Below are 115,343 nucleotides of genomic sequence, written 5' to 3'. Positions count from 1 at the left end.
CTGGCCACTGATTTATCCGGGACAATCGGATTCGGCGTCATTTGATAATGCGCTGGAATTATTGGTGATGGGCGGTTATTCGCTAGCGCAAGCGATGATGATGATGATTCCTGAAGCGTGGGAACGTAACGGTGAAATGGATGAAAATCGCCGCGCTTTCTACGAATATCACGCCGCCATGATGGAGCCTTGGGATGGCCCAGCCGCTGTGGCGTTTACCGACGGCCGCCAAATCGGCGCGACGCTGGATCGTAATGGTTTACGTCCAGCGCGCTATTTAGTCACCAACGATGATTTGGTGGTGATGGCGTCTGAATCGGGCGTATTGCCGATCAGTGAAGAGCGCATTAATAAAAAATGGCGTTTGCAACCGGGCAAAATGTTCTTGATCGACTTGGAGCAAGGCCGAATCATTGACGATAAAGAGCTTAAAGACAGCCTTGCTAACGCCAAGCCGTATCGCGAATGGATTGAAAAAATCCGCATTAAGCTCGATGACATCGAAGGCGACGATGGCGAGGTGAGTTTCCCGCCGCCCGATGCTCACTCGCTGCTCGATCAACAGCAAGCCTTTGGTTACACGCAAGAAGACCTCAAGTTTATTCTGGAGCCAATGGCCAAAGCCGGTGAAGAGCCGACTGGCTCTATGGGTAATGACGCTGCGCTGACGGTGTTGTCGCGGAAAAACAAGCCGCTGTACCATTACTTCAAGCAATTATTTGCTCAGGTGACCAATCCGCCGATCGACCCGATTCGTGAAGAAATGGTAATGTCTTTGGTGTCGTTTATTGGCCCGAAACCGAACTTACTTGGCACCACCGACATTAACCCACCGATTCGCCTCGAAGTGGCGCAACCGGTCTTATCTAGCGCGCAGTTTGAAAAAATCCGCAATATCGGCCAGTACACTGGCGGTAAGTTTTATTCGCATCAACTGGATATCTGCTACCCCGTTGCTTGGGGTAAAGAGGGCGTTGAAGCGCGCTTAGCGTCTTTGGTGGCCGAAGCGGAAGACGCCGTCAAATCTGGCGCCAATATTTTGATCGTTTCTGATCGGGCGATGGATGCCAAGCATGTGGCGATTCCTGCCTTGCTGGCCACCTCGGCGATTCATCAGCACTTGGTAAAACGCGGCCTACGTACCAGCACTGGTTTAGTGGTTGAAACCGGCTCAGCGCGAGAAACGCACCATATCGCCTTGCTTGGCGGCTACGGCGCAGAAGCGGTGTATCCGTATTTGACCTTGGCTACGCTGGCGGATTTGGCGTATGCCAATGGCGGCGACGCGGAGCTGGCGGCGAAATACCAGAAAAACTTCATCAAAGCCGTGGGTAAAGGCTTGATGAAAGTGATGTCAAAAATGGGCATCTCAACGTATATGTCGTACACCGGCGCGCAGATTTTTGAAGCGATTGGCTTGCAAAAATCAGTGGTGAAAAAATACTTCACCGGCACGGCCAGTAATGTTGAGGGTATTGGTCTGTTTGACATTGCTGAAGAAGCGGTGCGGCTACATACCTCGGCATTTGGTAGCGACCCAGTATTGGCCAATCAGCTGGATGCCGGTGGCGAATATGCCTTCCGGATTCGTGGTGAAGACCATTTGTGGACGCCAGATTCGATTGCCAAATTGCAACACGCAACGCGCAGCAATTCGTATTCAACGTACAAAGAATACGCCGCGCTGATTAACGATCAAAGCAAACGTCACCTGACTTTGCGTGGCCTGTTTGAAATTAAACCGGCGGGCGCACCTGTGCCGTTGGCTGAAGTTGAATCGGCGGCCGAGATTGTGAAACGCTTTGCCACGGGGGCGATGTCGCTCGGCTCGATTTCGACCGAAGCGCATTCAACCTTGGCGATTGCGATGAACCGCATTGGCGGTAAATCCAATACCGGTGAAGGCGGTGAAGACGCGGCGCGTTTTGGCGTGCTGAAAGCCGGCCAAACGTTGTCGGATGTGATCGGTAAAAACCGCATCGAGCGTGATTACACGTTTAAAGAAGGCGATAGCCTGCGCTCGGCGATTAAACAAGTCGCATCGGGCCGCTTTGGGGTGACGACGGAATACTTGGTTAACGCCGATCAAATCCAGATCAAAATGGCGCAAGGCGCCAAGCCCGGTGAAGGTGGTCAATTGCCGGGGCACAAGGTTTCCGAATACATCGGTAAATTGCGCCATTCGGTGCCGGGCGTCGGCTTGATTTCTCCGCCGCCACATCACGATATTTATTCGATTGAAGATTTGGCGCAGCTGATTCACGACTTGAAAAACGTCAATCCAGTGGCGTCGATTTCGGTGAAATTGGTGGCTGAAGTCGGCGTGGGTACCGTGGCGGCAGGGGTGACTAAAGCCAAGGCCGATCACTTGGTGATTGCCGGCCATGACGGCGGCACTGGTGCTTCGCCACAATCGTCGATTAAACACGCGGGCGGTCCGTGGGAATTAGGATTGGCTGAAACCCAGCAAACGCTGGTGCTGAACAAGCTGCGCGGTCGAGTTCGGGTGCAAGTTGACGGCCAAATGAAAACCGGTCGTGACGTGGTGATTGGCGCCTTGCTCGGTGCGGATGAATTTGGTTTTGCCACCGCGCCGCTGGTGGTGGAAGGCTGCATTATGATGCGCAAATGCCATCTGAACACTTGCCCAGTCGGCGTTGCGACGCAAGATCCAGTGCTGCGTCAGCGTTTCTCGGGTCAGCCTGAGCATGTGGTGAATTACTTCTTCTTCGTTGCCGAAGAAGCGCGGCAAATCATGGCCGAAATGGGCGTTCGCACCATTGATGAATTGATTGGCCGTTCTGATTTACTGGATAAACAGGCAGGGGTAGACCATTGGAAGACCAAGGGTCTGGACTTTAGCAAGATTTTCTACCAACCCAAAGCCGCACCAGAAGTGTCACGCCTGCATGCCGAACAGCAAGATCATGGCTTGAATAAAGCGCTCGACAATCAATTGTTGGCGCAAGCTGCGCCGGCGTTGGAACGCGGTGAAGTGACCAAAATCAGTCTTGCGGTGAAAAACATCAACCGTACTGTGGGGGCGATGCTCTCGGGTGAAGTGGCACGTCGTTACGGCCATGCCGGCCTGCCGGAAGACACACTGCAAGTGGCGCTACACGGCACGGCAGGGCAAAGTTTTGCCGCCTTCTTGGCGCGCGGTATCACCATCACCTTAACCGGTGAAGGTAATGACTACGTGGGTAAAGGCTTGTCGGGTGGGCGAATTGTGATTCGTCCGAATGCGGCATTTAGCGGCAAAACTTGGGAAAACATCATCGTTGGCAATACCGTGCTGTTTGGCGCGATTGCCGGTGAGGCGTTCTTTGCTGGTGTTGGCGGCGAGCGTTTCGCGGTGCGTAACTCGGGCGCCACCGCGGTGGTTGAAGGCTTGGGCGACCATGGTTGTGAATACATGACCGGTGGTACGGTGGTAGTTCTGGGGCAAACGGGGCGCAATTTTGCCGCCGGGATGTCGGGTGGCGTGGCGTATGTCTACGATCCTGAAGGCGTGTTTGCTGCGCGCTGCAATATGGCGCAAGTTGCGCTAGAGCGCGTGTTACCCGCTGCTGAACAAGCCGCGCCGTTCCACAATGACATCGCTGATGAAACCCAGCTCAAAGCTTTGATTGCTCGCCATGCAGAGTTAAGCGGCAGTGTGCGTGCCAGCCAGTTGCTGCAAGATTGGCCAGTAAGCCGTGCCGCTTTTGTGAAGGTGTTCCCGAATGAATATCGCCGGGCATTGAAAGAAATGGCCGCAGCGAATGTCAGTGCCGCAGCCGCAGTGAAGGAGATTGCATAATGGGCAAGCCAACTGGATTTTTAGAAATTGAACGCGTCAAAGACAGTTACGAGCCGGTGGCCCAGCGCCTAACGCATTATCGTGAATTTGTTCCGGCATTAAGCGATGACAAAGCCAAATTGCAAGGCGCACGCTGCATGGACTGCGGCATTCCGTTTTGCAATAACGGCTGCCCAGTTAACAATGTGATCCCTGATTTTAATGATTTGGTCTACCACCAAGACTGGAAAACCGCGTTGGATGTACTGCATTCAACCAATAACTTTCCGGAGTTTACTGGCCGTGTGTGCCCTGCGCCGTGCGAAGCCGCCTGTACGCTAGGCATTAATGATGATCCGGTCGGTATTAAATCCATCGAGCGCTCGATTATTGATAAAGGCTGGGAAAACGGCTGGGTGCTACCGCAAATTGCTAGCGTTAAAACCGGTAAAAAAGTCGCTGTTGTTGGTTCTGGCCCAGCGGGTTTGGCTGCCGCGCAGCAGCTGGCGCGGGCTGGTCACGCCGTTACGGTGTTTGAGAAAAACGCCGCAGTGGGTGGTTTACTGCGCTACGGCATTCCTGATTTTAAATTAGAGCAATCGGTGATTGATCGTCGTTTGGCGCAATTAAAAGCTGAGGGTATTTTATTTAAGACCAATACCATTGTTGGTTCTAAAGACATACCTGCTGGTATCGTTTGCGATGCGCAAACCGTGATTACTCCTGCAGAGCTCGATGCTGAGTTTGACGCAGTGATTTTGGCCGGTGGCGCAGAAGTGCCGCGTGATTTACCCGTAGCGGGGCGCGAGCTAAAAGGTGTGCATTACGCTTTGGAATTGCTGATCGCGCAAAACAAACAAGTGGCCGGCGGTGCTGCCAATCCAATCCATGCGGCGGGTAAACATGTGGTGGTGATTGGTGGTGGCGATACCGGTTCTGACTGCGTGGGGACCAGTAACCGGCATGGCGCAGCGAGCGTGACGCAGCTGGAATTAATGCCACAACCGCCAGAGCAAGAAAACAAACCGCTGGTTTGGCCATATTGGCCGGTCAAAATGCGCACTTCGAGTAGTCATGAAGAAGGTGCTGATCGTGATTTTGCCGTGCAAACGCAAGCGTTTGTTGGTGAAAATGGCGTACTCAAAGCGGTGCAGTTGGTGCGTTTAGCATGGCAAGACGGCAAACCGACGCCGATTGCTGGCAGTGAATTTGAACTGCCAGCCGATTTGGTGTTCTTGGCGATGGGCTTTACCCATCCTGTTGCTAGCATTCTTGACGCCTTTGGCGTCGAAAAAGATGCGCGTGGCAATGCCAAAGCCACCACTGAGGGCCAAGCTTGCTATCAAACCAATGTTGCCAAAGTATTTGCCGCGGGTGATATGCGCCGTGGTCAATCGTTAATTGTGTGGGCCATCCGCGAAGGCCGCCAAGCCGCACGTGAGGTCGATCAATTCTTGATGGGCAAAACCGTACTGCCACGTTGATGGGTATTGGCCGGCAGCCCTTTTTAATTAAGTGCTACCGGTAGATACATAGATAAAGAGCCAACATTTGTTGTAGTGCTGTTCACTTAAGCTAAACATTGAGACGCCGACGCAGAGGCGCAGAGACGCGGAGCAAAACACCGCAAAACATCAACCAGTCGCAGTTTAAATTGTGGTGTTTGCTACCGGTTTGAGTTCGGATTTGGTTTTTCTCTGCGCCTTTGCGTCTCTGCGTTAAAAGGTGTGTTTAAGTGAACGGTATGCCGCATTTGTTGGCTTTTTTTATTGTGCTGGCTTCACGGATAAAAAGTGAAAATGAATTCGCACTGTCCGCTAGGCGTGGATTATGAATATCAATGTTTGATTGGCCGTATAATCAACGCATTCTAATCTTGATGGCGCAATGATGCCGTCGAGATTTATCAGCCTGAGTGTTTGACGCTGCTTTAAAGCGTCAACGCCGCAGGCTATCACGTAGGGATGAGACCAAATGGAAGAAGTTCAAAACGAGCCGAGCAATTGGCATGTGATTTTACGGCCGAATCATGAGCGTAAAGTGTTAGCCAAAAGCAAAATGTATCGCTTACGCAATAATCAACCTGAGCGTTTAGACGTTTTGGAAGAAATCGTCGGTAATTCGCAGTTTAAATACAATCGTTTTGCTCGCGTGATTGATTCACCTGAGCAATATTTAGTCGATCGTTTGCGCGCCGCATGCATCGAAAAAATCGGTCATGACCGCGATATTATCCATTATTTGATCGCCATTGCGATTGAGCGTAGTGAGCTATCAAAACGCCGCTAAAATCGGCAAATTGAGTTCGTTTGCGCGAAGAATTCTGAACGAATGTTTTGCGCAAACTGACTGATTTATTAAGTATTTTCGTCAATCTTCACCTCCCAATCTAGCCCTTTCTTGGGGTTTCCCCCGATTGCTGTTCATTTATGGCTTTGAGTTGCTTTGAGCCCCCTTTATCGCTAGAATCAAGCCCCTTTGCTTGACTAGGGTCAAACCCTAGCAGCATGTATTTGACTGATTCTTGAGCTTTTGTAAGGGTGCCGCTGTGATGGATAGACAAAGCTGGTTGAAGGGCACGTTGTACCGCCCGCAGTTCGAGCAAGATAGCTGCGGCTTCGGTTTGATTGCACAAATGGATGATAAGCCGAGTCACTGGCTGGTCTCGACTGCGATCAATTCGCTGGCCTGTTTGACTCACCGCGGAGCGGTGGCTGCTGATGGTAAATCGGGCGATGGTTGTGGTTTGCTATTTCGCTTGCCAAAGGGCTTTTTACGCGCAGTTGCTGCGGATAATGGCTACGTCTTAGCTGAGCAGTTTACTGCGGGCTTGGTTTTTTCTGCGCTCGATAAAACTGAGTCGGCCAAGTCGATCAGCAATCTCGTGTCAGCGCTTGAAAGCCAAGGCTTGCAAGTAGCGGGTGTTCGCGACGTACCAGTCAACCTCGATGCGCTTGGCGCAGCGGCAATGCGCTCTTTGCCGACCATTCAGCAAATCTTTGTTAATTCGCCAGTGACCCTGTCGGAGCTTGATTTTGCTCGACGTTTGTATCAAGCGCGTCGCTTGGCAGAAAAAGCCAATACGGCTGATGCCGCTTTCTACATCCCAACACTCAACCCTTATGTGATGTCATATAAGGGCTTGGTGACACCAGAAAATCTGCCGGTCTTTTATCTCGATTTAAAAGACGAGCGTTTTGCTTCGAGTATGGCGGTGTATCACCAACGTTTCTCGACCAATACGTGGCCACAATGGAAATTGGCGCAGCCTTTCCGTTTCCTCGCACACAATGGTGAAATCAACACGCTGACGGGTAACCGCGCGTGGGCACGTGCACGTGAAGCGATCATGGACAGCAATGCGCTGGATATGGAAGCGATTCGTCCTATCGTGCAAACCAACGGTTCAGACTCGATGAGTATGGACAATATGTTGGAAAGCTTGGTGCTCGGCGGTGTGGATGTGTTCCGCGCTTTCCGTTTGATGGTGCCACCAGCTTGGCAAAACGTCGATACCAATGACCGCGATTTACGCGCTTTCTACGAATACAACTCGCTGCACATGGAGCCATGGGATGGCCCAGCTGGTATCGTTTGGGCCGCTGGCGACTACGCCGGTTGTGCGCTTGACCGTAACGGTTTGCGTCCAGCGCGTTATGTGATTACCAAAGATCGCCATATCACCATCGCCTCGGAAATCGGCGTATGGGGCTACAAGCCAGAAGAAGTAGTGAAAAAAGGCCGTGTGAAACCAGGCCAAATCGTTGCCGTTGATTTCAAATCGGGCGAGTTTATCGAATCTGATGTAATTGATAACAAACTCAAAACGGCACAACCATACCGCGCTTGGCTCAAAGAACACGCCCAGCATTTGGAAATGGCTGCTGACAATAGTCCACTCGAAGAGATGGACAAAGCCGCCTTGCTGACGTACCAAAAACAATTCCAGTTGACGTTTGAAGAGCGCGATCAAATCTTGCGCATCTTGGCCAATGACGGTCAAGAAGCGATTGGTTCGATGGGTGACGACACGCCGATGGCGGTGTTGTCAGAAAAAGTGCGTTCACCGTATGACTTCTTGCGCCAACAATTCGCGCAAGTAACCAACCCACCGATCGACCCGATCCGTGAAGCGATTGTCATGTCGCTGAACACTTGCTTTGGCCCTGAGCGCAATCTGTTTGAAGATGGCCCAGACCACGCCAAACGTATGGAAGTGACTTCGCCAGTGTTGTCGACGGATAAATTCGCCGTCTTGACCAGCCAAACTGATCCAGACTTCAAAACTGCACATTTTGCATTGACGTTTGAAGGCGTAAGCTTGCAAGCGGCAATTGAAAAGCTGCAAGCCGATGTCATCGCTAGCGTAAACGCTGGCACGGTGATTATCGTGTTGTCGGATAAAAACATCGCCAAAGGCCGTATGCCGATTCCGGCATTATTCGCCGTCGGTGCGGTACATCATGGCTTGATCAACGCCGGTTTGCGTTGCAAAACCAATATCATCGTTGAAACCGCCACTACCCGCGACCCACATCATTTCGCCTGTTTGATTGGCTACGGCGCCACCGCAGTCGTGCCTTACCTTGCTTACCAAACGATCAAAGAATTGGTCGATATGGGCCAAGTGGAAGGCACGCTAGAAAAAGCAGCGAACAATTTCCGTAAGGGTATCAATAAAGGCTTGATGAAAATCTTGTCGAAAATGGGTATCTCGACCGTGGCTTCGTATCGCGGTTCGCAATTGTTTGAAGGTGTCGGGATTGGTGAAGAAGTGATCGATTTGTGCCTAACTGGCACGGTATCGCGTATTTCTGGGGCTAACTTCGCTGATTTTGAAGCCGATCAAATCAAACTGAATAAATTAGCCTTCAACCCAATGCGCCCATTGGCACAAGGTGGTTTGCTGAAATATGTGTTTGGTGAGGAATATCACGCTTACAACCCAGATGTGGTGATGCAGCTGCAAAAAGCGGTGCAAGGCGGTGATTATAAGGAATACAGCAAATACGCGGCACTGGTGAATACTCGCCCAGTGGCCATGTTGCGCGATTTGATGGCATTGCAAATTGACCCCGCCAAATCGATCTCGATCGACGAAGTTGAGCCAATTTCATCGATTGTGAAGCGTTTTGACTCCGCCGGTATGTCGCTGGGTGCCTTAAGCCCAGAAGCGCACGAAGCGTTGGCAGAAGGTATGCATCGCCTTGGCGCTCGCTCGAACTCGGGTGAGGGTGGTGAAGACGAAGCGCGCTACGGCACGTCAAAAATGTCGAAAATCAAGCAAGTCGCCTCAGGTCGTTTCGGCGTTACGCCGCACTACTTGGTGAATGCTGAAGTACTGCAAATTAAAGTGGCACAAGGCGCTAAGCCGGGTGAAGGCGGCCAATTGCCGGGCGATAAAGTCTCGCCGCTGATTGCTAAATTGCGTCACAGCAAGCCGGGCATTAGCTTGATTTCACCGCCACCGCATCACGATATTTATTCGATTGAAGACTTGGCGCAGTTGATTTTTGACTTGAAGCAGGTCAACCCAGAAGCCTTGGTTTCAGTGAAGTTGGTGGCAGAACCAGGCGTCGGCACCATTGCTGCCGGTGTGGCCAAAGCCTACGCCGATTTGATTACGATTTCGGGGTATGACGGCGGAACCGCTGCTTCGCCGCTGGCTTCAGTTAAATACGCCGGCTCACCGTTTGAGCTTGGCCTGACCGAAGCGCAACAAGTATTGCGTGCCAATGGTCTGCGTGGCCGGGTTCGCGTGCAAGCGGATGGTGGTTTGAAAACCGGTCTAGACGTGGTGAAAGCCGCGATCATGGGCGCGGAAAGTTTCGGCTTTGGTACTGGCCCGATGGTGGCTTTGGGTTGCAAATACTTGCGTATTTGCCACTTGAACAATTGCGCAACGGGTGTGGCAACACAAGAAATCAAATTGCGTAGCAAGTTCTTTATCGGCTTGCCAGAAATGGTGGTGAATTACTTCACTTTCATCGCGCAAGAAACTCGTGAATTGATGGCGGCGCTGGGTGTACGCACATTTGAAGAAATGATTGGCCGCACTGAAATGCTCGGCTTAATCGACGGCGCAACTGAAAGACAACAAAAACTCGCGCTGGGTGCATTGCTCAGCCAAGGCAGCACGCCAGATTCAGAATCACGCTTCTGCGTGGATGAGCGCAACCCAAGTTTTGACAAGGGTGAGTTGGCTGAAGAAATGGTTAAAGACGCGCTGGCAGGCATTAAAGCCAAAACGCCACAACGCTTTGAATACGATGTCCGCAATATTCATCGTTCAATCGGTGCGCGTTTGTCAGGTGAAATCGCCAAAGCACACGGCGCAGATGGTTTGCCAGAAGGCACTTTGCACTTGAAATTGCACGGTTCAGCCGGTCAATCATTTGGGGTGTGGAATGCCAAAGGTTTGACATTGGAACTCGCTGGCGACGCCAACGATTACGTCGGTAAAGGCATGAACGGCGGCCAAGTGATTATCTATCCACCCGTGGGTAGCGAATTTGCTTCCAGCGACGCAGTCATTGCCGGTAACACGTGTCTGTATGGCGCAACCGGCGGTGAATTGTTTGCTGCGGGTATGGCCGGTGAGCGTTTCGCGGTGCGTAACTCAGGCGCGACAGCGGTGATTGAAGGTGTTGGCGATCACGGTTGTGAATACATGACTGGCGGCTGCGTAGTGGTGCTCGGTGAAACCGGTTACAACTTTGGTGCGGGTATGACCGGTGGTTTTGCACTGGTTTACGATCCGAAGCAAAAATTTGCTTATCGCTACAACAACGAACTAATCGATACCAACTTGATCAACGGTGAAGCCTACGGCGCTATTCGTGCTTTCTTGAAAGACAAAATCACTGCCCACGTGGCATTGACTGGGTCGAGCAAGGGCGCTGAACTGCTGGCGAACTTTGATGAAGCAGTCGATTACTTCTGGTTGGTGAAACCAAAAGTGGCCAAGCTCGACGCATTGCTAAAAGACTAATTTAGATAGGGAGTCGGGAATGGGGAGCAGGGAGTGGTTTTACTCCCCCATTCCTACTCACTACTCCCCGAGGTAATACCATGTCAGATGTATTTCAGTTTCTGAATGTTGCTCGCAACCCTGGCGATAAAGTCGCGGTTGAGAAACGTAAATTTGTATTCAAAGAAATCTACACGCCACTGGATAAAACCAGCTCGGGCGAACAAGCTGGTCGTTGCCTTGGCTGTGGCAATCCGTATTGCTCATGGGAGTGCCCAGTGCACAACCATATTCCGCAATGGTTGCAATTGGTCGACGAAGGTAAATTGTTTGAAGCGGCTGAATTGAGCCACAAAACCAATTCATTGCCAGAAATTTGCGGTCGTGTTTGCCCACAAGATCGTTTGTGCGAAGGCGCATGTACCTTGAATCAAGTTGAAGCCGGTGCGGTGTCGATTGGTTCGGTGGAAAAATACATTACTGACGAAGCCTTCAAAGCGGGCTGGCGTCCAGATATGTCGGGCGTGATTAAGACCGACAAAAAAGTCGCCATTATCGGTGCTGGCCCAGCTGGCCTTGGCTGTGCGGATATTTTGGTGCGTAACGGCGTTACTCCGGTGGTATTTGATCGCTACGAAGAAATCGGCGGCTTGTTAACGTTTGGTATTCCAGAATTCAAACTGGAAAAAGAAGTCATCGCGACGCGCCGTAAAATCATGGAAGACATGGGCGTTGAATTCCGCCTGAATACTGAAATCGGCAAAGATGTGAGCATCGAAACATTGCTCGCTGATTACGATGCGGTGTTTATGGGTATGGGTGCGTACAAATACATGAAGGGTGGCTTTGCCGGTGAAGAATTGCCAGGCGTGATGGAAGCTTTGCCGTTCTTGATCAACAACGTGCGCAATAGCATGGGTACTTTGGGCGAAGAAGCGTTTGTTTCGATGCAAGGTAAACGTGTGGTGGTGCTTGGTGGTGGCGATACCGCCATGGATTGCAACCGCACTTCGATCCGCCAAGGCGCAGCCAGCGTGATTTGCGCTTACCGCCGTGACGAAGAAAACATGCCGGGCTCGAAACGCGAAGTGGCGAACGCCAAAGAAGAAGGCGTTGAATTCCAATGGAATAGCCAGCCAGTAAAAATCGAGCAAAACGCCGATGGCAGCTTGGCATTGACTTTGGTGTCGACCCAATTGGGCGCGCCAGATGAAAAAGGGCGTCGTCGTCCAGAATTGATTGCCGGTTCTGAACGCGTTGTTAATTGCGATCACGTGGTGGTGGCGTTTGGTTTCTCTGCCGAGCCAGAAAGCTGGTTTGACGCGCAAGGCGTGAAAACCGATGACTGGGGCCGCACGATTGCTGCTGAAAAACAAGCATTCAAACATCAAACGTCTAACCCGAAAATTTTCGCGGGTGGCGACCAAGTTCGTGGCGCTGATTTGGTCGTGCGAGCGGTCTATGAAGGTCGTAATGCAGCCGAAGGGATTTTGGAGTACATTGGCGCTTGGTAAGGCTATTGAAATAAAAAAGGCCTCGCTTTGCGAGGCTTTTTTTATGTTTTGTCTGTTTAGATAGGTATTGCGCTTAAGGTTTGGGTAAGTAATGAATTCTTTGGTTTTGGGCCGTACTCTGCTGCAGCAAGGGCAATCTCATCAGGCATTGCAACACTTTCTTGATGGTCTGAGCCATGCTCAAGTTGAGCAGAGTAATGAAGCCGGTTATTGGTTGGCAATCGCAGACATTGTGCATGACAGTGGGCAATTTGAACGCGCTTTAAGCTTGCATCAGCACGCGCTCTCTTTGGCTGAGCGTGAGGCGCACTATTGCTCGGCTTATTTAGGTCTGGCGGCTGATTTGTGGGCGATGGGCCAAGAGACAGCCGCTGCGCCATTGCAAGCACAAGCGTTAGCAATGACTGTGCTGCAAAACGATGCCGTTTTACTGGCGCAGTCTGCTCGCTTGTATCAATTACAGCAGCAATGGCCGGCGGCTTTGGCGCAATTTGAGCAAGCGGTGTTATTGGTTGATGATGGCGAAAGCTTTATGTTGCATTGGTCGATTTTGTCGCTGTATCTACGAATGAATCAAATCGATGGCTTACCAGCGGCGATCAGCCGGGCGAGTTCGGCTTTGGCGCATGCTGGCGCCAGTGATTTGCGCGGCGCAATGCTGATTAAATTGGCGCAGGCGAGCCAAGCGTGCCAGCAGTTCGCGGCGGCAGTTGATTTTTATCAGGCGGCCATGTTGCATTTAGCGCAACAAAAAAAACCACAACGTCCACGGCGCTTACGTGAGGTCGAATTCAAACTCCAGCAAACCACTAGCGATATTGAGATTGATCTACTGCGACTAAAAAACGCTCAGCAAGATGAACAGGTGCGTTTGCTGGAAAGCACCACTTATCGTGATGCGGTGACGGGCTTACATAATCTACGTTATTTGGAAGCGCGCTGGCCGATGTTGTTGGCTCAGGCGATTGATCATCCGTCTTTATGTGTATTGCACCTTGGCGTTGATCAATCGACCTATTTGCGCGACGTAATGGGCGAAGCAAAAAGTAATGATTGCAGTGTGCGCATTGCCAAGGTTTTGCAAGACACGCTACCAGAAGGGGCGGAGTTGATTGCGGGCGGGCAGTTGGTCTTTAAATTGATGTTGCCCGCTAGCTCGGCAGACTTGGCCAATGTATTGATTGAGCAAATTCAACATCAGCTCGCGTTATTGGATTTTAGTGATTTACCCGAGGCACTGACGCTAAGTATGGGCGGCACAATTTATCAGCAGGGCGACACCGTGGACGTATTGCAATTGCGTGCAGATTTGGCTTTGTATTTGGCGATGCGTCATGGCGCGGGTGCCGTGGTGTGGGAGATGGCAGTATGACCGCGCGTTTAGCGTTATTGACTCAACTTGAGACGGTGTTAAGTTGTGCCGAGTGCGGCTCGCCGCCTTTGCCCGATCAAGCGCAGCAATGGGTGGCTGAAAGCCAAGCTGACCCGCGGTTACACGGGATGGCGTTAGATATTTTAGGGCACGCCCATCAGCATTTTAGTGCGCATCATGCGGCGCAAACGGCATTTAGTCAGGCGGCGGCGAGTTATCGGCAAGCTGGGCAGATTGGCAGCTCGACCAATTCATTACTGTTGTTGGCGACGTCTTATTTATTGAATGATCAGCCTTTATTGGCACTCGATCAATGGACTAAAGCGTTAATGCAGGCCAAAGCAGCACAAAACCTCGGGCAATGTGTTCGGGTTTATTTAGGGATTGGTCAGGTTTATATCGGTTTTAAAGATGATGAAGCCGCTTTGCGTTGCAGTGAAATGGCGCTCAAAATGGCGGTGGCGATTGCCGATCCACTGCTAGAGTGCGATGCCTTGCTGTATGTCGCGAGTGATCAATATCGTTTGCAGCGTTATGCTCAAGCTTTAGATGCGATTGCCCGCGCCGAGCGTTTAATGGAGCTGCCGTTGCACAATAAAGTGTGGGCGGCAGAAATTGTGTATTACCGCGGTTTGATTCATGGGCAACAAGGCATGTTGCAGCAGGCTAGAGTTGAGTTGGCAACGGCGTATGATTTGCATAGCGCCAATGATAATCTGTGGGGCAAGGCGCATGCGTTGACGGGTTTGGGTGAGATCTTGCTGCAATTGCAAGCAACAGACGCGGAAGCCATTTTATTACAAGCGCAGCAGTTAGCAGAGCAGGCAGGCGTACCTAGCCTACAAACCCGCTGTTGCAAGGCTTTAATTGATTGCTATCTGGCTAAGCAGCAAGCTGAGTTAGCGCTGCCTTTTTACGCGCAGCTATTTGCACAGCAGTCTTTGCCCGAGCGAAAAATCAGCGCTACGCATCGCCAAAAAATAATGCAGCTTGAAACGCAAAGCCGAGTGTTACAGCTACAAAAAATGCCTGCAATCATGCCGCATCTGCCCGTAGTCTAAAAAAGACGGGGTATGATGTTGTAATCCTTTTTGATTAAATTCTGCAACAATATACCCACTCAAATTTTGGAAAAATAGCTTGGATTTGATGGCTTTCCCGAATCAATATTTAGCTTGTTTGGATGTACACTAAGCTATGGAATCACAAACTTTTCTTTCCGCTTTTATTTTGCTGCTCTTGGTGATTGATCCCTTGGGCGGCATTCCTTTGTTTGTCGCAATGATGAAAAAAGTCCCCAAGGCGCGGCGCTGGCGAATGATTTTTCGCGAGGTCAGTGTTGCGTTTGTGGTGCTGGTGACTTTTATGTTGTTTGGCCAAAAGTTTCTTGAAGTCATGCATTTGTCGCAAACCTCACTCGGTATTGCCGGTGGCGTGATTTTGTTTTTAATTGCGCTGCGGATGGTGTTTCCCCATCCCGATGGCGTTTTTGGCGACACCAGCGAGGGCGAGCCGTATATTGTGCCGTTGGCGATTCCTTTATTGGCAGGACCATCGGCATTGGCCACGGTGCTGTTATTGGTTTCGCGCGATCCGGAGCGGATTGAAGTGTGGGTGGCGGCATTGGCGTTAACCATGCTCATTTGCGCTCTCACATTGGCGTTTTCGGAAAAAATTAGCCAAGTGCTCGGCGCGCAGGTAACGACGGCATTTGAGCGTTTAATGGGTTTGATTTTGACGGCGATTGCCGTGCAAATGCTGCTCGATGGGATTCGGCAGTATTTAGTGTCGCTTTAATCGCGATGTTTGGCGACTTTGCGCTGGCCATCAAATGGTGTTTGATGCGTCACAAGCTTCATTGCCGGTGTTCGGCGCTAGAATGAGAGGCTTGTTAACGATGGGTTTGTACTGCGAGACAAACCACGTTAGCAGAAACCTTGGTGTAGTTATTTTTAATGGCGGCTAATCAGGAGTTGAACCACATGACACAGAATGAATTGAAAGAAGCGGTAGGCCGTGCAGCAGTCGCCTATGTGCCTGAAAATTGTATTGTTGGCGTTGGTACTGGTTCGACTGCCAATTACTTTATTGATGCATTAGCTGAAATCAAAGGCCAAATTAAAGGCGCGGTGTCTTCGTCAGAAGCCAGCGTAGCGCGCTTAAAATCACACGGGATTCCGGTATTTGATTTAAATACCATTGATGACTTGCCGGTGTATGTTGATGGCGCGGATGAAATTAATCATCAATTGCAAATGATTAAGGGTGGTGGCGCGGCGTTAACGCGCGAGAAAATCATTGCAGCGGTTGCTGGGCAATTTATCTGTATTTGCGATGAAAGCAAATTGGTCGATGTATTGGGTAATTTTCCGTTGCCGGTGGAAGTCATCCCAATGGCGCGCTCTCATGTGGCGCGTGAGTTGGTTAAATTGGGCGGACACCCTGCTTACCGTGAAGGCGTAGTGACTGATAACGGGAATATCATTATTGATGTGCATGGTTTGTCGATTAGTCAGGCTACCGTGTTGGAAACACAAATTAATCAAATTGTTGGCGTTGTGACCAACGGTTTATTTGCCCATCGCCGTGCTGACGTGCTCTTATTGGGTACGGCTAACGGGGTGAAAACCATTAAATAAGCGAGCAGCGGCGGATGAAAAATTCGCCGCTCACGGGCAGATGAAACAGTACTGTAATAAAAAGCTGGTATTTTGCACCGATTAATACACTGGAGAAGCTGTGTCATGTCAGAACATATTTCAAAGCAATTTGATGCCGATTTAGAGGCAATTCGCTCCCAAGTGATGGGAATGGCCGGCTTGGTCGAAGAGCAAGTTCGCTTGGCGATGCAAGCTTTGGCATCGGGCGATGTGGCAATTATTAATAAAGTCATTGATCAAGAAACGCAAGTGAATCAAATGCACGTCAAGCTCGATGATATGTGTGTGCATATGATTGCGCGTCGTCAGCCTGCGGCCACCGATTTGCGGATGGTGATGACGGTGATTAAGTCGGTTGAAGATTTGGAACGCATTGGCGATAAAGCGTATCGAATCTGCAAACGAGCAAAAAACATTTATGAATCTGGCCGTTTGCAAGTGCCACGTTTTCATGACCTCAACCATATTGCGGATTTGGCGCTGGATATGTTGTCCAATGCGCTTGATTCATTTGCCCGTATGGATGCGGTGAGTGCGTCAGAAGTCATTCGTGCTGATGCGCAGCTGGATCAAGAATATCAAGCGCTGCATCGCCAATTGATTACCGTCATGATGGAAGATCCACGTTCGATTACCTTGATTTTGGATATTTTGTGGATTGCCAAAGCCATTGAGCGTATTGGTGATTTGGGGGTGAATGTCGCCGAGCATGTGATTTACTTGGTTAAAGGCCAAGATGTTCGCCATAAAACCCAAGAAGAAGTCGATCGCGTCGCTTTGCAGTAAGCTGATGTATCAGATTAGGGTGAGGTTTATTGCCCTAGTCTGAAGGAAGTAGTGTCTAATAAAGGGCGGCTGTGGCTGCCCTTTATGATTTGCGTTTGCCACAAACATGACTTTTACGTATTGTTATGCCCGCAAACCCGCTACCTACTGGAGTTTTACTGAATGGGCGACTGTTCTGTCATTGCCGCTGTGGATCTCGGCTCCAACAGTTTTCGCTTGCAAGTCGCCCGTGTGGTCGAAGGGGCTTTGTTTCCGCTGGATTCTTTGAAAGAAACGGTTCGTTTAGGTGCCGGTTTAGATGCCCATGGTTGTTTAACTGCTGAAGCCATCGACGAAATGACCGCGGCACTCGCGCGATTTGGGGAGCGCTTGGCTGGCTTGCCGCCGCAATGCGTGCGTGCGGTTGCCACCAATACCTTTCGTATCGCTAGAAATAGCGCCGCTTTTTTACCTCAGGCCGAGGCGGCCTTGGGTTTTCCCATTGAGATTATTGCTGGCCGCGAAGAAGCGCGATTAATTTATATCGGTGCCGCACACAGTTTGCCGAGTACGCGAGAGCGCCGCTTGGTGATTGATATTGGCGGCGGATCAACCGAGTTAATCATCGGCAGTCAGTATCGCTCATTTAGTACGGAAAGCATTCAGCTCGGTTGTGTGGGTTGGAGTGCGCGTTATTTTCCCGATGGTGTTATTACGCGTGAACGAATGGAAACGGCCGAGCTCGCTGCGCGAGGGGCTTTCTTGCCCTTGGTCCCCACGTTTTACTCGGGAGAATGGCAAAGAGCGATCGGTACTTCAGGGACGGCGCGATCATTAGCTGATATTTTAGAATTAAACGATTTATCGCCACTGGGTATTACTCGCGATGGTTTAGCGGCTTTGCGCAGCAAAATGATTGCTGCCGGCCATATCAATAGTTTGCAATTAAACGGTTTGCGCGATGATCGGCGCCCGGTATTGCCCGGTGGCTTAGCGATTATGCAGGCGGCCTTTGATATGCTCGGTATCGAGCGCATGTCGATCACTTATGGCGCGCTGCGTGATGGCGTGCTTTATGATTTGGTACAACGCCAAACCCAATATGATGTGCGAGACCGAACGGTGGATTTCTTTCAGCGCCGTTACCATGTGGATGGACCGCAAGCATATCGGGTGTCGCAATTGGCTGCGCAATTATTTGATGTGCTGCGCGGTGAAACGCAAAGCGATGATGTCGTGCTGGCCAGAAACCTAACGATGGCTGCGGGATTACACGAAGTGGGCCGCTCGATTGCCCATGCCAGCTATCATAAGCATTCGGCGTATATTTTGCAGCATGCCGATATGCCGGGTTTTTCTAAGCGTGAACAAAATTGGTTATCACGGCTGGTGCTGGCGCATGCTGGTAGTTTGAGCAAACTCGCCGATCAAGAGATTCAACCTGCTGAGTGGGATGCCATTTTATGCTTACGCATGGCGGTGTTGTTTTATCGTGCACGTCTGGATGAGGCGCCGCCATTGGGTTTGCTGTCGCATTGTGCTGGCGGCTATTGCTTAGAATTAGACGCGGCGTGGTTAGAGGCGCATCCACTCACGATGTATGCCTTAAATGAGGAAATCACTGCATGGCAAAACATGGGCGTAAATCTAATGATTCGAGCCGTCGCCAACGTATAAAAGCGCATTTAAATTCAGCGAAAGCGGGCGCAGATCCCGGTACTTTGCGGTATGTCGGCGGAGAGGCGCCGGCGGCAACGCTGGCGACGTTAATTGAATTTGGCCCTTTGCCTGGCGATTACCTGGCGACCAGTTTTAGCGACGTTGATGTAGGTCGAACTTTTCAGCCGACGTTCAATACCTTGTGGTTGAACGTGCATGGCTTAGAAAATATTGAAATCCTCAAGTTAATTGGTCAGCGGTTTAAATTGCATCCGCTGGTTTTAGAAGACATTCTGAATACCCAGCAGCGCCCCAAGGTTGAGCAATATCCCGGCTATTTGTATATCACCGCCCGATTGATGAATTGGGACGCTGACGGTGTTTCCGGTGAGCAAGTGAGCTTGATTGTCGGGCGTGGTTTTGTGCTGACCTTTCAAGAAAAACCCAGCGGCACTTTTGCGGCGATTCGCGATACGCTTAAAAATAGTGAATCCCAAATTCGTAAACTGGGTCCCGATTATTTAGCCTATGCCTTATTGGATAAACTGGTTGATCGTTATTTTTTAGTGCTTGAGCAATTGGGCGAGCGCTGCGAAGAGCTGGACGAAGCGATCAATAGTGAAAACCAGCCCGAGCATATGGTTGAGGTGCAGTCATTACGTCGTAGTTTGCAGCAAATAAAGCGCAGTCTGTGGCCGATGCGAGAGATGCTCAATGTGCTGCAGCGAGATGACGCCGATTTTTTTCATAGTGAAACCCAGCTGTATTTGCGTGATGTGTACGACCATACGGTGCAATCGATTGAAACCGTTGAAGCACTACGTGAAATGATTTCCGGTCTGCAAGAAATCTATCTTTCATTGCAGTCGCAGCGACTCAATGAACAAATGCGGCTACTCACCGTCATAACCACCATTTTTATGCCGCTAACGCTGATTGCGGGTATCTACGGCATGAATTTTGACATCATGCCCGAGCTACGCTGGACCTATGGTTATTACGCAGCCTTGGGGCTAATGGGCTGTATTGCGGTGTTTTTGGGTTTATTCTTTTGGTTGCGACGTTGGGTGTAATGGGTTGGGTATATCTATGAGTACTTTAAAATTAAAGCTTTTTGTCAATATACCCACTAATGATCGGCAATGTTCAGATTACGTGTTTATGGTTTTTAAGTGCCTGCGGCACAGTGTTTTATAGTCGCAGTCAGTGGCGGTACCTCAACTTTTTGTCCGCCAAAGAGTGGGGGAAAAGAAAGGCGATTTTGATCTCGCCCAGCTCCGCTGTGCCCTCGATTGTCGTGAGCCAAACGATAAAACCGTTTGTCTCTCTCCTCACTCGGTGCGCTTAAACGGGATTTTAAGCCCCAGCTCGACGAGCGCGGCACAGCATCAACACCAGATATGAACATTGCATAACAACCATATCAAAGGCATAACTCAAGTTTGTATTCACTGGCGATTGACTTATAACCACCACGCCAGCAAAAACACCCCCAGCATAGCTAAGGCCAAACCGACTTTAGCGATCGCGCCAAGCAACATGCCGATGCCGCTGGCAAATCCGACTTTGCCGGCGTGTAGCATATCTTTTCTGGCATAAAACTCACCCGCAGCAGCGCCTAAAAACGGCCCGAGGATTAAACCAATAATCCCGCCGAGCATGCCGACAATCGAGCCAATTAAAGCCCCCCAGACGGCGTAGCGGCTCGCACCAACGCGTTTCGCCCCCATTGCGCCGGCGATGTAATCGAGAACGCTAGCGACCAGCATCATGACCAATAACAGGCTGAGTGACGGCCAGCTAACGTTGATAAATTGATTACCCCACGCGATGAGTAACAGGCCGAGAAAGATTAAAGGTGTTGATGGGAGCAAAGGTAAAATGGTGCCGGCTAAACCAGCCAGAATCATGCCTGCGCCAAGTAGGTAGCTGATGATTTCAAACGTTTCCAAGATCGCGCTCCAAGGGGAATCAATTATTTTTAATGCGGGTTGGACTACGGAAATGCTAAAAAGATGCTCAGCGGGTGAAAAATAATATCGCAATAAAACAGTCATTTATTGAATATCGTCTCCTTTGGTCTATAGAAAAGCGTGAAAGGAGTTGACGTAAGGCACGTGCTGGTGTTTAATTGCGGCTCTTCGAAACGAAGTAGTGTTTCGAGTGGCTCGTTAGCTCAGTTGGTAGAGCAGCGGATTGAAAATCCGCGTGTCCTTGGTTCGATTCCGAGACGAGCCACCAAGGAATTCAAGGGTTTAGCTGTAAGCTAGGCCCTTTTTCAAATGCTTAGTTAAGCATGGCTCGTTAGCTCAGTTGGTAGAGCAGCGGATTGAAAATCCGCGTGTCCTTGGTTCGATTCCGAGACGAGCCACCAGTATTTCGGTTTAAATCCGAAGCAAAAACCCGCTAGCGCAAGCTGAGCGGGTTTTTTGTTTTTCTACGGTATATTTCGCCAGCGTTTGCTGCATAAGGCGCTTAGATTAATACATGCAATAAAAAAGGCAGCGTGAGCTGCCTTTTTGTCATTTAAGCCGTAAAAGGTTTAATCTTGGCGTTCAACTTGGCTAACGTCACGCACGGCGCCAGTGTCGGCGCTGGTGGTCATTGCGGCGTAGGCGCGTAGGGCTGGGCTGACCACGCGTTGACGCGAAACCGGTTTCCAAGCCAGCTTGCCACGGGCTTCCATTGCCGTGCGGCGTGCAGCAAGCGCGGCCGCGTCAATTTTTAGATTGATGGTGCGGTTTGGAATATCGATTTCAATCGTGTCGCCTTCTTCTACCAAGCCAATTGCACCGCCTTCGGCGGCTTCTGGGCTGGCGTGGCCAATTGATAGGCCAGAAGTGCCACCAGAGAAGCGGCCGTCAGTCAGTAGTGCGCATTCTTTGCCGAGGCCTTTCGACTTGAGGTACGACGTTGGATACAGCATTTCTTGCATGCCTGGGCCGCCTTTAGGGCCTTCGTAGCGAATAATCACGACATCGCCAGCAATCACTTCGTCGGCCAAAATACTGGCGACGGCATCGTCTTGTGATTCGTAGACGCGGGCGCGACCGGTAAATTTCAAGATCGAGTCATCGACGCCCGCAGTTTTGACGATGCAGCCGCGCTCGGCAATGTTGCCGTACAGTACTGCTAGCCCGCCGTCTTGCGAGTATGCGTGTTCTTTGCTGCGGATGCAGCCGCCTTCGCGGTCGAGGTCAAGGTTGGGGTAGCGCATCGATTGGCTAAATGCAATCGTCGTTGCGACGCCGCCAGGAGCAGCGCGGTAAAATAAGTGCGCCAAACTATCTGGACCATTTTTGACGATGTCCCATTGGTCTATGCCATCGCCGAGCGTTTTGGTGTGCACTGTTGGTACATCGCGATGAATGAGTCCGGCGCGCGATAGTTCGGCGAGTAGTGCAATTACGCCACCGGCGCGGTGCACGTCTTCCATGTGGTATTTTTGCGTTGCGGGGGCGACTTTGGCGAGGCAAGGAACGCGGCGTGAAATGCGGTCGATGTCGGCCATTTTGAAGTCAACGCCGGCCTCGTTCGCTGCTGCGAGCAAGTGCAATACGGTATTGGTGGAGCCGCCCATGGCCACATCCAGACTCATGGCGTTTTCAAATGCTTCGCGCGTGGCGATTGAGCGTGGCAAAGCAGATTCGTCGCCTTGCTCGTAATAACGTTTAGCAAGCTCAACAATGGTGCGGCCCGCTTGTAGGAATAGCTGTTTGCGGTCACCGTGTGTAGCCAGCATTGAGCCGTTGCCCGGTAATGATAGGCCAAGTGCTTCGGTGAGACAGTTCATCGAGTTGGCGGTAAACATGCCTGAGCAAGAGCCGCAAGTCGGGCAGGCGCTGCGCTCAACGGCGGCGACTTCTTCGTCGCTTACTCGGCTGTCGGCGGCCTCGACCATTGCGTCAACAAGGTCAAGTTTACGTACGGTGCCTTTCCAGTCGACTTTGCCCGCTTCCATTGGGCCGCCAGAAACGAAAATCACCGGAATATTGAGGCGTAGTGCCGCCATCAGCATGCCGGGGGTGATTTTGTCGCAGTTGGAAATGCAGACAATTGCATCGGCGCAATGCGCATTGACCATGTATTCGACTGAGTCGGCAATTAAATCGCGGCTTGGTAGGCTATACAGCATGCCGCCGTGGCCCATGGCGATGCCGTCGTCAACGGCGATGGTGTTGAATTCTTTGGCGACGCCACCGGCTTTTTCGATCTCGCGTGCGACCAATTGGCCCATATTGTGTAAATGAACGTGCCCAGGTACAAACTGGGTGAACGAGTTGGCGATGGCAATGATGGGTTTATCAAAATCACCATCTTTCATGCCTGTGGCGCGCCAGAGGGCGCGGGCGCCGGCCATATTGCGGCCGTGGGTGGTGGTGCGAGAGCGGTAAGTGGGCATGTCGATTCCTTGGGCAAAATTCAAAACACGTGGCCGATTGTATCGAAAAAAAGCCAGCCTAGGTTTTCGAAGTAAGGGGCTTTGATCTGAGAGATTGAATGTGGTGTGAAAAGGTGATTGAAGTTGTTGGTGAGGCGGTATAATCGGCGGCTACTTTTCTGGCGTTAAGGCGAAATTTTATTATGTTTGTTCATCCGCAGTTTGATCCGGTGGCGATTAGTCTCGGGCCAGTTGGTGTTCACTGGTATGGCTTGATGTATCTGATCGGCTTTGTGTTGTTTGTGATGTTGGGGCGTTGGCGGATTCGACGCGGTAATCCACCGGGTTGGCAAACAGCGGAAATGGATGATTTATTGTTTTATGGCGTGCTTGGCGTGATTTTGGGTGGGCGCTTAGGTTATGTCTTGTTTTATAAGCCGGCATTTTACTTGGCCAATCCAATCGATATTCTCAAGGTGTGGGAAGGTGGGATGGCTTTTCATGGTGGCTTTTTGGGGGTTTTGGTCGCCATGGCGCTGTTTGGCCGTAAAACTAATCGAAGTTTTTTCCAAGTAACTGACTTTATTGCGCCTTTGGTTCCTTTGGGTTTGGCGGCAGGGCGAATTGGTAACTTTATTAATGGCGAATTGTGGGGGCGCGTTACCGATGCCACTATGCCGCTGGCGATGATCTTTCCGCAGGCGCACGACGGATTGCCGCGTCATCCATCGCAGCTATATCAATTCGCTTTAGAGGGGGTGTTGTTGTTTATCGTGTTGTGGCGCTTCTCGGCTAAGCCTCGCGCTGTGGGTCAAACATCAGCATTATTTTTGATGGGGTATGGTGTGTTCCGTTTTGTTGCGGAATATGCACGTCAACCTGATGATTTCTTGGGTTTGTTGGCGATGAATTTAAGTATGGGGCAGTTGCTATGCTTGCCGATGATCGTCGCTGGGGCGATTTTGTATGCGTGGGCAACGCGACGAAACAAAATGCTGTCAAGAATCTAGGGCTATTTTCTTAATGAAATTAGTCCCTTAGTCGATTTTTTGTGGTTTGTACAATTTTTTTTGTCAAAAATGTTTGACGACTTGAGGGCCTGTAGTCATAATGCGGGCTCTCTTAGTGGCGGGGTTACCCCAGCGGTCAACGGGTCCGGACTGTAAATCCGGCGGCTCAGCCTTCGAAGGTTCGAATCCTTCCCCCGCCACCATTTAAAAGAGCTTGAATAAAGTTTAGAGAACGAATCAGTTATTAAGTATGCGGGTGTAGCTCAATGGTAGAGCAGAAGCCTTCCAAGCTTACGACGAGGGTTCGATTCCCTTCACCCGCTCCAGTTTATTGCCGATGTAGCTCAGGGGTAGAGCACTCCCTTGGTAAGGGAGAGGCCATGAGTTCAATTCTCATCATCGGCTCCAGTCAATTGTCAGTTATTAATTTATTTCAAGATCTCGAAAAGGAATAAGCGATGGCTAAGGAAAAGTTTACACGGACTAAGCCGCACGTTAACGTCGGTACAATCGGTCACGTGGATCATGGTAAAACAACGCTGACAGCTGCAATTACTACAATCCTGTCGAAAAAATTCGGTGGTATTGCTAAAGATTACGCGTCTATCGACTCTGCACCAGAAGAAAAAGCACGTGGTATTACTATTAATACTGCTCACGTTGAGTACGAGACTGAAAAACGTCACTACGCTCACGTTGATTGCCCAGGTCACGCGGATTATGTGAAAAACATGATTACCGGTGCTGCGCAGATGGATGGTGCGGTGTTGGTTGTTTCTGCAGCTGATGGCCCTATGCCACAAACTCGCGAGCACATCTTGTTATCTCGTCAGGTTGGTGTTCCATATATCATTGTTTTCATGAACAAAGCTGACTTGGTTGATGATGCTGAGTTGCTTGAATTGGTTGAGATGGAAATTCGTGATTTGTTGTCTAAATACGATTTCCCTGGCGATGATACGCCAGTAATTACGGGTTCAGCTCGTTTGGCGCTTGAAGGTAATCAATCAGAATACGGCGAGCCAGCAATCTTCCGCTTGGCAGATGCTTTGGATAGCTACATTCCTGAACCAGAGCGTGCAATTGACGGTACGTTCTTGATGCCAGTTGAAGATGTGTTCTCAATTTCTGGTCGCGGTACTGTTGTGACTGGTCGTGTTGAGCGCGGTATTGTTAAAGTAGGTGAAGAGATCGAGATCGTTGGTATTGTGCCAACAGTTAAGACGACTTGTACTGGTGTTGAGATGTTCCGTAAATTGCTTGACCAAGGTCAAGCGGGTGACAACATCGGCGCCTTGCTTCGTGGTACTAAGCGTGAAGACGTTCAACGTGGTCAAGTTTTGGCGAAACCAGGTTCGATTACTCCGCACACTAAGTTTACTGCTGAGATTTATGTATTGTCTAAAGATGAAGGTGGTCGTCATACGCCATTCTTTAGTAACTACCGTCCACAGTTCTACTTCCGTACTACTGACGTAACTGGCGCGATTGAATTGCCAGAAGGTACAGAAATGGTAATGCCTGGTGATAACGTATCAATCACTGTAACCTTGATCTGCCCAGTAGCGATGGAGCAAGGTTTGCGTTTTGCGATTCGCGAAGGTGGTCGTACGGTTGGTGCTGGTGTTGTTGCAACAGTAGTTCAATAAAAGGTTGCAAAAAGGGTTTAACGTTGTTATAGTTATGCCCTCTCCGTAGGCGAGTAGCTCAATTGGTAGAGTACCGGTCTCCAAAACCGGGGGTTGTGGGTTCGAGACCCCCCTCGCCTGCCACAATATATCAACGGAGCCGTTCCTTCATAGGAGCGGCTCTGTTTTATGGGTCGCCGATAAAGCAATGCAAAGCATAGAACGACTAAAAGTAGTAGCTGCCCTTGCCCTAGTGTTGTTGGGTGTTGCGGGTTTTTATATGGTTCCAGCGGGTCAATCCTTTTTGGGGTCTTTGTGTGTCGCGGTAGGTGTGGTGGCTGCAGGTGCGGTAATGTGGTTTACTACATTAGGTCGCACTTTTGTTGATTACGCTCGTGATTCAGTCAAAGAAGCTCAGAAGGTGGTTTGGCCAAGCAAAAAAGAAACATGGCAAGTGACTGCTGTTGTTTTCTTATTTGTCGGTGTATTGGCTCTGTTTATGTGGGCGGTTGACTCAGGTCTCGCTTGGTTGTTTTACGATGTCGTGCTCGGTCGCGGTAAATAAACGGAGGGTTCGATATGGGTATGCGCTGGTATGTGGTTCATGCGTATTCTGGCTTTGAAAAAAGCGTTCAGAAAGCATTGAAAGAAAAAATTGATCGCTTGGATATGGCACACTTGTTTGGTCAAGTGTTGGTCCCTGTCGAAGAGGTGATGGAAATTAAAAATGGTAAAAAAGCGCTGACTGAGCGTAAATTTTACCCAGGTTATGTTTTTGTTGAAATGGATATGACCGACGATAGCTGGCACTTGGTGAAGAGTACACCTAAAGTGACTGGTTTTATAGGCGGTAGTGGTACTAAGCCAATGCCAATTCCTGCGAAAGAAGTTGAGCGCATGATGCAGCAAGTGCAAGAAGGTGTTGAGAAACCACGTCCGAAGGTATTGTTTGAAGTAGGTGAGTCTTTGCGAGTTACTGAAGGCCCATTTGCTGATTTTAATGCGACAGTTGAAGATGTGGATTACGATAAGAGTCGTCTGAAAGTATCGGTGATGATTTTTGGTCGTGCGACGCCTGTCGATTTAGAATTTTCTCAGGTCGAAAAAGTCTGATCTGAGTTGGTTTTACGCAGTAATGCGTTTTTCATTGGGGAGCTGGCTGTTGCTAGCGTTTGACCCGCTTTTAGGAGTTGTATCGTGGCTAAAAAAATTGTCGGCTATGTAAAGCTGCAAGTGCCCGCTGGTAAAGCAAATCCATCGCCACCTATCGGTCCGGCATTGGGTCAGCGCGGTTTGAATATCATGGAATTTTGTAAAGCGTTTAACGCTGCAACCCAAGGCGTTGAGCCAGGTTTGCCAATTCCTGTTGTGATTACTGCGTATGCGGATAAATCATTCACTTTCGTGATGAAATCACCACCTGCAACAATTTTGTTGAAAAAAGCAGCTGGTATCACTAAAGGTTCTGCTAAGCCACACACAGACAAAGTTGGTGTTGTGACTCGTGCTCAGCTGGAAGAAATCGCTAAAACTAAGCAAGCAGATTTGACTGGTGCCGATATGGACGCTTCAGTACGTATTCTTGCTGGTTCAGCACGTTCAATCGGTATTACCGTGGAGGGCGTGTAAATGGCTAAGGTTTCTAAACGTCTAGCGGCTTTGAACGCTACTGTAGATCGCAATAAATTGTACCCAGTTGCTGATGCAATTGCTTTGGTGCAAGCTGCTGCTACAGCCAAATTTAACGAATCTATCGATGTTTCGTTCAATCTTGGTATCGATGCACGTAAATCAGACCAAGTAGTTCGTGGCGCTGTTGTATTGCCTAAAGGTACTGGTAAATCAGTTCGCGTTGCCGTGTTCACACAAGGTGCAAACGTTGAATTGGCTAAAGCTGCTGGTGCCGATATCGTTGGTTTTGAAGACTTGGCTGAACAAATTAAAGCTGGCGTAATGGACTTTGACGTTGTGATTGCATCTCCAGATGCAATGCGTATCGTTGGTCAGTTAGGTCAAATTTTGGGCCCACGTGGTCTGATGCCAAATCCAAAAGTTGGTACTGTAACTCCGAACGTTGCTGAAGCGGTTAAAAACGCTAAAGCCGGTCAAGTTCAATACCGTACTGACAAGGGTGGTATCGTACACGCAACAATCGGCCGCGCATCTTTTGCTGCTGCTGATTTGCAAACTAACTTGGCAGCTTTGGCTGATGCTTTGCAAAAAGCAAAACCAGCTAGCTCTAAGGGCGTGTATTTCAAGAAGATCGCTGTTTCTAGCACGATGGGTGTAGGCGTTCGCGTTGACACTGCTTCTGTACTAGCATAAAGACTTTGGGTTGCTGCGGGGTGTTTCGATATCACGCAGCAAAATGTCAAAGACCGTAGGCGCTAAATCATTGATTTAGCTTAATCACAGCGCCCAAACGCTAGCCTACGCAGACGGTGTGCCCAATGCAGGCTTCTCATCAACTATTTTAGTTGATACAAGTCTCCTGAATATTGGTCGCCGTTTGATTGGGTGGCGCGATTATTCGCGCTGAACTTAACTAATGGAGGTTGACCTTGAGTCTGAATCTTGACGACAAAAAAGCGGTCGTGGCTGAGATTGCAGCAGTAGTTGCAAATGCTCAAACCATCGTTATCGCTGAATACCGTGGAATCGGGGTTGCTAGCATGACTGCATTGCGCAAACAAGCGCGTGAGTCTGGCGTGTTCTTGCGTGTTTTGAAAAACACCTTGGCGCGTCGTGCTGTTGAAGGAACTCCGTTTGCTAGCTTGGCTGACCAAATGTCAGGCCCGCTGGTTTACGCGATTTCTGAAGACGCAGTTGCTGCAGCTAAAGTTCTCCAAAACTTCTCAAAGAAAGATGAGAAGATTAAGGTGATTGCTGGTTCGTACGAAGGCAAAGTATTAACTGCTGCTGAAGTTGCCCAACTTGCTACTATCCCGAGCCGTGATGAATTGCTCTCGATGTTGCTGGGCGTTATGCAAGCTCCAGTTGCTGCGTTTGCTCGTGGTCTTGGCGCTTTGGCTGCCAAGAAAGCTGAAGATGCTGCTCCTGCTGAAGAAGCTCCTGTTGCTGAAGTTGCAGCAACTGAAGCGCCAGCAGACGCTGCCTAAGGCTTTATACCAATTTTGAATTTGATTTAATCTGACAAGATTTTCAGGAGTACTAGAAATGGCTGTTACTAAAGAAGACATCCTTGAAGCAGTAGGTGCTTTGACTGTTATGGAATTGAATGACCTCGTTAAGGCATTCGAAGAAAAATTTGGCGTTTCTGCTGCAGCTATGGCTGTTGCTGGTCCTGCTGCTGCTGGTGCAGCCGCTGCTGAAGAACAAACTGAATTTGACGTTATCTTGACTGGCGCTGGCGCTCAGAAAGTTGGCGTGATTAAAGTTGTTCGTGAAGTGACTGGCTTGGGCTTGAAAGAAGCTAAAGACTTGGTTGATGGCGCACCTAAAGCAGTTAAAGAAGGCGTGTCTAAAGCTGATGCTGATGCAATCGCTAAGAAATTGATCGAAGCCGGCGCTACTGCTGAAGTTAAGTAATTGTTCTTGAAGTAATGTAGTGCAGGCAGGCGGAGGAATCCGCCTGCCCTTTTGCGTTTGTATACTGCGAGCTTGCTTACGGCTGTTTGAGTTGTGAGCAAATTATAATTTGCAGCTGGCAAACCAGAAACCGCTCACAACCGTAAGCGGGCGTTTTGCGGTTTGTCCATTGCGCCCAACCCCATGGAGAGTTTATGAGTATGAAATACTCGTTCACTGAGAAAAAACGTATTCGCAAAAGTTTTGCGAAACGGGCGAGCGTCCTCGAAGTGCCGTTTCTGCTGGCTACTCAGATCGACTCTTATACCGAATATCTGCAACTAGGTGTGCCAACTGAGGCGCGTCGCGAAATTGGCTTGCAGGCTGCGTTTAACTCGATTTTCCCTATCGTTTCCCATAATGAATATGCACGTCTTGAATTTGTGCATTATTCCTTGGGTGAGCCTGCATTCGATGTGATCGAATGTCAACAACGTGGCATTACCTTTGCTGCGCCGTTGCGTGCTCGTGTTCGTCTGGTCATTATGGACCGTGACGCAGCAAAGCCAACGGTAAAGGAAGTCAAAGAGCAGGATGTATATTTCGGTGAAATCCCGTTAATGACACGTAGTGGTTCATTCGTGATCAACGGCACTGAACGTGTAATTGTTTCTCAGTTACACCGCTCTCCGGGCGTGTTCTTTGAGCATGACAAGGGTAAAACCCATAGTTCCGGTAAATTATTGTTCTCAGCTCGTGTGATCCCTTACCGTGGATCATGGCTCGATTTCGAATTTGACCCGAAAGATTTGCTGTTCTTCCGTATTGACCGTCGTCGTAAAATGCCGGTATCAATTTTGCTTAAAGCATTAGGGTATACGGCTGAGCAGATTTTAGCTGAGTTCTTTGATACAGATACCTTCTACCTTACCGATGATGGCGTGTTTTGGGAATTAGTTCCAGATCGCTTGCGTGGTGAAGTTGCGAAGTTTGACATCATTGCTGATGATGGCCGTGTATTGGCGCAAAAAGATAAGCGTATTACAGCAAAAACGATTCGCGACATCACTAATGCCGGTATGACACGTATTCCAGTTCCACTGGATTATATGTATGGCCGTATGTTGTCGACTGCGGTTATTAGTCCAGAAACGGGCGAGCTTGTTGCTAAAGCCAATGATGAAATCACTGAAGATTTATTGGTTAAACTCGATAGCAACGAAGTAAAAGAAATTCAGACTTTGTACATCAATGATTTGGACCAGGGCGGCTTTATGTCGGCGACCCTGCGTACTGATGAAACCGTTGATGAATGGCAAGCACGCGTTGCGATTTATCGCATGATGCGTCCAGGCGAGCCGCCAACAGAAGATGCCGTACAGGCCTTGTTTAAAGGTTTGTTCTTTAATGAAGATCGCTATGATCTTTCTGCTGTTGGCCGCATGAAATTCAATAGCCGCGCATATCCTGATCGCTTAGAAGAGAAAGCGCCGGGCTGGCAGCGCCGCTTCTATGAGCGCGCAGGCAAAAAAGGCATCACAGGCCCTGGTATCCTATCAACTGAAGATATCGTTGCTGTTATTGGTATTTTGCTTGAATTACGCAATAGCCGTGGTGAAGTCGATGATATCGATCACTTGGGTAACCGTCGTGTTCGTTCAGTCGGTGAGCTGGCTGAAAATCAATTCCGTGCTGGTTTGGTTCGCGTTGAGCGCGCTGTTAAAGAGCGTTTGTCGCAAGCAGAATCAGACAATTTGATGCCGCATGATTTGATCAACGCGAAGCCAGTATCGGCTGCGGTGAAAGAATTCTTTGGTTCGTCACAATTGTCGCAGTTTATGGACCAAACGAATCCATTGTCTGAAATCACCCACAAACGCCGTGTTTCGGCGCTTGGTCCAGGTGGTTTGACGCGCGAACGCGCAGGCTTTGAAGTTCGTGACGTGCATCCAACGCATTACGGTCGTGTTTGTCCGATTGAAACACCGGAAGGTCCAAACATTGGTCTGATCAACTCATTGTCTTGCTATGCACGTACTAATGAGTATGGTTTCTTGGAAACGCCATATCGTAAAGTGATCAATGGTCAGGCAACGCTTGAAATTGAATACTTGTCGGCAATTCAAGAAGGTAAGTATGTAATTGCACAGGCCAATGCTGGCTTGGATGATGACAGCAAACTAACTGATGAATTGGTGACTTGCCGTGAAGCGGGCGAGACGATTGTTGCTACGCCTGATCGCGTTCAGTACATGGACGTGGCGCCAAGCCAGATCGTTTCTGTTGCAGCATCATTGATTCCATTCTTGGAGCACGATGACGCCAACCGTGCATTGATGGGCGCCAACATGCAACGTCAAGCTGTGCCTTGCTTGCGTGCAGAGAAGCCAATGGTTGGTACCGGTATTGAGCGTACATGCGCAACAGACTCGGGTACTGCTGTAACAGCATTGCGCGGCGGTGTCGTTGATTTCGTTGATGCAACTCGTGTTGTGGTTCGCGTGAATGATAGCGAAACGATTGCTGGCGAAACCGGTGTCGATATTTACAACTTGGTTAAATTCACTCGTTCGAATCAGAATACCAACACCAACCAACGACCTATCGTTGTTAAGGGTGATCGGATTGAGAAGGGTGATGTCGTTGCAGATGGTGCATCGACTGACTTAGGTGAGTTAGCGTTGGGTCAAAATATGACCATCGCTTTCATGCCTTGGAACGGCTATAACTTCGAAGATTCGATTTTGATCTCCGAAAAAGTCATTGCTGATGATCGTTATACTTCGATTCACATCGAAGAATTGAACGTGATGGCGCGTGATACCAAGCTTGGTCCTGAAGAAATTACCCGTGATATTTCAAACTTGTCTGAGCGCATGCTTGGCCGTTTGGATGAAGCTGGTGTGGTTTATATCGGTGCTGAAGTTGAGGCAGGTGATGTTCTGGTTGGTAAAGTAACGCCTAAGGGCGAAACTCAACTGACTCCAGAAGAGAAACTCCTGCGTGCCATCTTCGGTGAAAAAGCTTCAGACGTTAAAGATACTAGCTTGCGCGTGCCATCAGGCATGGTTGGTACGGTTATTGACGTGCAAGTGTTTACTCGTGAAGGGATTGAACGTGATAAACGCGCTCAAGCCATTATCGATGAACAGCTACGTCGTTATCGTCAAGACTTGAATGACCAATTGCGTATTGTTAATGATGACTTGTTCGAGCGTATCGAACGGATGATCGTTGGTAAAATTGCAAATGGTGGTCCTAAACGCCTAGCGAAAGGTACAGCCATCACTTCGGAATACTTGGCCGATCAACTTTCTAAGCACGATTGGTTCGATATTCGTTTGGCTGAAGAAGAAGCCGCGCGTCAACTCGAAGCAATGAAAGATTTGATTGCTCAGATGAAGCAAGAGTTTGAGTTACGCTTTGAAGATAAAAAGCGTAAATTGACTCAAGGTGATGAGTTACCACCTGGTGTGATCAAGATGGTTAAAGTGTATGTGGCGGTAAAACGTCGCTTACAACCTGGCGATAAAATGGCCGGCCGTCACGGTAACAAGGGTGTGGTTTCTAAGATCTTGCCAGTTGAAGACTTGCCACATATGGCAGACGGTTCAACTGTTGATATTGTCTTGAATCCATTGGGCGTTCCATCACGGATGAATATCGGGCAGATTCTCGAAGTTCATTTGGGCTGGGCAGCAAAAGGGATCGGTCAGCGTATTGATGCGATGTTACGTGAGCAACGTAACGTTGCTGAGATTCGTGAGATCTTGGATAAGATTTATCAATCCAAAGGCAAGGCCGAAGACATTAGTGATCTGAGCGATGTTGAAATCATGACATTGGCGCGTGGTTTGCGTACCGGCATGACTTTTGCAAGTCCAGTGTTTGACGGTGCTGATGAGTCTGAAATCCAAGAAATGCTTGATTTAGCATATCCAGATGAAGATGAACGCACGCAACAGTTGGATTTCAACTCAAGCAAGACACAAATGCAGTTGTATGACGGTCGTACGGGTGAGCCATTCGAGCGTAAAGTCACTGTTGGTGTGATGCATTACTTGAAATTACATCACTTGGTTGATGACAAGATGCATGCACGTTCAACCGGACCTTACTCACTCGTGACTCAGCAGCCGCTGGGTGGTAAAGCACAGTTTGGTGGTCAGCGTTTTGGTGAGATGGAGGTTTGGGCCTTGGAAGCATATGGCGCAGCGTACACCTTGCAAGAAATGCTTACTGTTAAATCCGATGATGTGAATGGTCGTACTAAAGTTTACGAAAACATTGTGAAGGGTGATCACCGCATTGATGCTGGCATGCCAGAGTCATTCAATGTATTGGTCAAGGAAATCCGTTCGCTCGGTATCGACATCGATCTGGAAACCTACTGATCTGTGTGAGGTGTGGGGAGGTGACTATTTAATGGTCGCCTCACACCTAACAACTCGCCCTCACTGGAGAATATTGGAATGAAAGGCTTACTCGAACTATTCAAGCAAGTCGCGCAGGACGAAGAATTTGACGCGATTAAAATTGGCTTAGCATCGCCAGAGAAAATCCGTTCTTGGTCTTTCGGCGAAGTGAAAAAGCCAGAAACCATTAACTATCGTACGTTCAAACCTGAGCGCGATGGTTTGTTTTGTGCTCGTATTTTCGGGCCGATTAAAGATTATGAGTGCTTGTGTGGTAAATACAAGCGTTTGAAGCACCGTGGCGTAATTTGTGAAAAATGCGGTGTAGAAGTTACTTTGTCTAAAGTACGTCGTGAGCGTATGGGTCATATCGACCTTGCTTCGCCTGTTGCTCATATCTGGTTCTTGAAATCACTCCCAAGCCGTTTGGGTATGGTACTTGATATTGCTTTGCGCGATATCGAGCGCGTATTGTATTTCGAGGCATTTATTGTTGTTGAGCCAGGCATGACACCGCTAACGCGTGGTCAGCTGCTGACAGAAGAAGATTACTTTACCAAAGTTGAAGAATACGGTGACGAATTTGTCGCTTTGATGGGCGCAGAAGCTGTCCGCGAATTGCTAAAATCTATGGATGTAGACCAAGAAATTAGCAACTTGCGCGCTGAGCTCGATAGCACTGGTTCTGAAACAAAAATCAAGAAAATCGCTAAACGTTTGAAAGTCCTAGAAGCGTTCGATCGCTCAGGTATCAAGCCAGAGTGGATGATCATGGAAGTGTTGCCGGTATTACCTCCGGAATTACGTCCATTGGTGCCATTGGATGGCGGTCGTTTTGCGACTTCTGATTTGAATGATTTGTATCGCCGCGTTATTAACCGTAATAACCGTTTGAAGCGCCTGCTTGAATTACGCGCTCCGGAAATTATTGTTCGTAACGAAAAGCGTATGCTGCAAGAAGCTGTGGATTCTTTGCTCGATAACGGCCGTCGCGGTAAAGCGATGACTGGTGCGAATAAGCGTCCGTTGAAATCGCTTGCAGATATGATTAAAGGTAAGGGCGGTCGTTTCCGTCAGAACTTGTTGGGTAAACGTGTCGATTACTCAGGTCGTTCGGTAATTACCGTTGGTCCTACTTTGCGTTTACATCAATGTGGCTTGCCAAAATTGATGGCGTTGGAATTGTTTAAACCATTTATTTTCCATAAGTTGGAAGTGATGGGCTTGGCAACGACGATTAAAGCCGCGAAGAAAATGGTTGAAAGTCAAGAGCCTGTTGTTTGGGATATCTTGGAAGACGTTATCCGCGAACATCCAGTGCTATTGAATCGTGCGCCTACATTGCACCGTTTGGGTATTCAAGCGTTTGAACCGACCCTGATTGAAGGTAAAGCCATTCAATTGCATCCACTCGTCTGCGCGGCATTCAATGCTGACTTTGACGGTGACCAAATGGCGGTTCACGTTCCATTGTCGCTTGAAGCGCAGATGGAAGCACGTACATTGATGCTGGCATCGAATAATGTCTTGGCCCCAGCTAACGGCGAGCCAATTATTGTTCCTTCGCAAGATATCGTGTTGGGCTTGTATTACATGACGCGTGAAGCGAAATACGCCAAAGGTGAGCGCCTCAATGAGGATGGCCAACGTTTGACGATTCTTGCTGACGTATCTGAAGCTTTGCGTGCTTACCAGAGCAAAGAAGTTACCCTACAGACTCGCGTTTCTATTCGTTTGAAAGAATGGTTCCGCAATGAATTGGGCGACTGGGAAAGCAAGATGGTCCGTCGTGATACAACGGTGGGTCGTGCAATTTTGTCTGAGATTTTGCCTAAAGGCTTGGCCTTCTCGCATATCGATAAGTCATTGAAGAAAAAAGAAATTGGTAAGCTGATCAATGCTTCTTTCCGTCGTTGCGGCTTGAAAGAAACGGTGATTTTTGCTGATCAACTGATGTATACCGGTTTCTCATATTCAACACGCGGTGGCATCTCGATTTGCGTCGATGATATGTTGGTTCCTGCGAAGAAAGTTGAATTGTTGGCAGCAGCACAAGCCGAAGTGAAAGAGATTGAGCAGCAATATAGCTCCGGTCTGGTGACACAAGGTGAGCGCTACAATAAGGTCGTTGATATCTGGGGTCGCGCTGGCGATCAAATTGCGAAAGCAATGATGGATCAATTGGCAAAAGAAACTGTTTACGATAGTAACGGCAAAAAAGACGAACAAGAATCGTTTAACTCGATTTACATGATGGCTGACTCTGGTGCTCGTGGTTCGCCAGCACAGATTCGTCAGTTGGCAGGTATGCGTGGTTTGATGGCGAAGCCGGATGGTTCGATTATTGAAACACCGATTACGACCAACTTCCGTGAAGGCTTGACGGTTCTTCAGTACTTTATTTCGACGCACGGTGCACGTAAAGGTTTGGCTGATACGGCATTGAAAACAGCAAACTCGGGTTATTTGACTCGTCGTTTGGTCGATGTGACACAAGATTTGGTTGTTACTGAAGATGATTGCGGCACGAAGCATGGCGTGGCAATGAAAGCCGTTATGCAAGGTGGTGATGTTGTTGAAGCATTGCGTGATCGTATTTTGGGCCGAATCGTTGTTAAAGATGTTGTAGATCCTTCAACTCAAGAAACTGTATATGAAGTTGGTTACTTGCTAGATGAAGATGCCGTTGACGAAATTGAAAGCCGCAATATCGATGAAGTCGTAGTACGTACTCCGTTGTCTTGCGAGACACGTTACGGTCTGTGCGCAAAATGTTATGGCCGTGACTTAGGTCGTGGGCAAATTGTTAATGCCGGTGAAGCGGTTGGTGTTATTGCTGCTCAATCAATTGGTGAGCCGGGTACACAGTTAACAATGCGTACGTTCCATATTGGTGGTGCTGCATCACGAGCTGCTGCTGCTAGCCAGGTTGAAGCGAAATCAAATGGTCGACTTGGTTTTAGCGCAAATATGCGTTATGTAACTAATGCGAAAAATGAGCTGGTTGTTATTGCACGCTCTGCTGAACTATTGATTCTCGATGATGTGGGCCGTGAGCGTGAAACACATAAAGTACCTTATGGTGCGACTCTTGCTGTTAAAGATGGTGACATCATTAAAGCAGGTTCAGTACTAGGTACATGGGATCCGCATACTCGTCCAATTATTACTGAGTATTCAGGTATTGTTCGATTTGAAAATGTCGAAGAAGGTATGACCGTTGTTAAACAAGTCGATGAAGTAACTGGCTTGTCAACCTTGGTGGTTATTGCCTCTAAAGCAAAAGTAACTGCAGCAAAAGGCGTTCGTCCATTAGTTAAGTTGCTCGATGAGAATGGCCAAGAAATGAAACTGGCTGGCACCGATACTCCGGTGACTATTTCATTCCAAGTTGGTTCTATCATTACGGTGAAAGATGGTCAGCAAGTGGGGGTGGGCGATGTACTTGCTCGTATTCCACAAGAGTCAGCTAAAACGCGTGATATTACCGGTGGTCTACCACGTGTAGCAGAGTTGTTTGAAGCTCGTTCACCAAAAGATGCCGGTATGTTGGCTGAGATCACTGGTACCGCTAGCTTTGGTAAAGATACTAAAGGTAAGCAGCGTCTAGTTCTGACTGATTTGGATGGCGTTCCTCATGAATATCTGATTTCCAAAGACAAGCATGTCATGGTGCATGATGGTCAAGTGGTTAGTCAGGGTGAGGTCATTGTGGATGGTCCTATCGATCCACATGATATCTTGCGCTTACAAGGTATTGAAGCACTTGCTCGTTACATCGTTCAAGAAGTGCAAGAGGTTTATCGCTTGCAGGGCGTGAAGATTAATGACAAGCATATTGAGGTGATTGTTCGTCAGATGTTGCGTCGAGTCGTGATTTCTGATCAAGGTGGTTCAAACTTCATCTTAGGTGAGCAAGTAGAGCGTGCTGAAGTTCTGATTATGAATGATAAGCTGGCCGAAGAAGGTAAGGAATTGGCTAAGTTTGACAATATCCTCTTAGGTATTACTAAGGCTTCATTGTCGACTGACTCCTTTATTTCTGCTGCATCGTTCCAAGAAACAACGCGTGTTCTGACTGAAGCAGCCATTATGGGTAAAGTTGACGATTTGCGTGGTTTGAAAGAAAACGTCATTGTTGGTCGTTTGATTCCAGCAGGAACAGGGCTGGCATATCACAAAAATCGGAAGCGTTTACTAGCAAAAGCCGAAAGTTTGGCTCCTTTTGCTGAAGCAGCTGCTGAAGTTATCGCTGAAATTGGGAATATTTCTGAATAAATGCTGAGATGCAAGCCGACATCTGTCGGTTTGCATTGACGTGTATTCATTCTTTTCCTTATAATTCAAAGTCTTTTTCTGCGGAGAGCGATTTTATCGCTCTCCGCAGCGTTTCCATTAGGGAAACCATAGCCGTGCCACAGTCGTGGCAAGGTCTTTTTTAACGCGGTAGGAAGTGAAAAACAATGCCAACTATCAATCAACTCGTTCGTAAAGGACGTGTTGCGGAAAAACTGAAGAGCAAAGTACCAGCTCTTGAAGCTTGCCCGCAAAAGCGTGGTGTATGCACACGTGTATATACAACAACTCCGAAAAAACCAAACTCTGCATTGCGTAAAGTATGCAAAGTTCGCCTCACTAACGGTTTCGAAGTAATTTCGTACATCGGTGGTGAAGGCCATAACCTGCAAGAGCATAGCGTTGTATTGCTACGCGGCGGTCGTGTAAAAGATTTGCCAGGTGTTCGCTATCACTGCGTACGTGGCTCTCTTGACTTGGCTGGCGTTAAAAATCGTAAGCAGTCTCGCTCTAAATACGGTGCAAAACGCCCTAAGGCTTAATTTGTATCGTATGAGTGGCGGCTACTAATGCAGTCGTCAAGTAAGTGGGCAATTTTATAGTTGTCCGCGGGGTTGTCCCCAGCTGAATGTCACATTAAGGAAGTATGTTATGCCAAGACGCAGAGAAGTCCCTAAGCGTGATGTGTTGCCAGATCCAAAATTTGGTAGCACAGAACTCGCAAAATTCATGAACGTTGTAATGCTCGATGGTAAGAAAGCCGTAGCTGAGCGTATCGTTTATGGTGCATTGGCCCAGATCGAGAAAAAGACTGGTAAAGATGCAATTGAAGTTTTTAACACCGCAATTGGCAATGTTAAGCCAGTTGTTGAAGTTAAGAGCCGCCGTGTCGGTGGCGCCAACTACCAGGTGCCAGTAGAAGTACGTCCAAGCCGTCGTCTGGCATTGTCGATGCGCTGGGTTCGCGAAGCGGCTCGTAAACGTGGTGAAAAATCAATGGATCTGCGTCTAGCAGGTGAACTTCTTGACGCGGCTGAAGGCCGTGGCGGCGCGATGAAAAAACGCGATGAAGTGCATCGTATGGCTGATGCTAATAAAGCATTCGCCCACTTCCGTTTCTAATCGCGTAATCAAGATAAGGAAATCGCCGTGGCTCGCAAGACCCCTATTGAGCGTTACCGCAATATTGGTATTTCCGCTCACATTGATGCTGGTAAAACAACCACAACAGAACGTGTTTTGTTTTATACCGGTGTTAACCATAAAATTGGTGAAGTTCATGATGGCGCAGCCACTATGGACTGGATGGAGCAAGAACAGGAACGTGGTATTACTATCACTTCTGCTGCTACGACCACATACTGGAAAGGTATGAGTCTGCAGTTTCCTGAGCATTTGATTAACATCATTGACACCCCTGGCCACGTTGACTTCACGATTGAAGTTGAGCGTTCAATGCGTGTTCTTGATGGTGCATGTATGGTTTATTGTGCTGTGGGTGGTGTTCAGCCGCAGTCTGAAACTGTATGGCGTCAAGCTAACAAGTACAAAGTTCCACGTTTGGCTTTCGTGAATAAGATGGACCGTTCAGGCGCCAACTTCTTCCGTGCTGTTGAGCAAATGAAATTGCGCTTGAAAGCAAATCCAGTACCAGTGGTTATTCCTATTGGTGCGGAAGATAAGTTTGAAGGTGTTGTTGATCTACTTAAAATGAAAGCAATTATCTGGGATGAGTCATCTCAAGGTATGACTTTCACTTACGGTGATATCCCTGCTGATTTAGTATCGGTCGCCCAAGAATGGCGCGAAAAAATGGTCGAAACGGCCGCCGAAGCTTCTGAAGAGTTGATGAATAAGTACCTCGAAGCTGGCGAATTGTCGGAAGCTGAAATTGTTGCGGCTATTCGTGCCCGTACTTTAGCTTGTGAAATTCAGCCTGTATTGTGTGGTTCTGCGTTCAAAAACAAAGGTGTTCAACGGATGTTGGACGCTGTGATCGAGTTCTTGCCGTCACCTGTAGATATTGATGCAGTTAAAGGTATGGATGATCGTGATCAAGAAGTGACTCGCGAAGCTACAGATGACGCGCCGTTCTCTTCATTGGCTTTCAAGCTAATGAACGACCCGTACGTAGGTCAGCTAACATTCTTCCGTGTGTATTCAGGCACTTTGCAATCTGGTGACTTTGTTTTGAATTCAAACAAAGACAAGAAAGAGCGCATTGGTCGTCTTGTGCAAATGCATGCAAATGATCGTAAAGAAATTGATGAAGTTCGCGCTGGTGACATCGCTGCTGCTATCGGTTTGAAAGATGTAACAACTGGTGAAACTCTTTGCGATTTAAAAGATGTAATTATTCTTGAGCGCATGGTATTCCCAGAGCCAGTAATTCACGTTGCTGTTGAGCCAAAAACTAAGGCTGACCAAGAAAAAATGGGTCTAGCTTTGGGTCGCTTGTCTAAAGAAGATCCTTCTTTCCGTGTTAAAACGGACGAAGAGACTGGTCAGACAATTATGTCTGGCATGGGTGAGTTGCATTTGGAGATCTTGGTTGATCGTATGCGTCGTGAGTTTGGTGTTGATGCAAACGTTGGTGCGCCACAAGTGGCCTACCGCGAAACCATTACTCAAGTCGCTGCAGATGTTCAAGGTAAGCACGCGAAACAGTCCGGTGGTAAGGGTCAGTACGGTGATGTGACTATTACTATTGAACCGGCTGGTGAAGGCAACGGTTATAGCTTTGTTGACGAAATTAAGGGCGGTGTGATTCCTCGTGAATTCATTCCTTCTGTTGATAAAGGTATCCAAAATACACTGAAATCTGGTGTGTTGGCTGGCTTCCCTGTTGTTGACGTTAAAGTTCGCCTGACATTTGGTTCGTACCATGACGTGGACTCGTCGCAAATTGCCTTTGAACTTGCTGGCTCTATGGCATTCAAAGAAGCTATGCGTCGTGCTGGTCCTGTAATTCTTGAGCCAATGATGTACGTTGAAATTGAAACGCCTGAAGATTACATGGGCGACATCATGGGTGATATTTCTTCTCGTCGTGGTCTATTGCAAGGTATGGATGATAATCCTGCCGGCGGAAAAATGATTAAAGCGGAAGTTCCATTGTCTGAGATGTTTGGTTACTCGACAACTCTGCGCTCTATGTCGCAAGGTCGTGCTACATACTCAATGGAATTTAAGCATTATTCAATTGCGCCTAAGCATATTGCTGATGCAATTGTTACTAAGAAATAATTTTAATTAAGGAATTTTGAAAAATGGCAAAAGAAAAGTTTACACGGACTAAGCCGCACGTTAACGTCGGTACAATCGGTCACGTGGATCATGGTAAAACAACGCTGACAGCTGCAATTACTACAATCCTGTCGAAAAAATTCGGTGGTATTGCTAAAGATTACGCGTCTATCGACTCTGCACCAGAAGAAAAAGCACGTGGTATTACTATTAATACTGCTCACGTTGAGTACGAGACTGAAAAACGTCACTACGCTCACGTTGATTGCCCAGGTCACGCGGATTATGTGAAAAACATGATTACCGGTGCTGCGCAGATGGATGGTGCGGTGTTGGTTGTTTCTGCAGCTGACGGTCCTATGCCACAAACTCGCGAGCACATCTTGTTGTCTCGTCAGGTTGGTGTTCCATATATTATTGTTTTCATGAATAAAGCTGACTTGGTTGATGATGCTGAGTTGCTTGAATTGGTTGAGATGGAAATTCGTGATTTGTTGTCTAAATACGATTTCCCTGGCGATGATACGCCAGTAATTACTGGTTCAGCTCGTTTGGCGCTTGAAGGTAATCAATCAGAATACGGCGAGCCAGCAATCTTCCGCTTGGCAGATGCTTTGGATAGCTACATTCCTGAACCAGAGCGTGCAATTGACGGTACGTTCTTGATGCCAGTTGAAGATGTGTTCTCAATTTCTGGTCGCGGTACTGTTGTGACTGGTCGTGTTGAGCGCGGTATTGTTAAAGTAGGTGAAGAGATCGAGATCGTTGGTATTGTGCCAACAGTTAAGACGACTTGTACTGGTGTTGAGATGTTCCGTAAATTGCTTGACCAAGGTCAAGCGGGTGACAACATCGGCGCCTTGCTTCGTGGTACTAAGCGTGAAGACGTTCAACGTGGTCAAGTTTTGGCGAAACCAGGTTCGATTACTCCGCACACTAAGTTTACTGCTGAGATTTATGTATTGTCTAAAGATGAAGGTGGTCGTCATACGCCATTCTTTAGTAACTACCGTCCACAGTTCTACTTCCGTACTACTGACGTAACTGGCGCGATTGAATTGCCAGAAGGTACAGAAATGGTAATGCCTGGTGATAACGTATCAATCACTGTAACCTTGATCTGCCCAGTAGCGATGGAGCAAGGTTTGCGTTTCGCGATTCGCGAAGGTGGTCGTACGGTTGGCGCTGGTGTTGTTGCCACTGTTCTTGCTTAAGGAACTTGGAAATGCAAAATCAGAAAATTCGTATCCGCTTAAAAGCTTTTGATTATTCTTTGATCGATCGTTCGGCTCAAGAAATTGTTGAAACTGCAAAGCGTACAGGCGCAGTTGTTAAGGGTCCAATTCCTTTGCCAACAAAAATTGAGCGCTATGATATCTTGAGTTCACCACACGTAAATAAAACTGCGCGTGATCAATTTGAGATTCGCACTCACTTGCGTATGTTGGATATTGTTGATCCGACTGACAAGACTGTTGATGCATTGATGAAGCTGGACTTGCCAGCTGGTGTTGATGTTGAGATTAAGTTGAACTAATGACTCAGTTTTGCCGTTGAGGGCGAAAGCCCTTGCGACGGTTAATAAACTTTGTTAGTATCTCGGGCTTGCCAATTAATGTGGCAAGCCCGTTTTATTTTTTAATAGTCATAGCCAGTCAATCGTAACTGGCCCTTGAAAAGGGAATAACTATGAGCTTAGGTCTTGTAGGTCGCAAAGTCGGCATGACCCGCGTATTTGCTGAGGATGGTGCTTCCATTCCAGTAACTGTGTTGGACATGGCTGCAAATCGCGTCACGCAAATCAAAACTCTGGAAGCTGACGGCTACTCTGCTGTTCAGGTTACTTTCGGTACAAAAAAAGCAAGTCGAGTGAATAAGGCTGAGGCTGGTCATTTCGCGAAAGCAGGCGTTGAAGCAGGTTTGGCACTCGTTGAGTTCCGTATTCCTGCAGAGAAAGCTGCTGAGTTGAAAGCTGGTGATGCTTTGTCAGTTGAGTTGTTTAGTGTTGGTCAAATGGTTGATGTTACTGGTACTAGCCAAGGTAAAGGTTGGGCTGGTGTTATCAAGCGTTATCATTTTGCTTCTAATCGTGCTACGCACGGTAATTCACTGTCGCATCGTTCTGCTGGCTCTATCGGTCAAGCGCAAGATCCGGGTCGTGTTTTGCCAGGTAAACGCATGGCTGGTCAGCTCGGTAATGTTCAGCGTACCGTGCAAAACCTTGAAATCGTGCGAGTTGATGCTGAGCGTCAATTGTTGCTGGTTAAGGGTGGTGTACCAGGCTCCAAGGGCAATGACGTTATCGTTCGTTCGAGCGTTAAGGCAGGTGCATAATGGAACTTAAAGTTGTTAATACGAAAGGCGAGGCTCAAGTAGCTGTTGCTGCTTCAGATGACTTGTTTGGTCGTGAATTTAATGAAGCCTTGGTTCATCAAGTTGTAACTGCATACTTTGCCAATGCCCGTAGCGGTAATCGCGCGCAATTGGGTCGTGGTAATGTAAAGCATTCAACTAAAAAACCATGGCGTCAAAAAGGTACTGGCCGTGCTCGTGCTGGTATGACATCTTCTCCGTTGTGGCGTGGTGGTGGTCGTGCATTCCCGAACAGCCCTGACGAGAATTTTTCGCATAAAGTTAACCGTAAGATGTACCGTGCTGGTATTGCAACAATTATGTCGCAATTGGTGCGTGAAGAGCGTCTGATCGTTGTTGATTCTTTTGCCCTAGAAGCACCTAAGACTAAGGCTTTTGCTCAAAAATTGGCAGAAATGCAGCTCGATAACGTGCTCATTGTGACCAAAGAATTGGACGAGAACCTGTATTTGGCTTCCCGTAATCTTCCGCATGTTTTGGTGTTGGAAGCGGCTCAGGCAGATCCAGTTAGTTTGGTGCGCTTCAAAAAAGTTGTGTTCACTCGTGATGCACTACAGGCTTTTGAGGAGTTGTTTGCATGATCAAAATTGCAGAAAATCGCATGCTTCAGGTGATTTTGGCTCCAATAGTTTCTGAAAAGAGCACTTTGGTTGCTGAGAAAGCTGAGCAAGTCGTATTTCGTGTTTCTACCGATGCGACTAAAGCTGAAATCAAGGCTGCCGTTGAACTTCTCTTTAAAGTGAAGGTTGAGGCGGTCAACGTAGTTAATGTTAAAGGTAAGTCTAAGCGTTTTGGCCGTACGAATGGTCGCCGCAAAGACTGGAAAAAAGCTTATGTAAGCTTAGTATCCGGTCAAGAACTTGACCTTGCAGCTGCGCAATAAGGGGACTAAACATGGCATTGGTAAAAGTTAAGCCGACATCGCCCGGTCGCCGCGCAGTCGTTAAGGTTGTAAGTCCTGACTTGCATAAAGGTGCACCGTACGCTCCTTTATTGGTTAAGAAATCAAAGACTGGTGGCCGTAATAACAATGGTCACATCACTACTCGTCATATCGGTGGTGGTCATAAGCAGCATTATCGCTTGGTTGATTTCCGTCGCAATAAAGATGGTATTGTCGCGAAAGTTGAGCGTTTAGAATACGATCCAAACCGCACTGCTAATATTGCTTTGTTGTGCTATACGGATGGTGAGCGTGCTTACATTATTGCCCCTAAAGGCTTGAGTGCAGGCATGACGGTTGTATCTGGTTCAGATGCTCCGATCAAGGTTGGTAATACACTACCTATCCGCAATATTCCGGTGGGTTCGACAATTCACTGCATCGAAATGCAGCCTGGCAAGGGTGCGCAGATTGCGCGTTCGGCTGGTACTAGCGTTCAATTGTTGGCTCGTGATGGCATGTATGCTCAGTTACGTCTCCGCTCTGGCGAAATTCGTAAAGTACATGTTGATTGCCGCGCAACAATCGGTGAAGTGGGTAATGGCGAACACAGTCTGCGTTCATATGGTAAAGCAGGCGCGAAGCGCTGGTTGGGTATTCGTCCAACAGTGCGCGGTACTGCGATGAATCCGGTGGATCACCCGCACGGTGGTGGTGAAGGCCGTACTGGTGAAGGTCGTGTTCCAGTTAGTCCGTGGGGTCAGCCAGCTAAGGGCTATCGTACGCGTCGTAATAAGCGTACTAGCAATATGATCGTGCGCCGTCGTCCAGCGAATAAGAGGTAATGTAAATGGCACGTTCTCTTAAAAAGGGTCCATTTGTTGACCTGCACTTGTTGAAAAAAGTTGAGGCAGTTCGCGCGACTAACGACAAGCGCCCAGTTAAAACTTGGTCACGTCGTTCTACGGTATTGCCAGACTTTGTTGGTCTGACAATTGCTGTGCATAACGGTAAGCAGCACATTCCTGTTTACGTTAATGAAAACATGGTTGGCCACAAGTTGGGTGAGTTTGCACTGACCCGTACTTTTAAAGGTCACGCCGCGGACAAAAAATCCAAGCGATAAGGTGAAGACATGCAAGTATCTGCTGTACTAAGCAACACTCGCCTCTCCGCTCAAAAAGCGCGGCTTGTCGCTGACCTCGTCCGTGGCAAGTCCGTTGAGCAGGCGTTAAATATTCTGGCCTTCAGCCCTAAAAAGGGTGCAGTTTTAATTAAGAAGGTTTTGGAGTCGGCTATTGCCAATGCCGAGCACAATGAGGGTGCCGATATCGATACTCTTAAAGTGAAAACGATTTATGTGGATAAAGGGCCTTCTTTGAAGCGTTTTACTGCACGTGCTAAAGGCCGTGGCAATAAAATCGAGAAGCAAACTTGCCACATTACGCTGACTGTTGGCGATTAAGGAGCGACTCATGGGTCAGAAAATTCATCCGACGGGTTTTCGTTTACCTGTCACCAAAAATTGGTCCTCGCGTTGGTATGCTAATAGCAGCAACTTTGCAAAAATGCTTAACGAAGATATTGAAGTTCGTGCATTTTTGAAGAAAAAGTTGGTAGGCGCTGCTGTTAGTCGTATCGTGATTGAGCGTCCGGCAAAAAATGCAAAAGTTACAATCTACTCGGCACGTCCTGGTGTTGTAATTGGTAAGAAAGGCGAAGATATCGAGCAATTGAAGCTCGCTTTGCAGAAAATCTTGAATGTTCCAGTGCATGTGAATATTGAAGAAGTTCGCAAGCCAGAGATTGATGCTCAGATTATTGCTGATAGTATTACTGCTCAGCTTGAGAAACGCGTGATGTTCCGTCGTGCAATGAAGCGTGCAATGCAAAATGCAATGCGCCTTGGTGCGCAAGGTATTAAAATCATGTCTTCTGGTCGCTTGAATGGTATCGAAATTGCACGTACTGAATGGTATCGTGAAGGTCGTGTTCCATTGCATACATTGCGTGCAGATATTGATTATGCTACTTCTGAAGCTAAAACAACCTACGGTATTATTGGTGTTAAGGTTTGGGTCTACAAGGGTGATGTGAAGCCAGGTGATAAATTCGCCGCTGAGCCAGTAGAAACACAGAAGAAACCACGTAAGGGGCCTCGAAATGCTGCAGCCAACTAGACTCAAGTACCGTAAGGTTCAAAAAGGTCGCAATACTGGTATCGCCACTCGTGGTAATACTGTTGCGTTCGGTGAGTACGGTTTGAAGGCAACTAGCCGTGGCCGTTTAACTGCGCGTCAAATTGAATCTGCTCGTCGTGCGATTACACGTTACATTAAACGTGGTGGTCGTGTTTGGATTCGTGCATTCCCAGACAAGCCTATTTCTACTAAACCTGCTGAAGTTCGTATGGGTGGAGGGAAGGGTTCGCCGGATTACTACGTTGCTGAGATTCAGCCGGGTAAAGTATTGTACGAATTGAATGGTGTATCTGAAGAGGTTGCACGTGAGGCTTTCCGCCTGGCGTCTGCTAAATTGCCTTTCTCAGTTACCATGGTTACACGTCAAGTGGGGCAATGATGAAAGCATCTGAACTACAACAGAAATCCGTTGAAGAGCTTAAGGGCGAATTGACGGCACTGCTGAAAGCGCAGTTTAGTCTTCGCATGCAGCATGCGACAGGCCAATTGGCTAACACTAGTGAGATCAAGCGTGTGCGTAAAGATGTTGCACGTGTTCTTACCGTTCTGAATCAGAAGGCGGCTTAATATGAGCGAAGCTAAACTCAAGCGTACGCTGACTGGTCGAGTGGTTAGCGCAAAGATGGACAAAACCGTAACTGTATTGGTGGAGCGTTTGGTTAAGCATCCACTGTACGGCAAGATGGTACGTCAGTCTAAAAAGTATCACGCACATGATGAATCAAATCAGTATGCAGATGGTGATTTGGTCATGATTGCTGAGTGCCGTCCACTGTCTAAGACTAAAAATTGGACAGTAACTGCATTGGTTGAAAAGGCTCGTGCTGCTTAATTTTAATTAATTTTGCGTAAAAGCTTGTGAGGGCATTCTGCTTTGTGTAGAATGCCCCTTTCATTGTGTAGCCCGCAGTTGTGGGTTGCACTGTTTTCCCTTCGGGATCCAAAACTAGCCGCTATTGGCTCGGTAATGCCGGGCACCTGGTTTGCCAGGCTGATTAAGCGGGTTAAGTTGGAGGTTTGTCTTAAATGATTCAAATGCAATCAAAACTAGATGTTGCCGATAACACTGGTGCGCGTTCTGTAATGTGCATTAAAGTGCTTGGTGGCTCTAAGCGTCGTTATGCGTCTGTCGGCGATATCATCAAGGTCAGCATTAAAGATGCTGCTCCTCGTGGTCGCGTCAAAAAAGGCGATGTATACAATGCGGTCGTTGTTCGTACTGCTAAGGGCGTTCGTCGTGCTGATGGTGCACTTATCAAGTTTGATGGTAATGCAGCCGTTCTTCTTAATGCAAAACTTGAGCCAATTGGCACTCGTATCTTTGGGCCTGTTACGCGTGAATTGCGTACAGAACGCTTTATGAAGATCGTGTCTCTTGCGCCAGAAGTTCTTTAAGGAGTATCCAGCATGAACAAGATTCGCAAAGGCGATGAAGTAATCGTTCTCACTGGCAAAGATAAGGGTAAGCGCGGTATCGTTCTTACTTCTATTCCAGCTGAAGGCCGTGTTGTGGTTGAAGGTGTTAATATCGTTAAAAAACACCAAAAACCAAATCCAATGCGCGGTGTTCAAGGTGGTATCGTTGAGCTGACTAAGTCGGTTGACGTATCTAATGTGGCTATTTTCAATACTGCGACTGGCAAGGCTGATCGTGTTGGCTTCAAGACTCTTGAAGACGGCAAGAAAGTGCGTGTGTTCAAGTCTAGTGGCGAAGTGGTTGGCGGCTAAGGGGAATCAAGATGGCTCGTTTTCAAGAGATTTATGAGAACCAGATTGTTCCCGAGTTGGTTAAGCAATTCGGCTACAAGTCTGTAATGCAAGTGCCACGCATTGAAAAAATCACCATCAACATGGGTGTTGGTGAGGCAGTTGCAGATAAAAAAGTAATGGATTTCGCTGTTGGCGATATGCAAAAGATTGCTGGTCAAAAGCCGGTTGTTACAAAATCTAAAAAATCAATTGCTGGTTTTAAGATTCGTGATGGCTATCCGGTTGGCTGCAAGGTGACTTTGCGTCGTGAACGTATGTTTGAATTCCTTGATCGCCTAGTTACTATCGCGTTACCGCGTGTACGTGACTTCCGTGGTATTGGTGGCAAGTCCTTCGATGGTCGTGGCAACTTTAACATGGGTGTGAAAGAGCAAATCATCTTCCCGGAAATTGAGTACGATAAGATTGATGCGCTTCGTGGTATGAATATCACGATCACAACTACGGCTAAAACTGACGATGAAGCGCGTGCTCTGCTCGCTGCATTCAAATTCCCGTTTAAGACTTGAGGCGATCATGGCAAAACTTGCACTGATTAATCGTGAAGCAAAGCGCGTAGCTGTAGTTGCGAAGTTTGCAGCTAAACGTGCAGCGCTCTTGGTCGTTATTAACGATCAAAACGCGAGTGAGGAAGAACAATTCCAAGCCCGCTTGAAACTCCAGCAACTCCCACGTAATGCATCACCAGTTCGTTTGCACAATCGTTGCACATTGACTGGCCGCTCACGTGGCGTGTTCCGCAAATTCGGTCTCGGTCGCAGCAAGCTGCGTGAACTCGCTTTCAAGGGCGAAGTACCGGGTCTGGTCAAAGCTAGCTGGTAATAGGAGAGAAAACACATGGCAATGCATGATCCTATCGCCGATATGTTGACTCGTATCCGCAATGCACAACGTGCTGACAAAGCTGCTGTAGCTATGCCGTCTTCAAAGTTGAAGGTTGCAATTGCTAAAGTCTTAGTGGAAGAAGGTTATGTTGAATCGTTTACTGTAGCTGGTGATGTTAAGCCAGTCTTGACGATTGAATTGAAGTACTACGCAGGTCGCCCAGTTATTGAGCGTCTTGATCGTGTTTCAAAACCAGGTCTGCGTGATTACCGCGGTGCTGGCGACATTCCAAATGTAATGAATGGTCTTGGTGTGGCGATCGTGTCTACATCCAAGGGTGTGATGACCGACCGCAAAGCGCGTGCCAATGGTGTTGGTGGCGAGCTTTTGTGCATCGTTGCTTGATGAGGTATCACAATGTCCCGCGTAGCTAAAAATCCGGTAACCATTCCGGCTGGCGTTGAAGTAAATATCGCCGCAGGTGAAATCGTAGTTAAGGGTCCAAAAGGATCTTTGGCGCAGCCTATTGTTACTGATGTAACTGTCAAAGTTGAAAACGGCTCTGTTGTTTTCGAAGCCAATGGAAATAGCAAATTTGCTCGTTCTATGTCTGGTACTTTGCGTGCATTAGTTAACAATATGGTTAACGGTGTTTCTAAGGGCTTTGAGCGTAAATTAACACTTGTTGGTGTTGGTTATCGTGCTCAGGCTCAAGGTGAAGTATTGAACCTGTCACTAGGTTTCTCTCATCCAGTTGCTCATGCTATTCCTAAGGGAATTACTTGTGAGACTCCAACTCAGACTGAGATCCTTTTGAAGGGTGCCGATAAACAACTTATTGGTCAGGTTGCTGCAGAGATTCGTGCCTACCGTTCGCCAGAGCCATATAAAGGCAAGGGTGTTCGTTATGCTGATGAAGTTGTGGTTATCAAAGAAACCAAGAAGAAGTAATCGAGGCTGAATCATGGATAAGAATCAAAGTAGACTTCGCCGTGCACGTAAAACCCGTGCCAAGATTGCGGAGCTCAAGGTTGTGCGCTTGTCGGTCCATCGTACCAATAGCCATATGTACGCCCAAATTATTGATGCAACGGGCGGTAATGTTTTGGCTTCAGCTAATACCTTGGAAGCAGGGTTGCGTGCTGAAGTTAAAAATGGTGGCAGTGTTGCTGGTGCAACCGCTGTTGGTAAGTTGATTGCTGAACGTGCTAAGGCCGCTGGTATTGAATCAGTTGCTTTTGACCGTTCCGGTTTCCAGTACCATGGTCGCGTGAAAGCGTTGGCTGATGCTGCTCGTGAAGCTGGCCTGGCCTTCTAATTGAGTTTGGAGTTGAATAATGGCTAAGAACGAAAGAGAAGAAGTCAAGGACGGTCTACTCGAAAAAATGGTTAGCGTTAATCGCGTAACCAAAGTAGTGAAGGGTGGTCGTATCCTTGGTTTCGCAGCACTAACCGTTGTTGGTAATGGTGACGGTAGTGTTGGTATGGGTAAAGGCAAATCGAAAGAAGTGCCGGTAGCTGTACAGAAAGCAATGGAAGAAGCTCGCCGTAAAATGGTAAAAGTTAGTCTGCGTAATGGTACAGTGCAACACACTGTATTTGGTAAGCACGGAGCAACAACCGTGTTTATGCAGCCAGCCCCAGAAGGTACTGGTATTATTGCTGGTGGTCCTATGCGCGCTGTTTTTGAAGTAATGGGTATTCATAACATTACTGCAAAATGCCATGGCTCAACTAATCCATATAATATCGTTCGCGCGACGTTGGATGGATTGGCTAAATTACACACCCCTTCTGATATTGCTGCTAAACGTGGCAAAACAGTTGAAGAGATTCTTGGGGGTGCGCAATGAGCGACGTTAAAACAATTAAGGTGACTCTGGTTAAAAGCTTGATTGGTCGTCTTGAGGCTCATAAAGCTTGTGCTCGTGGTTTGGGCTTGCGTCGTATGAACAGTTCATCTGTTGTAATCGATACGCCAGAAAATCGTGGCATGGTTAATAAAATCAGCTACTTGCTAAAGGTGGAGGGTTAATATGCAACTCAATAACCTAACTCCTGGTGCCGGCGCAAAGCATGCTGCTAAGCGTGTTGGTCGTGGTATCGGTTCTGGTTTGGGCAAGACTTGTGGTCGTGGTCATAAGGGACAGAAGTCCCGTACTGGCGGCTTCCATAAAGTTGGTTTTGAAGGCGGTCAAATGCCTTTGCAACGCCGTTTGCCGAAACGTGGTTTTGTATCTCTTGCTAAAGGCAAGAATGCTGAAATTACATTGTCTGAATTAAATGCTTTGCCAATCGGCGAAGTTGACTTATTAAGTCTAATTCAGGCTGGTTTGATTTCTCAGCATTCTTTGACTTGCAAAGTTGTACTGTCTGGTACCATCGAGCGCGCCGTAACTGTTAAAGGTTTGGGCGTAACCAAGGGTGCTAAGGCTGCAATCGAGGCTGCTGGCGGTTCTATTAGCGAGTAATGTTGTAAATCAACAGGATAGGGCAGAACGTGGCAAATCCCGCTTTGGCTGGCTCAGCAAGTAAATTTGCTGATCTTAAAAAACGGATCTGGTTCGTTGTAGGTGCGCTGATCGTATATCGTATTGGCGCACATATTCCAGTACCGGGTATTAATCCGGTTGAGCTGGCGAACTTGTTCCAATCGTCACAAACTGGCTTGTTAAACATGTTTAACATGTTTTCAGGTGGAGCTTTATCGCGCTTTACTGTATTTGCGATTGGTATCATGCCTTATATCTCGGCATCGATCATTGTTCAGCTGGCCGGTGAAGTGTTGCCATCCCTAAAACAGTTGAAGAAAGAGGGTGAGTCGGGTAAGCGAAAGCTTACACAGTACACTCGTTATTTTACTGTTCTTTTGGCTTCGGCACAAAGTTTTGGTATTTCAATGATGTTGTTCCGACAGCCTAATTTGGTTGTTATGGATCAAGGAATGTTTGTTGCTGTAACAATGATTTCTTTGGTTACTGGAACAATGTTTTTGATGTGGCTGGGTGAGCAAATTACTGAACGCGGATTGGGGAATGGTATTTCTATCCTAATTTGTGCCGGTATTGCCGCTGGCGTTCCTTCTGCAATTGCAAAAACTTTAACGTTATCAAGTCAAGGTTCGCTACCAATTTTATTGGTGTTGTTCTTGTTTGTAGGCGTTATTTTGCTAACCGCTGTGGTTGTTTTTGTTGAGCGTGGGCAGCGTAAGGTGCCGATTCAATATGCAAAAAGACAGGTTGGTAATCGGTTGATGCAGGCGCAAAGTTCGTTCTTGCCACTGAAAATTAATATGGCTGGTGTTATCCCACCAATTTTTGCCTCTTCAATTATTTTATTTCCAGCGACTGTTTTATCTTGGACTGGGAATGGTGAAAAATTGACTTGGCTTAAGTCCTTGGGTGACATGTTGCATCCTGGCCAGCCGTTGTATGTTTTGTTTTATGCTGCTGCAATCATCTTCTTCTGTTTTTTCTATACGGCATTAGTATTTAGTCCAAGAGAAACTGCAGATAATTTAAAGAAGAGTGGTGCTATGGTGCCTGGATATCGTCCTGGTGAGCATACTGCAAAATATGTTGAGAAGTTAATACTAAGATTGACATTGATCGGTGCTGTTTACATCACTATCATTTGCTTGATCCCTGAGTTTCTGATTCTGAAATGGAATGTTCCATTCTACTTTGGTGGCACTTCGTTGCTTATCTTGGTGGTTGTTACTATGGACTTTATGGCTCAGTTGCAGTCTTATGTTCTGTCACATCAGTATGAAGGTCTGTTGAAGAAGGCGAACTTCAAGGGTTAATTAATTTGCATTTTATGTGCAAGTGTCATTTTAATGGTTGGATATATTCTCAGTACAATTTGTATTGTACTGAGAATTTGTCCTAATTCAGACATGCGGCTCTTGTTTTGCTTCCCAGATTGTATTGGATGCTATATTATTCATTCCCTCTTGGGTGGGCGGTTGCGAATTTATTCACAACTGCTGAAACAGGAATTGTATTGTATTTCAACTTACAAGTTGAAATTTTACTTTGATCGTAAAGGATAGACCATGAGAGTTCAGGCATCGGTCAAGAAAATCTGCCGTAACTGCAAAATTATTCGTCGCAACCGTGTTGTACGCGTAATTTGTACAGACCCGCGGCATAAGCAACGTCAAGGCTGATTGAGTCAATCGGCTATTGGTGTTAAGATCCACCACTTTTTAACCTGGGGTAAGAAGTATGGCCCGTATTGCTGGGGTTAATATTCCCAATCATCAGCATACTGTGATCGGCCTTCAGGCTATTTTTGGTATTGGTCAAACTCGCGCTAAAGCGATTTGTGCTATTACTGAAATTGAGCCAAGCAAGAAGGTAAAAGATCTCAGTGATGTTGAACTTGAAAAATTGCGTGACGAAGTAGGCAAGTTCACTATTGAAGGTGATCTACGTCGTGAAGTAACCATGAACATCAAGCGTCTTATGGATCTTGGTTGTTACCGTGGCTTACGTCATCGTAAAGGCTTACCTTGTCGCGGTCAGCGTACGAAAACCAATGCACGTACTCGTAAGGGTCCGCGCAAGGCTATCGCTGGCAAGAAGTAATTAAGGACATAAATTATGGCTAAAGCAAACACAGCTCGTGTACGTAAGAAAGTCAAGAAGAGCGTGTCTGAAGGTATCGTGCACGTTCACGCGTCTTTCAATAACACGATCATTACCATCACTGATCGCCAAGGCAATGCTTTATCTTGGGCTACCTCGGGCGGTGCTGGTTTCAAGGGCTCTCGTAAAAGTACACCTTTTGCTGCACAGGTTGCGGCAGAAGCTGCTGGTAAAGTTGCCCAAGAATATGGTGTTAAGAACCTCGAAGTTCGTATCAAGGGTCCGGGTCCAGGTCGTGAATCTGCAGTGCGTGCATTGAACGCTCTTGGTTTCAAGATCACCAGTATCTCGGATGTGACGCCTGTTCCGCACAACGGCTGCCGTCCGCCGAAGAAGCGTCGTATCTAATTCTGGAGTAAGAAATGGCTCGTTATATTGGACCTAAGTGCAAACTCGCACGCCGCGAAGGAACGGATCTGTTCTTGAAGAGCGCGCGTCGTTCGCTCGATAGCAAATGCAAGCTGGAACAAGCCCCAGGCCAGCATGGCGCGAAGAAAAATACGCGTCAGTCGGACTACGGCGTTCACCTGCGTGAAAAGCAAAAGATCCGTCGTATTTACGGCGTTCTAGAACGTCAGTTCCGTGGTTATTTCCATGAAGCGGCTCGTCGTAAAGGTTCTACAGGTGAAAATCTGTTGAAACTTCTCGAAAGTCGTCTCGATAATGTTGTTTATCGCATGGGCTACGGTTCGACTCGTTCTGAATCTCGTCAACTAGTTTCCCATAAAGCAATCACTGTAAATGGCAAACCTGTAAACATTCCTTCTTTCCAAGTGAAAGCTGGCGATGTGGTTGCTGTGCGTGAGAAGTCTAAGAAGCAAGTACGTATTCAAGAGGCTCTCTCTCTTGCTGAAGGTATTGGTTTCCCAAATTGGGTACAGGTTGATTCTAAGAAAATGGAAGGTGTATTTAAAAATATGCCAGAGCGTTCCGATCTATCTAGCGATATTAATGAATCGTTAGTGGTGGAATTCTATTCCAAGTAATAACCTGACCCGCTAAGGCAAGGGATACTGACTTATGCAAATCAACGCAAACGACTTGCTCAAACCGCGCATTATTGACGTACAGACTGTTGCTACGGCACATGCTAAAGTCGTAATGGAGCCTTTTGAGCGTGGTTATGGCCATACGCTCGGTAATGCACTACGCCGAATTTTGCTTTCTTCTATGCCGGGCTTTGCTCCGACAGAAGTAAAGATTGAAGGTGTTGTGCATGAATACTCCGCGCTGGATGGTGTACAGGAAGATGTCGTTGACATCCTGTTGAACCTTAAAGGCGTTGTGCTCAAGCTGCATGGTCGGGACTCTGTTACTCTCACCCTTTCTAAAGAGGGTGAGGGTATCGTAACGGCGTCCGACATCCAGCTGCCGCATGATGTCGAAGTGATCAATCCAGAACATGTGATTGCTCATCTTTCTGCTGGTGGTAAGTTAAACATGGAAATTACAGTCGAAAAAGGTCGCGGTTATCAACCTGCTCCTGCTCGATTGAATAAAGAAGAGGGTCGTACCATTGGTACGGTTATGCTGGATGCTTCATTCAGTCCAATTCGCCGTGTTAGTTATCATGTAGAGAGTGCTCGTGTCGAACAGCGTACCGATCTTGACCGCTTGATTATCGACATTGAAACTAATGGCGTGATTGAGCCGGATGAGGCAGTTCGCCAAGCCGCTCGGATGTTGATTGACCAGCTCGGCGTATTTGCTGACTTGGAAGGTACGCCAGAAGTTACAGTTGCAGAACCTACGATTACTATAGATCCTATCTTGTTACGTCCGGTAGATGATCTTGAATTGACAGTTCGTTCGGCAAATTGCCTCAAAGCGGAAAACATCTATTACATTGGCGATCTGATTCAGCGAACAGAAACTGAGTTGTTAAAAGCTCCGAATTTGGGTCGTAAATCGTTGAATGAGATCAAAGAAGTGCTAGCTTCGAAGGGCCTTAGCCTCGGCATGCGCCTAGAAAACTGGCCTCCGGCTGGCTTAGATAAGCCTTGAAGTCCGGCACTAGTAAAGGAACTGACAAATGCGTCACCGTCTTTCTAATCGTAAACTGAATCGCACGACAAGTCATCGTCTTGCTATGCTTCGCAACTTGGCTAACTCGTTGCTAAAGCATGAAGTTATTAAAACGACTCTACCAAAGGCAAAAGAATTACGCCGTGTTGCAGAGCCGTTGATTACTTTAGGTAAAAAACCTTGTTTGGCTAATCGTCGCTTGGCTTTTGACCGTACTCGTGATCGTGAAGTTGTAGTTAAATTATTTGATATTCTAGGCCCACGTTACGCAACGCGTAACGGTGGCTACCTTCGTATCTTGAAGTGCGGCTTCCGTCAAGGTGACAATGCTCCTATGGCATATGTTGAACTTGTCGATCGCCCAGAAGAAGCTGAAGCTGTAGACGCTGCTGAATAAAATAGTTTTTAAAAAAAAAGGCCAACTTTGTTGGCCTTTTTTTTATTTGATCGAATTTAATATTCAATGATTCTAGCTGCAGCTGTTTCTACTTGATACCATTTCCATTCTTTAGCGGTTCTAAGTGCTGTATTAACGATTATAGTGTGTGCTTCATCATTACTAATGTGCAAAATCTGAGCACATTTTTCGATATCTATATAGTTTAGTTCTCGATTCCAACTCCATTCAGTATGTCTTGCGATTGATGTTGAAACTAGTACTAAGAGAACTCGTGGATCATTTACATAGCTTTCATCTATCAAATGTAGCAATATCTTAGGTAAATGCCAGTGGGTGATTAGCTCTTGCTGTAATTCATTTACAGTGCAACCTAAAATTTCTTTTTGGATTGATTTGCTTCTAATTTCTGGATTGTTTTTTAATGAATCTCTAATTTTGATCATTAACTCAGGGGCGGCTAGCCATAATAAAATCTCTGCAGTTTCATGTAATAAAGCGGCAGTAATGATTTCTTTTGGGTCTATATCCCGCCTAGATTTACTCATGGTTTCTGCAAGCTGTGCAGCATAATATGCTCTGGCACAAGTTTTTAAGCAGGTTTGTAATGTGTCAGTATTTTGGGATAATTCTTCTTCTAAAATTGGGCAGTCACGTATAATTTCAAAAAACTCTTTAATCCCAATCATTAGAAGTACTTTTTCAATGTTCGTGATGTCTGTTACTTGCTGGTGACTCCGCCGATTCACTTGATACTTTAGCATTTTCAAACTTAATAATGGGTCGTGCCCGATTACATATGCTAGATCACGTAGATCAATGCAATCCATATTGCTACGTAATTTAGTAATTTGTTCTTTAGTGCTAGCAAGTATTGGGATTTCAACATGACTGATGATGTTGATCCAGCCAGCTAAATTTTTCGGATTATTCTGCATCATTACCTTGTTCATTTTAAAGGCAGTTTTATATGGCACGCTATGCTATTGGTGATATACAAGGGTGCTATTCTGAGTTCTGTTCCTTGCTCTCTCTTATCCAGTTTAATCCAAGTTCTGACAAAGTATATCTTGTTGGTGACCTGGTCAATCGCGGACCTCAGTCATTGGAAGTTTTGCGATTAGTTAAATCACACTCGCCGGCTATAGAAATTGTTCTTGGCAATCATGACCTACATTTATTAGCTTGCTGGGCAGGGGTGTCAAAAGTAAAAGAGCTCGATACACTTGATGCAATATTAAATGCACCCGATGTGGATGATTTGCTTCACTGGTTAAGAACACAACCATTGATAATTGACTTGCCAGATTGTTTTATATGTCATGCTGGAATAAATCCCACCATTTCTATAGTTGACTCATTGCGTATTGCTGAGAATTGCAGCAAAAATTTATCATCGGATGGTTACCATAATTGGCTACAGATCATGTATGGGAATACACCCACGACATGGGATGCTGCTTTTACAGCAGATTCTGAATTTCGATTTGGCATTAACTCATTTACAAGAATGCGTATGCTGGATCGCTTAGCTTTAGAATTTAAATATAAAGGGGAAATTGTAGACACCCCTAGTCAGTTAACGCCGTGGTATATGGTTCAGTCTGATATTTCAAAACGAATCGTGTTTGGACATTGGTCTACCCTTGGCTTAATGGTTAATCAACAATTTGCTTGCTTGGATACGGGTTGCATTTGGGGGGGCAACTAACAGCGTTATGCTTAGATGATGGCCGTTTATATCAAGTGCCAGCTGAGCATGATTGCCAATCTCTTTTTGATTAAGTTTTAAATTTATATTTGCGTTCTTTTATTGGGGTGAAGCAAAAGTCGAATTCAAGTCTCGACCTCATATTTTCTATCTTCACCTGTGTTATGGCTGCTTCCTTATTTTCGTATGGAAAAATGTTGTGCATATCGTTCGCTGAGTTGTTTTGTAGGTAGCAACATTAAAAAGTCAGCTGTATTAAATGTTGGATCCCAAGCAGGCTCTCCACAAATCATTGCACCTGCTCTTAGATAGCCTTTTATAAGTGCCGGTACTTCTACATGATTGTAATGATGTTGTTGCGGTGTTGGCAGTGGCATTCTTGGAAAAACACGCCACTCTATAGGGGCTAGTGATTTTTTGGCGATTTGTTGATACAAATTAATCGCAGTATGCCCATTGTCAATGAGGGATACACTGGCACAGCCAATCATATATTGGTATTGGTTTTCTGCCATGTATTTTGCTAGTCCAGCCCATAGCAATGTAATGGTGGCACCATTTCTATATTTTGGGTGGACGCAACTGCGGCCTAATTCCACGAGTTGTGGTCGGATATGTTGAAGTCGTGTTAAATCAAACTCGGTGTCTGAGTAGTAACTGCCTACTTTTCTTGCTTGGTGAGGGGGGAGTATGCGGTAAGTGCCGACAACTTCACCGGTGTTTTCATCGTGGGCAATAAGGTGATCGCAATAATCATCAAATAGATCGCGATCGAGTCCACTTGAATTATTTGGCAGTTGTGCGCCCATTTCCTCAACGAATACTTTATAGCGCAGTACTTGAGCCGCTTTGATCGTATCTTGATTATTGGCGATGGAAACGGTTAATTTTCTATTTTGTTTGTCATGACTAGAAAATCTATTTTCGAGGTGCATATTAACTCTCCTAAATGGAGAGTTTAAATTACTAGCCTCATATTACACCGCTGTGATAAATGGATGAATTTGTGATTACGATCTAGTCAGAATTTTTAAATAAATCAACTTCAAAGTCGGGAGGGGTGGATTCATCCGGAACCCGATACGTTTCAGTTGCCCATGCGCCTAAATCAACGAGCTTGCAGCGTTCAGAACAAAAAGGGCGAAAGGGATTATCAGTAGAATAAGGCGTACTCAGCCCACAGGAAGGGCATTTAATTATTTTTTTCATAAATTACAATATGCCAGAGTAAACGATACATCACTATCAATGACTTTAGCTCTTTCACCGCTGGTACTTGGCACTACGAATCTAATATTAATCGCATAGCGATTGGCTGAAAGCTCAGGTATGGCTGGTAAGTCGTTATTTAAACTCACTTTGAGTAGCTGAACGGTTTTCCCGCCCGACATTTGCTGAAATGAACCTGACTTCGCAACAAAGTGGCTTGATTTGGCAGAGTCGCGCAGCAATTTTAGTACAATATCTAAGCCCTGCTTAATTGGCATTAATGGATTTAGCCAACGTGCTAAATCATTTTTCCTGCGTTCTGCTGCTTGGGTGCGCCAATAGTGATAAGAAGGTAAATCAAACTCACAAACGCCACCAGGAATAGAGCTGCGCTGCTTAATTGCCATTAGCCATTCGTTTTCACGCAGATATTGCCCTAATTTACCGGTCATATTCAAAAGGCGAGCATGGGTAGATTCGATATCCAATAATACTCGATCTAAAGCATCTTCAGAAATATGAGGATTATTGCGCAATGCGAGTAGTGTTTGGCGCTGCCGTTCTAATTCTTGCAGTAAATCAGACTTTAAATCCGCTCGACTAGCCACTTCCATAATTTCGAAAATACCAAGTAGAGCCATGTGATGATCAGTCGGTTGCTCGCGCGAAGCGAACTCTTCGGTGCGGACATAGAGATCTTCGAGCCGAAGAAGGGTTCGTATTCTCTCATTGATCGGAAATTCGTAACTGATCACAATGCATAGGTCCGGTAAAGATTCGCAATTTTGCAGCATACACTACAATTTGAAAACCTATTGTTTGATTAATTTAAACTTTTGCAGCAAAAAATCATGTGTCTGCGACACTTTTGCATCGATATCCTGCAGTGTTCCATCATTGCGCAGAACTTCATCGGCATATTGGTTTCGCTGCTCACGGCTCATTTGAGTGGCCATGATTTGTCTGATTTCAGTTTCAGATAAGTGACTTCTAGATTTAACGCGTTCAATCTGTAAATGTTCTTCACAATCGATGGCAATAGAATAGTCAATCAGGCGAAGAAATAATTGAGTTTCAAATAATAAAGGAACCGCCAGGATGCAATATGCTTGTTCGGGTGGCTCATTTTTAATTAACTCTGCGGCCATTTTATAAATGAGAGGATGGAGTATTTTTTCTAAGGTTTGTTTGCCGCTCGGGTTGGAAAAAATATGTTGCCGCATCCAAGTCCGATTAAGTGCACCATCAGCTTGTATCGCAGATTTTCCAAATTCCGCCACAATAGCAGGCATCGCTGCTGAAGAGGCTTGCGTTAGCTGATGGGCAAGTTGGTCAGTATCAATGACGGTTATGCCTAAGCGTACAAATGCATGGCAGAAGCTACTTTTGCCACTGCCAATACCGCCTGTTATGCCAACAACGTGCACTTATGCCATTCCATACAACATGAGCGATAGATCTTTGCCCCAAATTAAAGCCAGTAAGCCGGCAACGCCGAGATAAGGTCCAAATGGCATGGGCTTATTCCATCCTCGGTTTTGACCTAAAACCATCACAATGCCGGTTGCTGCTCCAGCAAACGAAGATAATAGAATAATCATTGGGATCATGCTCCAGCCAAACCAAGCACCCAGCGCGGCAAGTAATTTAAAATCGCCGTAGCCCATACCCTCTTTGCCGGTGATTAACTTAAATGCCCAGTATACGAGCCAAAGAGACATATACCCTGCGATTGCGCCATATACCGCACTTTCTAGTGAGGTAAAGACATTAAAGCTATTGAAAATTAATCCAATCCAAATCAATGGCAATGTCAAACTATCGGGCAGTAGGTAAGTATCGGCATCAATCATGATTAATGTGATTAAAAACCATGCCAGAATTAGAGCGCCAATCAGCGGAGCGCTATAGCCAAAGTGCCAAGCCAGCCCGCCTGATATCAAAGCAGTCATTAATTCTACGAGTGGGTAGCGTGCACTGATTTTGTTTTTGCAATGAGCACATTGCCCACGTAGCAGTAGCCAACTCAGAATTGGAATGTTCTCGAGTGCAGTTATTTGATGCCCACATTGAGGACAAGCTGAACGCGGAACGACTAAATTATATTTAGCTGCGGGTGTTGGTGTGGGTTCGTCGAGAAGTACAGCACATTCTTGTTTAAACTCTCTTTCCATCATCAGCGGTAGGCGATGAATGACGACATTTAAAAAACTACCGACTAATAAACCTAATACAGCAATAGCAAAAATAAACATAGAAATTTCAATTGAAGAATTCATAAAATTAACCAACAGCCGCACCCATTTTGAAAATAGGCAGATACATTGCCACCACTAAGCCACCGATCAAAGTACCGAGCACCACCATAATGATCGGCTCCATTAAGCTGGATAATGCTTCAACAGCATTGTCGACTTCTTCCTCGTAATAATCTGCGACTTTGCTGAGCATGGCATCGAGCGAGCCTGATTCTTCGCCAATCGAGGTCATTTGCATCACCATATTGGGAAACACATTCGCATTTTGCATTGCAACCGTCAAACTAGTGCCGGTGCTCACTTCAGACTGAATTTTTTTCGTTGCAATTTTGTAGATATAGTTGCCTGCTGCTCCGCCAACGGATTCAAGAGATTCAACCAGTGGTACCCCAGCGGCAAACATGGTGGCTAGGGTTCGAGTCCAGCGGGCAATGGTGGCATTTTTGACGATTTCGCCAAAAATTGGCAGCTTAAGAATCAATCGATCCATAAAAATTTGCATCGCTTCTGAACGGCGCCAAGCGTTCATAAATAGCCAGAAGCCACCAAAGATACCGCCAAAGATGAGGAACCAGTACGAAACAAAAAAATCAGACATTGCCATTACCATCAATGTCGGGGCTGGTAAGTCGGCACCAAAACTTGAGAATAAATCTTTAAATGCTGGAATAACAAAAATCATAATGACTGCGGTAATCACAAATGCTGCAACAATCACAGCGGTAGGATAAAACATCGCTGATTTGATTTTTTTCTTAACGCCAAGGATTTTTTCTTTGTAAGTCGCAAGTCGAGCGAGTAATGCATCCAAAATACCAGCCTGCTCACCGGCTTGCACTAAATTGCAATACAGTGCATCAAATTGCAGCGGATGCTTACGAAACGCTTGTGTGAGTGAAGAGCCCGTCTCGATATCTGTTTTGATATCAAGTAATAACTTGGTGACTGAAGGGTTTCCATGGCCTTTGGCGACGATATCAAACGCGGTGAGTAGTGGAACGCCAGATTTGAGCATGGTCGCCAATTGCCGCGTAAACATCGCAATATCAAGTTCAGTGATTTTCCGGCCCGCAGGAACACGAACTTTTTTAACCGAAGCAATATTGATGCCTTGGCGACGTAAAGTGGTTTTGACAACGGCTTCGCCGCTGGCACGCATTTCACCGCTAACTGCCTTGCCGGTGCGATCTTTGCCTTTCCAGTGATAATTAAATTCTTTGACCGCTATTGTTTTTTTTTGGACTGCCATGCGGGCCCCCTTGTTATTCGTTGGTAACGGCCATAATTTCTTCTAAAGAAGTGAGACCTTGTTTTACTTTTCTTAAGCCCGCTTCACGTAAAGAGAGAACCCCTTCACGGCGTGCTTGGTCGGCAATATCAATGGCATTGCCGTTGGTCATAATAATGCGATTGAGTTCGTCAGTAATGGGCATCACTTGATAAATGCCAACTCGGCCCTTATAGCCGCTGTCTTTGCATATTTCACAGCCATTAGGGCCGTAACTATGCCATGTTCCATCAAGATCACTTTGATCAAAACCAGCATTAAGTAGGGCCTCGGTGGGTATATCAACTGGCTGCTTGCAGCTACACAGTCGACGCGCCAAACGTTGCGCGGTAATCAAGATTACCGAAGAGGCGATGTTAAAGGGTTGAATACCCATATTTAACATCCGCGTTAACGTGGTTGGTGCATCATTGGTATGCAGAGTAGAAAAAACCATATGCCCAGTTTGGGCGGCTTTAATCGCAATATCCGCAGTCTCTAAATCACGAATCTCACCGACCATGATGATGTCAGGATCTTGCCGCAAGAAGGCTTTCAGTGCGGCAGAAAATGTTAAACCGGCTTTATCATTCACGTTAACTTGGTTAATGCCAGGCAAGTTAATCTCGCAAGGATCTTCCGCTGTAGAAATATTGATATCCGGCTTGTTGAGTAAATTTAAACAGGTATACAGCGATACGGTTTTACCTGAGCCAGTTGGGCCGGTTACCAAGACCATGCCATAGGGGCGATGAATGGCCTCGAGAATGGTCGCTTTTTGATCTGGGTCGTAGCCAAGAGCATCAATGCCTAGCGTCGCTGACGATGGATCTAAAATCCGCATAACGATTTTTTCGCCATGCATGGTGGGCAAAGTTGAAACCCGGAAATCAATGGCGCGGCTTTTGGATAAAACGAGTTTCATCCGACCATCTTGTGGGACGCGTTTTTCTGAAATATCGAGTTTGGAAATGACTTTGATACGGGAGGAAATTTTCTCTTTAATCGCCAGTGGCGGCGTCGCAACTTCACGCAAAACGCCATCGACACGATAACGAACGCGGAAAAATTTTTCGTAAGGTTCAAAGTGGATATCCGATGCGCCTTGGTTAATGGCATCCATCAAGATTTTTTGTAGGTACTTAACAACAGGCGCGTCATCGATTTCAAGATTGGCCGCGGTATCTTGAACTGGCGCATCGTCGCCGCCAGCCATTTCCAAATCGGCCTCATCAATCACCATATCTTTGAGGTTGGCACCACTGGCCTCTAGCAGTTTATTAAGTAAAACCGCGAGCTTGGGGTCTTCGACAATGATGGGTTCGACTTGGGCATTGGTTTGAAAACGTACGTTTTCCACTGCCGCCATATTGGTAATATCAGAGATACCAACAAATAATTTAGTGCCCCGCTTGTAGAGCGGAACAAGACGCTGCGCCTGCATGGCCTTGCTATCGAGTACGCCTTGTGGAATGTAGCTAGGATCAATCCGATCAAGATCGAGAAGGGGGTAACCGAAGGTCTTTGATGAAAAATCGGCAATATCTCGCGCCGACATTTTTTTGCTTTGAATTAACTGCTCGATGAACGAGGTTTTATTTGTGGCTGCGGTTGTCTGCAGCATTTCGGCATCAGCTTCGATTAAACGGCCGTGCTGCACCAAAAGCCGTGCGAGCCCAGAAATAAGGGGGGCAGTCATAAGCGCTGAGTTTCTCCAAAGCCGTTAGTCATTTTGTAATTAGAGATTCGCTGGAAATCTTGTTTTTTCTTCAAATCACAACTCTAGTCTAGCAGATGTCTATAGATTGACGACGTGCTGATGTTCGCATTGCCTTGAATGGGGTGTCTAATCTCAAGTTTTGTTGTGTTTTAGTTGCGGATATTTCATTGCTGAGTCAGCAAAGAGTCGGTGTATATTCTTTACGCCGAAAGCTAAGTTGTCATCTCGCAAGAGGGGCGCCATCTTTAACTTGGGGTATATATGCTTAGCCCTGTTGAATAAAGACTTCCAAGACTATACGTGTGCCAATATAGCCAAGAAATAATAAGATAAAGCCAGCCAAGGCCCAGTTGGCGGCGAAACGTCCACGCCAGCCATATAATACTCGGCCGACTAACAGCGCACCAAAAATGCCCCAAGACATAAAAGCAAAAATAGTTTTATGTGAGAGTGTCAGCAATAAACCACTATTTTGTGCCGAAAAATAAACACCCGTAATGAGGGCCGCGCTCAATAAAATAAATCCTAGTGTGACGCAGCTAAATAGTAATTGTTCTAGCGTCAGTAAGGGCGGCAAGGTGCGCACTAGTATTTTTCTATTGTTGCCATGCAGATTGCGGTCGGAAAAACGCATTAGAATGGCGATGGCTGCTGCGTTGACGATCAAACCTTGAGCCAGCATCGACAGTAAAAAATGGCTACGAGATAGTGTACTTTGTGCATAAGTAATCAAATGCCCAGCCGGAAGTAGCATCGATAGCAGGATAAAGCAGCTGATAAATGCAAATAACGGCGGTTCTAGGCCATCGAGTTGCCAATATTGCCGACCGACAATATAAATCAGCAGGCTCAGCCAAGCGGTAAGCGATAAAGATTCGGCGGCGCCAAAATGTAATTGCTGGTTGCTAATAAATGGCAGCAAGATCACCGTGCCGTGGATGCAAAGTCCCGTTAGCAATAAGATTGTTTCAGGAAAATGGCGTGCAGCCGCTTGCCCTGTCAGCCGGATTTGGCAAAAATGCCAGCCGAGGATCAGGTAAATAGTAAAGGTCAATAGGGTAAGCAGGGTGAGCACGTCAAATCAGGGTAAAATAGTTAATTGTTTAGTCTAACAGAGTCGGTGCCGAATCGGCATCAACCGCATTAAAGGTGTAACGCATGTTTGAGAATCTGTCCGGCCGCTTGGGTGGTGTAGTTAAAACGCTGCGCGGTAACGCCCGCTTGACTGAAGACAATATGAAGGATGCGCTGCGCGAAGTTCGCATGGCGCTGCTCGAAGCCGACGTGGCGCTGCCGGCGGTGAAGCAATTTATCGCTGACGTCAAAGTTCGTGCAGAAGGCCAAGAGGTTGTTGGTAGCTTAACGCCAGGGCAGGCCTTGATTGGTGTTGTTTACGAAGAACTGACCAAATTAATGGGCGCACAAAATGATGCGCTTAATTTGGCTGCAGTACCTCCTGCCGTTATTTTGATGGCCGGTTTGCAAGGTGCCGGTAAAACGACGACATCGGGTAAGTTAGCCAAGTTACTCAAAGAAACACAGAAGAAGAAAGTCTTGTTGGTGTCGACTGACGTCTATCGACCTGCGGCGATTGAGCAGCTTAAAACGCTGGCTGGTCAATTAGCAGTAGATTGGTTCCCTTCTGATGTAAGTCAAAAGCCGGTAGATATCGCCTTGGCGGCGATTGATCATGCGAAACGTCATTTTTATGATGTATTAATCGTCGATACGGCGGGGCGTTTAGCGATTGACGAAGCGATGATGGCTGAAATCAAAGCCCTGCATGCGGCGGTGAATCCGGTTGAAACACTGTTTGTCGTTGACGCAATGCAAGGTCAAGATGCGGTGAATGTTGCGCAAGCTTTTAATCAAACCTTGCCATTGACCGGTATTGTTCTGACCAAAATGGACGGCGATTCGCGCGGTGGTGCTGCACTTTCAGTACGGCACGTGACAGGCAAGCCAATTAAATTCTTAGGTACCGGAGAGAAACTCACCGGCCTTGAGCCATTCCACCCAGATCGGATGGCCAGCCGCGTGCTCGGTATGGGGGATGTGCTCTCACTGATTGAAGACGTTAAAAATTCAGTCGATGAGGCCGAAGCACTCAAAATGATGAAAAAGGTCAAATCCGGTAAAGGATTTGATCTGGAAGACTTTAAAACCCAAATTCAGCAAATGAAAAAAATGGGTGGAATGTCGGCCTTGATGGATAAATTGCCAGGCAATATGGCGGCGATGGCCGATAGCCAAGTGAACGATAAATCAGTGGCACGAATTGAAGGGATTATTAATTCGATGACGCCGCTTGAGCGTCGTAAGCCTGAGCTATTAAAAGCCAGTCGTAAACGCCGAATTGCCGCCGGATCTGGCGTAACCGTACAGGAAGTGAATCGTTTGCTTAAGCAGTTCGAGCAAACACAAAAAATGATGAAGCAGTTCTCCGGCGGCGGCATGATGAAAATGATGCGTGGCTTAAAAGGGATGATGCCTGGTATGTAAATTTATGGGTATCTAGTTGTAGCCCTTGCTTTATTGAGGCTTCGGTTTGATACCCATCCGGTAGTTGTTTTAAAGCCGCGGTGCTACAGCAATTCACTATTGCCGTTTAGAACATAATCTCTGCTCGACCTTGCGGTGAACGCCGATTTCTGGCAGAATCGCCGCCTTTCTGCTAATTACCAATATTGGGTTTTATTATGGTCGTGATTCGTCTAGCTCGTGGTGGCGCAAAAGATCGCCCGTTCTACAACATCGTTGTGACTGATTCGCGCAACCGCCGCGATGGTCGTTTCATCGAGCGCGTAGGTTTCTACAATCCTCAAGCTCGCGGTGCTGAAGAAGCCGTTCGTTTGACTCAAGATCGTCTAACTTACTGGTTAGGTGTTGGCGCTCAGCCTTCAGATACTGTTGCTCGTTTGATCAAAAACGCAGCTAAGTAATCAGTGTCAAACAATCTTAAGGCCTCGCACTCTGCTACTGAGATACCCAATGATTTGGTATCGATGGGCTATGTGAACGGGGCTTTTGGCATTCAAGGCTGGATTAGCCTCGTCGCGGATACCGAACATGCTGATAGTTTGCTGGACTACAAAGTCTGGTGGCTAGGGCGAAACGGTGTTTTCCGTGCTTATAAAGTCGTTGATTCGCATGTGCAACCTAAGAAATTAGGCGCCAAGCTTGAAGGCGTAAATGACCGTGATGCGGCATTTGCACTCAAAGGCTGCGAAATTTCGATTCCGCGTAGCAGCATGCCTGCCGCCGGAGAAGGTGAATACTATTGGGCTGATTTAATTGGCTTGGCAGTATTCAATGAGCAAGGCGAGCGCTTGGGCGTCATTGAGAAGCTGTTTGAAACTGGCGCAAACGATGTCATCGTTGTAAAAGATGAAACAACAGAACGCCTTGTGCCTTTTGTTGGACACGTTGTGCTGGATGTCAATCTTGAGACGCGTGTGATGCGCGTGGACTGGGGTTTGGATTATTAATCCTCATCCCATGGCACGGTGCTTAGGTTTGCATGCAATTTGATGTTGTTACTTTATTTCCGGAAATGTTTGATGCCATCAGTGCGCATGGGGTAACTCGGCGCGCGGTAGAATTAAATTTAATCGGATTAACAACATGGAATCCGCGTGACTACACGACGGATAATTACCATCGCGTTGATGATCGCCCCTTCGGCGGTGGTCCTGGCATGGTGATGTTTGCTGCACCTTTGGATGAAGCGTTGACTGCTGCAAAGCAACGTCAGCGTGAATTAGGTGTCGTGCCGCATACGGTTTATTTGTCACCGCAAGGTGCACCGCTAACGCATAAAAAGGCCGAAGCTTTGGCGCAAATGCCGGGTTTAGTTTTGTTATGTGGGCGTTATGAAGGCGTTGATGAGCGAGTGATTCAATCGCAAGTCGACGAAGAAATTTCGGTTGGTGATTATGTATTATCGGGTGGTGAATTGCCCGCGATGATCTTAATCGACGCCGTATCACGCCTGATACCGGGGGTATTAAATACCGCGGCCAGTGCGGTGGAAGATTCATTTGTGGATGGGTTGCTGGATTGTCCGCATTACACCCGTCCCGAAAATTATCGCGATATGATCGTTCCTGATGTCTTGATGTCAGGCAATCATGCCGCAATAAGGCGCTGGCGCCTAAAGCAGTCTTTGGGGCGTACTTGGTTACGCCGCCCAGATTTGTTGCAAGGTCGTCAGTTAACTAAAGAGGAAGCTCGTCTTCTGGCTGAATTCAAAACTGAATATTCAGCAAGCTCAATGGATTAAACCATTGCGTGGAAGGTACGGTTTCACATACGGAGTAGTATCCAATGAATTTGTTACAACAACTTGAGCAAGAAGAAATTGCTCGTTTGAACAAAGTAATCCCTGATTTTGCACCTGGCGATACCGTTATCGTTAGCGTAAAAGTGAAAGAGGGTACTCGTGAACGTCTACAGGCTTACGAAGGCATTGTTATTGCTAAACGTAACCGTGGTCTGAACAGCGCCTTTATCGTGCGTAAGATTTCTTCTGGTATGGGCGTTGAACGTACATTCCAAACTTACTCTCCACTCGTAGCTTCAGTTGAAGTTAAGCGCCGTGGTGATGTTCGTCGCGCTAAATTGTATTACCTCCGTGATCGTTCAGGTAAATCTGCACGTATTAAGGAAAAATTGCCAGCACGTAAAGTGGTTGCTGCTAAGGCTTAATTGCTTTTTCAGAACGACGCAAGTGCCAGCTACCCTGCGTAGCGCAGAAAAAAACCCGCTAGTGCGGGTTTTTTTTTGTTTGAGCTTAACCCTCGGTTGCTAATGGTAATAGCGCTTGCTTGGCTGCTTGGATCACTGCTTGACTGAGCCGCTCTAGTTTGGGGGATTGCACTTGCCAGCAATGCCAATACAGCATGATATCGGTAGGCTGGCTTGGCGCCAGATCAATCAGCTGACGCTGGCCCGTAGCTGGCTGGTATTGTATTTCGGGCACCATGCCATAGCCCAAACCCAATTCAATGGCTTGTAAAAATGCTTCGCTCGATGGCACGAAATGACAATTAAGATGGGTGCTAGGTAGTCCGAGCGTTCGCAATAAGAAGTTACTTTGCAGCGCATCTTTACGATTAAAAACCATCAATGGCGCGCGGCGCGCGGCTTCACGTTGCAAGCCTTGTGGAAAATACCGGCTGGCAAAGTCAGGGTGCGCCAATAAGCGATAACGCATAATGCCGAGAGCTTGAGCACGGCAGCCTCGTAATGCTTCCGATTCGCTAGAAATCCCCACTAAGGCATGTCCACTCTCTAGCTGGGTATAAGTATGGTCTTGGTCGTCCAAGCTAATATCGAGTAATAGTTGCTCATCTTGCAAAAACTGGCTCAAAGCGGGTAATAACCAAGTGGCGAGGGTATCGTGGTTGACCACCATCGGTACCGGCAAAAAATGCTGCTGTTCATGCTCAAGTTCAGCTAAAAACTCATGCTCTAAAAACTGGCTGCGCCGTAGGTATTGCAGCAAACGCTGACCGGCGCGTGTTGCGCGGCAAGGGCGGGTGCGAATTAAGAGTGGTGTGCCAAGCTGGCTTTCTAGCGCGCTGACTCGCTGGGAAACAGCTGATGGTGTGAGGTGTAGCGATTTGGCGGCTTGTTCAAAGCTACCGCTATCGATCACTGCCAATAGCGCCTCGCCTTTATGGGTATCGAGCATTGCAGTCCATTTATTAAGAAATTTTAATGATTACTTAGAAATAATAAATCATATTTAATTAATTGTATTCTCGCATGACAATGGAAACCTCATTGAAGAGGTGTTCTATGGTGTTTGATCTGGTGGTATTTACTAAGGCCTTGGGTTTATGTGCCGCGCTGATTATGGCGATTGGAGCACAAAATGCCTATGTACTGAAAATGGGAATTCAAAAACAGCATTTATTGCTGACCTTGGCGGTGTGTATCACCCTGGATGGCTTACTCATTACTGCGGGCGTGCTGGGGATGGGTGTTTTGGTGCAATCATCGCCCATCTTGATGTCGATTGCTCGCTGGGGCGGCGCCGCTTTTTTGTTGTGCTATGGCTTGCGCAGTTGGGCGGCGATGTTACGCCGCAATACTTTACAGGTTGAGGTCCAGCCCGAGGCCGTGAGCGCTCTGCGTGCTTTATTGACGATTATGGCGATTTCTCTACTTAATCCACACGTGTATCTTGATACCGTTGTGCTATTGGGTTCAATTGGCGGTAGTTATCCGCTGCCAATGCAGCCGAGTTTTATTTTAGGTGCTGCTACTGCGTCGCTGTTGTGGTTTTCGGTATTGGGTTTTGCGGCACAAGCATTGTCCAGATATTTGTCGCGCCCTATTGCTTGGCAATGGATTGATGGCATTACCGGCGGCACGATGTTGTTTTTAGCTGGCAGCTTAGTTATGAGTTAAAGGTATTTTGTTTTTCTTGACAATTAAATGACGCTATCTGATTGTTTTGTTGGCTATATTGAATGATACGTAAGGATTTCACTCAATAGGTACCTATAGGATGCGTCATCCGTTTGCCTTTTTGCCTGCTTACTTGCCGAGTTGCCTATTTGGATTGCTGTATTTTGTGGTGGCCAAATACAGTTTGCATCTGGCATTTGCCGCGACGAGTGTTTCACCTATTTGGCCACCAGCAGGTATTGCTGTCGCGGGCATCATCCTCATCGGCTATCGCTCAATACCCTTCCTTGTTATCGCGGCATTCGCCGCCAATCTCGCCAATCTGTGGGCGCAAAATTTACCGATCAATTCACAAAGCATTTTAGTCTGCGCCGCGATTGGGGTAGGCAACACGCTGGAAGCTTTAGTGGGGGCGATTCTGATTGAACGCTGGATTGGGCATGCTCAATTATTAGCGCGATTTCAAAATGTGTTTCGTTTGGTCTTGATTGCATTGCTAGCCGCACTCTGTAGCGCCCTGATCGGTTGTTTGAGCTTAATCTGGGGTGGCGTGCTACCTGCCGCAGCTTGGATGAATGTGTTCAGTACATGGTGGATGGGCGATGTTTGTGGGATTTTGGTCATGACGCCCTTGATTTTATGCTGCTGGTCAGCAGCGTTAGAGCGAAAACCATTCCCCAAACTCAGTATGATTATTGCGTTTTTTGCTACTTTGGCGCTGTTATTAGCCATTGTTTTTGCGCCTTTTTTTGCACAAAGCTCCCCTTTATTGCTGCTTTTATTATTGCCACCAATCGCTTGGGCGGCTTGGCATGATCAGGGGCGAGGCGTTACTAGCTGTGTATTTGTGGTGGTTTCTGTGGCCATTTGGGCCACTTTACAAGGGCGTGGGCCGTTTGCCGCACAGGATTTAAATAGTGCGCTGATTTCATTGGATAGCTTTGTCGCAGTTTGGTGTGTCATTGGATTGGCCTTAGCGGCAGATTTGAATGAGCGCCAACAACTCGCACTGAGCCATCGCGTTGAAGCTAAAGATTTAATGCCTTGGTTGGTGTTGTTGATTGGCATTGCTTTGACCATTACCGCTTGGGATCAGGCGCAAAAAAGTCGGCGAGAACAAAATCAATTGCAATTTAATCGTCAAGCACATGAATTGGCCGAGCGGATCAATGAAAGAATTAAAATCTATGAGCACATTTTGCTCAGTGTGAATGGCTTGTTTGCCATTAAAGATATTACTAGCCCCGAAGAGTGGCATCAGTATATCGAGCACCTATTTATACAACAGCGCCTACCGGGCGTGCAGGGAATTAGCTATGCCGCATATCTACGTGGCGCGGCGCAAAAATCGCAGTTTGAAAAAACGCAGCAAAAAATCAGACCAAACTTCCAAATTCAACCGGCAGGAGAACGAGAAATCTACACTCCAGTCACCTATCTGGAACCCGGTAATTGGCGAAACCAACGTGCAATCGGTTTTGATTTGTACTCTGAAACGGTAAGACGTCGTGCTATTGAGTTGGCTCGGGATACCGGCCAGCCGACGCTCACTGGCAAAATTAAGTTGCGACAAGAAACGCAGCAAGATCAACAAAACGGCAGCATCTTAATGGTGCCGCTATTTCAGCGAGCGATGCCGACGAGTACCGTGGCGCAACGGCAAGCTGCTTTTCGTGGCGTGATTGCCAGCCCATTTCGGATGAAAGATTGGACCTTGGCCACCCTAGGACAAGGATTACAACAGTTCAATATCCAGTTGTTTGATGGCGTTAGCACGAACCCTAAGGCGTTGATGTTCGCAAATCAGACAATACCGGCTTTGGGCGATTCAGATTTACGCCAGCAGGTATTTACATTGAATTTACCTAATCACCAATGGACATTACAACTAGCGCCGAGTAAGGCGTTTGTTGCTGCTGTTGGCTATCAAAATGAAAGAAATATTTTGATGGGTGGTTTGCTGGTGAGTGTTTTATTGTTTGCATTATTGCGCACATTATTGCTGAGTAATCATAAAGCGATGCGCTTAGCAAAAACAATGGCCGCTTCGTTGCGAGAATCTGAGGCCAAATTTAGTTCATTGGTCGATACCGCAGGTGAGGCCATTATTGTTACTGACGCCTCCGGGCGAATTTTGTCATTTAACGCCAGTGCCGAAAAATTATTTGCCTATGGTAAAGAAGAAATACTCGGTGAGAATTTATTAATACTGATTTCGCCAGCAGACCGAGCAATTTATCAAGCAATGTTTGCTGCCAATGCTAGGGTGGGCAGTGAAATTGGGTTTGCACATCAAGCAGAATTATTGGCATTACATCGGCAGGGGGATGAATTTCCCATTGTGTGTTCGCTATCGGCTTGGGAATTTAATGGCGCAGTGTATTTTGGCGCCATTATTATGGATTTAACGGCACGAAAACAAATCGAAAATGAATTATCAGAAGCACTACATGTCGCCGAATTAGCCAATCAAGCGAAGAGTGCATTTTTGGCCAATATGAGCCATGAAATTAGAACGCCACTGAATGCTATTTTAGGTTTCTCATCGCTATTGGCCGATACCGAATTAAATCGTCAGCAACATGAATTTTTGGCTGCGATTCATTCCGGCGGTGATTTATTGCTGTGCCAAATTAATGATTTACTCGATTTTTCAAAAATTGAAGCCGGTAAATTAGAAATTGAGCAGATCGACTTTGACGTTCGCTGCACTTTAGAAGATTCATTTGATTTGGTTTCGGCGAAAGCCGCAGAAAAAAATCTAGCGATGGCATGCTTGATTGATCCTTCTACGCCCTGGCGATTGCGCGGTGACCCGGCGCGCATTCGACAAATTATGCTTAATTTGCTGAATAACGCCATTAAATTTACCGCGCAAGGTGAAGTGCTCGCCAGAGTTCATGCCGAGCAAGTTAATGAGCGGCAATATCGGCTCTATATTGCGATCTCAGATACTGGTGTGGGTATTGCGCCGGAAGTGCAGCTTAAATTATTTCAGCCCTTTACTCAGGCCGACTCATCCACGACGCGACAATTCGGTGGTACCGGCTTGGGATTGTCTATTTGTAAGCGCTTATGCGAGATTATGGGCGGTCAGATTGAGGTAAAGAGCCAGCTTGGTGCGGGGGCTATTTTCTCATTTAATCTGTTACTCGATGTGGCCGAACGTGATGGTGGCCAACCAAGCTTGGCCCCCATCATTCAGGGGCGACGGGTTTTGCTGTTGGAGCATGTTGCGATTAATCGCGAGTTGCTCAGTTTGCAATTGCAAAGTATGGGTTTAGTCGTTGAGGTGTTTGCCGATGAAGCTGCCGTACTCGCTCGGGTTGCCACTCAGTCCGATTTTATCGTCGCCATTTTGGATAACTTAGACTTGGGGCGCGCCATTCGACAGTTGGATAGCAGCCTACCGCTGGTACTATTAACCGCAGTAAGCCAGCAAGGGCAAGCGGCCTTGGCGAAAGAAATCGGGTTTGCCGCATTTTTAAGTAAACCGATTCGTACTGCGCAATTACATGCGTGTTTAAACGAAGTGCTCAATTTGCAGCAAAGGCCCGAGGATGAAAGGGCATTGGTTACGGTGCATCATATTGCTGAGATGCAGCATAAAACTTATGTTTTGCTCGCAGAGGACAATCAAATTAATCAAAAAATTGCGGTATTGATGCTGGAGAAAATCGGTTGCCGGGTTGACGTGGTCGCCGATGGTCGTGAGGCACTCAATGCCGTCCAACAAAATAATTACGACTTACTGTTTATGGATTGCCAAATGCCAGAAATGGACGGTTTTGCTGCGACCGAGGCGATTCGCGCACTCGATAATGAAAAGCGAAGTATTCCAATTGTCGCGCTGACCGCTAATGCGTTTGCTGAAGATGTCCGCCATTGCTACGCAGTGGGGATGAATGATTTTCTCTCGAAACCAGTCAAGATCGAAGATTTGAAAAAAATAGTCGAAAAATGGGGCATGAAACCATCGCCAGCCTAAATAGGCTGGCAAGGATGTCGTACGCTGCCAATCGCGATACGGCAGTCGCCATTGAAATGATTTTTTAAAATAGCAGTCATTCAACGTCAATCTTGCGCATCAACCAGCGCTTTAATTTTGCTGGCTTTTTCAAAATGATCGAGCTGATGCGTTTGAATCCAGCACGTGGCGGCCTCCATCAATAAGGCGGGATGCGTGTTTTTATTGGCGAAAAAAGCATAAAAAGATAAGCCCACATTGCCGCCTTTTGCCGCGATTTTTTGCTCACAAACTTGGCGTATTTTTTGTTTAAGAATTGGGCTCATTGCGGCAACCATAAGGGATTATTTATGGGTATCGGCCTGTATTTAAATAGAAATATAAGCTACAGGCCAATACATCAATAGTTTATTTCTGGCGCAATCATTTCTGCATAATCATACAGCGCAGCTAAAATCGTCTCGCCGCGCTCGTCGGCATCTTCAGAAAGGCGATCAATTTCTTCGCTATACGCTTCTAGCGTCCGCGCGCCTGCCGCGCCATCAAATAATTTGTCACTACGCCATTTATCCCAGCGCTGTATTTCTTGCTCATTTAAGCTGGTTGGGTAGTTTCGGGCGCGATAGCGGAAGAACAACTCTTCGAGCTGCCTGTCGTCAAAGTGCGCTTGCTCTAGCGCGAGTTTTTCTGGCGAGAGGGTGCGAATGCGATTCAGAGTGCGGCGATCGGTCGGAGAAACAAAGCCGCCGTATAAATTGGCATCGACATCGATGGTTTCACCTTGGTTATTCCGCTTAAAAACATCGCGCCAAATGGTGTTTAAATCGGGGCTATTGGCCAACTTAGCGGCATGCGTTTGAATGGCGTCCAGATTAACGCCCCAAAGGGCCGCTTGCTCGGCGCTCAGCGTTTTTAAATTGCTGACCACAATCGGCGATTTATTGGCATGAATGGTCTTGATGGGCAGTCGTGTAACGCCCTCGGCTAAATCGGCTTGTTTGCTAAACATTCGCTCGCGCATCGTTGCCGCATCTAGCGTAAATAGCTCGCTAGGATCAAAGGCTAAATCCCAAACGATGATTTCATTTTTATTGCTTGGATGTGTCGCCAGCGGCCAAACGATAGCCAAATTGCCGCGATCAACGCCATACATGCCGGAGATATGAATAAAAGGCTTTGGATTGGCCAGATTGATTTCGTCAAAGACGCGATCTTTTTTGCGTAAAGCGAGGCAAAAATCAAACAGCCGGGGTTGTTTTTCGCGAATCAGCCGAGCTAAAGCAATCGTCGCTCTGACGTCTGATAAGGCGTCATGCGCCGCCTCATGCGCCAGATGGTTGGCTTGGCTTAGGTGCTCAAGCTTAAAGCTGACTTTTCCTTCGTCATTCACTGGCCATTCAATCCCGGCAGGGCGCAGTGCATAGCAGGCGCGAACTACATCAAGTAAATCCCAGCGCGAGCAATCGTTCTGCCATTCGCGGGCATAGGGATCCATTAAATTGCGCCAAAATAGATAACGCGTCACTTCATCATCAAATCGAATGGTGTTGTAACCCACGCCAATCGTGCCGGGTTGAGCCAACTCGCGTTCAATTAAATTGGCAAATTGATTTTCGGGGACGCCTTTTTCCAAGCAAGTTTGCGGGGTAATGCCTGTGAGTAGGCAAGCAAAAGGATCGGGCAAAAAATCATTGGCGGGTTGGCAATAGATCATCAACGGCTCGCCGATTTCATTGAGCTCGCTATCGGTACGAATCCCGGCAAATTGGCTGGGTCGATCCAAGCGCGGCGTTGCGCCAAAGGTTTCGTAATCGTGCCAGAAAAAAGTGCTATCCATTGCGCTACCGTCAGTTGATTAAACCTTGTCATCATAACGGGATTACGCCATTTTGGGCGTGGCAAAATTAAAAGCGAACCGAGTAGCGCCAGCTTTTTAATACCCAACGCGCCAAAGCATCGTCATTCAGCGCCGCCAGTTCACTGCGATTTTGCTCGGGCATAAAGCGCTTAATTTCATCAAGACACCAATCGCGTTGCTCAGTACTCATCGCGCCTAAAAGATGCTTGCCGCTAGCAAAATGGCGAATCGCAATTTCGGCATCCGAACAATCGCAGGGCGCACAGCTTTTTTTGGCGTGGCAAGTGAGATTTAAATGTGCAAAAGCAGATTTCATGCGTTCAGTGTGCGAGTAGTCGGTTAAAAAAACTGCGATTTAAATCAAGAGAATGAAAAAAGACGCGTTTTAAAATCAAGTTGTCGCTTAAAACGTTTCGCTAGTACGCATTTTTTACTGACTAGGGTGGGGGAATCGCGCAGAGTGGCGTCGGTGAGGGGGGATTAAATTACTGGAATTGATGAAATATTTTCTCAGTAAGGGAAAAATAAATTGGATGGGCTGAGTTTAAATGGCCGAACTGACAAATTGAAAAACAAAAACTTGAATGATGAGTCGGATTTTTTTGATGAGTTAGCAAAAAGATTGCTAACGAGAGGCTGGACAGACTTGATGCCGTGCTACATGTAGATAAAGAAAATATTAAATTTATCGATGTAATGGAGAAATAAGATTTTTGCTGCGGAAATGAACAAGGCCCCAACTTGCGTTGAGGCCTTGATTTTTGTGGGGTGGCTGATGGGGCTCGAACCCACGACAACAGGAATCACAATCCTGGACTCTACCAACTGAGCTACAGCCACCACAAAACTTTAATAATCTGCGAATTCTCGGCATGCTTGGCGCACCCGACAGGAATCGAACCTGTAACCTACGACTTAGAAGGTCGTTGCTCTATCCGGTTGAGCTACGGGAGCTCCGTATTTACTACTAAGTGTTTCTGGTCGGGGCGGTGGGATTCGAACTCACGACCACCTGGTCCCAAACCAGGTGCGCTACCGGGCTGCGCTACGCCCCGAACAGAGGCCGAACTATACGTTGCCAAATTCTTCCCGTCAACACCTTGTGCGAACTTTTTTGTGAAAAAAGTGAAATAGTGAGAAAATGCGCCCCTTCACTAGAACAGCCGGAGTAAGCCCATGACTGCCCAGATCCTTGATGGCAAAGCCATTTCTCAAGAAATTGTTGCTGAAGTACGCACTAAAGTCGATGCGCGCGTCGCGAGCGGTAAACGTGCTCCAGCCTTGGCCGTGATTCTAGTTGGCTTGGATCCTGCATCACAAGTTTACGTTGGCAATAAAAAACGCCAGTGTGAAAACGCCGGAATTACCTCATTTGCTTATGATTTACCGGCCGATACTGCAGAGGCCGAGGTATTAAAGCTGGTTGCCGAGCTCAATACCCGTGACGATGTGGATGGGATTTTGGTGCAATTGCCGCTGCCTAAGCATATTGATGCCGATAAAGTGATTGAATTGATCGACCCGATTAAGGATGTTGACGGCTTTCACCCTTACAATATTGGCCGCTTAGTATTGAAAATGCCTTTGCTGCGTCCATGCACGCCACGCGGTGTGATGACTTTACTGGAAAAAACCGGTATTGATTTGGTGGGTAAAGATGCGGTAGTGGTTGGCGCGTCCAATATTGTCGGTCGTCCACAAGCATTGGAATTGTTGCTAGCGCGAGCAACAGTAACGATCTGCCATAGCAAAACCAAAGATTTGGCCGAAAAAGTCCGCGGTGCGGATGTGGTGGTGGCCGGCGTTGGGATTCCTAACTTTGTTAAAGGCGAATGGATTAAAGAAGGCGCCATCGTCATTGACGTGGGTATCAATCGTTTAGAAAACGGCAAATTGTGCGGCGACGTGGAATTTGACGCCGCCAAAGAGCGCGCTAGCTGGATTACCCCAGTACCGGGCGGCGTCGGTTTGATGACGGTGGCCACATTGATGCAAAATACGTATGACGCTTGCGTAAATCGTAACGGCTAATTCGTAGGGCGGGTTTAAACCCGCCATTTACCTCTAAAAGATTTTGAATAAGGTTCTGTAATGGCATATCAACTGGCTAAACCGCTGCTGTTTATGATGGATGCGGAACGCGCGCATCACGCGGCATTTAAAGGCTTGGGCTTGCTGCACAGCACGGGTTTTTTGCGCACGCTCACGCCAACAGTGCAAAATAATCCAGTCACGGTGATGGGGATTGAGTTCCCCAATCCGGTCGGTTTAGCTGCGGGTTTGGATAAAAATGGCGATTACATTGATACCTTGGCCGAGTTGGGCTTTGGCTTTTTAGAAATCGGCACGGTAACGCCGCGCCCGCAAGCTGGTAATCCCAAGCCACGTTTATTTCGCTTGCCAGAAGCGCGGGCGATTATTAACCGCATGGGGTTTAATAATGGCGGCGTTGACCAGCTAATCAAAAATGTTGAAGCCAGCCAGTATAAGGGTGTACTCGGTATCAATATTGGCAAAAACGCCGATACCCCGATAGAAAATGCCGTTGATGATTATCTAATCGGCTTGCGTAAGGTGTACAACCACGCCAGCTATGTGACGGTGAATATCTCTAGCCCGAATACCAAAAACCTACGTCAATTGCAGCAAGCCAGTGAATTTGGCGCGCTATTGCAGGCATTAAAAACCGAACAAGCGCGTTTGGCCGATCAATATGGTCGCTATGTGCCCATCGCGGTCAAAATTGCCCCGGATTTGGATGGTAATCAAATCCAAGAAATGGGCGAATTACTCATCGCCAATCAAATCGACGGCGTGATTGCCACCAATACCACCTTGTCGCGGACTGGCGTTGAACATCTTCGGCATGGCCAAGAAACCGGCGGCCTATCGGGCGAGCCAGTGCGGGCCAAATCAACCTCAGTGATTCGCGAATTGTCGCGCGTGCTCGATGGCGCTTTGCCAATTATTGGTGTTGGCGGCATTGTGTCTGGGGAAGATGCGGCGGAAAAAATCCGTGCAGGTGCCGCCGTGGTGCAAATTTATAGCGGATTGATTTATGCCGGACCGCAATTGATTGCCGATTGCGCCCAAGCCATTGCCCGCAGGCAAAGCCAGCGCTAATCGTGGTATTTCAACGATCTAGGTCATGAAATCATCAAGAAAGATACGTTAAGCTCAATCCCATTCGTGCCACACTCGGGGTTGGGCGCCACGCTCGCGTCGTTGAAGACCAAACGTCAACGACGTTAGCAACCGCCTGCTCTATGACCCAGTAAAAATGCGGTGCGGGTCAGCCCATTTAGTTGAAAAAGGATCTCTGTTGAACGCTCAAGACGAACAAATCACCCAAGTTATTTTGACTTTTGCCCAGCCGGTGTTAGTCGGTTTACCCAATGGCTGCTCAAAAGCGCAGTTCGCCGGGGTCATGCGCACGGTGCTCACCGTGTGGAATGCCGTGGTAAAAGACGCGCAAGACGGCGGCAATCAGCATGAAACGGCGGTACTGGGCACCATCGCCAGCGCGCCCAAAGAAGTGCAATTGATGGTCAAGCGGCTGATCAAACGCAAAAAAACCAAATTCGCTACCGAGCAACGCCTGATCGGCCAACACTGGGTGCATGAGCAAGGCGGGGAAGTGTTGTTTGGGTGTGAAGCGGCAGACGAGCAGCCAGCACCGAGCGGTGTACCGTTTAAGACCAAGTAGGATGGGTTGAGCCGATTTTGGGCGATACCCAGCGATTGGTGTGATGGGTATCGCATTGCTCTATCCACCTACGAGCTGGTATACGAGCAAGGTGAGGACGTGCTGTTTGGCTGTGAAGCGGCAGCACCAAGCGCTGTGCCGAATTAAGGGGATGCTGATGATAAAAAATGGAAAGCTAATTCAGTGGAACGATGATAAAGGGTTTGGTTTTGTTTCTACAGAAAATGGCGAGCGTTATTTTTTGCATATCAAAGCGATTAAACGAACGACAAAAGGCCGCCCTCAAATTGGCGATATCGTGACGTTTGAGGCAGGGAGAGATGGGCAGGGGCGGCTATTGGCTCTGGCAGCTGTTGTTAGTCAACTCGCCCGTCCAATCAAGAAGAAGGTGACGTCGTCGGGATGGGATTTGATTGATAGTTTGACTTTGCTTTTACTGATTTTATGGCCAGCCTTAATTTGGCGTAGTGGATTGGGTCAATTGATTTTGCCTGTTGTTTTATTGCTCAGTATTTGTGCATTTATCGCTTACGGACGAGATAAAACACAAGCTCAAAATCAAGAAAGGCGCATCCCTGAGGATACTTTACATGGCTGGGCTTTACTTGGTGGCTGGCCTGGTGCATGGATTGCGCAACGTGTTTTTCGCCATAAAACTCAAAAGGGATCGTTTCGTTGGACCTATTTGCTGACAGTGATCGGGAATCTTGTTGGCTTATGGTTCTTGCCTGTTGTATATGCTGCGGCGACCTCGGCCTAGTCACGTAGGGATTGGTTTTATCAACCCGCGCTGATTGCGATGCTTTACAACCGACTCAAATAGGCGGGTTATGCAGGCTAAGCCGCCTTACGGTGTATCGATCTGTCTTGGTGTTGTGATCGCTCATCGCCATGGCGGTGAGTTGGGGAAAATACATGCGGCGTGCCGCTAGAGAATTAAAATTAAAATGGATGTATCGAGCTGTAGCCATTGGCTATCAATGCTTATAAGCCAATACCTCAATGGAATCCCTCAAGGGCTGAGAACATCATGGATTTGAATCATTACCTCTTATTACTCGTCGGTGCGGTGTTGGTGAACAACGTGGTGCTGGTGCGGATTTTGGGGCTTTGCCCGTTTATGGGCGTATCAAAAAAACTCGAAGCCTCGATCGGTATGGGCCTGGCGACCGCATTCGTGTTGACCTTGGCGTCGGGTACGTCGTGGATGATCGACCAAGTGTTGATTGTTTGGCATTTGGAATACTTGCGCACGCTGGCGTTTATTGTGGTGATTGCGGCGATTGTGCAATTTACCGAGATGTTTATCCACAAAGCCAGCCCAGTGTTGTATCAGGCCTTGGGGATTTATTTGCCGCTGATTACCACCAATTGCGCGGTGCTCGGCGTGCCGCTGATTAATTCGACGGCCAAGCATACTTTTTTGGAGTCCTTGGTGTTTGGTTTTGGCTCGGCGGTGGGTTTTTCCTTGATTTTGATTTTGTTCGCCGCGATGCGCGAACGACTCGAAGGCGCAGATATTCCGCAAGCCTTTAAAGGAACACCAGCGGCGTTTATTACCGCGGGTTTGATGAGTTTGGCATTTATGGGTTTTGCAGGATTGGTGAAATGAGTTTTCTATTAGCACTGGCTTTGATGGCCGGATTGGCCGTGTTGCTTGGCGCCGTTTTGGGTTGGGCGGCGATTAAATTTAAGGTTGATGAAGATCCCTTGGTGGATAAAATCGACGCGGTATTGCCGCAAACTCAGTGTGGCCAGTGCGGCTATCCGGGTTGTAAACCGTATGCGACGGCGATTGCCAATGATGAAGCGCCGATTAATCAATGCCCTCCGGGCGGAACGGACGGGATTCATAAGCTGGCGGAGTTGCTGGGCAAAGAATTTATTCCTTTTGACGACGGTGGCGGCGCGGCTGAAAAGCCACGGGCGGTGGCGGTGATTCGGGAAGACGTCTGTATCGGCTGTACGCTGTGTATTCAAGCCTGCCCAGTCGACGCGATTGTTGGCGCAGCCAAGCAATTGCATACGGTGATTGAATCAGAATGTACCGGTTGTGAGCTGTGTATTGCACCGTGTCCGGTCGATTGCATCGATATGGTCGTCGTGGGTGAAAACGTAAATACGTGGAAATGGCGCTATCCCGTGATTCAACTGAAGCAGGTGGGCTAAATGAGTGCGACGTTGAGTCACGAGATTTTTCCATTTCATGGCGGCGTTCATCCGCCAGAAATGAAAGAGATATCCAATCGCTCGCCGATTGTGGCGATGCCGATTCCGGCACGGTTATCCATTCCTTTGCAGCAAAGCATTGGCAATATCGCGCAGCCCTTGGTGAGCGTCGGTGATCGCGTTCTCAAAGGACAAATGCTTGCCGCAGCCAATGGCAATATTTCAGCCGCGGTGCACGCGCCAACGTCGGGGCAGGTGATTGCAATCGACCCGCAAGCGGTGGCGCATCCATCGGGTTTGACGCAAAGCTGCCTGACATTGGCCAGCGATGGCCTTGATGAATGGATTACGCGCGAAAAATTCGATTGGCGCGCTGCAATGCAAGGTGGTGACGCCAAGGCGATTCGCGAATATGTGCAAAACATGGGCGTGGTTGGGCAGGGCGGCGCGGTGTTTCCATCGCATCTGAAATTAATCAGCCGCGAGCCGCTCGATACCTTGATTATTAATGGCGCTGAATGTGAGCCCTACATCACGTGTGATGATCGATTGATGCGCGAGCGCGCCATTGAGATCGTTGCGGGGATTGCCATTGTTCGGCAATTACTCAATGCCAAACAAGTGCTCATCGGCATCGAAGACAATAAACCCGAGGCAATTGAAGCCTTGCGCGCAGCGCTGATGGGCTGCGGATTTAGCGCTCAAGTCGTGGTGGTACCCACACTTTACCCATCGGGTGGCGCAAAACAGCTGATTAAATTGCTGACCAATATCGAAGTGCCTAGCGGCGTTCGCTCCACCGATTTGGGCGTGCAGTGCTTTAATGTGGCGACGATTTACAGTATTTACGCCGCGCTAGAACACGCCGAACCGGTGATTTCACGAGTGGTCACGCTCACCGGCAATGTCGAAAAACCGTGCAATGTTGAGGCTTTGATTGGTACGCCGATTGACGATTTATTAAAGTTTGCTGGATTAAAAGCGCCGAGTGACTGCATTTATGGCGGGCCGATGATGGGCTTTACCTTGCCATCAACGCAAGTGGGTTTGACTAAGGCCGGCAACTGCATTATTGCGATGGACGCAGCGAACTTCCCCGAAAAACCCCGTGAAATGCCATGTATTCGTTGTGGCGAATGCGCGGTAGCTTGCCCGCAAGAATTGCAGCCGATGGATTTGTATTGGTTTGCGCGCAGTAAAAACTTTGGCAAGGCGCAAGAGCGCAATCTATTTGACTGCATCGAATGCGGCGCTTGCGCCTATGTGTGCCCGTCAAGTATTCAGTTGGTGGATTATTATCGCTTTGCCAAATCCGAAATCTGGGATGCCGAGCGCGCGAAAAAATCGGCCGATACCGCGCGCGAACGACATGAATTTAAGCAGTTCCGCGAAGAGCGTGAAAAAGAAGAAAAAGCTGCGCGCTTAGCGGCGCGAGCTGCGGGTCAATCTGTTTCGGCCAGAGCCGCGCCAAAACCACCGGTGAGTGAAGTCGCCGCGCCTGAAGCCAGCGTGGCCCCTGCTGCTGATGGCGACGATAAAGCCGCGAAAATTCGCGCAGCAATGGCGCGTGCGGCGGCTGCTAAAGGCGAAACGCCTGCCAGCAGCGCGGCTGCGCCAGCACTCGACGCCGATAAAGCCGCGAAAATTAAAGCTGCAATGGCGGCGGCAGCAGCGAAAAAAGCCGCCGCAAATACCCCTGCAGTGCATGGTGCTGTAGATGGTTCTGGTGCTGGCTTGCAGCAAGATACAGCAGCCAAACCGACGATCGATGAAGAAAAGGCCGCCAAGATTCGCGCGGCGATGGCTGCTGCGGCAGCCAAGAAAGCCGAGAAAGCAGCGAAGGACGCTGGTGAATCGGTTCCTTCGTTAGTCGTCACGCCAGCAGCGGTTGAGAAGCCAGCGATCGATGAAGAAAAAGCCGCCAAGATTCGTGCGGCGATGGCTGCTGCGGCAGCCAAGAAAGCCGAGAAAGCAGCGAAGGACGCTGGTGAATCGGTTCCTTCGTTAGTCGTCACGCCAGCAGCGGTTGAGAAGCCAGCGATCGATGAAGAAAAAGCCGCCAAGATTCGTGCGGCGATGGCTGCTGCAGCGGCCAAGAAAGCCGAGAAAGCAGCGAAGGACGCTGGTGAATCCGTTCCATCGCCAGTTGTCGCGCCAGCAGCGGTTGAGAAGCCAGCGATAGACGAAGAAAAAGCCGCCAAGATTCGGGCGGCGATGGCTGCTGCGGCGGCTAAAAAAGCCGAGAAAGAAGCGAAGGACGCTGGTGAATCGGTTCCTTCGCCAGTTGTCGCGCCAGCAGCGGTTGAGAAGCCAGCGATAGACGAAGAAAAAGCCGCCAAGATTCGCGCGGCGATGGCAGCTGCAGCGGCCAAGAAAGCCGCGAAGGCAGCGCAGTCGGACAAGGATGCCCAATGAGCGATTTAGCTTCGATGCGCAAGCAATATCATTTACGACCGTCGCCCGAAGGCTTGAAAGCATGGGATGTGCATCATCTGATTGCGCAAAGTGAGCATTTGCCGTCGGTACGGGTGCCCTTAAGCCAGATCGCAGAGTTAGATCAGAACTACTGGTTTGACGTCGGTGGCGAACAGCCAACGGGACGGGTGATTGCCGAGCACGTCAAATTGATTGCGGCAAGCAACTTGGCTTATCCGATTATTTTGTCGCAAGACGGTCGCATTATGGATGGCATGCATCGCGTACTCAAAGCCTATATAGAGGGCGCTGAATACATTGATGCCGTGCAGTTTGTGCAAGATCCCGCCCCCGATTTTATTGGGGTGGCGGTTGATGATCTTCCTTATTAAGTATTCACTGGAATGGGTATGAGAACTTCTCCGCATTTAATCAAACCAACACCGCTGCAAGTGGTGATGCTCAAAGTCGCCGTGGCTTTGCTACCGGGTATCGCTGCGTATGCTTGGGTGTTTGGCGCTGGCATTTTGTTGCAAGTCCTGCTGGCGACGGTCACGGCGCTGGCCACCGAAGCGGCGTGCTTAAAATTACGCAATTATCCAATCAAGCCTTTTATTACCGATGGCTCGGCAATTGTCACTGCATGGTTGTTGGCGCTGTCTTTACCGCCGCTGTCTAGCTGGTGGATGGTGGTGTTGGCCACCGTGATTGCGATTGGTTTGGCTAAGCATTTATACGGTGGCTTGGGGCAAAATCCATTTAATCCAGCGATGGTGGGTTTTGCGGTGATGATGGTGTCGTTTCCGGCACAAATGAGCCGCTGGAATGCACCGCTGTCTTTGCCAAGTGTGGATTTAACGACTTGGCAGCAGTTTGGGTATATCTTGAGCGGGCATCTGCCACAAGGGCTGTCATTCGATACCCTTGCATCAGCGACGCCACTGGATAGCGTTAAAACCGCTTTGCTGCAGCAGCACAGCATGAGCGATATTTTTAGTGGCGCAATTTTTCAGTCGGCCGATTGGTTGAGCTTTTTACCGAGTTCGGTGGCGTTAATCGCCGTAGGCTATTTGCTGGGCGGCTTGTATTTGCTGCAACAGCGGATTATTGCGTGGCCGTTGCCGGTGGCGTTTTTGACGGTGTTGTTGGGGATGTCAGGATTGTTTCATCTGATTAATCCGGCGCAATACACCAGTCCCGCGTTTCACTTACTCAGTGGCGCAGCGGTGCTGGGCGCATTTTTTATCGTTACCGATCCGGTGACCGCGCCAACAACGTTGCGGGGGCGTTTAATTTACGCCGCGTTAATTGGTTTACTCACTTGGCTGATTCGCACCTTTGGTGGCTATCCCGACGGGGTAGCGTTTGCGGTGTTGATTATGAATATTGCCGCGCCGTTTATTGACCAATATACGCAGCCGGCGGTTTTCGGCCGTAAGCCTCAGGGGGGAGTGAAGCATGGACATTAAAACCCTTGACCACAACAGCACAGAAACGCAGTGGGATAGCAAAGTTTTCGTGGGTTTTTCTGTGTCTGTATGCCACTGTGATGCGTTTTCAGGGCAATGTGTGGGGATGAAAGCATGAAAACCATGGTGCAAAATGGCGTTCGCGGTGCTTTGACTTTATTGGTTTTTGCTCTGGTTTTTACCGCTTTAATGGCCGGAACCTATGCCTTAACGAAGGAAAGTGTTGCCAAAAATGAGCGTGACGCCCGCGCGGCGTTGATCGCGCAAGTGTTGCCAGCGGGTAGTTATGACAACGAATTGTTGCTGGACGCGTTACCGCAAACTGCCGCAGCCCAACAGCAGCTCAATAATCCAGCCGGCGCGCAGATTTATCGGGCGATGAAAAATGGCCAAACCACGGCAGTGGTGGTGGAAACCATTGCGCCAGATGGCTATTCAGGCAAGATTAAATTATTGGTCGGTGTGAGCCGCGCTGGGCAGGTTTTGGGCGTTCGCGTGGTGGCGCACAAAGAAACCCCTGGCTTGGGTGATTATATTGATGCCGCTAAGTCGAACTGGATTTTGGGTTTTGATGGTAAATCGCTGTCGTCACCAACGGCCGATTTATGGCGGGTTAAAAAAGATGGTGGCGCTTTTGATGCTGCTGCGGGCGCAACCATTAGCCCGCGTGCGGTGGTGAAAGCGGTGAAAAACACCTTGAATTACGTGGCGGCAGAGCACGCTACTTTGTTTGGAGCCTAAGCATGGCCTTGTTAACACAAGACGAAAGCAAAACGATTATTCAAAACAGCATTTGGCAGCAAAATGCCGCCTTAGGGCAATTTTTGGGCCTGTGCCCAGTGCTGGTGATCTCAAGCAATATTGTGAATGGCGTGTCGCTGGGCTTGGCGACGAGCTTGGTGATGTTGATTTCAAGTGCGGCGATTGCCTGCATTCGCAGCTTGGTGCCCAATGAATTGCGGGCGCCGATTTTTATTTTAATCATTGCCGCCTTGGTGACGATGGTTGATTTATTGATGAATGCCTATGTGCATGATTTATACGTGGTGCTGGGGATTTTTATTCCTTTGATTACCACCAACTGCATCGTGTTAGCGCGGGCTGAAGCGTATGCGTCAAAAAACGGCGTGGCGCAATCGGCGCTCGACGGCGTGATGATGGGGCTAGGGCTCACGCTGGTGCTGGCGATTTTGGGCGCGATGCGTGAACTCGTTGGTAAAGGCACCTTGCTGTCGGGTATTGATCTGGTGTTTGGCGCCAGTGCCAAATCCTGGGTAATTCATGTGATTCCTGCTGAATACAATTATCAATTCTTGCTGGCCATCTTGCCGCCCGGCGCGTTTATTGGCTTGGGTTTTTTAATTGCCGGTAAGCAAGCACTGGATCGCCGCGCAGAAGCCAAGGCCAAGTTGGCGGCTAAATTGGCATTGCAGAGTGTTGCGGCATGAATAAGCAAACTCGCTATACCTTTTATGCGCGTTTGGCTGAGTTAGACCCCAATCCAACCACAGAACTGAACTACACCACGCCGTTTGAGTTGCTGACGGCGGTGTTGCTATCAGCGCAGGCGACCGATGTGGGCGTGAATAAAGCAACTAAGCTGTTATTTGCGGTGGCCAATACCCCCGAGGAGATTTTGGCGCTAGGGCTTGATGGGCTTGAGTCCTACATCAATACCATTGGCCTCTTTCACAGCAAGGCCAAGCATTTATTGCAAACCTGCCAAATGCTGATCGATTTACACGGCGGTGAAGTGCCGCGAGATCGGGAAAGCTTAGAGGCACTGCCCGGTGTTGGGCGCAAAACGGCCAACGTGGTGATGAACACCGCGTTTGGTATTCCGACGATTGCGGTGGATACGCATATCTTCCGCATTGGCAATCGCACCGGTTTGGCCAAGGGCAAAGACGTGCGGGCGGTGGAGGACAAATTACTGAAGGTGACGCCACCAGAATTTTTACTCAATGCACATCACTGGCTAATTTTGCATGGTCGTTATATTTGCAAAGCGCGCAAACCGGAATGCTGGCGCTGTATTGAAAATGATATCTGCGATTTCCGCAGTAAAATCATGACGCCACCGAAAGGCTTTTGATGGGTATATCGATGTAGAGCTTGTGAAAAGCATATTGCATCGATATACCGTTAGAGCCTGATCTTTTATTTGTCTTTGGATCGCGCTAGGCCTATTCCAAAATCGCACTAAAGATGTAGTGCTCGAGGACCAAGCGATCTGCCGTGGCCAGCGGGATGAATTCCAATCCATACTGAATCGCACGATTTGGTGTTTCTGATTTTTGATTTTTAACGATGGCTCGAATATTCATCGTGTGATCAATACCAGCCGCATGCAGGCGTAGCGCCATGCTGATTTCTTGATCCGTGGCTAATTGCAGATTGCTACCTTCAAGCATGGCGCCGCTGGCCGATAGATTGGTGATTTTTGCTGGCGTGCTATGAATGCCATCACCACTAATACTGGCAATCAAATGGGTATTCACCCGCAGGCTATTGCGTAATTGGCGGATTTGCAAGGTATCAGGCCAGCTTAGGTGCAAATAGGGAAAAGGGAAAAAGCAAACTTTCTCAATTACCGCGTCAAATGAAATCACATCTTTACCCGCAATGGTTTTGGCTTTAATCGATTGTCCTTCTCGATATGGCAAGACGGCTCCGTGGGCATTGAGTGCGCTAATTAATACGCCTTTTTTATCGACCCAACCGATGAGTTTGACTGACTCACTATGATTGAGCGGATCAACACTCAACTGAATATGTAGTGCGCTACCGGGGGATAATTTAAATTGCGCCAAATGGCGTTTAATTGGGGCGGGTTTGGCGATGACCCGCTCAGTGGGCGGCGTATTAGTGTGGACTCGCGCGCCACCGACTGCGCCTGCAACTCGAACGCCGCGCCAAGCTGGATTGCGAAACATGCCTAGTTTATTGAGCGTTTCCAGTTGTTTTTCGGTGTGGATGATTTGTCCGGCGTTCAGTAGTAATTGATTGTCGGCATCAAAGATGGCGTAGGGTGTCGGTTCGCCAACAACCAGTTCTTGCTGGCGAAGGGGGAGGAGGTCAGATTGGGCCATGCAGTTCACCAAAGATAAGCCATGTATATAAGCTATTCTTGTAATCTAACTTTGCCTTTACGCCAAGCATCCGGCTGGCGACGTTGCATTGTAGCGACGTGATACCATCTTATTTCTGTTTAAACCGAGTTTTCCATGCTGCATTTGCTTAATTCCCCTCAGCGCGCTGCCGTGCAATATCTATCTGGCCCTTGTTTGGTGCTGGCTGGCGCGGGTTCAGGTAAAACGCGAGTGATCACGCAAAAAATCGCTTATTTAATCGAAGAAGCGCAAATGGATGCGCGCAATATCGCAGCGATTACCTTTACCAATAAAGCAGCACGAGAAATGCAGGAGCGAGTGGCGAGCTTATTGCCAGCGAGTTATTTGAAAGGTTTAACGGTTTCGACGTTTCATAGTTTGGGCATGAGAATTTTGCGCGAAGAGGCGGCGCACTTGGGCTACAAACCGAAGTTTTCGATTTTGGATTCGGCCGATTCAGCCAAAATTATCGCCGATCAATTGATTACCACTGATAAATCATTGATTCGCGCTACAGTCAGTCAAATCTCCACATTAAAAAGTGATCGAATTTCGCCCACGCAAGCGTTAGCCATCGCCACCTCAGAGGGCGAAGTGCAGTTAGCCAAGTTGTATCGCGCCTATCAAGACACCTTATTTGCTTATCAAGCGATTGATTTTGACGATTTGATTCGTCTGCCGGTGGATTTGTTTGAGGCGCATCCTGAGGTCTTGCAAAAGTGGCAACATCGATTGCGCTATTTATTGATCGACGAATATCAAGACACCAATACCACGCAGTACCAACTGGTTAAACAGCTGACTGAGTTAACCGGGCAATTTACTGCGGTAGGGGATGACGATCAGAGTATTTATGCTTGGCGCGGGGCGAATGTTGAAAATCTGAATTTGCTGCGAATTGATTTTCCTAAGCTACATGTGATTAAGCTGGAACAAAACTATCGCTCGGTGGCGCGGATTTTGCGCTGCGCCAATGCGGTGATCTCAAATAATCCGAAATTATTCGAGAAACAATTATGGTCTGATCTTGGGGTCGGCGATTTGGTGCAAGTGGTCGAAACCAAGGGTGAAGACGATGAAGCCCGCTTAGTCGCCGAGCGCTTGAAAATGCACATGGCGCTCAACGGCACGAGTTTTGCCGATTATGCGGTGCTGTATCGCGGTAATTTTCAGTCGCGGATTATTGAAGCGCAAATGCGCGCTGAAAATATTCCATATGTGATGTCGGGCGGGCAAAGCTTTTTTGATAACGCAGAAATCAAAGACGTGCTGGCGTATTTGCATTTGATTGCCAACGATGACGATGAGCCGGCATTTATCCGCGCGGTCACGACGCCCAAACGGGGTATTGGCAATGTGACTCTGGAAAAATTGGGCAGTTATGCCAAAGAGCGGCAAGTTTCTTTGTTTGCTGCGGTATTTGAAGAAGGGTTTGCGCATCAGATTCAACCCGCGCAGCGCGAAATGCTTTATACCTTCTGCCGATTCATTCAGCGGATGCAAGACAAAGTTAAATCTGAACCGGCCGATCAGCTGTTTCGTGAAATTGTGGGGGCGATTGATTTTGAAACTTGGCTGTATGAGTCTGAAGAGCCCAAGCCCGCCGAAAGTAAATGGAAGAATATCCTGAGCTTGGGCGAGATGATTAAAAAGAAAGTCGATAGCGCCGGCAGTAATTTGGACGAAATCACGCAAAATTTTGATTTACGCATCATGCTCGAAGGACGCTCCGAAGACGAAATCGATGCGGTGCGGCTTTCAACGCTACATGCCAGTAAAGGTTTGGAATACCCGCATGTGTTTTTAATCGGCTGCGAAGAAGATATTTTGCCGCATCAAAATTCAATTGAATCGGGCATGGTCGAAGAAGAGCGTCGCTTAATGTATGTCGGTATTACCCGAGCCCAGCGCAGTTTAACAATTACCTATTGCGGCAAACGCAAACGCGCCGGTGAATGGCAGATTACGCGACCAAGTCGGTTCTTAGATGAATTGCCAGCTGCAGACGTGATGTTTAGTGGGCGTTTAGCCGCCAAATACGAGCCATCACCCGATATTAAGAAAGAACATTCTAGTCTAGCGGCGAAAATGTTAGCAAATTTAGGGGCAAAAACGGCCAAATAAGCTCTTGGCGCTATTTATATGCGTAATCAAGGCTTGGCATCGCTCTGTTTTTTTACGCGGCAGCAGAATTAATGTTGAAATTAGATCGTATGTAATTCAACAACTTAGCACCTTTGTGTGGTTTTCTTTGCAACTAGGTGTTGACGGACTTTAGGTGGGTGGGTATAGTTCGGCCTCTCTGCTGCTGACACAGTAAGCGAAACAAGCGGTTTTCCAGCTGGTTTCGGTGTCTAAGCCACTGATCTTTAACAAAATACAGCCGATGAGTGTGAGTGCTTGGTTTGCCAGTCAAACAAGTGCTTACACTCAAGATTTAAAAGAAATCTTGGTTTTTAACCAAGTGTTTCTTTGAGTAATGAGTACTAAGCCAAGTATGTAAATTCAGCTAGATTAAACGAAAGAGTTTGATCCTGGCTCAGATTGAACGCTGGCGGCATGCTTTACACATGCAAGTCGAACGGTAACAGGGTGCTTGCACCGCTGACGAGTGGCGAACGGGTGAGTAATACATCGGAATGTACCCAGTAATGGGGGATAACGCTTCGAAAGGAGTGCTAATACCGCATACGCCCTGAGGGGGAAAGTGGGGGACCGCAAGGCCTCACGTTATTGGAGCAGCCGATGGCTGATTAGCTAGTTGGTAGGGTAAAGGCCTACCAAGGCAACGATCAGTAGCGGGTCTTAGAGGACGATCCGCCACACTGGAACTGAGACACGGTCCAGACTCCTACGGGAGGCAGCAGTGGGGAATCTTGGACAATGGGCGAAAGCCTGATCCAGCAATGCCGCGTGCGTGAAGAAGGCCTTCGGGTTGTAAAGCGCTTTTGTCGGGGAGGAAATCCTAGTGGTTAATAACTGCTGGGGATGACAGTACCCGAAGAATAAGGACCGGCTAACTACGTGCCAGCAGCCGCGGTAATACGTAGGGTCCAAGCGTTAATCGGAATTACTGGGCGTAAAGCGTCCGCAGGTGGCTTGATAAGATAGACGTGAAATCCCTGGGCTCAACCTAGGAATTGCGTTTATGACTGTCTCGCTAGAGTATGGGAGAGGGGGGTGGAATTCCACGTGTAGCAGTGAAATGCGTAGAGATGTGGAGGAACACCGATGGCGAAGGCAACCCCCTGGCCTAATACTGACACTCATGGACGAAAGCGTGGGGAGCAAACAGGATTAGATACCCTGGTAGTCCACGCCCTAAACGATGTCTACTAGTTGTTGGGCTTTTCGGAGCTTAGTAACGCAGCTAACGCGTGAAGTAGACCGCCTGGGGAGTACGGTCGCAAGACTAAAACTCAAAGGAATTGACGGGGGCCCGCACAAGCGGTGGATGATGTGGATTAATTCGATGCAACGCGAAAAACCTTACCTGGTCTTGACATGTACGGAATCCTTTAGAGATAGAGGAGTGCCTTCGGGAACCGTAACACAGGTGCTGCATGGCTGTCGTCAGCTCGTGTCGTGAGATGTTGGGTTAAGTCCCGCAACGAGCGCAACCCTTGCCATTAGTTGCTAACATTAAGTTGAGCACTTTAATGGGACTGCCGGTGACAAACCGGAGGAAGGTGGGGATGACGTCAAGTCCTCATGGCCCTTATGACCAGGGCTTCACACGTCATACAATGGTCGGTACAGAGGGTCGCCAACCCGCGAGGGGGAGCTAATCTCACAAAACCGATCGTAGTCCGGATTGCACTCTGCAACTCGAGTGCATGAAGTCGGAATCGCTAGTAATCGCGGATCAGCATGTCGCGGTGAATACGTTCCCGGGCCTTGTACACACCGCCCGTCACACCATGGGAGTGGGTTTTACCAGAAGTAGCTAGGATAACCTTCGGGAGTCCGGTTACCACGGTAGGATTCATGACTGGGGTGAAGTCGTAACAAGGTAGCCGTAGGGGAACCTGCGGCTGGATCACCTCCTTTCAAGAGAAAGATTGGTAGATTAAGTACTCACACTCATCGGCTGTAGATTTGAAAGAAACGATATGGGTCAGTAGCTCAGTTGGTTAGAGCACCGTGTTGATAACGCGGGGGTCATAGGTTCGATTCCTATCTGACCCACCAGTATCACGGGGGTTTAGCTCATCTGGTAGAGCACCTGCTTTGCAAGCAGGGGGTGAACGGTTCGAGTCCGTTAACCTCCACCATTATCTGCTGTAGAAAATAGAATTCTATGTATTGCACGTTGTTATGTGCAGTGTATTTTATTCTGGTTTCTAAAATTAGAATGATTAGTCATTTAATGATTAATTAAATATCGCTCTTTAACAAAATAGAAGAAGTAATTAATTCCAATAAACATTGTAATGGAATTAGATTTGAGAATAACTGCTTGCAGTTGTTGTTGAGTTTAGTTTCAAAGTAAAAATATTGGGTTGATTGTATCTGTTCAGTTGTGCTGGTCTCATGCCAGTGTAACTGAACCGCAAGTGAAATGAGAACTCACTTGCAAGTCGCAAATACGATTTCAGTAATCTGAGATACGTTTTACGTGTTTGAGGTTATAGGATCAAGCGAATAAGTGCATCTGGTGGATGCCTTGGCGATGATAGGCGACGAAGGACGTGATAGCCTGCGATAAGCGTGGGGGAGCTGGCAAAGTGCTTTGATCCCACGATTTCCGAATGGGGAAACCCGGCCCTTTTGGGTCATCCTAGACTGAATACATAGGTCTAGCGAAGCGAACCCGGTGAACTGAAACATCTAAGTAACCGGAGGAAAAGAAATCAACCGAGATTCCCAAAGTAGTGGCGAGCGAAATGGGAAGAGCCTGTACGTGATAGCAGTAGACTTAATAGAATGGAATGGAAAGTCCAACCATAGTGGGTGATAGTCCCGTATATGAAAAGTCAATTGTGGTACTAAGCGTACGAGAAGTAGGGCGGGACACGAGAAATCCTGTTTGAAGATGGGGGGACCATCCTCCAAGGCTAAATACTCATCATCGACCGATAGTGAACCAGTACCGTGAGGGAAAGGCGAAAAGAACCCCGGGAGGGGAGTGAAATAGAACCTGAAACCGGATGCATACAAACAGTGGGAGCCCTTGAAAAATGGGGTGACTGCGTACCTTTTGTATAATGGGTCAGCGACTTACGTTCAGTAGCGAGCTTAACCGAATAGGGGAGGCGTAGGGAAACCGAGTCCGAATAGGGCGCATAGTTGCTGGGCGTAGACCCGAAACCAAGTGATCTATCCATGGCCAGGATGAAGGTGCGGTAACACGCACTGGAGGTCCGAACCCACTAACGTTGCAAAGTTAGGGGATGAGCTGTGGATAGGGGTGAAAGGCTAAACAAACTTGGAAATAGCTGGTTCTCCTCGAAAACTATTTAGGTAGTGCCTCATGTATCACTGACGGGGGTAAAGCACTGTTATGGCTAGGGGGTCATCGCGACTTACCAAACCATGGCAAACTCTGAATACCGTCAAGTGCGAGCATGGGAGACAGACCTGGGGTGCTAACGTCCTGGGTCAAGAGGGAAACAACCCAGACCGCCGTCTAAGGTCCCAAATGATCAATTAAGTGGAAAACGAGGTGGGAAGGCACAGACAGCCAGGATGTTGGCTTAGAAGCAGCCATCATTTAAAGAAAGCGTAATAGCTCACTGGTCGAGTCGTCCTGCGCGGAAGATGTAACGGGGCTCAAATTGATAACCGAAGACGCGGATATGACCATTTATGGCATATGGTAGAGGAGCGTTCTGTAAGCCTGTGAAGGTGTCTTGAGAAGGATGCTGGAGGTATCAGAAGTGCGAATGCTGACATGAGTAGCGATAAAGGGAGTGAAAAGCTCCCTCACCGAAAACCCAAGGTTTCCTGCGCAACGTTCATCGGCGCAGGGTGAGTCGGCCCCTAAGGCGAGGCAGAAATGCGTAGTCGATGGGAAACAGGTTAATATTCCTGTACTTGATATAAGTGCGATGTGGGGACGGAGAAGGTTAGGTTAGCCAACTGTTGGAATAGTTGGTTTAAGTGTGTAGGCGGGTGTCTTAGGCAAATCCGGGACGCTGTTAACGCTGAGGCATGATGACGATTCACTTAGGTGATGAAGTAACTGATACCCTGCTTCCAAGAAAAGCCACTAAGCTTCAGCTTATATTGAACCGTACCGCAAACCGACACAGGTGGGTAGGAAGAGTATTCTAAGGTGCTTGAGAGAACTCGGGAGAAGGAACTCGGCAAATTAACACCGTAACTTCGGGAGAAGGTGTGCCTTATAGGTGAAGAACCTTGCGTTTGGAGCTATATAAGGCCGCAGAGAAATGGGGGCTGCGACTGTTTATCAAAAACACAGCACTCTGCCAACACGAAAGTGGATGTATAGGGTGTGACGCCTGCCCGGTGCTGGAAGGTTAATTGATGGGGTGCAAGCTCTTGATCGAAGCCCCAGTAAACGGCGGCCGTAACTATAACGGTCCTAAGGTAGCGAAATTCCTTGTCGGGTAAGTTCCGACCCGCACGAATGGCGTAACGATGGCCCTACTGTCTCCTCCCGAGACTCAGCGAAGTTGAAGTGTTTGTGAAGATGCAATCTCCCCGCTGCTAGACGGAAAGACCCCGTGAACCTTTACTGTAGCTTTGCATTGGACTTTGAAGTGGTTTGTGTAGGATAGGTGGGAGGCTTTGAAGCAGAGACGCTAGTTTCTGTGGAGCCGTCCTTGAAATACCACCCTGACCCCTTTGAGGTTCTAACCTTGGTCCGTTATCCGGATCGGGGACCGTGCATGGTAGGCAGTTTGACTGGGGCGGTCTCCTCCCAAATTGTAACGGAGGAGCTCGAAGGTCGCCTAGGTACGGTCGGACATCGTACTGATAGTGTAATGGCAAAAGGCGGCTTAACTGCGAGACCGACAAGTCGAGCAGGTGCGAAAGCAGGACATAGTGATCCGGTGGTTCTGTATGGAAGGGCCATCGCTCAACGGATAAAAGGTACTCCGGGGATAACAGGCTGATTCCGCCCAAGAGTTCACATCGACGGCGGAGTTTGGCACCTCGATGTCGGCTCATCACATCCTGGGGCTGTAGCCGGTCCCAAGGGTATGGCTGTTCGCCATTTAAAGTGGTACGTGAGCTGGGTTCAAAACGTCGTGAGACAGTTTGGTCCCTATCTGCAGTGGGCGTTGGAAATTTGAGAGGGGCTGCTCCTAGTACGAGAGGACCGGAGTGGACTGACCTCTGGTGTACCGGTTGTCACGCCAGTGGCATTGCCGGGTAGCTAAGTCGGGAAGAGATAAGCGCTGAAAGCATCTAAGCGCGAAACTTGCCTCAAGATGAGATTTCCCTAGGGTTTTAAATCCTCTAAAGAGTCGTTCGAGACCAGGACGTTGATAGGTTGGGTGTGGAAGCGCAGTAATGCGTTAAGCTAACCAATACTAATTGCTCGTGAGGCTTGATCCTATAACCTGAAGCGCGTAGTGCGACGATGGATATAATTGACCCAAAGTAGGACGGTGTGAAAGCGCTGAACTACAAAAAATACTTAAATGGTGTTGATTGGTGTGTAGTATAATTACTTCTTCTATTGATTTTACGAGTTAGCGTTGTAGGTTGCGGTCTGAAAAGATAGCGGCTGAATGCGATAACTCTCGTGTAGCTCGAAAGAGTTGCACCAGACAGTTTAATGTCTGGCGACCATAGCGAGGTGGTCCCACTCCTTCCCATCCCGAACAGGACAGTGAAACACCTCAGCGCCGATGATAGTGCGGATTGCCCGTGTGAAAGTAGGTCATTGCCAGACTTCCCTATAGAGAAGCCCGATTCGAAAGAGTCGGGCTTTTTGCTATGCGTCGTTTCTGGGTTTGTGGTGAATTGAAGATAAGATACCTATGCGTGGTATTTGATCAAAATCCTTTCCAGTTAATAGTCAAATGGATATACCCATTAGTGCTGGAATTTGTTTATTGTCTTGTATGGTTTGTGCGACAATTCAGGGATTCTTTTTGTATTTGGTTGATTCATGACGAGCGCAAGCGTTGCACGAGGTCGGTTTATTTCGGTAGAGGGCATTGATGGTGCAGGGAAAAGCACGCATTTAGCGTGGCTAGCTGCTTGGTTGCTTAAGAAAGGCATCGCATTACAGCAATCAAGAGAGCCCGGTGGGACAAGTTTAGGTGAAAAGCTAAGAGCGCTGCTACTGAATGAGTCGATGTCTTTAGAAACCGAGGCTTTGTTGATGTTTGCCTCGCGAGCTCAGCATTTAACTGAGGTGATTGAACCGGCATTAGCGCGCGGTGAATGGGTTTTATGTGATCGTTTTTCGGATGCGACATTTGCCTATCAATGTGGTGGTCGTGGACTTGATCAAACGAAGTTTGCGCAACTTGAAACGTGGGTGCAAGCGCGTGAAGCAGGTTTGATTGAACCTGATTTGACGTTGATTTTTGATGTGCCACTTGAAGTGAGTCAAGCGCGAATGGCCAATGGCCGAGTGTTAGATCGATTTGAGCGTGAGCAACACGATTTTCATGCGCGTGTTCGTGCTGCCTATCTTGAGCGAGCCCAGCAAAATCCTCAGCGGATTCGTGTCATTGATGCCAATCGACCATTAGAAGTAATTCAGGCCGAATTGGCGGAAATTTTTGCTGATTATGAATAAAACACCGACTTTATACCCATGGTTACAGACTGCATGGCAAGAGTTGCTACGCGAGCGAGATCGCTGGCCTCATGCTTTATTGCTGACGGGTGAACCCGGTATTGGTAAGCGTGCTTTTGCAGTTTATCTCGCGCAATTTCTTCTTTGCGAAGACACCCAGAAATCAACGCAGCCTTGTGGTGTTTGCGATGGCTGCCGTTGGTTTTTAGCTGGTAATCATCCGGACTATCGCGTGTTGCAGCCGGAGGACGCTGAAGAAGAGCGCCCAGATGAGACTGAAAGCAAAAAAGCCAAGAAAAAATCAGAAGTTATTCGAGTGGAAGATGTGCGGGCTTTGGCTGACTTCGTCAATCTCTCGGCACATCGACGCAGTGTGCGGGTGACATTAGTCGTGCCGGCCGACACGATGAATGTGGCTGCCGCTAATGCATTTTTAAAAACACTCGAAGAGCCACCAGCTGGCGCAATCTTTATTTTGGTAGCCGATCACTGGCGCCGCTTATTGCCAACGATACGTAGCCGTTGCCGTGTATTTCCTTTGGCGCTACCTGATTCATCGGTGGCGATGCAATGGTTGAATGCCCATGGCGTGGTGAATCCGGCATTGCACTTGGCGCATACCGGCGGTGCGCCATTGGCGGCAATGGATGATGCCGCAGCAGAATGGCTCGCCGTGCGGCAGAACTTTCTAACGCAGATTGCAGAACCGGCGACTTTAGATGTATTAAAACTCTGTACCGAATTAGATAAAGCCAAACTAGATACCGATTTAGTGATTACATGGCTACAGAAGTGGATTTACGATCTGATTAGTTTGGGCTTGGCGGGGAAAATTCGTTATTATCCAGATTGGCAAGATGCATTAACGCGTCTTGCTCCACGAGCGCCACAGTTGATGCAATACGTGAATCAACTCACTGATGCGCAAAAATTATCTCGTCATCCGCTCAATCAGCGACTGGTTTTTGAAAACCTGTTGTTTGCCTATGTGGATGCCTTACGTGGGCCGTCTCGCCAAGGAAAAATATGAGCGAAGATCCAGTACGCGCAGCCGCCTCTCGTCCTGGCGTGCTGTCGTTAAATATTAAAGAAAAAGCTGCTTTATATGCGTCATATATGCCGTTTATTAAAGGCGGTGGGATCTTTATCCCCACCAATAAGCTGTACAACTTAGGCGATGAAGTTTTTATGTTGTTGGCGCTGTTGGATGATCCGGCGCGGATTGCCGTTTCGGGCAACGTGGTTTGGGTGACACCGCCTGGCGCGCATAATAATCATCAGCAAGGGATTGGCGTTCAATTTTCCAGTAATGAAGCGGGCAATTTGGCGCGAGTAAAAATTGAAAATTTACTCGGCGGTTATCTGCAATCAGGGCGGACAACGCACACGATGTAACTGTTTCGGTTATGATTCAAGCCGTGCCTTCTGGTGCGGCTTTTTTATTGAATGAAGAAAAATGATGAAGTTTGTTGATTCGCACTGCCATATTAATTTTGCTGATTTAGCGGCCAATATGCCGCAATTATTAGCCAATATGCAAGATTACGATGTGAGCCATGCGCTCTGTGTCGCAGTTAATTTACCTGAGCTGCCATCGGTACTGGCACTGGCGCAGCAGCATGACAATATTTTTGCCTCAGTGGGTGTGCACCCTGATTACGAAGACACGCCCGAGCCAACGGTCGCGCAATTGGTTGAGCTGGCGCAATCGCCCAAAGTGGTCGCCATTGGCGAAACCGGCTTGGATTATTTCCGGCTAACGGGGGATTTAGAGTGGCAGCGTGAGCGTTTTCGCACGCATATTCGCGCGGCGCGTGAAACGGGCTTGCCACTGATTATTCATACTCGTGCCTCATCAGAGGACACCATTCGGATTTTGCGCGAAGAAAACGCGCAAGACGTTGGCGGTGTCATGCATTGCTTTACCGAAAGCTGGGAAGTGGCGCAACAAGCAATGGATTTAGGTTTTTATATTTCACTCTCAGGCATTGTGACGTTTAAAAAAGCTGAAGATTTAAAACAATTGGCTCGGCTAATGCCGCTTGATCGCCTACTCATCGAAACCGATTCGCCCTATCTTGCACCAATGCCGCATCGCGGCAAACAAAATCAACCGGCGTGGGTACGCCATGTTGCCGAGCATATTGCTGAATTAAAAGGCATTCCACTGAGCGACGTGGCCGAGGCGACCACGCAAAATTTCTTTAATCTGTTTGCTCGTGCGCGCCAACCACAATGACCAGCCTTGCCGTAGAAACCATTTTATTGGGTGTGGGCTCAAGTGGCGGCTCACCCGCTTTGGGTTGCCGCTGCCCAACGTGTGTATCGACCGACCCAAAAAACACCCGCAGCCGCGCCTCAGCGGTGATTCGTGCGGGTGGGCAAACTTTTTTGATCGACACCGGGCCAGACCTACGCAGCCAAGCACTGCGCGAACAGATTTTGCACGTGGATGCGGTGCTGTATACCCATCCGCATGCCGACCATTTGAATGGCATCGACGATTTACGCGCTTTTTGCTGGTTACAAAAAGCCGCCTTGCCGGTGTACGGCAATCGTTTAATGCTCGGCCATATCCGAGAGCGCTTTCCGTATACGCTGTTTAAACCCAATGAATTTTGGGATAAACCGGTGCTCACCATTCATGAAGTCGATGCTGAGCCATTTCAAGTTGGCGCGGTGACGGTGCAGCCAATACCGCTGATTCACGGCAAATGGCCGATTTTAGGCTGGCGCATTGGCAATGTTGCTTACCTCACCGATGTTTCAGAAATTCCGCCTGAGAGTGAAGCATTGCTGCACAATTTAGACTTATTGTTTTTGGATTGTTTGCGTCATAAAGCGCATCCAACGCATTTATCGGTAGAACAAGCGTTGCAAATTGCCGCTCATATTGCCGCCAAACGCACGGTGTTGATTCATATGACGCATGAATTAGAGTATCACGCTTTAACTGCAACTTTACCCGCTGGTATTGAAGTAGGGTATGACGGTCAACGCATCACCATTTAAACCTTAGCGAGCAATACCCATGGATATCAATGTATTAGGCCAAGCACTCAAACCTTGCAGCATGGCCCCTTTAACTGGGTTTTTCCGTGATGGTTGTTGCCGAACTGATCAAACCGACGTGGGCGAACATATTGTTTGCGTGGTGATCAGTACCCCGTTTTTAAGGTTTTCCCAACTGCGCGGCAACGATTTATCCACGCCACGGCCAGAATACGGCTTTGCTGGGCTCAAGCCCGGTGATCAATGGTGTCTTTGCGCGACGCGCTGGCTCGAAGCACTCAAAGCCGGCGCCGCCCCAAAAATCGTCCTCGCCGCCACGCATGAAAACATTCTCGATTTGATTTCATTAGAAACGTTGGTGGAATATGGCATTGATCGGCCGGTGTTTAAGGATTAGCGCTTAAACATAATTTGAATGCGGATATGGCGCTTTAAGACATAAAGGAGCAGGTCGATGACGTATCCAACGCGTAGCTGGCACCCAAAAAAGCTACTGAATACCAAATGGACCGCCGTTGTGCCGCAACAGCGCGAGAAACATTTTCTCGTCGTCAAAGTTGAACTCGATCCGTTGGACGCGCAAAAAGTCGTGCAGGTCACGCTAGAAGCTGTGCTGAGTAAACGGCATTTCACTTTGCATTGGAGCGTGCTGTCGGATGAAACGCAGTGGCGAGTCGGCTGGCTGTAACGCTGCGTTTAGGCTGAAAAAGCGAAAATGAAATCGGCATGATTGAGCGCGTAAGATAGGTGGAGTCTCGGTTTGTGGGCGATACCCAGCAAGCGCAATTTGATGGGTATCACTGCGTTTAACCCATCCTCCGTGATGTGTATATTTTCCGGCTTCTCGTGATCAATTAGCTTTTTAAACTTGCCACTTCCGCCGCACTCAATTCCCGCCATTCGCCTTTTGCCAATTCACCCAGCAGCAAGCCACCGATCGCCACACGCATCAGGCGTAGTGTGTTGATTTGATTGGCTTCAAGTAGGCGGCGGATGTGGCGGTTTTTGCCTTCGTCGAGCACGACTTCCAGCCATGCATTTTTTTCGCCGCTGCGTAACAAGGTCACGCGCTTGGCTTTGAGTGGCGTGCCGTCATCCATGATTACACCCGCTTGCATGGCGGCGATCAGCGCCGGAGTGGCAAGGCTATCAATTTGCACGTGGTAGATTTTGTCCAAATGGCTGGCCGGATCCGTGAGGCGCGCCGCCCATTGAGTATCGTTGGTGAACAGCAGCAAGCCTTCGCTGGCTTTATCCAGTCGCCCAACCGGGCCGATGTGCGGCAGCGTCGCGCCAGTGAAGCAGCTAAACACCGTATCGCGGTTTTTCTCATCTTGCGCGCTGGTAATCAAGCCGCGCGGCTTATTAAGCATTAAATAGACTTTCTTTTCAGCGGCAACACTTTGGCCGTTAACGCTGAGTTGATCGCGCTCGAGATCGACGCGGCGATTGATTTCCACACACACCTTGCCATTCACGCTCACCGCGCCTTGTAATACCAAGGCTTCGGCTTCGCTACGCGAACAAAATCCGAGCTTAGATAAAGCCCTTGCTAGACTGGCTACTTGGGTATTGCCTTGCGGCGCTTTATTTTTAAAGCCTGCAGATAAATACGTCTTAGCTTTGGTTTTTGGTTTAGCGGGGGTCATGGCATCGAGTGATAAGGCAATAGGCTATTTTAACTGGACTCAGCTTGAATAGGGGGTTTGTATGGCGGTTAGCTCGGGGTTCAAGTCGATTGCAATCCCGAGGTGAAATTGGGTTTTGGTGTAGAGCTTTAGCATTTAAAGCGGCGATTTATACGCATTTTTGCCGTAATTCGTGGTCTTTTTGGTGCTTTGCTGAATATTTGTCCCTGCAATGGGATCGTAGCGCTAAAATAAAATGCTGATTGGTTCTGGACGGGCTTAGCCCGCATTATGGAAAATTTCTTTTTAAGCCTCATCGCTTTGGCGTTGGTGCTGCTCAATGGTTTTTTTGTTGCCGCCGAATTTGGCTTGGTTAAATTGCGTGCTACTCGCGCTAAGGGGTTAGCCAAAATCTATGGCTGGCGCGGGCGAATTCTCGCCAAAGTGCATAGTCAACTGGACGCTTATTTATCGGCTTGCCAGCTCGGGATCACCTTAGCATCGCTCGGTTTAGGTTGGATTGGTGAACCGGCATTCTCTCGCTTACTTGAGCCCCTCTTTATGGTACTGGGCGTTGAATCGGCGGCCTTGATTCATAGCGTCTCCTTCTTTTTTGCCTTCACTTTAATTTCATTTTTACATATCGTCGTTGGCGAATTAGCGCCTAAATCATTGGCCATCCGCCGCCCTGAAGTCGTGGCGCTATGGACTTCGGTGCCCTTGTATTTCTTTTATTGGCTAATGTATCCAGCGATTTGGTTGCTCAATCACAGCGCCAATAGTTTGTTACGCCAATTGGGTTTGGATGGGCATTCTGGTCATGAAAGTCATTATTCTGCCGATGAGTTAAAAATGATTTTGCGCGGTAACGGCGATGGCAATAGCCGCGAAGAATGGAATGTCGTTGAGCAGTCTTTGGATTTTGGCCGACTGAAAGTCGCCGATTTGATGCGGCCGTTTCATGAGGCAGCGGTGCTGCATAGCAATGTCTCGCTGGCCGAAAATTTACAAGTCATTGCCACGCAACGCTTTAGCCGCTATCCCTTTGTGAATGAAGACGGCGAAGTGTTGGGGATTATTCATTTAAAAAACCTATTTCTGGCCGAATTACGCCACGCCGACGTGTCTGATTTAAGCGATTACGTGCGCCCAGTGGAACAAGTCACGCCAGAAACGCCGGTGCTAGAGTTATTTCGCCGCTTTCGTGAAGGCGCGCCGCATTTTGCTATCGTCACCTACGCCGACGAAGCGCAGCCGATGGGCTTTGTCACGCTGGATAATTTGATGGCCGCGCTGGTCGGCGAAATCCGTGATGAATTTCGGCAATCGCGCAATGATTGGTTAGAGCAAGACGATGGCGCGCTGTTGGGCAAAGGGAGCTTATCGCTGTATTCGCTGGGCCGAATGCTGGGTAAAGACATCGATCACCCGGAAGCGGAAACTGTCGGTGGTTTGATTCAATGGAAACTTGGCAATCTACCGGTCGAAGGTGAACGCATCGAATTTGATGGCTTTACCATCGTCGTCAAAAAAATGAACGGCCCACGGATTGTGTTGGTGAAAGTGATGCCAGCGGCCAAGTCTGAAGGTAGTGTGGGCGATGATTAATGGGTATTTATCTGTAGCCTTTGTTGATCAATAGCTGCAGCTGAATACATTAAGCAGGGCGGGTTAGCCGAAGGCGTAACCCGCCGATATCGTTGAAAATCAAATGTGGATCACTATTAGCCATAAAAGCCGTTCTTTAATTTACAAGACTTGATATGACGATACTGTATAGATATTTTCCGCTTGACCAAAATAGTGATGAGCATTTTGATAGACTTATTTCAGTGCTTGATGGGCGAATATTTTTTTCATCTCCGCATTTCTTTAATGATCCATTTGAAATGACCCCGATATTTCGTATTCCTTCTGATGCTGAATATGAAAAAATTTTTAGCAAAAATATAGATCTAACAGAAAGGTTATCAAAATCTCAAAGAAATAAAATAGCTGGAAGTATTAATTTAAAATTAATGTCGAGCAAGAATAGAACTGTAGATGAAGATTGGGTGAAAGAGCTTGGCGTGCTTTGTTTGTCTGAAGACCATAAAAATATTCTTATGTGGTCACATTATGGCAAAAACCATACAGGTATTTGTTTGGGGTTTGATAGCGAATATCCACCATTTTCAAAATCTCAATTAATTATTTATAACGAAGCTCGGCCTCAGGTTCCAGTAATGCCATCAGAGTTTGACGATGAGGAATTGATAAAAGCTACACTTTTAACAAAATCACCTCACTGGGCATATGAAAAGGAATGGCGCTGTATTAAAAGACCTATTCGTGAATCAGAAAAAAACTTTTATAAAGCTGAAATAAAGTCAAACCCAAACAAAATTAATGAAATTGCTGAATTGTTGGTTTCGGAGGGCGGCTCCGGAATGTATGAATTCAATGCGAATGCTATTCGAAGAGTTGTATTTGGTGTGAGAACAAATGAGCATATAAAGCAACGCGTTATTGCAGAGATTGCTAAAAGAAATTTGTCACCTAAGCTTAGTTCACTAATTATAGATAATCGACGATTTACACTTAATGAGGTTAGAATAAAAGATAAAGCTTTAATTAAATTAGCGTGTAAGGTAGTCAGCGAGTAGGGGCTGCTTTGATTCGCAGAGAGTAAAAGGGAGTTGCTTTATCGCGATTACATTGTGCAACTTTCAACTCCCCAACATTCCCCGTTTACTTAGCGTGTTCTACCACCACGCACTGATACACCCCACCAAAAATCGTCCGTTTTTTCCACGTGTATTGCTCGGCATGACTGGCGTAGTGCTGAATTTCATTTTCCCATAAGGCATTGGCAAACGGCTCGAGCAGGTGATTAACGAGCTTGAGGATGTAGCGAATCGGTTGCCATTTTTTGGGATTGTGATAATCGACAAAAATGGCTTTGCCGCCAACCGGTAATTTAGCCAGCATATGATTGACGATTTCGTATTTTTTGTCGTCGGGCACTTCGTGCAATAAGAAAAAGCTGCAAATTAATTGATAGTCGCCACCGATGCCAGCAAAGCCCGCCGCATCGCTGCGAATGACTTTGGCCCAATCCATGTCTTTTAATTTTTTGCTGCCGTGTTCAATTTGGATGGGGGTGATATCGGTTAAATGAAATGCGCCTGCGGGGCCAACGCGTTGGGCGGCGCGGCGGACTAAATCACCATAAACATGGGCTAATTGCCAAACGCGCATGCCGGGTTGGATTTCGTCCAGATAGCATTTCATCAGTCGCTGATCGTTTAAAAACAGCAAAATACGCACCACAATATTGCGATCTAGTGCTTTCACCCATTTCGGGTCAACATAGGCCCAATCATAAACTTCGGTCATGTATTCAGGCACGCCGTCGTAATAGGGATCGGTAATCAGTTTCGGATGATTTTGGGTCATGGCGGCAATTCCTTAGGCGACGGATCTCTAGATCAACGCTATCTAGACTAAGTCAAAAGAGGTAGATGGAATTTGCTTTAAACCAAATTCATTATGAATAAGCGATAAGAAAAATTGGTTTTGCGGTTGGTAATACTGGCGTTTTATTTTTATTTATTCGCGGGTGGTTTGGATTGATTTATAGGGTATTTAAATCTAAGCGTTGAATTTGCTGGGCTTTATTGAAATACTCTTATGGGATGTTTTGATTTGTGGCGCTGTTTTTTCTTGTCAGGGTTTATGCTAGGTGTGAAAAATACCTATTACGCTAAAATGCTGCAGCTGAAATTGGCGAATTCCCGTAGATTGTCGCCCTAGTTGAATGTTGTTTGAGGCTTTGCATGATTTGTAAAAACGTTGAACCGAGCTTGTTGTGGCAGCACTTTGCCGTGTTGTGTGCTTATCCGCGACCATCGCATCATGAGGCGGCGTTGCGAGCGCAGATCCAAGCTTGGGCTAGTCAATTGGGCTTAAGTCATGAGCTCGATGCCGTTGGTAATTTACTGATTCGCAAGCCCGCAACGCCGGGGATGGAAAATCGTCTGGGCGTGGTGTTGCAAGGTCATTTGGATATGGTGGCGTTAAAAAACGAAGCCGTAGTGCATGATTTTTTGCAAGACCCGATTCAAACCTATATTGCCGATGGCTGGATGCATGCCAAGGGGACGACGCTTGGGGCGGATAATGGGATTGGTGTTGCTGCCGCATTAGCAGTGCTAGAAAGCCAAGATCTAGCCCATGGCCCACTTGAGGTGTTGCTGACCATCGACGAAGAGTCAGGCATGAGTGGCGCCAAAGGTTTGCAGCCCAATTGGTTGCAAGGGCAGCTGCTGTTTAATTTAGATACCGAAGATTGGGGCGAGTTGTACGTTGGCTGTGCGGGTGGGATTGATATCAGCGTGGGGCAAACTTTACATCCCGAACCAATGCCTGCGGGCTGGGTGGTGCGTGATTTAGCGTTAACTGGTTTGAAGGGCGGTCATTCTGGGGTTGATATTCATCTTGAGCGGGGTAATGCCATCAAGCTCATGTCTCGCCTATTGTTCCAAGCAATACCTTTATTTGATTTGCGCTTAGTGAGTTTGCGTGGTGGTTCATTACGCAATGCTTTACCGCGTGAAGCGTTTGCGCGGATTGCGATTCCGGCGTGTGATGCGGCGAATTTTGCGGCATTTGCCGCACAATGCTTGGCCGAATGGCAGCAAGAGTTACAAGGTGTTGAAACCGATATCGCCCTGCAACTGGCCGATGCTCAAGCAGAGCAGGTGCTCAGCACCGCCGATAGTGCCAAAGTGGTGAACTTATTAATGGGTTTACCGCACGGTATTCGCCGCTGGAGTACCGAAGTGGCGGGCGTAGTGGAAAGCTCGAATAATCTGGGGGTGCTGCAGTTTGATGGCCGGCGTTTTGATGCGGTGTTAATGGTGCGCTCTTTAACTGAAACCGGCGTAACCGAATTGGTGCAAACCATTCGGGCGATTGCGCGCTTAGGCGGATTTGCGGTGGAAAGTAGCGGTGCCTATCCCGGTTGGGCGCCTAATTTGCAATCGCGGGCGTTGACCGTGTTGCAAGAGACTTATCAAGCGATGTATGGCGCAGCGCCAAAAGTGAAAGTGATTCATGCCGGTTTAGAATGCGGCTTGATTGGTAAAGCGTATCCCGCATTGGATATGGTGTCATTTGGGCCGACGATTCGGGGCGCGCATTCTCCGGATGAGCGTGTTGAGATTGCCTCGGTGACGCATTTTTGGGCTTTATTGACGGCCAGTTTGGCGGCGGTGCCCGTGGCAAATTAACGCCGATGTGGTGATTGAGACGCAAAACCCTGCAAATTGAGCAGGGTTTTTGTTTTTCTATGGCATGGGTATTACTGTATGGGGAATCGAACCCACTTCATCGTATGCTCTCACCTATGAAAAAATGGCCTATTTTAAGCAGTTGGCAACGCAATTGGCCGTGGGCATTGGCGTATTTGGCGATCGCATCGTTACTCACGGCAGTCTTGGTTTACGCTTGGCAAGATTATCGCAATGAGCTGTTCGCCCGTGAGGCGACCATGGCGCAAGATTTGCTCTGGCAAGAGCAAGAAATTCGTGGCCGCTTGCAAAGCAATCAAAATATCTTAGAAAACCTCGCGTATGGCTTGGCGTCTGACAGTATGCAGCAGTTGGATTTTCAACGCCGCGCTGAGGCGCTGATGAAATCCAATCCAGAAATCGTCAATATTGAGTGGGTGAATGCCAAAGGTCAGCGTGGTGATGGCTTTCCCAATTTTGAACGCCGTCCCGAAAGTTTGGTGGCTTTGGATGATTCTTTACTCACCGAAGTGATTGATGGTGCGGCGACCTTGGGTTATCCGATGGTGAGTAATGTGATTTGGCGCAATTCACCACAAATGGTGCATGTGGTGCCATTTTTTCATCAAACCGAATATCAAGGCGCGGTGTTAGCCGTTTACGATTTATCGATTTTATTGCTGCAGCGCGTGCCGTGGTGGATGGTGCAGCGCTATCAGTTGCAGCTTATCGATAGTAATAACCAAGTGATTGCGCCCAATCGCTATCATTCGCGCTTAATAGGCAAAGATATTCGTGAAGTGCCATTTGGTGGCGCCAGCCAGCAGAGTTTACGTTTATTGGCCAAGTCGATCGACCCGATTACCAAGCAATCCAATTTTTGGTTGATTGGCTTAATTACTGCGCTGTTATTGTTGCTGTTGTGGTCGCTGAAAATGCTGCGCTTACGCATGCGTGAAAGGCAGTATGCCGAATATGCACTGCGCGATGAAATCTTATTTCGCTCGGCGATGGAAAACTCGCTAGTGACAGGCTTACGTGCGATGGATACCGATGGCAAGCTCAGTTACGTGAATCGCGCGTTTGCCAATATGGTGGGCTGGTCTGAGGCGGAGTTAATTGGTGCCAAGCCACCGATGGTTTTTTGGCCGCCAGAGTGTCTGGATGTGTGTGCCAATGCCTATCAAGCCATTTTGCGGGGTGAATGCCCAGCCAATGGCTTTGAATTACGCTTTATGCGCAATGACGGCGAGCGCTTTGATGTGCGCTTATATTCTTCTAAATTAATCGATAGTCATGGTGTGCATCGTGGTTGGATGGCGTCAATGTATGACGTGACCGAATTAAAACAAGAGCGTGAAGCGCTGGCGAGCTCGCGTCAGCAATTGCGAACGGTCTTGGCAGGGCTGGAAGTCGCCGTGTCGGTGACCGATATTGAAACCGGGGTATTGCTGTATCGCAACCGTTTGCATAGCAAGACTTTTGCGATTCCCAAAGACACTGAGGCGTATTGTTTAACGCGCTGGCCTGTGGATTCGGCTGTGCATGATGGGATATTTGAAAGCGTCGATATGCACACTGGGCGCACTTATCAAATTGAGCAGCGCGGTGTGGATTGGGTAAATAATCGCAGCGCCATTTTGGAAATCTGTACCGATATTACTGCCAAACAACAAGCACAAGAGGCGGCACGCACGCGCAACGATCAATTGCAGCACACCGCACGGCTGGTCAATATGGGCGAATTGGCGTCAAGCTTGGCGCATGAACTGAATCAGCCATTAGCGGCGATCGCCAGCTATAGTGCGGCCTGTGAGACTATGTTGTATAAGGCCGACCCACCCTTGGCTAAGGTGCAAGAAACCTTGGTCAAAATGACGGCGCAGGCTCGCCGTGCCGGGCAAATTATTCGGGGTATTCGGCAGTTTGTCGTGAAGCGCGCGCCGACGCGAGAATTGTGCATATTGAATGATTTAGTCAGCGTGCCGGTGCAATTACTTGGGCCCATGGTGCAAAAAATGAAGGCCCGAATTGTGCTGGATATTCCGAGTGATTTACCGAGTTTTCAGGGTGACCCGGTGATGCTTGAGCAAGTGCTGCTTAATTTGATTAAAAATGGGCTCGAATCGATGAGCGAAACCCCGATTAGTGAACGGCAGATTATCGTTAGCGCAAGTTTTAGTGCCGATACCTTAAAGGTGACTGTTACCGATCGCGGGGGCGGTTTATCTGATCCGGCCCAGTTATTTCAACCGTTTTACAGTACCAAGTCCGAAGGCATGGGCATGGGCTTGAATATTTGCCGCTCAGTGATTGAGCAGCATCGCGGCCATTTATGGGCTGAACCTAATCCCGGTGGTGGAACTCGAATGCGGTTTCGCCTCCCTTTTCATGCGAATGAGGAAATATCATGAAGCCTGTTTTGACAAATAGAGCAGCAATTAGAACCGTTGCGGTGATTGATGATGATGAAGCTGTACGAGATTCATTGGCTTTATTGCTAGAAACACATGATTGCCCTGTGGTGACGTATGCATCGGCCGAAGCTTTTTTAGACGAGGGCGATGCCAGTCGTTTTGCTTGCTTGATTGTTGATGTGCGTATGGACGGCATGAGCGGACTTGAGCTGTTTGCCGAGCTACGCGAAGGCAGTTATTTACCGCCGGTGATTTTTTTAACAGGGCACGGTGATGTGCCAATGGCAGTCAATGCACTCAAAGATGGTGCGAGTGATTTTATGGAAAAACCCTGTGATCAGGATCTGCTACTTACTCGGGTACAAGCTTGTTTGAGTGAAGATCAGCAGCGCCGCGGCAATGCACAGCATCAACAAAAAGTCGTGGAATTGCTGGCCGATTTAACGCCACGCGAGCGCGAAGTGCTGCAAGAAATCTTATTGGGTAAGCTAAATAAACAAATTGCCGATCGCTTAGATATCAGCACCAAAACCGTAGAAGTGCATCGGGCGCGAATTTTTACCAAAATGCATGTGCATTCGGCGATGGAATTGGCCGCCATGCTTAAAGAAGTGCCAACGAGCGATTGGTTTTCTTAAATAAATAAAGAATTAAGTCAGTTTTAAGTGCCGTTCATTGCTAAAGTGAACGGCATTTTTGCATTTAATCGTAAGGTATTTACCCTAGGTTGAATACCTGTCCGGTGATTACCTGATTTGTATCAGTATGTAGTTACTATATTCTGACTACAACCGAAGGCAGGACTGCACTCGGCAAAATTAAAATCATCTGGAGATTACGATAATGCGTCTTACCAAGTTAGGTTTGCTGGTTGCAGGAATGGGCGTTGCGTTCGCAGCACAGGCTGTTGAAGTCGAAGTCTTGCATTATTGGACTTCAGGCGGTGAAGCCAAATCAGTGGCTGAATTAAAAAAAATGATGGAAGCCAAAGGTTACACCTGGAAAGATTTTGCCGTGGCCGGTGGTGGTGGTGAAAACGCCATGACTGCGCTCAAAACGCGTGTGGTTTCTGGCAACCCACCTGCGGCAGCACAAATTAAAGGTCCTTCGATTCAAGAGTGGGGTGCCGAAGGGGTGCTGGCTTCAATTGATGACGTGGCTAAAAAGGGTGGCTGGGATAAATTATTGCCACCGGTGGTATCTAGCGTTGTGAAATACAAAGGCCAATACGTTGCCGCGCCAGTGAATGTGCATCGGGTGAATTGGTTATGGGTGAATCCAGAATTATTGAAAAAAGCCAATGCCAAAGTGCCAACCACTTGGGATGAGTTTTTTGTAACTGCTGCGGCATTACAAAAAATTGGCGTGCAACCCGTGGCGTATGGTGGCCAACCTTGGCAAGACAGCACCGTATTTGAAACCGTTGCTTTAGGTGTGGGTGGTGCTGATTTTTATAAAAAAGCGTTTGTGCAACTTGATCAAGGCACTTTAAGCGGCCCAACAATGATTAAGGCTTTAGAAACGTATAAAAAAATCAAACCATTTACCGACAAAAATAGCTCAGGTCGTGAGTGGAACTTAGCCACCAGCATGGTGATTAATGGCAAAGCCGGTATGCAGTTTATGGGTGACTGGGCTAAGGGCGAGTTTATGGCCGCCGGTAAAGTACCGGGCAAAGACTTCCTGTGTGTAGCCGCACCGGGTACTGCCAATGCGTACACCTTTAATATTGATAGTTTTGCGATGTTTAAATTGAAAAACAAAGAGGCTGAGAAAGGGCAGCAAGCATTAGCGGCAACGTTGATGAGCCCAGAGTTTCAAGAGCTATTTAATTTAAACAAAGGCTCAATTCCCGCGCGTTTGGGGGTAAATATGAGCAAGTTTGATATGTGTGGTCAAAAGTCGGCTGAAGACTTCAAGATGGCATCGACTAAAGGTACTTTGATTCCATCATGGGCGCATGGCATGGCGATGAAGTCTGCGACCCAAGGCGCCATGTTTGATGTGGTCACGCAGTTCTGGAATGACGACAAAATGAGTGCCAAAGACGCCGCGGCAAAAATCGCTAAAGCCGCTAAAACAATGTAATTCTCTATTGGGTATATGGATGAATATTAAGTAAGTAGTACTGTTCATTCATATACCCATCTCTTTATCTTTGCTTTTGCGGAGAATCCAAATATGACGATGCCTGTCCGTACGGCCCATTATGGGTTTGCGGAGCGCTGGCTGCCGCGCCTCGTTTTAGCCCCGTCGTTTGTACTCACCTTGGTTTTTTTATATGGCTTTATTGTCTGGAATGGCTATTTGTCATTCACCACATCGCGAATGCTGCCCAATTATGAATGGGCTGGTTTAGCGCAATACATCACCTTATTTGAAAATGAGCGTTGGTGGGTTGCAGTGCGTAATTTAGGAATTTTTGCGGTGCTGTTTATTGGCGGCGCAATGGGCATTGGTATCGTATTGGCGGTTTTATTGGATCAAAAAATCCGCTTTGAAGGCGCGATTCGTACGATTTATCTTTACCCTATGGCGCTGTCTTTCATTGTGACTGGTACCGCGTGGAAATGGATTTTGAATCCCGGCTTAGGGATAGAAAAATTGATGCATGACTGGGGCTTTACCCATTTCACGTTTGATTGGTTAGTTAATTCCGATATGTCGATTTATACCGTGGTGCTGGCGGGTTTATGGCAATCATCGGGGTTTGTGATGGCGCTGTTTTTAGCCGGTTTGCGTGGGGTCGATGATTCAATTATTAAAGCGGCGCAAATTGATGGCGCAAGCTTGCCGCGGATTTATTGGAAAATTGTGTTGCCGGCATTGCGGCCAGTGGTGTTTTCCACCTTGATGGTGCTCTCACACATTGCGATTAAAAGCTTTGATTTGATTATGGCGTTAACCGGCGGCGGTCCAGGGTATTCGTCAGACCTGCCGGCGACCTTTATGTATTCAATGGCGTTTACTCGAGGCCAAATGGGCGTCGGTGCTGCCAGCGCGATGATGATGCTGATGGCGGTGGCCGCGATTGTGGTGCCGTATTTGTATTCAGAGCTGAGGAAAGACGGTAATGGTTAATGTCCTATCACAAGATATAAAAACAACGGCGAACGCAGAGACGCAGAGACGCAGAGGAATGCCTTTGAGTATGAACTTAGCTCAAATCTGTACGATGCCATCTGATGTTTTTCTCCGCGTCTCTGCGCCTCTGCGTCGGGTTTGCGTATCAGGGAGAATGGTATGACTCAAGATCGTTTTTGGCGGGGTTTGGTGTATGCCGCGCTGGTGTTTGCCGCGCTGTATTACTTGATTCCGCTGTATGTGATGCTGACGACGTCGGTGAAAGATATGGAGGAAATCCGCACGGGCAACTTATTGTCCTTTCCACAAAACATCGGTTTTGCCGCGTGGGATAAGGCCTGGAGTTCGGCGTGTACTGGGGTTTCTTGTGATGGTTTGTCGGGCTATTTTTTGAACTCAGTCAAAATGGTCATTCCTGCGGTGTTGATTTCCACCTGCTTGGGCGCGATTAACGGCTATGTGTTGTCGAAGTGGCGCTTTGCTGGCTCAAATATCATTTTTGCGATGATTTTATTTGGGGTGTTTATGCCATTTCAGGTCTTGCTGCTACCTATGGCGCAAACCTTGGGTTGGCTGGGCATTGCCAGCACCACGACGGGCTTGGTCTTTGTGCATGTGGTGTGTGGCTTAGCCTCAACCACGCTGTTTTTTCGTAATTACTACGTGGGCATTCCCGATGAGCTGATTAAAGCCGCACGGCTGGATGGGGCTGGGTTTTGGCGTATTTTTTGGCGAATTATTGTGCCGATGTCGACGCCGATTATTATGGTGACGTTGATTTGGCAATTTACCAATATTTGGAATGATTTCTTATTTGGTGTGGTTTTCTCAGCGGGGGATAGTCAGCCGATTACCGTGGGTTTGAATAATATGGCCAATACTTCGACCAATGTGAAGGAATACAACGTCGATATGGCTGCGGCACTGATTGCGGCGTTACCAACGATTGCAGTGTATGTGTTTTGCGGCAAATATTTTGTGAAAGGTTTGTCGGCAGGTGCGGTCAAAGGTTAAGTCAAGTGATGACTTGGCTTATTCAATCAATTTGGAGAATGCAATGGGTGCTTTAGCCATTAAAAATGTCACCAAGACATTTGGTGATACGCAAATTTTAAAAGGCATCAATATTGATATTGAGTCCGGTGAGTTTTTGATTTTGGTTGGCCCATCCGGTTGTGGTAAATCGACATTAATGAATATCATTGCTGGCTTAGAAAGCCCCAGCAGCGGTGAGGTGTGTATTGCCGATCGTGTGGTGAATGATGTCGCACCAAAAGATCGCGATATCGCGATGGTGTTTCAAAGCTATGCGCTTTATCCAACAATGACTGTTCGACAAAACATTGCTTTTGGCTTAGAAACGCGCGGCATTGCGAAAGCTGAGCAAAATGAAATCATTGCTCGCGTGGCCAAAATGCTGCAAATGGATCATTTGCTCGAGCGAAAACCAGCTGCTTTGTCGGGCGGGCAACGTCAGCGCGTGGCGATGGGGCGCGCATTGGCCCGCAATCCAAAGCTATTTTTATTTGATGAGCCGCTATCGAATTTGGATGCCAAATTGCGCGTTGAAATGC

At 47.9% G+C, this 115,343-nt stretch carries 109 protein-coding genes, 11 tRNA genes and 3 rRNA genes (2 of these 123 only partly in view); 102 read left to right on the top strand and 21 right to left on the bottom strand.

Annotation, left to right across the window (positions count from 1 at the left end; translation table 11 throughout):
• From gltB (HQN60_RS04155) to corA, 12 genes are all read left to right on the top strand, one after another.
• Positions 1-3,802: the 3' portion of a glutamate synthase large subunit gene (gltB, locus tag HQN60_RS04155; RefSeq protein ID WP_217390229.1), read on the top strand. 863 nt of this gene lie to the left of the window's left edge; 3,802 of the gene's 4,665 nt are visible here — the last part of the coding sequence; its start codon lies beyond the left edge, outside the window; it ends in the stop codon at positions 3,800-3,802.
• Positions 3,802-5,265: a glutamate synthase subunit beta gene (locus tag HQN60_RS04150; protein ID WP_173532475.1), complete on the top strand. Its 1,464-nt coding sequence runs from the start codon at positions 3,802-3,804 to the stop codon at positions 5,263-5,265. The genes gltB (HQN60_RS04155) and HQN60_RS04150 overlap by 1 nt, the downstream gene beginning before the upstream one ends.
• A gap of 490 nt (positions 5,266-5,755) precedes the next feature.
• Positions 5,756-6,070, top strand: a complete 315-nt coding sequence (locus HQN60_RS04145; protein WP_173532474.1) for a hypothetical protein — start codon at positions 5,756-5,758, stop codon at positions 6,068-6,070.
• Positions 6,071-6,332: 262 nt separating this feature from the next.
• Complete coding sequence (gltB, locus tag HQN60_RS04140; protein ID WP_173532473.1) at positions 6,333-10,772, top strand: glutamate synthase large subunit; 4,440 nt, start codon at positions 6,333-6,335, stop codon at positions 10,770-10,772.
• Positions 10,773-10,852: 80 nt separating this feature from the next.
• Positions 10,853-12,265 (top strand): glutamate synthase small subunit GltD family protein, encoded by a 1,413-nt coding sequence (locus HQN60_RS04135; protein WP_173532472.1) that lies wholly within the window; start codon positions 10,853-10,855, stop codon positions 12,263-12,265.
• A 91-nt stretch (positions 12,266-12,356) separates the two neighbouring features.
• Positions 12,357-13,637 carry a tetratricopeptide repeat-containing diguanylate cyclase gene (locus HQN60_RS04130; protein WP_173532471.1) on the top strand — a complete coding sequence of 427 codons (1,281 nt, stop codon included), beginning with the start codon at positions 12,357-12,359 and terminating at the stop codon, positions 13,635-13,637.
• Positions 13,634-14,698: a hypothetical protein gene (locus HQN60_RS04125; protein ID WP_173532470.1), complete on the top strand. Its 1,065-nt coding sequence runs from the start codon at positions 13,634-13,636 to the stop codon at positions 14,696-14,698. The genes HQN60_RS04130 and HQN60_RS04125 overlap by 4 nt, the downstream gene beginning before the upstream one ends.
• A gap of 136 nt (positions 14,699-14,834) precedes the next feature.
• Positions 14,835-15,434: a MarC family protein gene (locus tag HQN60_RS04120; RefSeq protein WP_173532469.1), complete on the top strand. Its 600-nt coding sequence runs from the start codon at positions 14,835-14,837 to the stop codon at positions 15,432-15,434.
• 185 nt (positions 15,435-15,619) lie between these two features.
• Positions 15,620-16,276, top strand: coding sequence for a ribose-5-phosphate isomerase RpiA (gene rpiA / locus HQN60_RS04115; protein WP_173532468.1), 657 nt, complete (start codon positions 15,620-15,622; stop codon positions 16,274-16,276).
• 105 nt (positions 16,277-16,381) lie between these two features.
• Positions 16,382-17,083, top strand: coding sequence for a phosphate signaling complex protein PhoU (phoU, locus tag HQN60_RS04110; protein WP_173532467.1), 702 nt, complete (start codon positions 16,382-16,384; stop codon positions 17,081-17,083).
• Between the two features lie 162 nt (positions 17,084-17,245).
• The gene (locus tag HQN60_RS04105) at positions 17,246-18,739 is read left to right on the top strand and encodes a Ppx/GppA phosphatase family protein (RefSeq protein ID WP_173532466.1); all 1,494 of its coding nucleotides are present in this window, start codon (positions 17,246-17,248) and stop codon (positions 18,737-18,739) included.
• Positions 18,688-19,794 (top strand): magnesium/cobalt transporter CorA, encoded by a 1,107-nt coding sequence (gene corA / locus HQN60_RS04100; RefSeq protein WP_173532465.1) that lies wholly within the window; start codon positions 18,688-18,690, stop codon positions 19,792-19,794. Before HQN60_RS04105 ends, corA begins: the two co-directional genes overlap by 52 nt.
• Before the next feature lie 390 nt (positions 19,795-20,184).
• On the opposite strand, the gene HQN60_RS04095 is transcribed toward corA, so the two are convergent.
• A complete protein-coding gene (locus HQN60_RS04095) occupies positions 20,185-20,673 on the bottom strand; it encodes a DUF456 domain-containing protein (RefSeq protein WP_254456674.1) in 489 nt (162 codons plus the stop codon).
• Positions 20,674-20,886: 213 nt separating this feature from the next.
• Here HQN60_RS04095 and HQN60_RS04090 point away from each other — a divergent pair.
• Positions 20,887-20,962, top strand: a tRNA-Phe gene (locus tag HQN60_RS04090).
• 57 nt (positions 20,963-21,019) lie between these two features.
• Positions 21,020-21,095 (top strand) — tRNA-Phe (locus HQN60_RS04085).
• Between the two features lie 168 nt (positions 21,096-21,263).
• Here HQN60_RS04085 and ilvD read toward each other — a convergent pair.
• The gene (ilvD, locus tag HQN60_RS04080) at positions 21,264-23,123 is read right to left on the bottom strand and encodes a dihydroxy-acid dehydratase (protein ID WP_173532464.1); all 1,860 of its coding nucleotides are present in this window, start codon (positions 23,121-23,123) and stop codon (positions 21,264-21,266) included.
• Positions 23,124-23,305: 182 nt separating this feature from the next.
• Here ilvD and lgt point away from each other — a divergent pair, with 182 nt between their 5' ends.
• The 46 genes from lgt to rplQ all read left to right on the top strand — a co-directional run bounded on the left by lgt (position 23,306) and on the right by rplQ (position 56,351).
• Complete coding sequence (lgt, locus tag HQN60_RS04075; RefSeq protein WP_173532463.1) at positions 23,306-24,112, top strand: prolipoprotein diacylglyceryl transferase; 807 nt, start codon at positions 23,306-23,308, stop codon at positions 24,110-24,112.
• A 117-nt stretch (positions 24,113-24,229) separates the two neighbouring features.
• Positions 24,230-24,315, top strand: a tRNA-Tyr gene (locus HQN60_RS04070).
• 49 nt (positions 24,316-24,364) lie between these two features.
• Positions 24,365-24,438: transfer RNA gene (locus HQN60_RS04065), tRNA-Gly, on the top strand.
• Positions 24,439-24,445: 7 nt separating this feature from the next.
• Positions 24,446-24,520 (top strand) — tRNA-Thr (locus HQN60_RS04060).
• A 50-nt stretch (positions 24,521-24,570) separates the two neighbouring features.
• On the top strand, positions 24,571-25,761 hold the full coding sequence (tuf, locus tag HQN60_RS04055; RefSeq protein WP_173532462.1) for an elongation factor Tu: 1,191 nt from the start codon (positions 24,571-24,573) through the stop codon (positions 25,759-25,761).
• Positions 25,762-25,808: 47 nt separating this feature from the next.
• Positions 25,809-25,884 (top strand) — tRNA-Trp (locus HQN60_RS04050).
• Positions 25,885-25,948: 64 nt separating this feature from the next.
• On the top strand, positions 25,949-26,305 hold the full coding sequence (gene secE / locus HQN60_RS04045) for a preprotein translocase subunit SecE (protein WP_173532461.1): 357 nt from the start codon (positions 25,949-25,951) through the stop codon (positions 26,303-26,305).
• 14 nt (positions 26,306-26,319) lie between these two features.
• Positions 26,320-26,853: a transcription termination/antitermination protein NusG gene (nusG, locus tag HQN60_RS04040; RefSeq protein WP_173532460.1), complete on the top strand. Its 534-nt coding sequence runs from the start codon at positions 26,320-26,322 to the stop codon at positions 26,851-26,853.
• 84 nt (positions 26,854-26,937) lie between these two features.
• The gene (rplK, locus tag HQN60_RS04035; protein WP_173532459.1) at positions 26,938-27,369 is read left to right on the top strand and encodes a 50S ribosomal protein L11; all 432 of its coding nucleotides are present in this window, start codon (positions 26,938-26,940) and stop codon (positions 27,367-27,369) included.
• Positions 27,370-28,065, top strand: coding sequence for a 50S ribosomal protein L1 (rplA, locus tag HQN60_RS04030; RefSeq protein WP_173532458.1), 696 nt, complete (start codon positions 27,370-27,372; stop codon positions 28,063-28,065).
• Positions 28,066-28,301: 236 nt separating this feature from the next.
• Entirely contained in the window at positions 28,302-28,859 is a 558-nt protein-coding gene (rplJ, locus tag HQN60_RS04025) for a 50S ribosomal protein L10 (protein ID WP_173532457.1), read from the top strand.
• A gap of 58 nt (positions 28,860-28,917) precedes the next feature.
• Entirely contained in the window at positions 28,918-29,289 is a 372-nt protein-coding gene (gene rplL, locus HQN60_RS04020) for a 50S ribosomal protein L7/L12 (RefSeq protein WP_173532456.1), read from the top strand.
• Between the two features lie 200 nt (positions 29,290-29,489).
• The gene (gene rpoB / locus HQN60_RS04015; protein ID WP_173534590.1) at positions 29,490-33,662 is read left to right on the top strand and encodes a DNA-directed RNA polymerase subunit beta; all 4,173 of its coding nucleotides are present in this window, start codon (positions 29,490-29,492) and stop codon (positions 33,660-33,662) included.
• A 78-nt stretch (positions 33,663-33,740) separates the two neighbouring features.
• Positions 33,741-37,961 carry a DNA-directed RNA polymerase subunit beta' gene (gene rpoC / locus HQN60_RS04010; RefSeq protein ID WP_173532455.1) on the top strand — a complete coding sequence of 1,407 codons (4,221 nt, stop codon included), beginning with the start codon at positions 33,741-33,743 and terminating at the stop codon, positions 37,959-37,961.
• 185 nt (positions 37,962-38,146) lie between these two features.
• Positions 38,147-38,521: a 30S ribosomal protein S12 gene (gene rpsL / locus HQN60_RS04005; protein ID WP_173532454.1), complete on the top strand. Its 375-nt coding sequence runs from the start codon at positions 38,147-38,149 to the stop codon at positions 38,519-38,521.
• A 109-nt stretch (positions 38,522-38,630) separates the two neighbouring features.
• A complete protein-coding gene (gene rpsG / locus HQN60_RS04000; RefSeq protein WP_173532453.1) occupies positions 38,631-39,101 on the top strand; it encodes a 30S ribosomal protein S7 in 471 nt (156 codons plus the stop codon).
• A gap of 27 nt (positions 39,102-39,128) precedes the next feature.
• A complete protein-coding gene (fusA, locus tag HQN60_RS03995) occupies positions 39,129-41,225 on the top strand; it encodes an elongation factor G (protein ID WP_173532452.1) in 2,097 nt (698 codons plus the stop codon).
• 23 nt (positions 41,226-41,248) lie between these two features.
• On the top strand, positions 41,249-42,439 hold the full coding sequence (gene tuf, locus HQN60_RS03990) for an elongation factor Tu (RefSeq protein ID WP_173532451.1): 1,191 nt from the start codon (positions 41,249-41,251) through the stop codon (positions 42,437-42,439).
• Between the two features lie 11 nt (positions 42,440-42,450).
• On the top strand, positions 42,451-42,762 hold the full coding sequence (gene rpsJ, locus HQN60_RS03985; protein ID WP_173532450.1) for a 30S ribosomal protein S10: 312 nt from the start codon (positions 42,451-42,453) through the stop codon (positions 42,760-42,762).
• 152 nt (positions 42,763-42,914) lie between these two features.
• Positions 42,915-43,559: a 50S ribosomal protein L3 gene (gene rplC, locus HQN60_RS03980; RefSeq protein ID WP_173532449.1), complete on the top strand. Its 645-nt coding sequence runs from the start codon at positions 42,915-42,917 to the stop codon at positions 43,557-43,559.
• The gene (rplD, locus tag HQN60_RS03975) at positions 43,559-44,179 is read left to right on the top strand and encodes a 50S ribosomal protein L4 (protein ID WP_173532448.1); all 621 of its coding nucleotides are present in this window, start codon (positions 43,559-43,561) and stop codon (positions 44,177-44,179) included. Before rplC ends, rplD begins: the two co-directional genes overlap by 1 nt.
• A 5-nt stretch (positions 44,180-44,184) precedes the next feature.
• Complete coding sequence (gene rplW / locus HQN60_RS03970; protein ID WP_203564299.1) at positions 44,185-44,481, top strand: 50S ribosomal protein L23; 297 nt, start codon at positions 44,185-44,187, stop codon at positions 44,479-44,481.
• An 11-nt stretch (positions 44,482-44,492) separates the two neighbouring features.
• Positions 44,493-45,326 (top strand): 50S ribosomal protein L2, encoded by an 834-nt coding sequence (gene rplB / locus HQN60_RS03965; RefSeq protein WP_173532446.1) that lies wholly within the window; start codon positions 44,493-44,495, stop codon positions 45,324-45,326.
• Positions 45,327-45,331: 5 nt separating this feature from the next.
• Positions 45,332-45,607, top strand: coding sequence for a 30S ribosomal protein S19 (rpsS, locus tag HQN60_RS03960; protein WP_027469928.1), 276 nt, complete (start codon positions 45,332-45,334; stop codon positions 45,605-45,607).
• A 9-nt stretch (positions 45,608-45,616) separates the two neighbouring features.
• Positions 45,617-45,946: a 50S ribosomal protein L22 gene (rplV, locus tag HQN60_RS03955; RefSeq protein WP_173532445.1), complete on the top strand. Its 330-nt coding sequence runs from the start codon at positions 45,617-45,619 to the stop codon at positions 45,944-45,946.
• A gap of 10 nt (positions 45,947-45,956) precedes the next feature.
• A complete protein-coding gene (gene rpsC, locus HQN60_RS03950) occupies positions 45,957-46,661 on the top strand; it encodes a 30S ribosomal protein S3 (RefSeq protein ID WP_173532444.1) in 705 nt (234 codons plus the stop codon).
• On the top strand, positions 46,645-47,061 hold the full coding sequence (gene rplP / locus HQN60_RS03945) for a 50S ribosomal protein L16 (protein WP_173532443.1): 417 nt from the start codon (positions 46,645-46,647) through the stop codon (positions 47,059-47,061). Before rpsC ends, rplP begins: the two co-directional genes overlap by 17 nt.
• Complete coding sequence (gene rpmC / locus HQN60_RS03940; protein WP_173534589.1) at positions 47,061-47,249, top strand: 50S ribosomal protein L29; 189 nt, start codon at positions 47,061-47,063, stop codon at positions 47,247-47,249. The genes rplP and rpmC overlap by 1 nt, the downstream gene beginning before the upstream one ends.
• Before the next feature lies 1 nt (position 47,250).
• Positions 47,251-47,514 carry a 30S ribosomal protein S17 gene (gene rpsQ, locus HQN60_RS03935; RefSeq protein ID WP_173532442.1) on the top strand — a complete coding sequence of 88 codons (264 nt, stop codon included), beginning with the start codon at positions 47,251-47,253 and terminating at the stop codon, positions 47,512-47,514.
• Positions 47,515-47,708: 194 nt separating this feature from the next.
• On the top strand, positions 47,709-48,077 hold the full coding sequence (gene rplN, locus HQN60_RS03930; RefSeq protein WP_173532441.1) for a 50S ribosomal protein L14: 369 nt from the start codon (positions 47,709-47,711) through the stop codon (positions 48,075-48,077).
• Positions 48,078-48,089: 12 nt separating this feature from the next.
• Complete coding sequence (rplX, locus tag HQN60_RS03925) at positions 48,090-48,410, top strand: 50S ribosomal protein L24 (protein WP_173532440.1); 321 nt, start codon at positions 48,090-48,092, stop codon at positions 48,408-48,410.
• Between the two features lie 11 nt (positions 48,411-48,421).
• A complete protein-coding gene (rplE, locus tag HQN60_RS03920) occupies positions 48,422-48,961 on the top strand; it encodes a 50S ribosomal protein L5 (RefSeq protein WP_173532439.1) in 540 nt (179 codons plus the stop codon).
• A 7-nt stretch (positions 48,962-48,968) separates the two neighbouring features.
• Positions 48,969-49,274: a 30S ribosomal protein S14 gene (gene rpsN, locus HQN60_RS03915; RefSeq protein ID WP_173532438.1), complete on the top strand. Its 306-nt coding sequence runs from the start codon at positions 48,969-48,971 to the stop codon at positions 49,272-49,274.
• A 15-nt stretch (positions 49,275-49,289) separates the two neighbouring features.
• On the top strand, positions 49,290-49,682 hold the full coding sequence (gene rpsH / locus HQN60_RS03910; protein ID WP_173532437.1) for a 30S ribosomal protein S8: 393 nt from the start codon (positions 49,290-49,292) through the stop codon (positions 49,680-49,682).
• A gap of 12 nt (positions 49,683-49,694) precedes the next feature.
• Complete coding sequence (rplF, locus tag HQN60_RS03905; protein WP_173532436.1) at positions 49,695-50,228, top strand: 50S ribosomal protein L6; 534 nt, start codon at positions 49,695-49,697, stop codon at positions 50,226-50,228.
• A gap of 13 nt (positions 50,229-50,241) precedes the next feature.
• The gene (gene rplR / locus HQN60_RS03900) at positions 50,242-50,595 is read left to right on the top strand and encodes a 50S ribosomal protein L18 (protein WP_173532435.1); all 354 of its coding nucleotides are present in this window, start codon (positions 50,242-50,244) and stop codon (positions 50,593-50,595) included.
• Positions 50,596-50,614: 19 nt separating this feature from the next.
• A complete protein-coding gene (gene rpsE / locus HQN60_RS03895; RefSeq protein WP_173532434.1) occupies positions 50,615-51,130 on the top strand; it encodes a 30S ribosomal protein S5 in 516 nt (171 codons plus the stop codon).
• A complete protein-coding gene (gene rpmD, locus HQN60_RS03890; protein ID WP_173532433.1) occupies positions 51,127-51,312 on the top strand; it encodes a 50S ribosomal protein L30 in 186 nt (61 codons plus the stop codon). The genes rpsE and rpmD overlap by 4 nt, the downstream gene beginning before the upstream one ends.
• Position 51,313: 1 nt before the next feature.
• The gene (gene rplO, locus HQN60_RS03885) at positions 51,314-51,748 is read left to right on the top strand and encodes a 50S ribosomal protein L15 (protein ID WP_173532432.1); all 435 of its coding nucleotides are present in this window, start codon (positions 51,314-51,316) and stop codon (positions 51,746-51,748) included.
• A gap of 29 nt (positions 51,749-51,777) precedes the next feature.
• Positions 51,778-53,082, top strand: a complete 1,305-nt coding sequence (gene secY / locus HQN60_RS03880; RefSeq protein ID WP_173532431.1) for a preprotein translocase subunit SecY — start codon at positions 51,778-51,780, stop codon at positions 53,080-53,082.
• Positions 53,083-53,334: 252 nt separating this feature from the next.
• The gene (gene rpmJ, locus HQN60_RS03875) at positions 53,335-53,448 is read left to right on the top strand and encodes a 50S ribosomal protein L36 (RefSeq protein ID WP_018748524.1); all 114 of its coding nucleotides are present in this window, start codon (positions 53,335-53,337) and stop codon (positions 53,446-53,448) included.
• A gap of 58 nt (positions 53,449-53,506) precedes the next feature.
• Positions 53,507-53,869, top strand: coding sequence for a 30S ribosomal protein S13 (rpsM, locus tag HQN60_RS03870; protein WP_173532430.1), 363 nt, complete (start codon positions 53,507-53,509; stop codon positions 53,867-53,869).
• Between the two features lie 15 nt (positions 53,870-53,884).
• On the top strand, positions 53,885-54,277 hold the full coding sequence (rpsK, locus tag HQN60_RS03865) for a 30S ribosomal protein S11 (RefSeq protein ID WP_027469946.1): 393 nt from the start codon (positions 53,885-53,887) through the stop codon (positions 54,275-54,277).
• Between the two features lie 14 nt (positions 54,278-54,291).
• On the top strand, positions 54,292-54,915 hold the full coding sequence (rpsD, locus tag HQN60_RS03860) for a 30S ribosomal protein S4 (protein ID WP_027469947.1): 624 nt from the start codon (positions 54,292-54,294) through the stop codon (positions 54,913-54,915).
• A gap of 34 nt (positions 54,916-54,949) precedes the next feature.
• Entirely contained in the window at positions 54,950-55,933 is a 984-nt protein-coding gene (locus HQN60_RS03855; protein WP_173532429.1) for a DNA-directed RNA polymerase subunit alpha, read from the top strand.
• Positions 55,934-55,961: 28 nt separating this feature from the next.
• Positions 55,962-56,351: a 50S ribosomal protein L17 gene (gene rplQ, locus HQN60_RS03850; RefSeq protein ID WP_173532428.1), complete on the top strand. Its 390-nt coding sequence runs from the start codon at positions 55,962-55,964 to the stop codon at positions 56,349-56,351.
• A gap of 56 nt (positions 56,352-56,407) precedes the next feature.
• On the opposite strand, the gene HQN60_RS03845 is transcribed toward rplQ, so the two are convergent.
• Positions 56,408-57,292 (bottom strand): HDOD domain-containing protein, encoded by an 885-nt coding sequence (locus HQN60_RS03845; RefSeq protein ID WP_173532427.1) that lies wholly within the window; start codon positions 57,290-57,292, stop codon positions 56,408-56,410.
• Between the two features lie 29 nt (positions 57,293-57,321).
• On the opposite strand from HQN60_RS03845, the gene HQN60_RS03840 reads away from it, so the two are divergent.
• Positions 57,322-58,062 carry a symmetrical bis(5'-nucleosyl)-tetraphosphatase gene (locus tag HQN60_RS03840; protein WP_173532426.1) on the top strand — a complete coding sequence of 247 codons (741 nt, stop codon included), beginning with the start codon at positions 57,322-57,324 and terminating at the stop codon, positions 58,060-58,062.
• Between the two features lie 176 nt (positions 58,063-58,238).
• Here the strand turns inward: HQN60_RS03840 and HQN60_RS03835 are convergent, their stop codons facing one another.
• The 8 genes from HQN60_RS03835 to HQN60_RS03800 all read right to left on the bottom strand — a co-directional run bounded on the left by HQN60_RS03835 (position 58,239) and on the right by HQN60_RS03800 (position 65,591).
• Positions 58,239-58,997, bottom strand: coding sequence for a GNAT family N-acetyltransferase (locus HQN60_RS03835; protein ID WP_173532425.1), 759 nt, complete (start codon positions 58,995-58,997; stop codon positions 58,239-58,241).
• Positions 58,998-59,079: 82 nt separating this feature from the next.
• Positions 59,080-59,271, bottom strand: coding sequence for a DNA gyrase inhibitor YacG (locus HQN60_RS03830; protein ID WP_173532424.1), 192 nt, complete (start codon positions 59,269-59,271; stop codon positions 59,080-59,082).
• Positions 59,268-60,065 (bottom strand): cell division protein ZapD, encoded by a 798-nt coding sequence (gene zapD, locus HQN60_RS03825; protein WP_254456673.1) that lies wholly within the window; start codon positions 60,063-60,065, stop codon positions 59,268-59,270. Before zapD ends, HQN60_RS03830 begins: the two co-directional genes overlap by 4 nt.
• An 18-nt stretch (positions 60,066-60,083) precedes the next feature.
• On the bottom strand, positions 60,084-60,698 hold the full coding sequence (gene coaE / locus HQN60_RS03820) for a dephospho-CoA kinase (RefSeq protein ID WP_173532423.1): 615 nt from the start codon (positions 60,696-60,698) through the stop codon (positions 60,084-60,086).
• Positions 60,699-61,562, bottom strand: coding sequence for a prepilin peptidase (locus HQN60_RS03815; RefSeq protein WP_308419425.1), 864 nt, complete (start codon positions 61,560-61,562; stop codon positions 60,699-60,701).
• On the bottom strand, positions 61,555-62,778 hold the full coding sequence (locus HQN60_RS03810; protein WP_173532422.1) for a type II secretion system F family protein: 1,224 nt from the start codon (positions 62,776-62,778) through the stop codon (positions 61,555-61,557). The genes HQN60_RS03815 and HQN60_RS03810 overlap by 8 nt, the downstream gene beginning before the upstream one ends.
• 13 nt (positions 62,779-62,791) lie before the next feature.
• Entirely contained in the window at positions 62,792-64,495 is a 1,704-nt protein-coding gene (gene pilB / locus HQN60_RS03805; protein ID WP_173532421.1) for a type IV-A pilus assembly ATPase PilB, read from the bottom strand.
• Between the two features lie 286 nt (positions 64,496-64,781).
• Positions 64,782-65,591: a cytochrome C assembly family protein gene (locus HQN60_RS03800; RefSeq protein WP_173532420.1), complete on the bottom strand. Its 810-nt coding sequence runs from the start codon at positions 65,589-65,591 to the stop codon at positions 64,782-64,784.
• A gap of 83 nt (positions 65,592-65,674) precedes the next feature.
• Between HQN60_RS03800 and ffh the strand changes: the two genes are divergently transcribed.
• The 5 genes from ffh (at position 65,675) to rplS (ending at position 69,223) form a co-directional block, all read left to right on the top strand.
• Positions 65,675-67,018, top strand: a complete 1,344-nt coding sequence (ffh, locus tag HQN60_RS03795; protein ID WP_173532419.1) for a signal recognition particle protein — start codon at positions 65,675-65,677, stop codon at positions 67,016-67,018.
• Positions 67,019-67,215: 197 nt separating this feature from the next.
• Positions 67,216-67,458 (top strand): 30S ribosomal protein S16, encoded by a 243-nt coding sequence (gene rpsP / locus HQN60_RS03790; RefSeq protein WP_173532418.1) that lies wholly within the window; start codon positions 67,216-67,218, stop codon positions 67,456-67,458.
• A gap of 3 nt (positions 67,459-67,461) precedes the next feature.
• Positions 67,462-68,004, top strand: a complete 543-nt coding sequence (gene rimM, locus HQN60_RS03785) for a ribosome maturation factor RimM (RefSeq protein WP_308419424.1) — start codon at positions 67,462-67,464, stop codon at positions 68,002-68,004.
• 32 nt (positions 68,005-68,036) lie between these two features.
• Entirely contained in the window at positions 68,037-68,798 is a 762-nt protein-coding gene (gene trmD, locus HQN60_RS03780) for a tRNA (guanosine(37)-N1)-methyltransferase TrmD (RefSeq protein WP_173532417.1), read from the top strand.
• Between the two features lie 44 nt (positions 68,799-68,842).
• On the top strand, positions 68,843-69,223 hold the full coding sequence (rplS, locus tag HQN60_RS03775; RefSeq protein ID WP_173532416.1) for a 50S ribosomal protein L19: 381 nt from the start codon (positions 68,843-68,845) through the stop codon (positions 69,221-69,223).
• Positions 69,224-69,308: 85 nt separating this feature from the next.
• Here the strand turns inward: rplS and HQN60_RS03770 are convergent, their stop codons facing one another.
• Positions 69,309-70,211 carry a LysR family transcriptional regulator ArgP gene (locus tag HQN60_RS03770; RefSeq protein WP_173532415.1) on the bottom strand — a complete coding sequence of 301 codons (903 nt, stop codon included), beginning with the start codon at positions 70,209-70,211 and terminating at the stop codon, positions 69,309-69,311.
• A 92-nt stretch (positions 70,212-70,303) separates the two neighbouring features.
• On the opposite strand from HQN60_RS03770, the gene HQN60_RS03765 reads away from it, so the two are divergent.
• Both HQN60_RS03765 and HQN60_RS03760 read left to right on the top strand, forming a co-directional pair.
• Positions 70,304-70,933, top strand: a complete 630-nt coding sequence (locus tag HQN60_RS03765) for a LysE/ArgO family amino acid transporter (protein WP_254456672.1) — start codon at positions 70,304-70,306, stop codon at positions 70,931-70,933.
• 100 nt (positions 70,934-71,033) lie between these two features.
• Positions 71,034-74,921, top strand: coding sequence for a CHASE domain-containing protein (locus HQN60_RS03760; protein WP_173532414.1), 3,888 nt, complete (start codon positions 71,034-71,036; stop codon positions 74,919-74,921).
• A gap of 86 nt (positions 74,922-75,007) precedes the next feature.
• On the opposite strand, the gene HQN60_RS03755 is transcribed toward HQN60_RS03760, so the two are convergent.
• The 6 genes from HQN60_RS03755 to HQN60_RS03730 form a co-directional block, all read right to left on the bottom strand.
• Positions 75,008-75,226: a DUF6500 family protein gene (locus HQN60_RS03755; RefSeq protein WP_173532413.1), complete on the bottom strand. Its 219-nt coding sequence runs from the start codon at positions 75,224-75,226 to the stop codon at positions 75,008-75,010.
• Positions 75,227-75,300: 74 nt separating this feature from the next.
• Positions 75,301-76,737 (bottom strand): exodeoxyribonuclease I, encoded by a 1,437-nt coding sequence (gene sbcB / locus HQN60_RS03750; protein ID WP_173532412.1) that lies wholly within the window; start codon positions 76,735-76,737, stop codon positions 75,301-75,303.
• Positions 76,738-76,804: 67 nt separating this feature from the next.
• Positions 76,805-77,074 (bottom strand): hypothetical protein, encoded by a 270-nt coding sequence (locus HQN60_RS03745; protein WP_173532411.1) that lies wholly within the window; start codon positions 77,072-77,074, stop codon positions 76,805-76,807.
• A 448-nt stretch (positions 77,075-77,522) separates the two neighbouring features.
• A tRNA-His gene (locus tag HQN60_RS03740) sits at positions 77,523-77,598 on the bottom strand.
• Positions 77,599-77,635: 37 nt separating this feature from the next.
• Positions 77,636-77,712, bottom strand: a tRNA-Arg gene (locus HQN60_RS03735).
• 24 nt (positions 77,713-77,736) lie between these two features.
• Positions 77,737-77,813, bottom strand: a tRNA-Pro gene (locus HQN60_RS03730).
• A gap of 121 nt (positions 77,814-77,934) precedes the next feature.
• Here HQN60_RS03730 and folD point away from each other — a divergent pair.
• The 12 genes from folD (at position 77,935) to nth (ending at position 88,612) form a co-directional block, all read left to right on the top strand.
• Positions 77,935-78,789: a bifunctional methylenetetrahydrofolate dehydrogenase/methenyltetrahydrofolate cyclohydrolase FolD gene (gene folD, locus HQN60_RS03725; RefSeq protein WP_173532410.1), complete on the top strand. Its 855-nt coding sequence runs from the start codon at positions 77,935-77,937 to the stop codon at positions 78,787-78,789.
• Positions 78,790-78,849: 60 nt separating this feature from the next.
• Positions 78,850-79,881 (top strand): quinone-dependent dihydroorotate dehydrogenase, encoded by a 1,032-nt coding sequence (locus HQN60_RS03720; protein WP_173532409.1) that lies wholly within the window; start codon positions 78,850-78,852, stop codon positions 79,879-79,881.
• A gap of 199 nt (positions 79,882-80,080) precedes the next feature.
• Entirely contained in the window at positions 80,081-80,464 is a 384-nt protein-coding gene (locus HQN60_RS03715) for a hypothetical protein (RefSeq protein WP_173532408.1), read from the top strand.
• A gap of 157 nt (positions 80,465-80,621) precedes the next feature.
• Positions 80,622-81,224, top strand: coding sequence for a DUF1294 domain-containing protein (locus HQN60_RS03710; RefSeq protein ID WP_173532407.1), 603 nt, complete (start codon positions 80,622-80,624; stop codon positions 81,222-81,224).
• Positions 81,225-81,494: 270 nt separating this feature from the next.
• A complete protein-coding gene (gene rsxA / locus HQN60_RS03705) occupies positions 81,495-82,076 on the top strand; it encodes an electron transport complex subunit RsxA (RefSeq protein ID WP_173532406.1) in 582 nt (193 codons plus the stop codon).
• A complete protein-coding gene (rsxB, locus tag HQN60_RS03700; RefSeq protein WP_173532405.1) occupies positions 82,073-82,633 on the top strand; it encodes an electron transport complex subunit RsxB in 561 nt (186 codons plus the stop codon). Before rsxA ends, rsxB begins: the two co-directional genes overlap by 4 nt.
• Positions 82,634-85,048, top strand: coding sequence for an electron transport complex subunit RsxC (gene rsxC / locus HQN60_RS03695; RefSeq protein ID WP_173532404.1), 2,415 nt, complete (start codon positions 82,634-82,636; stop codon positions 85,046-85,048).
• Positions 85,045-85,440 carry a ParB N-terminal domain-containing protein gene (locus HQN60_RS03690; RefSeq protein ID WP_217390225.1) on the top strand — a complete coding sequence of 132 codons (396 nt, stop codon included), beginning with the start codon at positions 85,045-85,047 and terminating at the stop codon, positions 85,438-85,440. Before rsxC ends, HQN60_RS03690 begins: the two co-directional genes overlap by 4 nt.
• 18 nt (positions 85,441-85,458) lie before the next feature.
• A complete protein-coding gene (locus HQN60_RS03685) occupies positions 85,459-86,517 on the top strand; it encodes an RnfABCDGE type electron transport complex subunit D (protein ID WP_173532403.1) in 1,059 nt (352 codons plus the stop codon).
• Between the two features lie 114 nt (positions 86,518-86,631).
• A complete protein-coding gene (gene rsxG, locus HQN60_RS03680) occupies positions 86,632-87,258 on the top strand; it encodes an electron transport complex subunit RsxG (RefSeq protein WP_173532402.1) in 627 nt (208 codons plus the stop codon).
• Positions 87,259-87,260: 2 nt separating this feature from the next.
• Positions 87,261-87,965: an electron transport complex subunit E gene (locus HQN60_RS03675; protein WP_173532401.1), complete on the top strand. Its 705-nt coding sequence runs from the start codon at positions 87,261-87,263 to the stop codon at positions 87,963-87,965.
• The gene (gene nth, locus HQN60_RS03670) at positions 87,962-88,612 is read left to right on the top strand and encodes an endonuclease III (protein WP_173532400.1); all 651 of its coding nucleotides are present in this window, start codon (positions 87,962-87,964) and stop codon (positions 88,610-88,612) included. The genes HQN60_RS03675 and nth overlap by 4 nt, the downstream gene beginning before the upstream one ends.
• 91 nt (positions 88,613-88,703) lie before the next feature.
• Here nth and HQN60_RS03665 read toward each other — a convergent pair whose 3' ends face one another.
• A complete protein-coding gene (locus HQN60_RS03665) occupies positions 88,704-89,609 on the bottom strand; it encodes a flagellar brake protein (RefSeq protein ID WP_173532399.1) in 906 nt (301 codons plus the stop codon).
• Between the two features lie 135 nt (positions 89,610-89,744).
• On the opposite strand from HQN60_RS03665, the gene HQN60_RS03660 reads away from it, so the two are divergent.
• The 13 genes from HQN60_RS03660 (at position 89,745) to HQN60_RS03600 (ending at position 102,055) form a co-directional block, all read left to right on the top strand.
• On the top strand, positions 89,745-91,754 hold the full coding sequence (locus tag HQN60_RS03660; protein WP_173532398.1) for a UvrD-helicase domain-containing protein: 2,010 nt from the start codon (positions 89,745-89,747) through the stop codon (positions 91,752-91,754).
• A gap of 392 nt (positions 91,755-92,146) precedes the next feature.
• Positions 92,147-93,680: ribosomal RNA gene (locus HQN60_RS03655) — 16S ribosomal RNA — on the top strand.
• Positions 93,681-93,744: 64 nt separating this feature from the next.
• Positions 93,745-93,821 (top strand) — tRNA-Ile (locus HQN60_RS03650).
• A gap of 7 nt (positions 93,822-93,828) precedes the next feature.
• Positions 93,829-93,904 (top strand) — tRNA-Ala (locus tag HQN60_RS03645).
• A 360-nt stretch (positions 93,905-94,264) separates the two neighbouring features.
• Positions 94,265-97,157 (top strand): 23S ribosomal RNA (locus tag HQN60_RS03640).
• A 226-nt stretch (positions 97,158-97,383) separates the two neighbouring features.
• Positions 97,384-97,497, top strand: a 5S ribosomal RNA gene (gene rrf, locus HQN60_RS03635).
• The 16S, 23S and 5S rRNA genes sit together here with 2 tRNA genes alongside, the layout of an rRNA operon.
• A gap of 219 nt (positions 97,498-97,716) precedes the next feature.
• Positions 97,717-98,355, top strand: a complete 639-nt coding sequence (tmk, locus tag HQN60_RS03630; protein WP_173532397.1) for a dTMP kinase — start codon at positions 97,717-97,719, stop codon at positions 98,353-98,355.
• Positions 98,348-99,385 carry a DNA polymerase III subunit delta' gene (holB, locus tag HQN60_RS03625; protein WP_173534583.1) on the top strand — a complete coding sequence of 346 codons (1,038 nt, stop codon included), beginning with the start codon at positions 98,348-98,350 and terminating at the stop codon, positions 99,383-99,385. The genes tmk and holB overlap by 8 nt, the downstream gene beginning before the upstream one ends.
• Positions 99,382-99,750, top strand: a complete 369-nt coding sequence (locus tag HQN60_RS03620; RefSeq protein WP_173532396.1) for a PilZ domain-containing protein — start codon at positions 99,382-99,384, stop codon at positions 99,748-99,750. Before holB ends, HQN60_RS03620 begins: the two co-directional genes overlap by 4 nt.
• Before the next feature lie 64 nt (positions 99,751-99,814).
• Positions 99,815-100,594, top strand: coding sequence for a TatD family hydrolase (locus HQN60_RS03615; protein ID WP_173534582.1), 780 nt, complete (start codon positions 99,815-99,817; stop codon positions 100,592-100,594).
• Positions 100,591-101,367 (top strand): MBL fold metallo-hydrolase, encoded by a 777-nt coding sequence (locus HQN60_RS03610; protein ID WP_173532395.1) that lies wholly within the window; start codon positions 100,591-100,593, stop codon positions 101,365-101,367. Before HQN60_RS03615 ends, HQN60_RS03610 begins: the two co-directional genes overlap by 4 nt.
• A 19-nt stretch (positions 101,368-101,386) precedes the next feature.
• Positions 101,387-101,764, top strand: coding sequence for a DUF2237 family protein (locus HQN60_RS03605; RefSeq protein WP_173532394.1), 378 nt, complete (start codon positions 101,387-101,389; stop codon positions 101,762-101,764).
• Positions 101,765-101,821: 57 nt separating this feature from the next.
• Positions 101,822-102,055 carry a TIGR02450 family Trp-rich protein gene (locus HQN60_RS03600; RefSeq protein ID WP_173532393.1) on the top strand — a complete coding sequence of 78 codons (234 nt, stop codon included), beginning with the start codon at positions 101,822-101,824 and terminating at the stop codon, positions 102,053-102,055.
• A gap of 166 nt (positions 102,056-102,221) precedes the next feature.
• Here HQN60_RS03600 and HQN60_RS03595 read toward each other — a convergent pair whose 3' ends face one another.
• Complete coding sequence (locus HQN60_RS03595; protein ID WP_173532392.1) at positions 102,222-103,016, bottom strand: pseudouridine synthase; 795 nt, start codon at positions 103,014-103,016, stop codon at positions 102,222-102,224.
• A gap of 270 nt (positions 103,017-103,286) precedes the next feature.
• On the opposite strand from HQN60_RS03595, the gene HQN60_RS03590 reads away from it, so the two are divergent.
• Positions 103,287-104,603 (top strand): hemolysin family protein, encoded by a 1,317-nt coding sequence (locus HQN60_RS03590; RefSeq protein WP_173532391.1) that lies wholly within the window; start codon positions 103,287-103,289, stop codon positions 104,601-104,603.
• A gap of 155 nt (positions 104,604-104,758) precedes the next feature.
• Entirely contained in the window at positions 104,759-105,640 is an 882-nt protein-coding gene (locus HQN60_RS03585; protein WP_173532390.1) for a DUF2971 domain-containing protein, read from the top strand.
• Positions 105,641-105,725: 85 nt separating this feature from the next.
• Here HQN60_RS03585 and rquA read toward each other — a convergent pair whose 3' ends face one another.
• The gene (rquA, locus tag HQN60_RS03580) at positions 105,726-106,433 is read right to left on the bottom strand and encodes a rhodoquinone biosynthesis methyltransferase RquA (RefSeq protein WP_173532389.1); all 708 of its coding nucleotides are present in this window, start codon (positions 106,431-106,433) and stop codon (positions 105,726-105,728) included.
• Positions 106,434-106,813: 380 nt separating this feature from the next.
• On the opposite strand from rquA, the gene HQN60_RS03575 reads away from it, so the two are divergent.
• From HQN60_RS03575 to HQN60_RS03545, 7 genes are all read left to right on the top strand, one after another.
• Positions 106,814-108,268, top strand: a complete 1,455-nt coding sequence (locus tag HQN60_RS03575; protein WP_173532388.1) for an aminoacyl-histidine dipeptidase — start codon at positions 106,814-106,816, stop codon at positions 108,266-108,268.
• Between the two features lie 116 nt (positions 108,269-108,384).
• On the top strand, positions 108,385-110,682 hold the full coding sequence (locus HQN60_RS03570) for a PAS domain-containing sensor histidine kinase (protein ID WP_173532387.1): 2,298 nt from the start codon (positions 108,385-108,387) through the stop codon (positions 110,680-110,682).
• Positions 110,679-111,323, top strand: coding sequence for a response regulator transcription factor (locus tag HQN60_RS03565; RefSeq protein WP_173532386.1), 645 nt, complete (start codon positions 110,679-110,681; stop codon positions 111,321-111,323). Before HQN60_RS03570 ends, HQN60_RS03565 begins: the two co-directional genes overlap by 4 nt.
• Before the next feature lie 205 nt (positions 111,324-111,528).
• On the top strand, positions 111,529-112,773 hold the full coding sequence (locus tag HQN60_RS03560; RefSeq protein WP_173532385.1) for an ABC transporter substrate-binding protein: 1,245 nt from the start codon (positions 111,529-111,531) through the stop codon (positions 112,771-112,773).
• A gap of 93 nt (positions 112,774-112,866) precedes the next feature.
• On the top strand, positions 112,867-113,766 hold the full coding sequence (locus tag HQN60_RS03555) for a carbohydrate ABC transporter permease (protein WP_217390223.1): 900 nt from the start codon (positions 112,867-112,869) through the stop codon (positions 113,764-113,766).
• A gap of 162 nt (positions 113,767-113,928) precedes the next feature.
• On the top strand, positions 113,929-114,783 hold the full coding sequence (locus HQN60_RS03550) for a carbohydrate ABC transporter permease (RefSeq protein WP_173532384.1): 855 nt from the start codon (positions 113,929-113,931) through the stop codon (positions 114,781-114,783).
• 43 nt (positions 114,784-114,826) lie between these two features.
• A protein-coding gene (locus HQN60_RS03545) for an ABC transporter ATP-binding protein (RefSeq protein WP_173532383.1) crosses the window boundary here: on the top strand, positions 114,827-115,343 show its 5' portion. Its footprint extends 572 nt past the window's final position; only the first 517 of its 1,089 coding nucleotides appear in the window; the start codon lies at positions 114,827-114,829; its stop codon lies beyond the right edge, outside the window.

It is taken from the genome of Deefgea piscis (genome assembly GCF_013284055.1).
Taxonomy (GTDB): domain Bacteria; phylum Pseudomonadota; class Gammaproteobacteria; order Burkholderiales; family Chitinibacteraceae; genus Deefgea; species Deefgea piscis.
Note: the sequence above shows the minus strand (reverse complement) of the source record. Positions and strands in the feature narration are given on the sequence as shown.

Coding starts and splice junctions, on each gene's coding strand:
- HQN60_RS04150 (WP_173532475.1), top strand. CDS start 3,802: ATGGGCAAGCCAACTGGATTTTTAGAAATTGAACGCGTCAAAGACAGT.
- HQN60_RS03620 (WP_173532396.1), top strand. CDS start 99,382: ATGAGCGAAGATCCAGTACGCGCAGCCGCCTCTCGTCCTGGCGTGCTG.
- HQN60_RS03675 (WP_173532401.1), top strand. CDS start 87,261: ATGGCCTTGTTAACACAAGACGAAAGCAAAACGATTATTCAAAACAGC.
- rplN (WP_173532441.1), top strand. CDS start 47,709: ATGATTCAAATGCAATCAAAACTAGATGTTGCCGATAACACTGGTGCG.
- HQN60_RS03830 (WP_173532424.1), bottom strand. CDS start 59,271: ATGAAAAAAATAATTAAATGCCCTTCCTGTGGGCTGAGTACGCCTTAT.
- trmD (WP_173532417.1), top strand. CDS start 68,037: ATGCAATTTGATGTTGTTACTTTATTTCCGGAAATGTTTGATGCCATC.
- rpsL (WP_173532454.1), top strand. CDS start 38,147: ATGCCAACTATCAATCAACTCGTTCGTAAAGGACGTGTTGCGGAAAAA.
- corA (WP_173532465.1), top strand. CDS start 18,688: ATGGCAAAACATGGGCGTAAATCTAATGATTCGAGCCGTCGCCAACGT.
- rpsM (WP_173532430.1), top strand. CDS start 53,507: ATGGCCCGTATTGCTGGGGTTAATATTCCCAATCATCAGCATACTGTG.
- rplA (WP_173532458.1), top strand. CDS start 27,370: ATGGCTAAGGTTTCTAAACGTCTAGCGGCTTTGAACGCTACTGTAGAT.
- rplD (WP_173532448.1), top strand. CDS start 43,559: ATGGAACTTAAAGTTGTTAATACGAAAGGCGAGGCTCAAGTAGCTGTT.
- rpoB (WP_173534590.1), top strand. CDS start 29,490: ATGAAATACTCGTTCACTGAGAAAAAACGTATTCGCAAAAGTTTTGCG.
- ffh (WP_173532419.1), top strand. CDS start 65,675: ATGTTTGAGAATCTGTCCGGCCGCTTGGGTGGTGTAGTTAAAACGCTG.
- rplL (WP_173532456.1), top strand. CDS start 28,918: ATGGCTGTTACTAAAGAAGACATCCTTGAAGCAGTAGGTGCTTTGACT.
- rplC (WP_173532449.1), top strand. CDS start 42,915: ATGAGCTTAGGTCTTGTAGGTCGCAAAGTCGGCATGACCCGCGTATTT.
- HQN60_RS03770 (WP_173532415.1), bottom strand. CDS start 70,211: ATGCTCGATACCCATAAAGGCGAGGCGCTATTGGCAGTGATCGATAGC.
- rplO (WP_173532432.1), top strand. CDS start 51,314: ATGCAACTCAATAACCTAACTCCTGGTGCCGGCGCAAAGCATGCTGCT.
- HQN60_RS04125 (WP_173532470.1), top strand. CDS start 13,634: ATGACCGCGCGTTTAGCGTTATTGACTCAACTTGAGACGGTGTTAAGT.
- HQN60_RS03720 (WP_173532409.1), top strand. CDS start 78,850: ATGGCATATCAACTGGCTAAACCGCTGCTGTTTATGATGGATGCGGAA.
- rplX (WP_173532440.1), top strand. CDS start 48,090: ATGAACAAGATTCGCAAAGGCGATGAAGTAATCGTTCTCACTGGCAAA.
- HQN60_RS04120 (WP_173532469.1), top strand. CDS start 14,835: ATGGAATCACAAACTTTTCTTTCCGCTTTTATTTTGCTGCTCTTGGTG.
- rpsN (WP_173532438.1), top strand. CDS start 48,969: ATGGCAAAACTTGCACTGATTAATCGTGAAGCAAAGCGCGTAGCTGTA.
- HQN60_RS03610 (WP_173532395.1), top strand. CDS start 100,591: ATGACCAGCCTTGCCGTAGAAACCATTTTATTGGGTGTGGGCTCAAGT.
- nth (WP_173532400.1), top strand. CDS start 87,962: ATGAATAAGCAAACTCGCTATACCTTTTATGCGCGTTTGGCTGAGTTA.
- secE (WP_173532461.1), top strand. CDS start 25,949: ATGCAAAGCATAGAACGACTAAAAGTAGTAGCTGCCCTTGCCCTAGTG.
- HQN60_RS03585 (WP_173532390.1), top strand. CDS start 104,759: ATGACGATACTGTATAGATATTTTCCGCTTGACCAAAATAGTGATGAG.
- HQN60_RS03690 (WP_217390225.1), top strand. CDS start 85,045: ATGAGCGATTTAGCTTCGATGCGCAAGCAATATCATTTACGACCGTCG.
- rquA (WP_173532389.1), bottom strand. CDS start 106,433: ATGACCCAAAATCATCCGAAACTGATTACCGATCCCTATTACGACGGC.
- tuf (WP_173532462.1), top strand. CDS start 24,571: ATGGCTAAGGAAAAGTTTACACGGACTAAGCCGCACGTTAACGTCGGT.
- lgt (WP_173532463.1), top strand. CDS start 23,306: ATGTTTGTTCATCCGCAGTTTGATCCGGTGGCGATTAGTCTCGGGCCA.
- rpsE (WP_173532434.1), top strand. CDS start 50,615: ATGGCTAAGAACGAAAGAGAAGAAGTCAAGGACGGTCTACTCGAAAAA.
- rpsP (WP_173532418.1), top strand. CDS start 67,216: ATGGTCGTGATTCGTCTAGCTCGTGGTGGCGCAAAAGATCGCCCGTTC.
- HQN60_RS04130 (WP_173532471.1), top strand. CDS start 12,357: ATGAATTCTTTGGTTTTGGGCCGTACTCTGCTGCAGCAAGGGCAATCT.
- rplQ (WP_173532428.1), top strand. CDS start 55,962: ATGCGTCACCGTCTTTCTAATCGTAAACTGAATCGCACGACAAGTCAT.
- HQN60_RS03560 (WP_173532385.1), top strand. CDS start 111,529: ATGCGTCTTACCAAGTTAGGTTTGCTGGTTGCAGGAATGGGCGTTGCG.
- rpsJ (WP_173532450.1), top strand. CDS start 42,451: ATGCAAAATCAGAAAATTCGTATCCGCTTAAAAGCTTTTGATTATTCT.
- sbcB (WP_173532412.1), bottom strand. CDS start 76,737: ATGGATAGCACTTTTTTCTGGCACGATTACGAAACCTTTGGCGCAACG.
- rsxG (WP_173532402.1), top strand. CDS start 86,632: ATGAAAACCATGGTGCAAAATGGCGTTCGCGGTGCTTTGACTTTATTG.
- gltB (WP_173532473.1), top strand. CDS start 6,333: ATGGATAGACAAAGCTGGTTGAAGGGCACGTTGTACCGCCCGCAGTTC.
- HQN60_RS03550 (WP_173532384.1), top strand. CDS start 113,929: ATGACTCAAGATCGTTTTTGGCGGGGTTTGGTGTATGCCGCGCTGGTG.
- rplV (WP_173532445.1), top strand. CDS start 45,617: ATGCAAGTATCTGCTGTACTAAGCAACACTCGCCTCTCCGCTCAAAAA.
- HQN60_RS03755 (WP_173532413.1), bottom strand. CDS start 75,226: ATGAGCCCAATTCTTAAACAAAAAATACGCCAAGTTTGTGAGCAAAAA.
- rplF (WP_173532436.1), top strand. CDS start 49,695: ATGTCCCGCGTAGCTAAAAATCCGGTAACCATTCCGGCTGGCGTTGAA.
- ilvD (WP_173532464.1), bottom strand. CDS start 23,123: ATGCCCACTTACCGCTCTCGCACCACCACCCACGGCCGCAATATGGCC.
- HQN60_RS03760 (WP_173532414.1), top strand. CDS start 71,034: ATGCGTCATCCGTTTGCCTTTTTGCCTGCTTACTTGCCGAGTTGCCTA.
- rplE (WP_173532439.1), top strand. CDS start 48,422: ATGGCTCGTTTTCAAGAGATTTATGAGAACCAGATTGTTCCCGAGTTG.
- rsxB (WP_173532405.1), top strand. CDS start 82,073: ATGAGTTTTCTATTAGCACTGGCTTTGATGGCCGGATTGGCCGTGTTG.
- HQN60_RS04145 (WP_173532474.1), top strand. CDS start 5,756: ATGGAAGAAGTTCAAAACGAGCCGAGCAATTGGCATGTGATTTTACGG.
- rpmD (WP_173532433.1), top strand. CDS start 51,127: ATGAGCGACGTTAAAACAATTAAGGTGACTCTGGTTAAAAGCTTGATT.
- HQN60_RS03810 (WP_173532422.1), bottom strand. CDS start 62,778: ATGGCAGTCCAAAAAAAAACAATAGCGGTCAAAGAATTTAATTATCAC.
- rplS (WP_173532416.1), top strand. CDS start 68,843: ATGAATTTGTTACAACAACTTGAGCAAGAAGAAATTGCTCGTTTGAAC.
- rplR (WP_173532435.1), top strand. CDS start 50,242: ATGGATAAGAATCAAAGTAGACTTCGCCGTGCACGTAAAACCCGTGCC.
- HQN60_RS04105 (WP_173532466.1), top strand. CDS start 17,246: ATGGGCGACTGTTCTGTCATTGCCGCTGTGGATCTCGGCTCCAACAGT.
- rsxC (WP_173532404.1), top strand. CDS start 82,634: ATGAGTGCGACGTTGAGTCACGAGATTTTTCCATTTCATGGCGGCGTT.
- HQN60_RS03685 (WP_173532403.1), top strand. CDS start 85,459: ATGAGAACTTCTCCGCATTTAATCAAACCAACACCGCTGCAAGTGGTG.
- HQN60_RS03595 (WP_173532392.1), bottom strand. CDS start 103,016: ATGACCCCCGCTAAACCAAAAACCAAAGCTAAGACGTATTTATCTGCA.
- rpsK (WP_027469946.1), top strand. CDS start 53,885: ATGGCTAAAGCAAACACAGCTCGTGTACGTAAGAAAGTCAAGAAGAGC.
- folD (WP_173532410.1), top strand. CDS start 77,935: ATGACTGCCCAGATCCTTGATGGCAAAGCCATTTCTCAAGAAATTGTT.
- HQN60_RS03605 (WP_173532394.1), top strand. CDS start 101,387: ATGGATATCAATGTATTAGGCCAAGCACTCAAACCTTGCAGCATGGCC.
- HQN60_RS04135 (WP_173532472.1), top strand. CDS start 10,853: ATGTCAGATGTATTTCAGTTTCTGAATGTTGCTCGCAACCCTGGCGAT.
- rplP (WP_173532443.1), top strand. CDS start 46,645: ATGCTGCAGCCAACTAGACTCAAGTACCGTAAGGTTCAAAAAGGTCGC.
- HQN60_RS03615 (WP_173534582.1), top strand. CDS start 99,815: ATGAAGTTTGTTGATTCGCACTGCCATATTAATTTTGCTGATTTAGCG.
- tuf (WP_173532451.1), top strand. CDS start 41,249: ATGGCAAAAGAAAAGTTTACACGGACTAAGCCGCACGTTAACGTCGGT.
- HQN60_RS03590 (WP_173532391.1), top strand. CDS start 103,287: ATGGAAAATTTCTTTTTAAGCCTCATCGCTTTGGCGTTGGTGCTGCTC.
- rpsG (WP_173532453.1), top strand. CDS start 38,631: ATGCCAAGACGCAGAGAAGTCCCTAAGCGTGATGTGTTGCCAGATCCA.
- HQN60_RS03575 (WP_173532388.1), top strand. CDS start 106,814: ATGATTTGTAAAAACGTTGAACCGAGCTTGTTGTGGCAGCACTTTGCC.
- rpsC (WP_173532444.1), top strand. CDS start 45,957: ATGGGTCAGAAAATTCATCCGACGGGTTTTCGTTTACCTGTCACCAAA.
- rpiA (WP_173532468.1), top strand. CDS start 15,620: ATGACACAGAATGAATTGAAAGAAGCGGTAGGCCGTGCAGCAGTCGCC.
- HQN60_RS03565 (WP_173532386.1), top strand. CDS start 110,679: ATGAAGCCTGTTTTGACAAATAGAGCAGCAATTAGAACCGTTGCGGTG.
- HQN60_RS03570 (WP_173532387.1), top strand. CDS start 108,385: ATGAAAAAATGGCCTATTTTAAGCAGTTGGCAACGCAATTGGCCGTGG.
- HQN60_RS03555 (WP_217390223.1), top strand. CDS start 112,867: ATGACGATGCCTGTCCGTACGGCCCATTATGGGTTTGCGGAGCGCTGG.
- HQN60_RS03600 (WP_173532393.1), top strand. CDS start 101,822: ATGACGTATCCAACGCGTAGCTGGCACCCAAAAAAGCTACTGAATACC.
- nusG (WP_173532460.1), top strand. CDS start 26,320: ATGGGTATGCGCTGGTATGTGGTTCATGCGTATTCTGGCTTTGAAAAA.
- HQN60_RS03665 (WP_173532399.1), bottom strand. CDS start 89,609: ATGGCCCAATCTGACCTCCTCCCCCTTCGCCAGCAAGAACTGGTTGTT.
- rsxA (WP_173532406.1), top strand. CDS start 81,495: ATGGATTTGAATCATTACCTCTTATTACTCGTCGGTGCGGTGTTGGTG.
- holB (WP_173534583.1), top strand. CDS start 98,348: ATGAATAAAACACCGACTTTATACCCATGGTTACAGACTGCATGGCAA.
- rpmC (WP_173534589.1), top strand. CDS start 47,061: ATGAAAGCATCTGAACTACAACAGAAATCCGTTGAAGAGCTTAAGGGC.
- pilB (WP_173532421.1), bottom strand. CDS start 64,495: ATGACTGCCCCCCTTATTTCTGGGCTCGCACGGCTTTTGGTGCAGCAC.
- zapD (WP_254456673.1), bottom strand. CDS start 60,065: ATGCTGCAAAATTGCGAATCTTTACCGGACCTATGCATTGTGATCAGT.
- phoU (WP_173532467.1), top strand. CDS start 16,382: ATGTCAGAACATATTTCAAAGCAATTTGATGCCGATTTAGAGGCAATT.
- rpsH (WP_173532437.1), top strand. CDS start 49,290: ATGGCAATGCATGATCCTATCGCCGATATGTTGACTCGTATCCGCAAT.
- HQN60_RS03840 (WP_173532426.1), top strand. CDS start 57,322: ATGGCACGCTATGCTATTGGTGATATACAAGGGTGCTATTCTGAGTTC.
- rpsS (WP_027469928.1), top strand. CDS start 45,332: ATGGCACGTTCTCTTAAAAAGGGTCCATTTGTTGACCTGCACTTGTTG.
- rpoC (WP_173532455.1), top strand. CDS start 33,741: ATGAAAGGCTTACTCGAACTATTCAAGCAAGTCGCGCAGGACGAAGAA.
- rpsQ (WP_173532442.1), top strand. CDS start 47,251: ATGAGCGAAGCTAAACTCAAGCGTACGCTGACTGGTCGAGTGGTTAGC.
- HQN60_RS03845 (WP_173532427.1), bottom strand. CDS start 57,292: ATGATGCAGAATAATCCGAAAAATTTAGCTGGCTGGATCAACATCATC.
- HQN60_RS03710 (WP_173532407.1), top strand. CDS start 80,622: ATGATAAAAAATGGAAAGCTAATTCAGTGGAACGATGATAAAGGGTTT.
- tmk (WP_173532397.1), top strand. CDS start 97,717: ATGACGAGCGCAAGCGTTGCACGAGGTCGGTTTATTTCGGTAGAGGGC.
- rpmJ (WP_018748524.1), top strand. CDS start 53,335: ATGAGAGTTCAGGCATCGGTCAAGAAAATCTGCCGTAACTGCAAAATT.
- rpsD (WP_027469947.1), top strand. CDS start 54,292: ATGGCTCGTTATATTGGACCTAAGTGCAAACTCGCACGCCGCGAAGGA.
- rplB (WP_173532446.1), top strand. CDS start 44,493: ATGGCATTGGTAAAAGTTAAGCCGACATCGCCCGGTCGCCGCGCAGTC.
- HQN60_RS03745 (WP_173532411.1), bottom strand. CDS start 77,074: ATGAAATCTGCTTTTGCACATTTAAATCTCACTTGCCACGCCAAAAAA.
- HQN60_RS03855 (WP_173532429.1), top strand. CDS start 54,950: ATGCAAATCAACGCAAACGACTTGCTCAAACCGCGCATTATTGACGTA.
- HQN60_RS03660 (WP_173532398.1), top strand. CDS start 89,745: ATGCTGCATTTGCTTAATTCCCCTCAGCGCGCTGCCGTGCAATATCTA.
- HQN60_RS03835 (WP_173532425.1), bottom strand. CDS start 58,997: ATGCACCTCGAAAATAGATTTTCTAGTCATGACAAACAAAATAGAAAA.